At 64.2% G+C, this 115,343-nt stretch carries 86 protein-coding genes and 3 tRNA genes (2 of these 89 running past the window's edge); 50 read left to right on the forward strand and 39 right to left on the reverse strand.

Annotated elements, in window-relative coordinates; translation table 11 throughout:
- Nucleotides 1-133, reverse strand: partial view of an MFS transporter gene (locus K1X11_RS22830; protein WP_221030182.1) — the 5' portion only. 1,292 nt of this gene lie to the left of the window's left edge; only the first 133 of its 1,425 coding nucleotides appear in the window; the start codon lies at nucleotides 131-133; its stop codon lies beyond the left edge, outside the window.
- Nucleotides 134-335: 202 nt separating this feature from the next.
- Here K1X11_RS22830 and K1X11_RS22835 point away from each other — a divergent pair, with 202 nt between their 5' ends.
- Nucleotides 336-1,592 (forward strand): hypothetical protein, encoded by a 1,257-nt coding sequence (locus K1X11_RS22835; protein WP_221030181.1) that lies wholly within the window; start codon nucleotides 336-338, stop codon nucleotides 1,590-1,592.
- 79 nt (nucleotides 1,593-1,671) lie between these two features.
- On the opposite strand, the gene K1X11_RS22840 is transcribed toward K1X11_RS22835, so the two are convergent.
- The 11 genes from K1X11_RS22840 to K1X11_RS22890 all read right to left on the reverse strand — a co-directional run bounded on the left by K1X11_RS22840 (nucleotide 1,672) and on the right by K1X11_RS22890 (nucleotide 9,740).
- Nucleotides 1,672-3,972 (reverse strand): BNR-4 repeat-containing protein, encoded by a 2,301-nt coding sequence (locus K1X11_RS22840; RefSeq protein WP_221030180.1) that lies wholly within the window; start codon nucleotides 3,970-3,972, stop codon nucleotides 1,672-1,674.
- Between the two features lie 226 nt (nucleotides 3,973-4,198).
- Nucleotides 4,199-4,732, reverse strand: coding sequence for a hypothetical protein (locus tag K1X11_RS22845; RefSeq protein WP_221030179.1), 534 nt, complete (start codon nucleotides 4,730-4,732; stop codon nucleotides 4,199-4,201).
- A 29-nt stretch (nucleotides 4,733-4,761) separates the two neighbouring features.
- The gene (locus tag K1X11_RS22850; RefSeq protein WP_221030178.1) at nucleotides 4,762-5,298 is read right to left on the reverse strand and encodes a hypothetical protein; all 537 of its coding nucleotides are present in this window, start codon (nucleotides 5,296-5,298) and stop codon (nucleotides 4,762-4,764) included.
- A 21-nt stretch (nucleotides 5,299-5,319) separates the two neighbouring features.
- A complete protein-coding gene (locus K1X11_RS22855) occupies nucleotides 5,320-6,693 on the reverse strand; it encodes a tetratricopeptide repeat protein (RefSeq protein WP_221030177.1) in 1,374 nt (457 codons plus the stop codon).
- Between the two features lie 4 nt (nucleotides 6,694-6,697).
- A complete protein-coding gene (locus K1X11_RS22860; protein ID WP_221030176.1) occupies nucleotides 6,698-7,363 on the reverse strand; it encodes an energy transducer TonB in 666 nt (221 codons plus the stop codon).
- Nucleotides 7,364-7,384: 21 nt separating this feature from the next.
- Entirely contained in the window at nucleotides 7,385-7,843 is a 459-nt protein-coding gene (locus K1X11_RS22865; RefSeq protein ID WP_221030175.1) for an ExbD/TolR family protein, read from the reverse strand.
- A gap of 40 nt (nucleotides 7,844-7,883) precedes the next feature.
- Nucleotides 7,884-8,315: an ExbD/TolR family protein gene (locus K1X11_RS22870; protein WP_221030174.1), complete on the reverse strand. Its 432-nt coding sequence runs from the start codon at nucleotides 8,313-8,315 to the stop codon at nucleotides 7,884-7,886.
- A 43-nt stretch (nucleotides 8,316-8,358) separates the two neighbouring features.
- Complete coding sequence (locus K1X11_RS22875) at nucleotides 8,359-9,024, reverse strand: MotA/TolQ/ExbB proton channel family protein (RefSeq protein WP_221030173.1); 666 nt, start codon at nucleotides 9,022-9,024, stop codon at nucleotides 8,359-8,361.
- Between the two features lie 321 nt (nucleotides 9,025-9,345).
- Nucleotides 9,346-9,419: transfer RNA gene (locus K1X11_RS22880), tRNA-Gln, on the reverse strand.
- A gap of 33 nt (nucleotides 9,420-9,452) precedes the next feature.
- Nucleotides 9,453-9,528: transfer RNA gene (locus tag K1X11_RS22885), tRNA-Thr, on the reverse strand.
- A gap of 137 nt (nucleotides 9,529-9,665) precedes the next feature.
- Nucleotides 9,666-9,740, reverse strand: a tRNA-Lys gene (locus tag K1X11_RS22890).
- 154 nt (nucleotides 9,741-9,894) lie between these two features.
- Here K1X11_RS22890 and K1X11_RS22895 point away from each other — a divergent pair.
- Nucleotides 9,895-11,970: an ATP-binding protein gene (locus tag K1X11_RS22895; protein WP_221030172.1), complete on the forward strand. Its 2,076-nt coding sequence runs from the start codon at nucleotides 9,895-9,897 to the stop codon at nucleotides 11,968-11,970.
- Here K1X11_RS22895 and K1X11_RS22900 read toward each other — a convergent pair.
- Nucleotides 11,917-12,579 carry a response regulator transcription factor gene (locus K1X11_RS22900; protein ID WP_221030171.1) on the reverse strand — a complete coding sequence of 221 codons (663 nt, stop codon included), beginning with the start codon at nucleotides 12,577-12,579 and terminating at the stop codon, nucleotides 11,917-11,919. The two genes, K1X11_RS22895 and K1X11_RS22900, sit on opposite strands and share 54 nt — an antisense overlap.
- 164 nt (nucleotides 12,580-12,743) lie before the next feature.
- Here K1X11_RS22900 and K1X11_RS22905 point away from each other — a divergent pair, with 164 nt between their 5' ends.
- From K1X11_RS22905 to K1X11_RS22935, 7 genes are all read left to right on the forward strand, one after another.
- Nucleotides 12,744-15,551 (forward strand): TonB-dependent receptor domain-containing protein, encoded by a 2,808-nt coding sequence (locus tag K1X11_RS22905; protein ID WP_221030170.1) that lies wholly within the window; start codon nucleotides 12,744-12,746, stop codon nucleotides 15,549-15,551.
- A gap of 102 nt (nucleotides 15,552-15,653) precedes the next feature.
- Nucleotides 15,654-17,327 (forward strand): gamma-glutamyltransferase family protein, encoded by a 1,674-nt coding sequence (locus K1X11_RS22910; RefSeq protein WP_221030169.1) that lies wholly within the window; start codon nucleotides 15,654-15,656, stop codon nucleotides 17,325-17,327.
- 85 nt (nucleotides 17,328-17,412) lie between these two features.
- Entirely contained in the window at nucleotides 17,413-17,607 is a 195-nt protein-coding gene (gene rpmI, locus K1X11_RS22915; RefSeq protein WP_221030168.1) for a 50S ribosomal protein L35, read from the forward strand.
- A 90-nt stretch (nucleotides 17,608-17,697) separates the two neighbouring features.
- Nucleotides 17,698-18,078, forward strand: a complete 381-nt coding sequence (gene rplT / locus K1X11_RS22920) for a 50S ribosomal protein L20 (protein WP_221030167.1) — start codon at nucleotides 17,698-17,700, stop codon at nucleotides 18,076-18,078.
- Nucleotides 18,079-18,216: 138 nt separating this feature from the next.
- Nucleotides 18,217-19,260, forward strand: coding sequence for a phenylalanine--tRNA ligase subunit alpha (pheS, locus tag K1X11_RS22925; protein ID WP_221030166.1), 1,044 nt, complete (start codon nucleotides 18,217-18,219; stop codon nucleotides 19,258-19,260).
- Between the two features lie 155 nt (nucleotides 19,261-19,415).
- A complete protein-coding gene (pheT, locus tag K1X11_RS22930; protein WP_221030165.1) occupies nucleotides 19,416-21,872 on the forward strand; it encodes a phenylalanine--tRNA ligase subunit beta in 2,457 nt (818 codons plus the stop codon).
- Between the two features lie 236 nt (nucleotides 21,873-22,108).
- On the forward strand, nucleotides 22,109-23,608 hold the full coding sequence (locus tag K1X11_RS22935) for an L-fucose/L-arabinose isomerase family protein (RefSeq protein WP_221030164.1): 1,500 nt from the start codon (nucleotides 22,109-22,111) through the stop codon (nucleotides 23,606-23,608).
- 222 nt (nucleotides 23,609-23,830) lie between these two features.
- Here K1X11_RS22935 and K1X11_RS22940 read toward each other — a convergent pair whose 3' ends face one another.
- The 5 genes from K1X11_RS22940 to nagB all read right to left on the reverse strand — a co-directional run bounded on the left by K1X11_RS22940 (nucleotide 23,831) and on the right by nagB (nucleotide 31,779).
- A complete protein-coding gene (locus K1X11_RS22940; protein WP_221030163.1) occupies nucleotides 23,831-25,042 on the reverse strand; it encodes an acyltransferase family protein in 1,212 nt (403 codons plus the stop codon).
- A complete protein-coding gene (locus tag K1X11_RS22945) occupies nucleotides 25,039-26,820 on the reverse strand; it encodes a sodium:solute symporter family protein (protein WP_221030162.1) in 1,782 nt (593 codons plus the stop codon). The genes K1X11_RS22940 and K1X11_RS22945 overlap by 4 nt, the downstream gene beginning before the upstream one ends.
- A gap of 154 nt (nucleotides 26,821-26,974) precedes the next feature.
- The gene (locus K1X11_RS22950) at nucleotides 26,975-29,005 is read right to left on the reverse strand and encodes a beta-N-acetylhexosaminidase (protein ID WP_221030161.1); all 2,031 of its coding nucleotides are present in this window, start codon (nucleotides 29,003-29,005) and stop codon (nucleotides 26,975-26,977) included.
- Nucleotides 29,006-29,017: 12 nt separating this feature from the next.
- Nucleotides 29,018-29,863, reverse strand: coding sequence for a PIG-L deacetylase family protein (locus K1X11_RS22955; protein WP_221030160.1), 846 nt, complete (start codon nucleotides 29,861-29,863; stop codon nucleotides 29,018-29,020).
- On the reverse strand, nucleotides 29,860-31,779 hold the full coding sequence (gene nagB, locus K1X11_RS22960; protein ID WP_221030159.1) for a glucosamine-6-phosphate deaminase: 1,920 nt from the start codon (nucleotides 31,777-31,779) through the stop codon (nucleotides 29,860-29,862). The genes K1X11_RS22955 and nagB overlap by 4 nt, the downstream gene beginning before the upstream one ends.
- Nucleotides 31,780-31,859: 80 nt before the next feature.
- Between nagB and K1X11_RS22965 the strand changes: the two genes are divergently transcribed.
- A complete protein-coding gene (locus K1X11_RS22965) occupies nucleotides 31,860-32,741 on the forward strand; it encodes a helix-turn-helix transcriptional regulator (RefSeq protein WP_221030158.1) in 882 nt (293 codons plus the stop codon).
- A gap of 86 nt (nucleotides 32,742-32,827) precedes the next feature.
- On the opposite strand, the gene K1X11_RS22970 is transcribed toward K1X11_RS22965, so the two are convergent.
- The gene (locus tag K1X11_RS22970; RefSeq protein ID WP_221030157.1) at nucleotides 32,828-33,904 is read right to left on the reverse strand and encodes a hypothetical protein; all 1,077 of its coding nucleotides are present in this window, start codon (nucleotides 33,902-33,904) and stop codon (nucleotides 32,828-32,830) included.
- Between the two features lie 130 nt (nucleotides 33,905-34,034).
- Between K1X11_RS22970 and gatC the strand changes: the two genes are divergently transcribed.
- From gatC to K1X11_RS23005, 7 genes are all read left to right on the forward strand, one after another.
- The gene (gene gatC, locus K1X11_RS22975) at nucleotides 34,035-34,325 is read left to right on the forward strand and encodes an Asp-tRNA(Asn)/Glu-tRNA(Gln) amidotransferase subunit GatC (RefSeq protein WP_221030156.1); all 291 of its coding nucleotides are present in this window, start codon (nucleotides 34,035-34,037) and stop codon (nucleotides 34,323-34,325) included.
- Between the two features lie 5 nt (nucleotides 34,326-34,330).
- On the forward strand, nucleotides 34,331-35,797 hold the full coding sequence (gatA, locus tag K1X11_RS22980) for an Asp-tRNA(Asn)/Glu-tRNA(Gln) amidotransferase subunit GatA (protein ID WP_221030155.1): 1,467 nt from the start codon (nucleotides 34,331-34,333) through the stop codon (nucleotides 35,795-35,797).
- A 102-nt stretch (nucleotides 35,798-35,899) separates the two neighbouring features.
- Nucleotides 35,900-37,357, forward strand: a complete 1,458-nt coding sequence (gene gatB / locus K1X11_RS22985; protein WP_221030154.1) for an Asp-tRNA(Asn)/Glu-tRNA(Gln) amidotransferase subunit GatB — start codon at nucleotides 35,900-35,902, stop codon at nucleotides 37,355-37,357.
- Nucleotides 37,358-37,432: 75 nt separating this feature from the next.
- Nucleotides 37,433-39,619: an APC family permease gene (locus tag K1X11_RS22990; RefSeq protein ID WP_221030153.1), complete on the forward strand. Its 2,187-nt coding sequence runs from the start codon at nucleotides 37,433-37,435 to the stop codon at nucleotides 39,617-39,619.
- 46 nt (nucleotides 39,620-39,665) lie between these two features.
- Nucleotides 39,666-40,295 carry a phosphopantothenoylcysteine decarboxylase domain-containing protein gene (locus K1X11_RS22995; RefSeq protein WP_221030152.1) on the forward strand — a complete coding sequence of 210 codons (630 nt, stop codon included), beginning with the start codon at nucleotides 39,666-39,668 and terminating at the stop codon, nucleotides 40,293-40,295.
- Nucleotides 40,296-40,364: 69 nt separating this feature from the next.
- Complete coding sequence (locus K1X11_RS23000; protein ID WP_221030151.1) at nucleotides 40,365-42,611, forward strand: CHASE2 domain-containing protein; 2,247 nt, start codon at nucleotides 40,365-40,367, stop codon at nucleotides 42,609-42,611.
- 113 nt (nucleotides 42,612-42,724) lie between these two features.
- On the forward strand, nucleotides 42,725-43,876 hold the full coding sequence (locus K1X11_RS23005) for a FecR domain-containing protein (RefSeq protein WP_221030150.1): 1,152 nt from the start codon (nucleotides 42,725-42,727) through the stop codon (nucleotides 43,874-43,876).
- Between the two features lie 81 nt (nucleotides 43,877-43,957).
- On the opposite strand, the gene K1X11_RS23010 is transcribed toward K1X11_RS23005, so the two are convergent.
- Entirely contained in the window at nucleotides 43,958-45,022 is a 1,065-nt protein-coding gene (locus tag K1X11_RS23010; protein ID WP_221030149.1) for an HAD family hydrolase, read from the reverse strand.
- A gap of 153 nt (nucleotides 45,023-45,175) precedes the next feature.
- Between K1X11_RS23010 and prfA the strand changes: the two genes are divergently transcribed.
- Together prfA and prmC are read left to right on the forward strand one after the other, a co-directional pair.
- Complete coding sequence (prfA, locus tag K1X11_RS23015; protein WP_221030148.1) at nucleotides 45,176-46,285, forward strand: peptide chain release factor 1; 1,110 nt, start codon at nucleotides 45,176-45,178, stop codon at nucleotides 46,283-46,285.
- A gap of 22 nt (nucleotides 46,286-46,307) precedes the next feature.
- Nucleotides 46,308-47,162: a peptide chain release factor N(5)-glutamine methyltransferase gene (gene prmC, locus K1X11_RS23020; protein ID WP_221030147.1), complete on the forward strand. Its 855-nt coding sequence runs from the start codon at nucleotides 46,308-46,310 to the stop codon at nucleotides 47,160-47,162.
- A 109-nt stretch (nucleotides 47,163-47,271) separates the two neighbouring features.
- Here the strand turns inward: prmC and K1X11_RS23025 are convergent, their stop codons facing one another.
- Together K1X11_RS23025 and K1X11_RS23030 are read right to left on the reverse strand one after the other, a co-directional pair.
- The gene (locus tag K1X11_RS23025) at nucleotides 47,272-49,587 is read right to left on the reverse strand and encodes a carboxy terminal-processing peptidase (RefSeq protein WP_324726173.1); all 2,316 of its coding nucleotides are present in this window, start codon (nucleotides 49,585-49,587) and stop codon (nucleotides 47,272-47,274) included.
- A 116-nt stretch (nucleotides 49,588-49,703) separates the two neighbouring features.
- Nucleotides 49,704-50,645 carry a rhomboid family intramembrane serine protease gene (locus tag K1X11_RS23030; protein ID WP_221030145.1) on the reverse strand — a complete coding sequence of 314 codons (942 nt, stop codon included), beginning with the start codon at nucleotides 50,643-50,645 and terminating at the stop codon, nucleotides 49,704-49,706.
- A 196-nt stretch (nucleotides 50,646-50,841) separates the two neighbouring features.
- On the opposite strand from K1X11_RS23030, the gene K1X11_RS23035 reads away from it, so the two are divergent.
- From K1X11_RS23035 to K1X11_RS23095, 13 genes are all read left to right on the forward strand, one after another.
- A complete protein-coding gene (locus K1X11_RS23035; RefSeq protein WP_221030144.1) occupies nucleotides 50,842-51,078 on the forward strand; it encodes a ferredoxin in 237 nt (78 codons plus the stop codon).
- 189 nt (nucleotides 51,079-51,267) lie between these two features.
- The gene (locus K1X11_RS23040; RefSeq protein WP_221030143.1) at nucleotides 51,268-53,088 is read left to right on the forward strand and encodes a TonB-dependent receptor; all 1,821 of its coding nucleotides are present in this window, start codon (nucleotides 51,268-51,270) and stop codon (nucleotides 53,086-53,088) included.
- Between the two features lie 193 nt (nucleotides 53,089-53,281).
- Entirely contained in the window at nucleotides 53,282-55,378 is a 2,097-nt protein-coding gene (locus K1X11_RS23045) for a right-handed parallel beta-helix repeat-containing protein (RefSeq protein ID WP_221030142.1), read from the forward strand.
- Between the two features lie 76 nt (nucleotides 55,379-55,454).
- Nucleotides 55,455-57,530, forward strand: a complete 2,076-nt coding sequence (locus tag K1X11_RS23050; RefSeq protein ID WP_221030141.1) for a M3 family metallopeptidase — start codon at nucleotides 55,455-55,457, stop codon at nucleotides 57,528-57,530.
- Nucleotides 57,531-57,535: 5 nt separating this feature from the next.
- Nucleotides 57,536-61,210, forward strand: coding sequence for a translocation/assembly module TamB domain-containing protein (locus K1X11_RS23055; RefSeq protein WP_221030140.1), 3,675 nt, complete (start codon nucleotides 57,536-57,538; stop codon nucleotides 61,208-61,210).
- Nucleotides 61,207-63,303, forward strand: a complete 2,097-nt coding sequence (locus K1X11_RS23060) for a BamA/OMP85 family outer membrane protein (protein WP_221030139.1) — start codon at nucleotides 61,207-61,209, stop codon at nucleotides 63,301-63,303. The genes K1X11_RS23055 and K1X11_RS23060 overlap by 4 nt, the downstream gene beginning before the upstream one ends.
- A 214-nt stretch (nucleotides 63,304-63,517) precedes the next feature.
- On the forward strand, nucleotides 63,518-64,216 hold the full coding sequence (locus tag K1X11_RS23065; protein WP_221030138.1) for a zinc metallopeptidase: 699 nt from the start codon (nucleotides 63,518-63,520) through the stop codon (nucleotides 64,214-64,216).
- A gap of 108 nt (nucleotides 64,217-64,324) precedes the next feature.
- A complete protein-coding gene (locus K1X11_RS23070) occupies nucleotides 64,325-64,741 on the forward strand; it encodes a VOC family protein (RefSeq protein WP_221030137.1) in 417 nt (138 codons plus the stop codon).
- A 126-nt stretch (nucleotides 64,742-64,867) separates the two neighbouring features.
- On the forward strand, nucleotides 64,868-65,761 hold the full coding sequence (locus K1X11_RS23075) for an SPFH domain-containing protein (protein WP_221030136.1): 894 nt from the start codon (nucleotides 64,868-64,870) through the stop codon (nucleotides 65,759-65,761).
- A gap of 22 nt (nucleotides 65,762-65,783) precedes the next feature.
- Nucleotides 65,784-65,951, forward strand: coding sequence for a hypothetical protein (locus tag K1X11_RS23080; RefSeq protein WP_221030135.1), 168 nt, complete (start codon nucleotides 65,784-65,786; stop codon nucleotides 65,949-65,951).
- Between the two features lie 13 nt (nucleotides 65,952-65,964).
- The gene (locus tag K1X11_RS23085) at nucleotides 65,965-66,156 is read left to right on the forward strand and encodes a hypothetical protein (RefSeq protein ID WP_221030134.1); all 192 of its coding nucleotides are present in this window, start codon (nucleotides 65,965-65,967) and stop codon (nucleotides 66,154-66,156) included.
- A gap of 72 nt (nucleotides 66,157-66,228) precedes the next feature.
- Nucleotides 66,229-66,390: a type II toxin-antitoxin system antitoxin gene (locus K1X11_RS23090; protein ID WP_225919346.1), complete on the forward strand. Its 162-nt coding sequence runs from the start codon at nucleotides 66,229-66,231 to the stop codon at nucleotides 66,388-66,390.
- A complete protein-coding gene (locus K1X11_RS23095) occupies nucleotides 66,387-67,604 on the forward strand; it encodes a beta galactosidase jelly roll domain-containing protein (protein ID WP_221030132.1) in 1,218 nt (405 codons plus the stop codon). The genes K1X11_RS23090 and K1X11_RS23095 overlap by 4 nt, the downstream gene beginning before the upstream one ends.
- Before the next feature lie 111 nt (nucleotides 67,605-67,715).
- On the opposite strand, the gene K1X11_RS23100 is transcribed toward K1X11_RS23095, so the two are convergent.
- The 3 genes from K1X11_RS23100 to tyrS all read right to left on the reverse strand — a co-directional run bounded on the left by K1X11_RS23100 (nucleotide 67,716) and on the right by tyrS (nucleotide 73,054).
- On the reverse strand, nucleotides 67,716-69,827 hold the full coding sequence (locus tag K1X11_RS23100; RefSeq protein WP_221030131.1) for a cytochrome c peroxidase: 2,112 nt from the start codon (nucleotides 69,825-69,827) through the stop codon (nucleotides 67,716-67,718).
- Between the two features lie 131 nt (nucleotides 69,828-69,958).
- A complete protein-coding gene (locus K1X11_RS23105) occupies nucleotides 69,959-71,764 on the reverse strand; it encodes a M3 family oligoendopeptidase (protein ID WP_221030130.1) in 1,806 nt (601 codons plus the stop codon).
- A gap of 15 nt (nucleotides 71,765-71,779) precedes the next feature.
- Nucleotides 71,780-73,054, reverse strand: a complete 1,275-nt coding sequence (gene tyrS / locus K1X11_RS23110; protein ID WP_221030129.1) for a tyrosine--tRNA ligase — start codon at nucleotides 73,052-73,054, stop codon at nucleotides 71,780-71,782.
- A gap of 229 nt (nucleotides 73,055-73,283) precedes the next feature.
- Here tyrS and K1X11_RS23115 point away from each other — a divergent pair, with 229 nt between their 5' ends.
- The 3 genes from K1X11_RS23115 to K1X11_RS23125 all read left to right on the forward strand — a co-directional run bounded on the left by K1X11_RS23115 (nucleotide 73,284) and on the right by K1X11_RS23125 (nucleotide 77,243).
- Entirely contained in the window at nucleotides 73,284-73,757 is a 474-nt protein-coding gene (locus tag K1X11_RS23115; RefSeq protein WP_221030128.1) for a redoxin domain-containing protein, read from the forward strand.
- A gap of 115 nt (nucleotides 73,758-73,872) precedes the next feature.
- Nucleotides 73,873-76,680: an aconitate hydratase gene (locus K1X11_RS23120; protein ID WP_221030127.1), complete on the forward strand. Its 2,808-nt coding sequence runs from the start codon at nucleotides 73,873-73,875 to the stop codon at nucleotides 76,678-76,680.
- A gap of 50 nt (nucleotides 76,681-76,730) precedes the next feature.
- Complete coding sequence (locus tag K1X11_RS23125; protein ID WP_221030126.1) at nucleotides 76,731-77,243, forward strand: STAS domain-containing protein; 513 nt, start codon at nucleotides 76,731-76,733, stop codon at nucleotides 77,241-77,243.
- 31 nt (nucleotides 77,244-77,274) lie between these two features.
- Here K1X11_RS23125 and K1X11_RS23130 read toward each other — a convergent pair whose 3' ends face one another.
- The gene (locus K1X11_RS23130) at nucleotides 77,275-77,865 is read right to left on the reverse strand and encodes a hypothetical protein (RefSeq protein WP_221030125.1); all 591 of its coding nucleotides are present in this window, start codon (nucleotides 77,863-77,865) and stop codon (nucleotides 77,275-77,277) included.
- Between the two features lie 141 nt (nucleotides 77,866-78,006).
- On the opposite strand from K1X11_RS23130, the gene K1X11_RS23135 reads away from it, so the two are divergent.
- Nucleotides 78,007-79,089, forward strand: a complete 1,083-nt coding sequence (locus K1X11_RS23135) for a glycoside hydrolase family 5 protein (protein ID WP_221030124.1) — start codon at nucleotides 78,007-78,009, stop codon at nucleotides 79,087-79,089.
- Nucleotides 79,090-79,556: 467 nt separating this feature from the next.
- On the opposite strand, the gene K1X11_RS23140 is transcribed toward K1X11_RS23135, so the two are convergent.
- From K1X11_RS23140 to K1X11_RS23160, 5 genes are all read right to left on the reverse strand, one after another.
- A complete protein-coding gene (locus K1X11_RS23140; RefSeq protein ID WP_221030123.1) occupies nucleotides 79,557-80,840 on the reverse strand; it encodes a pyruvate dehydrogenase complex dihydrolipoamide acetyltransferase in 1,284 nt (427 codons plus the stop codon).
- Between the two features lie 47 nt (nucleotides 80,841-80,887).
- Nucleotides 80,888-81,871: an alpha-ketoacid dehydrogenase subunit beta gene (locus K1X11_RS23145; protein ID WP_221030122.1), complete on the reverse strand. Its 984-nt coding sequence runs from the start codon at nucleotides 81,869-81,871 to the stop codon at nucleotides 80,888-80,890.
- A gap of 20 nt (nucleotides 81,872-81,891) precedes the next feature.
- Nucleotides 81,892-82,968, reverse strand: coding sequence for a pyruvate dehydrogenase (acetyl-transferring) E1 component subunit alpha (gene pdhA, locus K1X11_RS23150; protein ID WP_425503840.1), 1,077 nt, complete (start codon nucleotides 82,966-82,968; stop codon nucleotides 81,892-81,894).
- Nucleotides 82,969-83,071: 103 nt separating this feature from the next.
- Entirely contained in the window at nucleotides 83,072-85,681 is a 2,610-nt protein-coding gene (locus K1X11_RS23155; protein ID WP_221030121.1) for an ATP-binding protein, read from the reverse strand.
- Between the two features lie 94 nt (nucleotides 85,682-85,775).
- A complete protein-coding gene (locus K1X11_RS23160) occupies nucleotides 85,776-86,303 on the reverse strand; it encodes an NUDIX hydrolase (protein ID WP_221030120.1) in 528 nt (175 codons plus the stop codon).
- Nucleotides 86,304-86,423: 120 nt separating this feature from the next.
- Here K1X11_RS23160 and K1X11_RS23165 point away from each other — a divergent pair, with 120 nt between their 5' ends.
- Genes K1X11_RS23165 through K1X11_RS23185 form a run of 5 tightly spaced genes read left to right on the forward strand, consistent with a single transcriptional unit; the run spans nucleotide 86,424 to nucleotide 93,227 of the window.
- Nucleotides 86,424-86,999, forward strand: coding sequence for a hypothetical protein (locus K1X11_RS23165; protein ID WP_221030119.1), 576 nt, complete (start codon nucleotides 86,424-86,426; stop codon nucleotides 86,997-86,999).
- 29 nt (nucleotides 87,000-87,028) lie between these two features.
- Nucleotides 87,029-88,660, forward strand: coding sequence for a pilus assembly protein PilM (pilM, locus tag K1X11_RS23170; protein ID WP_221030118.1), 1,632 nt, complete (start codon nucleotides 87,029-87,031; stop codon nucleotides 88,658-88,660).
- Entirely contained in the window at nucleotides 88,657-89,631 is a 975-nt protein-coding gene (locus K1X11_RS23175; protein ID WP_221030117.1) for an Amuc_1100 family pilus-like protein, read from the forward strand. Before pilM ends, K1X11_RS23175 begins: the two co-directional genes overlap by 4 nt.
- The gene (locus K1X11_RS23180; protein WP_221030116.1) at nucleotides 89,628-90,512 is read left to right on the forward strand and encodes a hypothetical protein; all 885 of its coding nucleotides are present in this window, start codon (nucleotides 89,628-89,630) and stop codon (nucleotides 90,510-90,512) included. Before K1X11_RS23175 ends, K1X11_RS23180 begins: the two co-directional genes overlap by 4 nt.
- 9 nt (nucleotides 90,513-90,521) lie before the next feature.
- Entirely contained in the window at nucleotides 90,522-93,227 is a 2,706-nt protein-coding gene (locus K1X11_RS23185) for a type II and III secretion system protein (protein WP_221030115.1), read from the forward strand.
- A gap of 12 nt (nucleotides 93,228-93,239) precedes the next feature.
- Here K1X11_RS23185 and K1X11_RS23190 read toward each other — a convergent pair whose 3' ends face one another.
- Nucleotides 93,240-94,025 (reverse strand): ElyC/SanA/YdcF family protein, encoded by a 786-nt coding sequence (locus K1X11_RS23190; RefSeq protein ID WP_221030114.1) that lies wholly within the window; start codon nucleotides 94,023-94,025, stop codon nucleotides 93,240-93,242.
- Nucleotides 94,026-94,122: 97 nt separating this feature from the next.
- On the opposite strand from K1X11_RS23190, the gene K1X11_RS23195 reads away from it, so the two are divergent.
- Nucleotides 94,123-95,016: a 5'-3' exonuclease gene (locus K1X11_RS23195; RefSeq protein WP_221030113.1), complete on the forward strand. Its 894-nt coding sequence runs from the start codon at nucleotides 94,123-94,125 to the stop codon at nucleotides 95,014-95,016.
- Between the two features lie 34 nt (nucleotides 95,017-95,050).
- On the opposite strand, the gene K1X11_RS23200 is transcribed toward K1X11_RS23195, so the two are convergent.
- Together K1X11_RS23200 and K1X11_RS23205 are read right to left on the reverse strand one after the other, a co-directional pair.
- Nucleotides 95,051-99,052: an ATP-binding protein gene (locus K1X11_RS23200; protein ID WP_221030112.1), complete on the reverse strand. Its 4,002-nt coding sequence runs from the start codon at nucleotides 99,050-99,052 to the stop codon at nucleotides 95,051-95,053.
- 96 nt (nucleotides 99,053-99,148) lie between these two features.
- Entirely contained in the window at nucleotides 99,149-99,892 is a 744-nt protein-coding gene (locus K1X11_RS23205; RefSeq protein ID WP_221030111.1) for a response regulator transcription factor, read from the reverse strand.
- Between the two features lie 189 nt (nucleotides 99,893-100,081).
- Between K1X11_RS23205 and hisG the strand changes: the two genes are divergently transcribed.
- The 5 genes from hisG (at nucleotide 100,082) to K1X11_RS23230 (ending at nucleotide 104,196) form a co-directional block, all read left to right on the forward strand.
- Entirely contained in the window at nucleotides 100,082-100,942 is an 861-nt protein-coding gene (hisG, locus tag K1X11_RS23210) for an ATP phosphoribosyltransferase (protein WP_221030110.1), read from the forward strand.
- A 102-nt stretch (nucleotides 100,943-101,044) separates the two neighbouring features.
- Nucleotides 101,045-101,929, forward strand: coding sequence for a carbon-nitrogen hydrolase (locus K1X11_RS23215; protein WP_221030109.1), 885 nt, complete (start codon nucleotides 101,045-101,047; stop codon nucleotides 101,927-101,929).
- Nucleotides 101,930-102,077: 148 nt separating this feature from the next.
- Nucleotides 102,078-102,530 (forward strand): IS200/IS605 family transposase, encoded by a 453-nt coding sequence (tnpA, locus tag K1X11_RS23220; protein ID WP_221030108.1) that lies wholly within the window; start codon nucleotides 102,078-102,080, stop codon nucleotides 102,528-102,530.
- Nucleotides 102,531-102,679: 149 nt separating this feature from the next.
- Nucleotides 102,680-103,684: an agmatine deiminase family protein gene (locus K1X11_RS23225; RefSeq protein WP_221030107.1), complete on the forward strand. Its 1,005-nt coding sequence runs from the start codon at nucleotides 102,680-102,682 to the stop codon at nucleotides 103,682-103,684.
- 17 nt (nucleotides 103,685-103,701) lie between these two features.
- The gene (locus K1X11_RS23230) at nucleotides 103,702-104,196 is read left to right on the forward strand and encodes a hypothetical protein (RefSeq protein ID WP_221030106.1); all 495 of its coding nucleotides are present in this window, start codon (nucleotides 103,702-103,704) and stop codon (nucleotides 104,194-104,196) included.
- On the opposite strand, the gene K1X11_RS23235 is transcribed toward K1X11_RS23230, so the two are convergent.
- Entirely contained in the window at nucleotides 104,160-104,870 is a 711-nt protein-coding gene (locus K1X11_RS23235) for a hypothetical protein (protein WP_221030105.1), read from the reverse strand. The two genes, K1X11_RS23230 and K1X11_RS23235, sit on opposite strands and share 37 nt — an antisense overlap.
- Nucleotides 104,871-105,197: 327 nt before the next feature.
- Between K1X11_RS23235 and rpsA the strand changes: the two genes are divergently transcribed.
- Complete coding sequence (gene rpsA / locus K1X11_RS23240; protein ID WP_225919342.1) at nucleotides 105,198-106,868, forward strand: 30S ribosomal protein S1; 1,671 nt, start codon at nucleotides 105,198-105,200, stop codon at nucleotides 106,866-106,868.
- Between the two features lie 471 nt (nucleotides 106,869-107,339).
- The gene (locus tag K1X11_RS23245; protein ID WP_225919341.1) at nucleotides 107,340-107,696 is read left to right on the forward strand and encodes a diacylglycerol kinase family protein; all 357 of its coding nucleotides are present in this window, start codon (nucleotides 107,340-107,342) and stop codon (nucleotides 107,694-107,696) included.
- Nucleotides 107,697-107,902: 206 nt separating this feature from the next.
- Here K1X11_RS23245 and K1X11_RS23250 read toward each other — a convergent pair whose 3' ends face one another.
- The 3 genes from K1X11_RS23250 to trpE form a co-directional block, all read right to left on the reverse strand.
- Entirely contained in the window at nucleotides 107,903-109,957 is a 2,055-nt protein-coding gene (locus K1X11_RS23250; protein WP_221030103.1) for a hypothetical protein, read from the reverse strand.
- A 124-nt stretch (nucleotides 109,958-110,081) separates the two neighbouring features.
- Complete coding sequence (locus K1X11_RS23255) at nucleotides 110,082-111,122, reverse strand: sigma-70 family RNA polymerase sigma factor (protein ID WP_221030102.1); 1,041 nt, start codon at nucleotides 111,120-111,122, stop codon at nucleotides 110,082-110,084.
- A 353-nt stretch (nucleotides 111,123-111,475) separates the two neighbouring features.
- Nucleotides 111,476-112,957: an anthranilate synthase component I gene (gene trpE / locus K1X11_RS23260; protein ID WP_221030101.1), complete on the reverse strand. Its 1,482-nt coding sequence runs from the start codon at nucleotides 112,955-112,957 to the stop codon at nucleotides 111,476-111,478.
- Nucleotides 112,958-113,096: 139 nt separating this feature from the next.
- On the opposite strand from trpE, the gene K1X11_RS23265 reads away from it, so the two are divergent.
- Nucleotides 113,097-115,220 carry an ATP-binding protein gene (locus K1X11_RS23265; protein ID WP_221030100.1) on the forward strand — a complete coding sequence of 708 codons (2,124 nt, stop codon included), beginning with the start codon at nucleotides 113,097-113,099 and terminating at the stop codon, nucleotides 115,218-115,220.
- Between the two features lies 1 nt (nucleotide 115,221).
- Here the strand turns inward: K1X11_RS23265 and K1X11_RS23270 are convergent, their stop codons facing one another.
- Nucleotides 115,222-115,343 carry the final stretch of a response regulator gene (locus tag K1X11_RS23270; RefSeq protein ID WP_221030099.1) on the reverse strand. It continues 559 nt past the right edge of the window, so only the last 122 of its 681 coding nucleotides appear in the window; its start codon lies beyond the right edge, outside the window; its stop codon occupies nucleotides 115,222-115,224.

Here is a 115,343-nt window from a genome sequence, read left to right on the forward strand (position 1 = left end):
AACCGAAGACGGTCCAGACCATGCCGACGTAGAGCCAGTTGCCCCACATATCGATCACTGCCCCCAAACCGTAGGCGACTTTTTCGGAAACAGGGACGCGCTTGTGGGCTGGGTCCAGGGGGGGAGGAATCAAGGGGTTTTCCATGGATGTAGCGTTAAATCAGTCGAATTGGAGGGTGGTGGTCAATGGGGGAAGCGTCGGGGCCAGAAAATGCATCGCATCCGCGATAAAGTGCGGAGGGCGGGAGAAATTTGTGACCACCTCGGGAAGGGGATCTTGCGGCTCAGGGGTTATCAGTGATGGTGTAGCGTTAAATCCTCTGCCCCCCGTTACCATGCCCCATACCCGACTTTCCCGCCTCTGGTGGATGCTTGTGAGCGCGCCGATGTTGTTCGGTGCCGAGCCCACCGCGACCAAGGTAATCGATTCGCGACCGGCGCCGGCGCCGCGTTCGCATGTGCTGTTTCTCGGCGCGGACCTGAAGGTAAAGGACGGCGAGACCTGGTATGACATCGATGGGGTGGAGAAGGGGTGGTTTGTCTCTGCGTCGACCGGCGAGCTGCCGGTGCGTATCCCGATGAACCGTCCGGGGTTTGAGTTCAGTTTCGATCGGAATCTGAAACTAACAGCGAAGCAGGTCTCGGTTTCGAACCTAAAGATGGAGCCGACTTTCACGCCGGCGCGCGACCCGTCGCGGCGTTGGTTGGAGAGTCAGAGTCTGGCGATCAGCAGCGCCGGCGATTTGGTCAACGCGGCCTCGCGAGAATTGCGGTCTACGATCGTGGCGGCCGAACAGCGGGAAGCCATGTTGAACAGCCCCAACACTCCGGCGGAGGTAAAGATGGCGATCCTGCAGCAACCCGCCCCGGATGTGGATGGCGCCATGGGGGACTTCCAAGACGCCAACTTCGGCTCGCAGAGCGAGCAGTATGACCCGGGATTCTACGCGCGGCGACAGAGTGAAGCGCGGAGCAAGCGCAAGGATAGTGACGGACACGATGCGCTGGAGTTGGAGGCCGAGGTCCGGGTGAACGTGCCGATGGAGCACCCTTACGCGGTCGTGTTTGTGGAGTTTTCCCTGCCGGACGACCTGATGCGCTATCGTCGCGTGTTTGCCGAGCCGTTGCCGCCGCTCAAACCGGGCAAAGCGACCAAGGTATCATGGGTGAAGGGCGGTTTCCCGGTCGGTTATGAGTTGGGGCCGGTGCAGCTGCATTTCTTTGATGGAGCCGAGGAGATCGCGACCGACGATGCGGAACGACGCACGCCCGTTACGGCGGAGGAAGGGTTTCAATTTGCGGTGCTGGACCACGTGTCGCGGGCGCGGGATGCCAAGGTGGATGAACCGGCGGCGTTGATCGAAGAGTTGGTCACGTCTGACCTGCGGTCGCAGTGGGCTTCGCAAGGCCGGGCGTGCGTGGTGCGCGTGGGCAGTGACGGGTTGCCGGAGGCGGCGTATGCGGCGGCCGACGTGACGACCGCGATCGACGACGTGGCCCTGCAGGCGCTGGTGGCGAACCTGCGTTTCCGCCCCGCGGTGGAGAACGGCGAGGCGATCGCAGGCCAAGTGAAGCTCGGCGAGCGGCTTTAGCGCCGCCCCACGTAGCTGCGCTTGAGCCGGAGGTGAAAGCGTGGCCGTCGGATGCGCGGCTACAAGGTGGTGGCGCCACTCAGAGCGCGAGGTCCAGAACGGCGAGGGGAGACGGCGCGGAGGCGATGGCGTGCTCGTCGTTGCCGTCGCGTTGATGGAGCGCTTGAGCGAGGATGGAGAGGGTGCCGTGTTGGGAGGCCGCGATCGCATCGGCGGTGGGTTCCCAGGCGCCCAGATCCTGAGTTGAGAGCAGGCTCGTCTGCCAGGCTGGCGGGGTAGCAGTGATATCGGTTGTGGCAATAACGATCGGTGCGCGGCCAAGGGCGTCGTGGCGAAAGGCGACGCTCACCCGCGAGGCGTCGGCCACCAGGGCGGCGCGGGAAAACAGCGGGCGTTTGGTTCCCTGTCCAGCAAGGGTAAAGGACTGAGTGTTTTGGGTGAGTTGATGCCGGGTCCATTGCCCCTGGGCGTGGCGCAGGAGGAAGTATTGTGGGGCGGAGTCGGGTAGGGGGCTCCAATAGTTGGCGACCAGCGGGTTGCCGGCGTCGTCGGCGGCAACGAGCGGCGGGTTCATGAGGTTGGAGCCGGGAGGGATGCGCTGGATGGTGGCTGGCGTGGCAACGTTGAAGGGAAGCGCGAGAGCGCGCCCGTCGGCATCCGTCCAGGTGAGTCCGCCGTCGACGGAGCGGGCGTAAGCGAGGTCGTGGTTGGTCGCGACGTCGGGAGTCTCACGCCACGTCCAAGCCAGGTGCAGCGCCCCATGGCGATCGGTGAAGAAACTGGGGTAGGCGCTGCGTTGGTTTTCGCCGTCGAGGAGGTTGTCGTGCAGGCGGGTCCATTCACCGGAGGCTGGGGACCAGCGGTTGAGCACAAATGAGCCGCGGCCGGAGCCGCCATCGCGGTGGGTGAAGAGGAGATCACCATTGGGCAGCGTGAGGAACTGGGGATAGGTGACGGACGCTTCATTTGCGCCAATCATGGATGCGGGCGCCGGGAAGGTGATGGCCGCGGTCAGGGCTCCGCCGGGAGCGGTGTGGCTGTATTGCAGCGGAATGTTGTGATGGCCCCACGCGAGGTGGAGCGCGCCCGCGCCGTCGAGCCCCAGCGCAATGGAGTTGTGGGCGTTGGCGACGGCGGCGTGAAAGGCGGTCGGGTGGAGCGTCCACTCGGTCGTGCCGAGGGCTCGGCGGGCGATCACGAGCTCACCGTCGGCCCGGTAGAAGCCGACAAACTGATGGGTGTCGTTGCTGACGAGGGACTGGTTGAAGCCCGGCGGCGTGTTGACACTGCTACCGGCGAAGGCGGCGGGACTTACCAGGGTGCGGTTGGGCGTGGTGGAGGCCAGCGGCTGGGGCGGAATCAGATCGATGAAGGTCGGCGCGTCGCGATCGCAGGTGAGCCAACCGTCGTCGGTGAGCTCGAGTTCGGTGACTTGGATGGAGCTGCGCCGGCGGTCGAGTTCGTTGCCATCGTCGGGCGTGATGGTGCCGGCGCGGCCGGGGTGAGTGAAGTAGAAGAGGTAGGCGCGATCGCCGCTCACCACGACACCCGGGTGGCCGCCGTTAACGCCGTCGTCGAGGCCCTTGCCGGGCACGTTGAGGAGGTTGCTGTCCTGCGCTTCCCAGTGGAGGAGATCGTCGGAGCGGTAGACGCCGAGGCCGCGCCAGAGGTCGACGAGCATCCACCAGCTGTCGCGCCAGCGGAAAATATAGGGCCCTTCGCCAGGACGCTCGCCGACGCCGGAGGCTTTGCCTTGATCGGTCCAGTGGTAGAGGTCGGGACTGTCGGCGTAGTAGATCGATTTGCCGTCGCGTTCGTTGTTATACCACATGCGCCAGGTGCCGTTGGGCAGGCGGGCAACGCCAGCGTCGATGACTCGGTCGGAGGTAAGTTCGAGGGCGGACTGATAGTCCCAATGCAACAGGTCGTCACTGGTGAGGTGGACGATGCGACGCGGGTGGCGCCAATCCTCAAAGACGCCCGGCACGACGGTGAGATACATGTGGTGCGTGCCGTCAGGGCCGGTGAGCACGTCCGGGGCCCAGTGGGTGGGCTCTTCGCCACCGATCTCGACGGGGAGATCGATCTGAGCGTCACCGACGCGCTGCCAGGTGATCCCGCGGTCGGCCGATTCGGCGATGCTCACGCGAGTGCCGTGCACCCAGGCGACGCCGGAGAGTTCGGGGACGTTGGCGCGACGGTTGGTGTAGAACATCCACCAGGTTTCGGTGCTGGGATTCCAAACGACAACCGGGTCGGCCGCGCCGTCGAATACGGGATCGCGATAGAGAGGCTGAGGGGCGGCGACCGGGGCGGCGGCGGGTAGGAGAGTCGGGAGGGTGAGCAGTGCCAGCAGGCAGGAGGTGAGGAGTAATCGCATGGATTGGGATGGGGATGAGTGGGGGCGACTGGGCTCCCGGACGGGGAACGAGAGGCCGCGAGGGGAGTCGCAGGGCGAGGAAGCAGGGAAACCGTGGCTGAAGCGGCCGCAACGATGAGCGATTCGTTCAGTTTGAAAGGTCGGGCGGCCGAAACCGGACAATAAAAAACCCGCGACCGAAGTCGCGGGTTTGAGAGGGGAGAACGTTTATGTGAAACGTTTGGCTTTAGCGGCTGGGCTGAGCAGCGAGTTCCGGCATCTCAGTGAGGGTGCTTTCCTCGGCACGCTTGGTGACCATGGCGGTCATGCGCTGGATCTCGAGCTCGGCATTGCGCTTGGCGATGCGGGCGAGCTCCACCTTCTTGGCGAGATCGAAGGCTTCACCGGCTTGAGCGTCGCGCTCGTTGCGGGTAGCGCGGAGCTTGAGTTCGAGTTCGGCAGCCTGCTCGGCGAGTTTGTCGGCTTCGGCATTGGCCTCGGCAGTGGCCTCGGCGATTTCAATACCACGAGCTTCCCAGTCGGCGCGCTTCTTGGCTTCCTTGGCGGCCTCGTCGGCTTCGCGCTCGGCGGTGCGGCGCTCGGCGTCTTCCTTGGCTTGGCGTTCGGCTTCGGCCTTGATGGCGGCTTCTTCGGCAGCCTTGGCGTCGAGTTCGGCCTGCTCCTGCTGCTCCACGAGTTCGATGTCGTGGGCGGCCTTCTTGTAGATGAAGCCGAATCCCACCATGAGGAGAATAGGAACGATGATGTAGGACTTATTCATTTTTCTAAGTTTCCTAGGGTGGTTGCGAGTTAGCGACGGGCGGCAGCGGCGGCAGCGGCAGCAGCAGCAGCTCGAGCGGTGTCGGCTTCGTTGATCTTGCGGATGACGTCTTGGAGGCTGGCCTTGTTTTTCTCAGCGGCAGCGACGTAGGTGCGAAGGTGGGCTTCCTCGGCGACGAGGGCTTCCTTTTCGGTTTTGATCTCTTCGATCTCGGCCTCAACCGCGGCGATGTCCTGCTCAAGAGTCTTCACTTGGGAGGAGAACTTGGAGCGGGCGCTTTGGGCGTCGTTGCGAGCTTCCTCGGCGGCGAGACGAGCTTCCTTTTTGGCGAGCTCTTCGGCTTCCTTGGCTTCGCGTTCGGCTTTGCGTTCGGCGTTGAGGGCGAGGGCGGCCTCGATCGCGGCTTTGCGATCTTCGGCTTCCTGTTTCATTTCATCGATGCGGGCTTGTTTGACGGCCGCTTCCTTGGCGGCTTCGGCCTCGTCGTAGGCGTTCTTAACGCCGACGTAGTAAAAGCTGAATCCGGCCAGCAGGAGTAGGGGGACGAAAATGTAGACTTTGTTCATGAAAGACTGGGTTGAAGAGGATTAGATCGTGGCTTCGAGAGCGGCCTGGCGCTCATCAATGGCATTTTGGATGGCCTCGTAGAGACGATCGGCATTCGTCGCACCCGCATCTTTGGCGGCTTTGGCGAAGGGCAGGGCCTCTTCGAGTTTCTTCAGCTCGTAACCCATGTAGGCGACGAACATCTGGGCGGACCCTTCGTTATCGAGTCCTCCCTTTTTGAGGGCAATCTTACCGGCTTCGTAAGCTTCCGGGAGCTTGTCCAAGCCGTAGTAGATGTTGGCGATCTTGAAATCGATACTGCCGTCTTCCGGGAACTGTTCGGTCGTCTGCTTGAGCACATCGATCGCTTTCAGCTCCTTGTTTACCTGCTGGTAGGAGGAGGCGAGGTATTCCCAGTTTTGCTTGGTGTTCTCGATGTTGCCGTCGGCAAGACCCTTTTCCAAAAGAACAATCGCTTGGTTGAAGCGGCGAATGTTCATGAGGATACCGACCATGTTGAAGTGGTCGCGGGGGGTATCGAGGATACCGAGTTCCTGAGCGCGCTCGATCGTGACGATCGTGCGAATATTATACTCGAGCGCCTCGTCGGAGTCGGCCGGGAAGGAATTGGCCAGGTTGAGGTAGGTGGCCTGCAACTGCTGCCAGAACTGTTTGCTGGTCGGATTGAGAGTGACCAGCAATTCGAGCAACTCGGCTGCCTCTGCGTTCTTACCTTCCTGCTGGAGGGCAGCGAGGATGAGCACGTAGAAGGTCTCGCGCGGTTTGATCGAAAGCAACAGGCCTTGCTGCGCCAATTCCTGAGCCTCGGCGAGAAGCTTCGGATTCGGGTTTTCGGCATCGATCGTAGCCTGGGTGTAGATCATAGTCGCCGCGTAGGAGACGGATTCCACCTTGGGCTTGGTCGCCTCGGCGAGGTAGACCTTGATGGTGTCGTAGGCCTTCTTGAAGTAATCGTCGCGCAGCTGGGTATCCTTGGTGGAGGTAGCCTCCTGGAAGTAGAGCTGCGAGAGGATCTGGGTGAACTCGAGATATTGGCGTTCCTCGATGAAGTTGTAGGCCTTACCGAGGCGCAAGGCGCGCTCGAGAGGCTCGATGGCTTCAGCGTATTTGCCTTGGGTGAGGAGCACTTGGACCTTGATCTGGCTTAGCAGGGTCAGGTCGTAGGACTCGGGCTTGGCGCCAGCGAGGAGCGAGTTAACTTGGGCCAACGCTTCGTCCCACTTCTTTTGATCGAAGAGTTCCTGCATCTTGGAGATGCCGGTGGAGACGCGTTCGGACAGTTCCTTGCGAGGAGCGTCCTGAGCCGTCACGACCACGGCCGGGACGGTGATGAAGAAGGCGACCAAGAGCCCGCCTAGGCGCAGCATACGGCGCGAAAAAGAGGGAGCAGACATGGTATTAGTCGGTGATGTTGAAGACGATGGGAACCTGCATGCGGGTATTCACCGCACGGCCACCCTTCTTGCCGGGGCGGAAACGCCACTTGGAAACGGCTTGAATGGCAGCTTGTTCGAATTCGCGATGGCTGGAGCGCACGGCGTAGGCCTCGCGAACGTTGCCCTTGGAATCGACAATGAAGCCGACGATGACTTGGCCGGTGATACCGGCACGGCGCATCTCGAAGGGATAGACAGGTTTGGACTGGAAGCGGGGCGTCGGCTGTTCGTCGAGATTCTTCAGGTCGAACAGGTCCTTCATGCCCTGACCGATAGCGCGGGAGGCGCTGGTCTTGGGAATGGAGATGATGCCGGTGGGACGCTCAAGTCCGGGAGGGGGAGGCGGTTGCAACTTCTGGACGAAGGCGGATTCCACGTTGACCGACGGAACGTCGGCCTGCATGGGAGGAGCAAATTCAATCTCCTCGACGGGTGCGTCGTCGGTGGCTTCCACGATTTCCTCGGGCTCGGGTTCGAGCGGAGGCATTTCCATGAGTTCGATGGTGAACTCCTCTTCCTGCACTTGCATGACAACCTCTTCCTGTTCCGGGAAGATCTTCTCGTAGAAGAAGAAGCCAGCGTGGAGGGAGACGGAAACGAATAGGCCAATAATCAGGTCTCGGGTCATATAGTCCGGTTTCTTTGAGGATTAGCGGCCGGTGGGGCGGTAGACGGTCTCGAAGGAGACCTGCACTTTTTGAGGATTCTCGGGATCCACTGAGCGCACGAGGTCGAGCACCGCGATGACGTCACCATATTTGGCGAGGTCGTCGGTGGTAAGAAGCACGCGGGGGTTGGGTTCCTCCGCGACGTAGTTACCGAGACGGTAGTCGATTTCGTCGAAGTTGATCAGCTCCTGATTCCAGTAGTAGTTACCGTTGTCGGAGACCTGCAGGGTGATCGGCTTATCCTCGTCGTCTTGAGGACGGGGATTTGGGATCGCCTGCGGGAGGTTGATCGGAATCGCCTGAATCCGATTTAGGGAGAGGGTGAAGAGGACGAAGGTGGCGAGGAGGAAGAAGATAACGTCAATGAGGGGAATGATCTCAATGCGTGCCTGCTTCGCGTGTTCCTCGGTCAGCTTCTGTGTTTTACTGCCACCGGCCATATGTGTGGAAACGGATGAAATTGCGGTTTATTAGACGAAATCACGCTTCGGGAGTGACCCGAGTCTCGATTTTCACCTGCGTAATGCCGGCCTTGCGCACTTCGTCGAAAACGTAGCGTGCTTGGCTGAAGAAGGCGCTTTGATCACCATTGATCAGGATCTTGGCGTCGCTGCCTTCCACTTGGTAGAGGGCATTGAGGCGGTCGATGAACTCATCGAGCGAGATCTGATCCTTGTTCCACGCGAGGGTGCCTTCTGCGGTCACCGAGATGGTGATAGCGCCGGCGGGGTCACGAGGAGTGCTGGTGGCGGTGTCCGGAAGTGAAACCGGCACGCCTTCTGATTTATTGAGGGAGAGTGTAAACAGCACGAAGGTGGCGAGCAGGAAGAAGATAACGTCAATGAGAGGAATGATCTCAATACGTGCCTTCTTCGTGCCGTCCGGGTTCGTGCCGCCGCCTGAGCTTGCCATGGTAGGAGCCTAGGGTTGTTTGCGTCGGAAGGGGGGGAGCCCCTTAGACAGCGCTTTCGCTCTTATCTTTGCTGAGGATCAGCTCGAGGGCGTTGGAGGCGTCAGAAACGTCGTGCTTCGCCTGGGCGATCTTGGCGTTCATGTAATTGAACGGGAACAGACCGAAGATGGCGATGGCGAGACCGCAGGCGGTAGCGATAAGGGCTTCACCCACACCACCGGTGATCTTACCGGCGTTGGCGGCAACGTCCGCACCTTCGCCGAGAGCGCCGAAGGTCGCCATCATGCCCGTCACGGTGCCGAGAAGGCCGACGTAAGGAGCGGCGGTAACGATGGTGTCGAGGGTGGGCATACCCTGATTGTAGCGCTGCATCTCCTGATTGGTGGCGCGGGCGAAGGCGTTGGCCATCGAGGTGTCGCGGTGGGTCAGGGAGTAGACGAGGATGCGGGCGATGAAGTCCTTGGACTTGCGGCCGACGGCGATGGCGCCTTCGAAGTCACCGGCCTCGACACGCTCGAGAACCTTCTCGACCGATTCGCGGTCGCGGGAGGCGGCTTCACGCACGGTGAAGATCACGCGTTCGATGACGACAGTGACGATCACAAACGAGAGGAGAATGATCGGCCACATGATCCAGCCACCGTGAATGAAGAACTCCATCGGGGAGAGGCCCATGAGGAAAGCGATCGGAAGGGAGAACGAGGTCATGTTATCTGATTAGTTATTAGTAGGAGAGGTGTTGTGTGGAGAAAAGCGGGTAGGGAGGTGCGTGTTACCGCACACCCGAGGGAGGGGCAAGAAATTGGATGGGCGCAGCATCTCCCGGGGAGATGGCGGGGCGGTCGCAACAATTTGTGGAGCGACAGGGGTGGGGGCGCGTCGTAATGCGGGCGCCGTCTTGGGCAGGTGGATTGTCGAATCTGCTTTGAGACACAGGAAAGGAAGGAGAGACGTTTTTCTCTCACCAAGCGCTGTCAACGACCATCGTCGGAAGTGAGGAGGGATCGTTAAATTATGATCAGTCTGGCGTGGCTGCCCGACTAGGATTCGAACCTAGACAGAACGAGTCAGAGTCGTTCGTGCTACCATTACACCATCGGGCAGTAAGTGTTTTACGCGAAAGGATTTACAGAAAATGGAGCCGGCGACGGGAATCGAACCTGCAACCGCCTGTTTACAAAACAGGTGCTCTGCCAATTGAGCTACGCCGGCAAAAGGCGAGCCTGAGGAACCCGATCGACGAGGCCAGTAGCCAGAAATGATCGTGAGGACAGTGTTTGGGAAAGAACTTCCTGCCTTCGGGAGGGTAACCGCGTTAAACGCGATCCTTGAGCAAGTAGGAGTGAAATTGGTGGCCCCCCAGGGACTCGAACCCTGAACCAATTGATTAAGAGTCAACTGCTCTACCATTGAGCTAGGGAGCCGTGCAATGGAGCGGTGAATTCCTCATCGGGAAGTCACCTTGTCAAACACCTTTTGTGAGTTTTGTCCCCTATGAGAAGGGGCCATTGTTTGGTGCAAAATGATGGCGCGGTAAACGCTTCCTCTTGGCCCCGGACTGAGGCAAATAACTGTCGAATGCCTGCGCCATTTGGCAATTTATGCGGACTCCCTTGGCGCCAGCGGCGGGTCTGGCTGCTGGTGGCGTTGGTCGTGGGGCTCACGGGCGGAAGCGGAGTCCGGCTTTCGGCACAGGACGCTTCCGCGCCGTCAACGTGGGCCGATCGCGTCGCTGCGGCGCGCCAAGGCGAGGCGCGTGATGCCAAACAGGCGCTGCAATGGGCCGAAGAGGCGGTCGCACTGGCGTCCTCTCGTGCGGAGCATTTGGAGGCTCAACTCGTCAAAGCGTCGATTCAGCGGCGCTTGGGCGATTACGATGAAGCCATGCTCGCGGCGCGCGCCGGCGTGCGGGAGGCCCACGCCTTGGGAAACCTGGCGATGGAGGCAGAGTTTCTTTATCTGGTGGGTCGACTCCAGTGGAGTCTGGCTGATTACCCGGGCTCGATTGAAACCCATTTGCGGCAATTGGAGGTCGCGGAAGCCAGCCGTGAGGTGCTCTTGGTTTCCAAGGCCCACACCGGGCTCGGCCTGACTTTGGAGAGTTTCGGCGATACGGCCCGCGCCGGTGAGCACCTGCTGGATGCCTTGCGCTTGGCCGAATTGGCTGAAGACACCCGGCAGCTGGCCATCGTGCACAACAGCTTGGGCAATCACTATCTCGGGGCGGGGCAGTTGGACCGGGCCACGTCACATCACGAGCAGGCCTTGGCGCTCCGCCGCCAACTGGGCAGCGTGCGCGGGATCGCCGATTCGCTCAACAACCTCGCGCTCATCGCGCACGCCCGGGGTGAATCGGAGCGCGCGTTGGCGCTGCTCGACGAATCCCGGGAGATTTACGAGCGCTTGGATCTGAAGCGCTACGTGGCCAATGTGCACCGTCGGATCGGCGGTATTTTGCGCGAGGTGGGCCGCTACGATTTGGCCAAAACCCACCTTACGGAGGGACTCGCCGCCGGCTCCAACCTCGGCAGTTCCGAGGTGCTCGCACGCATTTATGAGGAATTGGCGCTCACCCACGAGGCGCTGGGGGAGTGGGCGGACGCCCTGCGCTATGAACGGCTGCGCGCCGAGGCGACTGAAGCGGCCCACTCGGTCGAGGCTCGCCAACGGGTGGCCGAGCTGAGCGCCCGCTACGAAGCGGAGCGGCGCGAGCATGAAATCGATCTGTTGCGCCGCGATCAGGCCCTCCAGGCCGCCGAACTCCGCCGCCGTCGTTTGGTCACCGGATTTGTCGTTACGGCCCTGGGCGGACTCGCGCTCGGGTTGGTTGGAGCCGTGTGGTTTCAACGCGTGCGTCTGCGGCAGGAGCGACGGGTGCGCGCGGCCACCGAAGACGCCCGGGATCGGGCAGAGGAGGCCGAGGGGCTCAAATCCCGCCTGCTACGCTTGGCGTCCCACGACTTGAAAGCGCCGTTGGCCACCCTGCGGGCGACGGCCCACCGGATCGAACACGACTCGCCCGAAGGATCGCTGGCTCATCGCCTTGCCGCCAGTATGCGCATCGACGCCACCCGCATGGACCTGCTGGTGCACGACTTACTCGATGCGGCGGCGATCGAAGATCAGGTGTTTACCCTCAATCCGACCTGCTTTGATCTGGGGCAACTGTGCCGCGAATCGATCGACTCGTTGCAATCGGTCGCACTCGAGAAATCTCAGCCGCTTCAGCTGAAAGTGGCGAAGGATCTGCCGCCCATCCTCGCCGACCGGGAGCGCATCTGGCAGATCCTGAGCAACCTTCTGAGTAACGCCCTCAAATTCACCCCGCCGGAAGGGCAGGTGGAGTTGCGCGTCGAATCGAGTCCCGGGTGGTTCACGCTCGAGGTCGAGGATGATGGTCCCGGGCTAACGCCGCAGGACATGGCGCGAGTGTTTGGTCCTTACGCTCGACTTTCGGCGCAACCCACGGGCGGAGAGCACTCTTCGGGCCTCGGGTTGAGCATCACCCGCCAGCTGGTTTCGCTGCACCGTGGACGCCTGGAGGTGGAGTCTCAGCCGGGCAGCGGGGCGATCTTCCGCGTGCTTTTGCCGGCCAAAGTCTCAACCGAGCCCGCGGTGCAGACACCAGCGCACGAGCGTGGCGATGTCGTGTAGGCCGAGGCGCGCCAGGATGCGGGCGCGGTGTTTTTCGACCGTGCGCGTGCTGAGGCCGAGGCGACTGCCAATTTCCTTGGACGCTAAACCGCGGGCGACGAGGCGCACGACTTCCTGCTCGCGTTCGCTCAGGACATCAGCCGGGGCGGCCGGGATGGCTGGCTCGTCCCCCAAATGCGGTTCGGGCGGGCGAATCGAGGCGGAGAAAAACATGCCTCCTTCCAACAGGCGCTGCACGGCGCGCTCCAGCTGCTCGATCGGGGAGTGCTTGTCGACGAAACCTGCCACGCCGAGTTGCACGAGATCGGCCGGCAGGCCGGCATCAGGGTGGGCAGTGACAGCGAGCACCCGTGTATCCACCTCATGACGACGGAGTTCGCGCACGATATCGCGTCCGTCCATGTCGTGGAGATAGAGGTCGACTATCAGCAGATCCGGGGAGGATTTGAGGCAGGCTTTGATGCCCTCGCGTCCCATGGCGTAGCCATCGAAGTGCAGCGGATCGAAGCGTCGCGCCAGCGTGTCTCGAACCAACTCGCGAAAGGTGGCCGAGTCATCCACCATGACAAAGCGCGGCGAGGCGGACGGGCGCTGGGTGGTCGAACTCATGGGGGGAACGGAGTGGGGCGGGGCGGCCCACGAGGCAAGCTCACTTCCGGCCTTGAGATTACGTAGCTCCACGCCATGGCCTCGGCGGAAGAATTGCTCTAACATCGGTTCACCCCTGGCCTGACCGCCTGATGGTGACGCCAAACTTAGCACCTGAACTAGTAATGAATTCCCTCCTAAAACTGCAGCACGTCCGCTTAGCCGTGCTGAGCGGGCTTCTTGCCCCGTTGGGCTTTGCCCAGACCACCGCGTCCGAGGACGTCGTGAAACTTGATGCCTTCACCGTGACCGGTTCCAACCTGTCGCGTGCCTTGGAAGAAGCGAGTGTGCCGGTGAGCACCTTTGCTCCGGTCGACATCGACGCCATCGGCGCGTCGACCATCGGCGATGTGATCTCCGCGCTGCCGTTTTCGCAAAATGTCGGCTTCAACGATACTGCCACCGGGCCCAATGACGCCCGCGGTGACGTTGCGACCATCAACCTGCGCAATCTTGGCACCGGCCGCACGCTCGTCCTGCTCAACGGTCGCCGCATGTCGGCCCACGGCGTCACGCCGGGCACGCCGCCGATCCAATTTGTCAATCTCAACTCCATTCCCGTCGCGGCGGTCGCCTCCATCGATATCCTGCGTGACGGCGCTTCCGCCATCTATGGTTCCGACGCGATCGGTGGTGTCATGAACACCCGCCTGCGTCGCGACTTCGAGGGCATTGAGCTCAAGGTGCGTGGCGAATGGGGCGACCCGGCGCCGAACACTTACAGCGTCGACCTCTCCGGCGGTTTCGCCTCCGAAGACGGTCGCACGCATCTCGGCGTGTTCCTTTCCTACTACGAGCGTGAGCACCTCGACTCCGCCGATCGCGAGTATTCAGCGCACGCCGACAAGCGTCCGCTGGTCGACGAGCCTTTCGCGTCCAACAGTCGTTTTAATCGTGGGTCCTCCTCGGGTCCACACGGGCGCTTCACGGCTCAGGACGACAATGGCAACCCGGTGGGCGTTCCCGGCTTCACGCCGACTTCCGGCTCCACCCGCGGTCGTTTCCATGTCGATCCTGACACCGGTGAACTTACGCGAAGCACTGGCCCGAGCGCGTTTTACGACTTCCAGGAGGATGACTGGCTTCTGCCCGACACCGAGCGTGTGTCCCTCTTCACCACCATCGATCACGAGATCAGCGAGGTCATGAGTCTCTTTGCGGAGTTGTCATACTACACCGCGGACTCCAACGGTCTCACCGCGACGACCCCGATCTCCTCGGGCACCGACGGTGTGGTCATCCCGAAGACCAACTACTACAATCCGGTCGGCACCCGGTTCTACGGTCCCGGCACCGCCAATCCCACTGGCACCCCGCGTGATGTGCTCATCCGCAACTACCGCCCGGTCGACATCGGCCCGCGTTCCTATCTCACCGAGCTCGAAAGCTATCGTGGGGTGATCGGTCTGCGCGGCCGCATCGCCAGCGGCTGGGATTGGGAAACCGCCGTCCTGCACATGAAGGGCAAGACCTACCAGGAGAACCACAACTACATGTCGCAGAGCCTGCTCGAAGCCCAGCTCGCGCTCGATACGCCCAACGCCTTCAATCCCTTCGGTGGCCCCTACGTCAACTCCCCGGAGCAATACGAAAACTTCGTGATCGATATCTGGGACCGCGGCACTGGCACCATCACCGGTTGGGACGGCAAAATCTCCGGCGACATGGTTGAGCTGCCCGCCGGCCCGATGGCCACCGTCATGGGCGTCGAAGTGCGCGAAGAGAGCATGAAGCAGCGCAACGACCCCTACGGTCTCGCCGATGATGTCATCGCCCAGTCCGAGCAGATCGACATCGATGCCAGCCGCCGCATGTTCGGTTTCTACAGCGAGGCCCTCCTCCCGATCGTGGGTGAGTCCAATCGCGTCACCGGTATCCACAGCATGGATCTCCGTCTCGCCGCCCGCTACGAAGACTACGAAGACTTCGACGCCCTCAAGCCCGCCGCCGCGCTCTCCTGGCGTGTCGCCGAAGGCCTGATGATCCGCGCCTCCTACAACGAGGGCTTCCGCGCTCCCGGCGTGTCCGAACTCTTCCAGCCGCAGCGCGCCCGCCGCAACAACGGCCTCATCGATGATGCCCGCACCGGCGAAGAAGATGCCGAAGGCACCGTCAGCAAGCGCGTCGTGACCGGCGGTAACCCGGACCTCGAGGCCGAGGAGTCCCAATCCTACAACATCGGCTTCGTGCTCGATATCCCGAAAGTCGAAGGACTCTCCCTCTCCATGGACTTCTTCCAGATTGATTCCACCGACCGTATCGACAATCCGGATGCGCAGGACGAGCTCGATCTCGATGCCGAACTCTGGGCTGCCAGCGGTGGCAGCAACCCGCGCGTCATTCGTGAAGCGCAGACCGCCTCCGACGTCGCCGCCGGCATCCCCGGCCGCCTGATCGAAATCCAAGGCACCTACTACAACCTCGATTCCCGCAAGATCAAGGGGGTCGACGCCGCGTTGATCTGGTTGATGCCCGAGACGTCGATCGGTCGCTTCACCCTCAAGGCCGAAGGCACCTACACCTCCGAGCTCGAGGACATCGACCGTGACGGCAACGTTTCCAACCCGATCCGTCAGGGCGGCAACCCGCGCACCAAGGGCCTCATCTCCCTGTCGTGGCGCAAGGATGCCTGGTCGGCGTATCTGAGCGGCCAATACGTGAGCGATTACGAGAACAGCTCCTCCTACGACACCACCGACGCCAACGGCGACGTGCAGAAGCTGCTCGTCGACGCGCAGTGGATCGCCAACGCCTCCATGGGCTACCGCTTCAGCGCGGACTCCGCGCTCGCCGGCACCTCGGTGCGCGTCGGCGTGAACAACCTCTTCGACGAAGACCCGCCTCTCTACATGGGCTCGTCCGACGGTTTCGATTCCAGCTACCACAGCGCCAAGGGTCGCACGATCTTTGTGCAGCTCTCGCACAAGTTCTGAGCCGACGCCGGTTCTAAGCCTCTGAGTCACACACTGACTTGAACCTGATGTCGGGTCCCGGGGAACGGGGCCCGACATCCTCCCCTCGCTTTGCCTGTCACCATGAAGTCGTTCCTGCGTAGCGTTCTGCTCGGCGCCTCCTTTTTCAGCTCGCTCCGGGCTTCCGACGTCGTGGTTCCGATCGAGCCCGTCACCGGCGAACACGGCATGGTGGTGGCGGGGCACCCCGAAGCGGCCGCCATCGGCCGCGATGTGCTGCAGTCCGGCGGCAACGCCGTCGATGCCGCGATTGCCGTATCGCTCTCGCTGGGCGTCGCCGAGCCCTACGGCTCCGGTTTGGGCGGCAAACTCATGTTTCTCTACCACGACGCTGCGACCGGTCAGTCCTTCGTGATCGACGCGATGGATGCGGCGCCGATCGACCTCGATGAAACCGCGGCACGCGAGTGGCCCTACGCCGAGCGCGTGCGGGGTTACACCTCCGTGGCGATGCCGGGCCTCCCGGCGGGTTTGGCTATCGCGCACCAACGCTGGGCCTCGCGCCCGTGGGCAGAGTTGGTGGAGCCGGCCCGTGAGCTGGCCGTGCGTGGCTTCCGCATCGAACCCAAAACCCACACCCTCTTTGAAGAGCGACTCGATCGTCTGCAGGGCGACGAGGCGCTCGCCGCCTTGTTTCTCCCGGACGGCGAACTGCCCGAAATCGGCAGCCTCCTGCCCAATCCCGATCTCGCGCTCAGCTTGCAATGGCTGGCGGAGGACGGTCCCGAATCGTTCTACCACGGTCGCCTCGGCGCCAAGATCGCCGCCGGTGTGAGCGCGCAAGGCGGGTTCTCCGCCGCTGCCCTCGCCGCCTACGAAGCGAGGGTCGTCGAACCCGTTGCGATCGAACTCGCCGGCCACACCGTGCTGAGCAGTCCGCCGCCCTCCACGGGCTCGGCCATGTATTTCCCGGTGCTCAAGGTGCTCGAGCCGCTGCTCGATACCGCGGAGCCACTCCGCTCCGCCGCCAACCTCGACCTGATCGGCCGCGCGTGGGGGAGGGTGCAGCCGCGCATTTACGCCGAGATCGCCGATCGTCCGGAAGCACGGGAGCGTTTCGCCAGCCTGCTCGACGAGGCCTACATCGCGGAGCAGCAGGACTGGTTGCGCTCCGAACCGGCCCACGTGCCGGCTCCTGCGCTGGAGGACAGCAATGCCTCGACCACGCATTTTGTCGTCGTGGATGGCGCCGGCAACATCGTCACCGCCACCCAATCGCTCAGCCTGCACTTCGGCGCCGGTGTCTTGGCCCCCGGCACGGGCATCGTGCTCAACAACAGCATGAGCAACTTTGCCTACCGCGACGCCGACAGCCCCAACATGGTCACCGCGGGGCAGCGCCCACGCAGCACGATTTGCCCGACGCTTATCTTTGCGCCCGACGGCACGACCATCGCCATCGGCCTGCCGGGCGGTTCCCGCATTCCTACCGCCATGCTGCAGGTCGTGCTCGACCGCGTGCTCTGGCAGCGCCCGCTGACCGACGCCATCGGCGACGTGCGCGTTCACATCAACCCGGCTTGGCGCAACAACGAGGTCGACGAAATCGCGGTCGAAACCGGGCTGCCGGCCACAGTCCGCGAGACCCTCGTGGACGCCGGCTGGAAGCTCGACGAACACGAGCCCGCGGGCACCGGCCTCTATTTTGGCGGAATCAACGCCATCGAAATCGCGCCCGACGGCACCCTGACCGGTATCGCCGATCCGCGCCGAACCAACGCTGCGGCAGGCTTTTAGGGCAGGGGAGGGACCTGCCGCGCAGGTTGTCCAAAATTCACCTTGCCAAGGGCCATCGCACGCTCTGTGTTCGACAACTCTTCCCATGCAAAAGACGAAGAAATCCATCGCCAAGCGCTTCAAGCTGTCCGCCAAGGGCAAGCTCATGCGCCGCACGCCCGGCTTCCGTCACTTGATGGCCACCAAGAGCTCGAAGCAAAAGCGCCGAGCCTCCCAGGACAAACAAGTCGACGCCGGCCGCGCTGCCAACCTCAAGCGGGGTCTCCCGCACGGTCTCTAACCCGAGGAAACGCAGCTACCAACCGCAACTTGTCAGGCGGGTAATACCCAACGAGACGACCCGCCGACACTTAAAGACGAAAGATAAAACATGCCTCGTGTCACTAACGCCCCCGCCGCCAACAAGCGCCGCAAGAAGATCCTGAAGCACGCCAAGGGTTACTTCGCGCGCAAGTCGAAGCTCTATCGCTACGCGAAAGACGCCGTCGATCACGCTTGGCAATACGCCTACCGCGACCGCAAGAAGAAGAAGAGCACCGCCCGCCAGCTCTGGATCGTCCGCCTCTCCGCGGCCGTCCGCGCTCAGGGTATGAGCTACTCCCGCTTCATCGAGGGTCTCAAGGCCGCCAATGTCGACATGGACCGCAAGGTTCTCGCCGATCTCGCGGTTCGCGACGAAGTGGCTTTCAACGCTGTGGTCAAACAAGCCCAAGACGCGTTGAAGACCAAGGCCGCCTCCGCGCAGGCCTAAGCCCCCCCCCACCAACGCGAGCCCGACCGGCTCGCCTCCATTATTCTCCCGGAGGACGGGTCCCATCTCGGGGCACCGTCCTCTTTTCTTTTCCGCCTCCCGCACCGTCCGTCCGCATCGCCCGATTCTTCTCCTCGCATGCAAGATCAACTCTCCGCACTCGTCGCCAAAGCGCAGGCCGAGCTCCCGACGCTCGCCTCCCGCCCCGATTTTGAGGCCGCCAAGGCCCGCTACGTCGGCCCCAAGGGTGAGCTCACCAGCCTCATGAAACAGATGGGCAGCGTGCCCAAGGAAGAGCGCCCGGCCATGGGCAAGCTCATCAACGAGACCAAGACCGCCCTCCAGTCGCTGCTCGACGCCGCCCTGCACTCCATCGAAGCCGCCGAACTCGCCGCCCAACTCGGCCCGGCCATCGATCCGACCCTGCCGTCACCCGATCCGCTGCCCGGCACGCGCCACCCGCTGACCCTCGTGCGCGAGGAGATCTGCGGCATCCTCAAGAAGGTGGGTTTCACCGTCGTCGAGGGCCCCGAGGTCGAGACCGAATATTACTGCTTCGACGCGCTCAACACGCCTGCCGATCACCCGGCCCGCGACGCGCAGGACACCTTCTATTTCCCGGACGACGCGGTCTTCACCAACGTCCCCAAGAAGATCGACGGCGAAAAATACCTGCTGCGCACGCACACGTCCTCGGTGCAGATCCGCACCATGCTAAAGGGCCAACCGCCCATCCGCATCGTGTCGCCCGGCCGCGTGTATCGCCGCGATACCGTCGACGCCACCCACTCGGCCAACTTCCACCAACTCGAGGGGCTTTACGTCGACAAGAACGTGACCGTCGCCGACCTCAAGGCGCTGCTCGACTACGTGCTCAAGTCGCTCCTCGGCTCCGACACCAAGGTCCGTTTCCGCCCGCATTACTTCGGCTACACCGAGCCCAGCTTCGAGGTCGACCTCTCCGCCAAACACCTGCCCAAGGTGAACAAGGAGTGGGTCGAGATCATGGGCTGCGGCATGGTCGATCCGCAGGTCTTTGATGATGTCGGCTACGATTCGTCCGTGTGGACTGGATACGCCTTCGGCATGGGGATCGAGCGCATCGCCATGATGATGTATGGCATCGATGACATCCGTTACTTCTACCAAAACGACCTCCGCTTCCTCCGCCAATTCGCGTAAGTCACCGCAATCTTTTCAACCACGGATGAACACGGATGGGCTCCACAACCGTTTGCCAAAACCAGCCGCGATTGAAGCGACCTTCTGCTTCAATGCGTAGCCGTTAGGCGAAGCCATCCGTGTCCATCCGTGGTTAAACCCTCTTCTTTTTACCTGTGAAACTTTCCAAATCCTGGCTCCAAGACTACGTCGATCTCGCGGACCTTTCCGACGACCAGATTGCCGAGGCGATCACTCAGCTCGGCTTCGAGGTCGAGGGCATCGAACACACCGGCGCTCCCCAGTTGGAGAACGTGGTCGTCGGCGAAATCCTTTCCCGCGACGCGCACCCGAATTCCGACCACCTCGGCATCTGCCAAGTGGCGGTGGGCGACGCCAATGGCGGCACCAAGCGCATCGTGTGCGGCGCGCAGAACTACAAGGTCGGCGACCGCGTGCCGGTTGCGCTCATCGGCGCCGTGCTCCCCGGCGACTTCAAGATCAAGCCGGCCAAGATCCGCGGTGAGGCCTCCGAGGGCATGATGTGCTCCGGCAAGGAACTCTCCATCGGCGACGATCACTCCGGTCTGCTCATCCTCACCAGCCGCCCCGAGATCGGCCTGCCGATCAACGACGCGCTGCCGGAAGGCGACGTGGTCTTCGATATCGAGATCACGCCCAACCGCCCGGACTGCCAGAGCCACCTCGGCGTCGCCCGCGAGCTCGCCGCCTGGTTCCGCCGCGAGCTGCGTTACCCCGACACCACCGTGCCGGCCGCCGCGCCCGCCCGGCCCGATTTGCTCAAGCACGTGCAGGTCGACGACCAGGAAGGCTGCCCCGTTTACACCGGCACCGTTGTCGCCGGCGTGAAGGTCGGCCCGTCGCCCGACTGGATGCAGCAGCGCCTCACCGCCGTCGGCCTGCGTCCGATCAACAACCTCGTCGATATCGGCAACTACGTGATGCTCGAATACGGCCAGCCGATGCACGCCTTCGACGCGTCGAAACTCGGCGGCCAGTCCATCATCGTGCGCCGTGCCCGCGAGGGAGAGTCCCTCGTCACCCTCGACGAAAAAGACCGTAAGCTTTCTCCGGATACGTTGCTCATCGCCGACGCCGAGAAGCCCGTCGTCATCGCCGGCATCATGGGCGGCGAAAACTCCGGCGTGAGCGACGACACCACCGACCTCGTGCTCGAAGTCGCCGCGTTCCGCCGTCAGCTCATCCGCGCCACCTCGCGCCGCCTTCAACTCAGCTCCGATTCCTCCTACCGCTACGAGCGCGGCATCGATGTGCACATGATCCCCGAGGTCATCCGTCGCGCCGTGCACCTCGTGACCACCCTCGCCGGTGGTCAGCTCTGCGGCGAAACCCTGCGTGTCGGCAACGACCTGCCGTGGGAGCGCGAAGTCACCCTGTCGCCGGCCTGGGTGCGGGCGCGCCTCGGCTTTGAAGTCAGCGACGCCGACCAGCGCGCCGCGCTCGAAGCGCTCGATCTGCTCATCGTCCGCGAGAGCGAGGACGATGCCGGCAACGCCGCCTGGACCGTGCGCATTCCCAGCTGGCGCAAGGACCTCGATCGCCCGATCGATTTGGTCGAAGAAATCCTGCGCGTGCACGGCACCGCCAAGATTCCCGAGCGCACCGTTACCGGTCCGGGCTTGTTGGTCGAAGACGATCCGGTGGCCGAATTTAACCGCGCGGTGCGCAGCATCCTCGTCGGCCAGAATTTTAACGAGTGCGTCACCTACACGCTCCGCGCCAAGGCCGACGTCGCTCGTTGGGGTGGGGAGTCGCAGGTCGATCCGCTCGGTCTCGCCAACCCGTTTGTGGAAGACCAATCGCACCTGCGTCCGTCGCTGGTGGGTGGTCTGCTCGACTCGCTCAAGCTCAACCAAGCCCGCGGCAACGCGGTGAGTCGTCTCTTCGAAACCGGCCGCGTCTTTCTGCCGCACAAGAACGGCGGATTGCAGGAATGCGCCGCCGTCGGCTTCGTGATCGCCGAGAGCACCGACGCCGCGTGGCTCAAGCGCGAACCGGCCGACTTCTACACGGTGAAGCGCCTCATCGAGTCGATTTCCGAACTCACCACCGCCGGGCTCGCCCGTCAGCCGCACCTCGCGACCGACGACGAAGCCAGCGCCGGTTGGCAGGACGGTCACGCGACCTTGCAGGGTAACATGGCTTACGGATTCACCGCGCGCTACGGCTTGCTCGATCTCGCGCAGCTCAAGGCGCTCGACATCGAGGGCAAGGTTTACGCCGGCGTCTTCGCCATCCTGCCGGAGCGTCTCGGTCAGGGCGGCAAGCGCAGCCGTTACCAACCCTTCAGCCTGCAGCCGGCCGCACTGCGTGACGTCGCCCTCGTCGTCGACGAAAGCGAGCAGGCGGGCGACGTGTTGAAGGAGCTCACCAAACACGCCCGCAAGGCCGCCCAAGGGTTCGACCTCGAAGACGTGTCGCTCTTCGACGTTTACCAGGGCAAGGGCCTGCCGGAAGGGAAGAAGAGCCTCGCGTTCTCGCTCACCTTCCGCGCCGCCGATCGCACGCTCAAGGACGAGGAGGTCAACCAGGCCTTCACCAAGGTCCTCGAGCAGATCGCGTCCAAGACCAGCTACACGGTGCGCCAGTAAGCGGAGTTGCGCTGCGCCGCGGCAGGATGCCGCGGCCACGACTGGACCCGTGGCCGAGGCTTCCAGCCTCGGTTTGTCGTTGTCCCCGATGCCACGCCTAACGGTGAGGTGATCGGGGCAATTGTTTTTATGGCGCGGGGCGTGACGGGTTTGCAGGATCGGTGCACCACGAAGGATGGCCTGTTCGCGGGCCGTTCCAGCCCTTCCTCCATTGGACCTTAAACCCTGACCAAACCATGTATTTGCCCCTCGGCACCTATTCGCCCGACATCAAGCTCGGCCTCGTCTCCGCCTCGCGCAACTGCTTCCCGCGCGCCCTCTCCGAGGAGCGCACCCAGCGTTTGCTCACGGCCGCCTCCGCCGCCGATCTCACGATCACCACGCCGGAAGGTGAGTGCGCCATCATCGAAACCAAGGACCACGCCCTCGATGCCGCCAAGCAGCTCAAGGCCGCCGGTTGTGACGCCGCCGTGCTCTTCCTCGGCAACTTTTCGCCCGAGATCGAAGACGCCTGGTTCATCAAAAACTTTGACGGCCCGGTCATGATCATCGCCGCCGCCGAAGAGTCCGGTGGTTCGCTCCTGCAGAAGCGCGGTGACGCGCTCTGCGGTCTGCTCTCCGCCATGCTCGGCGTGAGCAAGCGCGGACTCGCCGATCGCGTTCACCTCCCGGAAGCCCCGGTGGTCAGCGCCGAAGAGGGCGTCGCCGAGATCAAACACTTCCTCACCGTCACCAAGGTGGTGAAGGGCATGCGTAACGCCACCATCGGCCTCTTCGGCCCGCGTCCGCGCGACTTCGAGACCTGCAACTACAACCTCGCTTCGGTCAACTCGATCGGCGTCGAGGTGGAGGAGCTCGGCCTCTTCGATCTCCAGAACGAGATCGCTCAGGTCAAGGAAGCCGAAGCCGCCAAAAAGATCGCCGCCGAGATGAAGGCCGAGACGCCGAGCATTCCGTCGGGCGATGAGTTTGTCGGCCGTCTCTCGGCTTACGAGCAGGCCATGCGCAACTTCCGCGAGCGCCTCAAGCTCTCCGGCGCCGCCTCGCAGTGCTGGAGCGAGCAGGAGTTCAGCCTCAAGCACGTGCCGTGTTACATCAACGGCCGCATGGCGCAGTCGGGCTTCCCGATCGCCTGCGAAAACGACGCCTACTCGCTCATCGCCGAGCTCATGGCGCAGTATGCCTCCGACAACGCCGTGGCGGTGCTCGACATCAATCACAGCATTCCGAAGGACCTGCACGACAGCCTGAAGGAATACCCGATCAAGGACATGGTGGGCATGTTCCACTGCGGCAACGCGGCGCCCAAGCTGCTCAAAAATCCGGAGATGAAGTATCAGGTCATCATGAAGCGTCTCATGGAACCGGATACGGAAGCCGACATCACCCGCGGCACGCTGGAAGGCCAGTTCATCGGTTCGCCGATCACGGTCGTGCAGGTGCACGGCGTGGGCGACAAGATGCGCGCCTACCTCATCGAAGGCCACTTCCTCGATCTCGATCCGCGCACTTTCGGCGCCACCGGCACGGCTTACCTGCCGGGCTTCAATCGCTTCTACCGTCACGTGTTGCTCGGCCGCTTCCACCATCACGCGGCGGTGGCCTTCTCGCACTGCGGTGCGGAACTCTACGACGCGCTCAAGCTGCTCGGGGTCGAAGAGATCTTCACGCCCAACCCGGACTGCGTGCCGTATCCCGGCGAGAACGTCTTCCGCGGCCTGATGAAGGCCCGCTGAGTGTAAGCGGAGCCTGATTAGTCCAAGTTTCCCCGCCGGGCCGGAGCCGATGCTCCGCCCGGCTTTTTTGTGGGCGGCTGAGGGGCAGGGCGGAGCGGCCGAGACGGCCGCTGCTACACTCGGACGGGGATGTAGCCGCGGGCGTGTCGCCCGCGCTTGGTTGGGGCCACGGATTGCCGGTGCGCGGGGATTGTGGGCGCGGCATCTTGCCTCGGCACTGCCTCACAGCCGAATAAAGATGCGCTTCCGGTGGAGCACCCACACCGGCAGGAAAACCACCGCAGCGTAGAGCAACGCGCAGATGAGCGAGGCAAGTTTGGCCGGTGCTCCGGCGCTTTGCGCGGCGGTCATGGTGAGGCCTTGTAGGGACTCGCCGCCGAACCAGGGGCTCCAAATGACTACGCCCAACATGCCGGCCAGCGTGTAGGCGGTGATGGCGTTGGCGCCAAAAACCAATCCCGGCCACGCCCAACGTTTCCAACCGAGTCCGTCGATGAGCGCAGTGGCGAGAGCGAGTCCGAGCATGGCCCAACCGGCGTTCACCAAGACGAAAGAACTCGTCCACAGGTTCTTGTTGAGCGGGAACCAATGACCCCAGCCGTAGCCCAGCACGAGCGCGACGACACCGCCGACACCGAGCACGGTGAGGCGGTCTCCTAAATTGGTGAAACGAACCAACGCCATACCCGTGAGCACGCCGAGCAGCGCGGTGGCGAGCGAGGGCACGGTGCTGAGTAGACCTTCCGGATCCCAGGTCTGCTCGTAGAACGCTCCCGGCAGCGCGTGACGATCGACCCACGCGGCAAGGTTGGTGGCGGGCTCAAGGTTCGGCGCGATGGCGTTGGCGCCGATGGCGGTGATGTCGACGTCTTCGATCGTGCCGTGCGCACGTTCGATCTGACCGGTAGCCAGCGCGTTTTCGATCACCGCATCGCGAGGCACGGGCACGTAAGCGAGCAGGGCCCAATAGCCGATCAACACGCCGGCGGTCAGCAGGGCGAGCGTGCGGCGGCGCGGGAGGCTCAGGAAGAGCAGCGCGACGACCACAAACACGACCGCGATGCGCTGCAGCACCCCGGCGACTCGAATGTCACCAAATGCGAAATCCGGCCATAGGTTGAGGAAGAGACCGACCGCAAAAATCTTCGCGCCGCGCACGAGGATCTTGCGGCTCAGCGCGGTGCGGTCGGCGCCGGCCGCCAGGCGTTTGGAGTAGGCGAGGGCGATGGAAACGCCGACGATGAAGAGGAAGAACGGGAAGATCGCATCGGTCGGCGTAAAGCCATGCCACGACGCGTGCAGCAGCGGACCATACACGGCGCCCCAATCGCCGGGCGTGTTCACCACGATCATCGCGGCGATGGTGAATCCGCGCAGGGCGTCGAGGGCGAGCAGCCGGTCGGGCTTGGGCGCGGCGGAGGGAACGTCACTCATGACGAGCGGGCGGGCAGGTTGCGCAGGATCAGCACCGCACCGACGATCGCGCCGGCCACGAGGGCTAGTCCGCTGCCAGTGCGACCGTAGAGCAGCGAACCAAAACCGAAGAGCGCGAAGTAGACCGCGAAGGTGCCGATGACAAAGTTCAGCAGGCTGCGCGGCAGCGCGCCGTCGGAGGTCGGCAGCGCGGATCCGGCGTCGGTGAGTTGTTGACGCACCCGCGTCCAGCCCGGACCCGACGGGTGGATGAGCTGGTAGAAGCGCTGCAAGGTGGCGTCGTCGGTCGGCTTGGTCACGAAGGTGACCAGCAACCACAACACGGTGGTTACGCCCACGCTGGTGACGAGTTGCACCGGGCCGGAGAGCGGCGTGAAGCCGAAGTAGTCGTAACCAAACTCAAAGAAGACCGCGACGAGGAAGGAGACGATCATGCCAGCGATCTCGGTGGCGGCGTTGATGCGCCACCAGAACCAGCGCAGGATGAAGATCAGGCCGGTGCCCGCACCGATGGAGAGCAGGATGTTGAAGGCCTGCAGGGCGTTTTCGAGGGCGAGGGCCACGAGGGCGGCGAGCACCATGAGCGCCAGGGTGGTGAGGCGGCCGGCGCGCACGAGTTCGGCCTCGATGGCATCGGGTTTCCAGAAGCGTTGATAGACATCGTTGACCACGTAGGACGCGCCCCAGTTGAGGTGGGTGGAGATGGTCGACATGAAGGCGGCGATGAGCGACGCGATGACCAGACCGATCACGCCGGCGGGCAGGAAAGCCAGCATGGCCGGGTAAGCGAGGTCGTCGCGCACGAGGTTGGCCGGCAGGTGCGGGAAGGCCGCCTGCAGCGTATCCAGATTTGGATACATGACGAGCGAAGCGAGCGCGACGAGGATCCAGGGCCAGGGGCGCAGGGCGTAGTGAGCGAGGTTGAAGAAGAGAGTCGCGCCGACGGCATGGCGTTCGTCCTTGGCCGAGAGCATACGCTGGGCAACGTAGCCGCCGCCGCCGGGTTCGGCGCCGGGATACCACACGCTCCACCATTGCACCGCGAGCGGCACGATGAAGACGCCGACCAACATGGCGGGGTCGTTGAAGTCGGGCAGCAGGTCGAGCTTGTCGCTCACGTTGGGGTGGGAAAGCAGGGCGGTGAGGCCGCCGACATCGGGATGATTGACGAGCAAACTCGCGGCCCAGACTGAACCGATCATGGCGAGGATGAACTGCACGAAGTCAGTGATGATCACGCCGCGCAGTCCGCCGAGGGAGCTGTAAACGACGGTGATGACGGAAGCGATGATCAGGGTCTCGGCGGGCGAGAGGCCGAGTACCACGCCGCCGAGCTTGATGGCGGCGAGGCAGACGTTGGCCATGATCATGACGTTAAAAAATACGCCGAGGTAGATCGCCCGGAATCCGCGTAGAAACGCGGCGGGTTTGCCGCTGTAGCGCAGTTCGTAGAACTCGAGATCGGTGGTCACCCCGGAGCGGCGCCAGAGCCGGGCGTAAACAAAGGTCGTGAGCATGCCGGTGAGCAGGAAGGCCCACCACACCCAGTTGCCGGCGATACCGTTTTGGCGCACGATGTCGGTGACGAGATTGGGCGTATCGATTGCAAAGGTGGTCGCGACCATCGACACGCCGAGCAGCCACCACGGCATGGAGCGGCCGGAAAGGAAATATTCGGCAGCCGAGGAACCGGCGCGTTTGGAAACAGCGAGGCCGATGGCGAGGGAACCGATGAAAAAGGCGGCAATGATGGCCCAGTCGAGCGGGGTGAGGGTCATGCGGGGGAACGAGGGTTTTACAGGAGGAAACGGAGGCGAACGGAGCCGTCAGCCGAGGGGTGTTATAGAAGGAAAGAAAGGGAACGAAGGCAGGTGGCGACGAGCGTGAGCGAGTGGTGGGTTGGTCGACTTAGCCACTCGGCCACGCTCGTAGCTACTGGCGAGGGAGAAGGGATTCGACGGCGTCGACGACTTGCAGCTCGACTTTGGCGACAGGTTCGCGGGCGAGGGCGAGGACTTTGTCTTGCGGCAACGGAGATGGTTCGTGGTTCAGTGCGGCGAGTCCCAGAATGGCCAGATCCTTCAACGCATAGGAAAGACCATACGCCTCCATCAGTGCCGGGGCTTCGAAAGCGAGTGCACCGAATTTTGCGTGATTGTCCCGCCATTGTGTAAGGACGTCGATCAGTGCCTTCTGCAGCGAATCGTTGGCGGGGTTATTGTGGTAGAGTTGAACCAGTCGTTTGAAGGCCCGGGCGCCGGGGGCGTCGGCGATGGCGAGGTCGGGGAGCAGGGTGTAGGGCGAGAATTGGGTGTAGGAGTCGTCGGCGTTGCGTTGGTAGATTTTGAGCGGCTCGACGAGGTCGGCCAGGAGCATGAGCGGTTCAGGATCGAGGCCCCGGGTGAGGCGGCGAGCGAGCATGCGCCGGTTCTTGATGTGGGTGAGACCGTGCTCTTCGAGTTGGACGGCGATGGTGTCGAGGCGCTCATACATGGACTCCACATCGCGCACATCGACCGGTGACCACAGGCGTTCGGCGATGGCGGCGAGGCGGGGCCAGATGCGGGAGTCGACAGTCTCAGGCGTGACGTGTTCGCTCCACATGGTGGCTTCGCCACCGAGCACGCGGGCGGCTTCTTCGGCGGTGAGCGTGGTGTCAGCCGGGAGCGGATCGTTGAGGTAGTGGAAGGATGCCGGCTGCATCAGGTCGATGTAGTAGCCGTTGGACAGGATGCTTTGGTAGCCTTGGCGGGCGGCGTCCTCCATCGCTTCACGGCCGCGCCAGGAATGGATGACGATGTTGGTGGGCATGCCGGGCTGGAAGGTCTCGTCCCAGCCGATCATGCGTTTGTTGAGTTTGGCGAAGATGGGCAGGAGGCGCTGGTTAAAGCGGGTCTGCAGCGCGTGCAGATCGGTGATGCCGTTTTCCTCCATGTAGGCTTTGATGTGCGGCGCGGCGTTCCAGTCCTTGCCGTTCACTTCGTCGCCGCCGATATGCAGGTAGGGATCGGGGAACAGGCCCGCCATCTCGGTGAGAAACTTCTCCAGAAATTCGTAGGTCGTTTCCTTGGTCGGATCCATCGCCGGATCGAAGATGCCCCACTTGCGTTCGATTGCGTAGTCGCGCGGCACGCTGGCGAGTTCGGGGTGGCCGACGAGCCAGGCGGTGGCGTGGCCGGGAATGTCGAATTCCGGATAAACGCGAATGCCGCGGGCATCGGCGTAGGCGATGATGTCGCGGATCTGTTCCTGCGTGTAGAAATCGCCGTCGGACCCCATCTCGTGCAGTCGCGGGAAGACTTTGCTTTCGACGCGGAAACCCTGGTCCTCGGTGAGGTGCCAGTGCAGCACGTTGAGCTTCACCGCGGCCATGCCATCGAGGTTTCGTTTGATGACTTCGATTGGTAGGAAGTGACGGGCGGAATCGATCATGAGACCGCGCCAGGGGAAGCGCGGCGCATCGTTGATGGTGGCGGCGCGAATGGCAAAAGCGAGGACCTCGGGATTCCAGTGCGAGGCGGGCTTGAGGAGCTGAAGCAGAGTTTCGAGACCGTGCAGTGCGCCGAGGTCGGTCGGGGCGCTCAGCGTGATGCCGGTCGGGGTGACAGTGAGGGCATAACTTTCGTCGACCCCGACGGTTAGGGCGGAGGTCTGTTCCACCTGAATCTGTAGGCCCGGTGCTGTGAGCGTATCGGTAGAGGCGACGCGACCTTGCGGCAAAAACAAGCCGGTGCGATTGCGTAGGCGTTGCAGAAAGCGATTGGTGCCGGCCCAGATACGGCTGTCGGACGGCGCTTGCACCGCGACGCGGAAACCGGCGTCGATCAGGAATTCGCCGTCCTGGGTGACCGTCGTGCGTGGCAGCGGGATGGGTGTGGGTTCGGGGCGGAGGATCCGAGGCGTGGCGAAAAGGGTGGAGGCACTCAGGAGGAGCAGGGGAAGGGCAACAAGAACGCGGGGCATACGGGCGGGGGGTTAGAAAGCGGCGAGTTTGCGGAGCACGTCGGCGCGGAAGGCGTCGAGGTGGGGGGTGACGAGGTCGGTGAGGGTGAGGCTGTCGTCGGTCGCGAGGGCCGACAGGTCCATGGCGAAGGTCACTGCGGCGGCGGCGTCGATGGCGTGCGAATTGAAATAGGTGGCGTTGGCGCGGCGGCGGCCGAGGGTGGCGGCGACGTAGTCTTTGCCGCCCGCGACCTGCGAGCGGAAGACGGCGATGAGGTCGCGTTCGAGCTCGGGTAGGCGGCCGACCGGCAACGGAATTTTTGCTCCGTCGGGCAACCAATCGAGATCGCGCCAGACTTCACAGCCCACGATGGTGCGAGGACGATCGTCGGGCGCCAGCTCACGCAGCGCGCTCACGCAGGCCAGCAGCACGCCGATGTGGGTGGCGTGTTTGTCGGCCGGGTTGTGCAAGTAGAGGGCGTCCGGCCGGGTGGCGCGGAGCAGCTCGGTGAGTTGGGCGACGACGGGGCCGTGGGCGGCAGGGTCTTTGATGACGCGGCTGGGCACGCCGAGTTGGGCTTGGAAGGCGTAGCGGCCTAGGCGGGCGGCTTCGTTTTGCTCCTCGACTCGCACCGCCTTCATTTGCTCGTCACTATAATCTGAATACTCGCCGGTGCGGGCGCTGCCGCCACCATCGGTTACGGTCACGCCGCCGAACCACATGTCGGCGCGGTCGTAGCATGTTTCGATGCCGTGGTAGGCAAAGATCTCGAGGTCGTCCTGATGGGCGCCGATGGCGAGGTGGGTGGTGCGGGCGAGGGCGTCGGCGGGCGACGTGTTGTCGGGCACGTAGAGGTGGTCGAGCAGGGCTGGGCTCATGAGGAGGTGGACGTTGAGGTGTCGGCGGTCGGCTGCCAACGCACGAAGCACTCGATGGCTTCATATTCGGCGAGACCGAGGCGGTCGTAGAGTTGGGCGGTGGCGCGATTGCGGTCGACGGCCTGTTCCCACGGCTCGGCGCTGTCGCTGTCGGTCACCGGCGTCTGGTGACGTTGGGAGCGGTGCTGGTAGATGGCCTGGGCTTTGCGATCGAGTTCGTCGGGCGAGCAGGGCACGGCCATTTCGATTTCGTCGATCGGCCACTCGCGTCCGTCGCTGCGGAAGAGCCAGACCCAGCAGTCCTTCGTCCAAGCGTGATCGGCGGCGGCACCCAACGCGGTGGTGAACGCGGCGAAGCTCTTGGCCGGGACGGAACTGGGATCGGCGGCGGCGCCGGTGGTGAAGATCTGGTGCGGTTGGATCTCGTGGAGCAAACGGCCGACGGCGGTGGCGTCGGCGTCGCCGAGTTGAAAGCGGCGGTAGGTGCCGGACTCGTAGAAGGGCAGATCGAGGAAACGCACGTTGGGCGCGGGGACGCCGCAGAGTTCGAGGGCGGCGCGGGCTTCGCTGCGGCGCAGGAAACCTTTGAAGCGGCGCAGGTCGGCCGAGTCCTGATCAAAGGCGGCTTTGCGAGCGAGTTCGTCGAGCACGCGGCGAGCGAGGGAATCGGGCGCGGCGGCGTTGGCTTCAAGCATGAGTTGGGCGGCCCAGCGGGCTTCGGCGTCGGGCACGCCGAGGTTGCCGGAGGTGAGGTAGGCGACGGTGACTTCGTGGCCGTGCTGCACGAGGCGGTGGAGCGTGCCCGCCATGGCGAGGATGTCGTCGGCCGGTTCCGGACTGAGCACGAGCACGCGTTTGCGGGCGGGTTCGGCGCGCTCGGGGCGGTGGGTGTCGTCGACGTGCGGTTTGCCGCCGGGCCAACCGGTGATGGTGTGCTGCACCTCGTTGAAGAGGCGGATGTTGAGATCGTAGGCCGGGCCGTGGCTCGTCACGAGGTCGGCGAGGCCGTTTTCCTGGTAGTCTTTGTCGACGAGCTTCAGCAGCGGTTTGCTGAGTTTGAGGGAGAGATCGGTGACGGCGCGGCGGGTGAGTGGGGTGGTCCACTCCGGGAATCCGACCCACCACGGCGAGCGGAGGCGGGTGAGTTCGGAGGCAGCGGGGGCATCGAGGAAAACCTCGGTGGCGTCGTGCTGCTGGAGGTAGCTGGCTGGCACGGTGTCGCGGGGAGGCTCCTCGATGGCTTGGCGCAGGACGTCGGCTTTGGCGCGGCCCCAGGCGAGCATGAAGATGCGGCGGGCGCGCAGGATGGTGCCGACGCCCATGGTGATGGCGTAGCGGGGCACGTTGGCCTCACCGCGGAAGTCGCGGGCGGCGTCGGCGCGGGTGAGGCGATCGAGGGTGACGAGGCGGGTGACGGAGGCCGGGCCGGAACCGGGTTCGTTAAAACCGATGTGGCCGGTGCGGCCGATGCCGAGGATCTGGATGTCGACCCCGCCGGCGTCGCGGATGGCCTGTTCATAGGCGGTGCAGGCGGCGTGGATCTCGTCGCGGGGCAGGTCACCGGGCGGGACGTGGATCTGGGCGGCGGGGATGTCGAGGTGGTCGAACAACTGCTCCCGCATGAAGCGGTGGTAGCTCTCGGGGTGCTGGGGCTCGAGCGGGTAATACTCGTCGAGGTTGAAGGTGATGACGTGGGCGAAACTCAGGCCCTCCTCGCGGTGGCGGCGGATCAACTCGCGGTAGAGCGGGACCGGCGTCGAACCCGTGGCGAGACCGAGCACGGCCGGTTGGCCGGCGGCGGCGCGCTCCCGGACGAGGGTCTCGATGGCGTCGGCAACGTGGCGGACGGCGGCCTGATTGTCCGGAAAGACGGCCGTGGGGATACGTTCGTGGGTCTCGGCAGCGGCAGAAGTCATGGGTAAGTGAGACCATGCTACGGCATTCGATTGAGCCAAAGATTGCCAAAAATGATCCAGAATTTGATAAATCCGATCAGATGTCCGCTCCGATTCAGGAAAATCCCGCCCTGTCGCCCCTCGTGGGAGTGGCCCCGCGGGACTATTTCCACGGGGTGCGGGCGCCGGATATTTGTCGGGCGGACAATGTGCTGGCGTTCCTGCGCACGGAGCGAGCGGTGTTACACGAGAGTGGGTTCACGACGCGGCCGCATCATCGCTACGTTCTGATCGTGAACTACGAGACGGAGGGGTCGCTGAACATCGACGGCGTCATGTTTCGGCTGCACCCCGGGGAGGCGTTTCTGATCACGCCCTACCAATTGCACTTCTATCTGGACGTCGCGTCGCCCCGGATCCGGTGGCTGTTTTTCACCTTCGAAGCGGAGCCGGCGGAGGCGTTTGCGCCGATCCGCAATGTGCCGCTGCGGCTGGGCGAGGCGGAGCTGGCCGAGGCAGCGCGGTTGGGGCGGCTGTATCTGGGCGTCGAGACGGCGGGGGGCGGTCAACGCGCGGCCCTTTTGCTGGGGCTATCGCTGTTGCTCAATCGTCTCAAGCATCTAGGCGCGCGCCGGGCGCCCAGTCTGCCGGCTTCGGGCCCGGACGACGGCTTGCTGGTGCGCGTGAATCGGCTGCTCGCCTGGCACCTGAAGGAACGCCTAGGCATCGGCGATCTGGCGGGGCGGCTCTCGATGTCGGAGAGTCATCTACGGCGGCGGTTCCGGCAGCTCACGGGCATGAGTCTGGGCGGCTTCCTGCTGCAGTATCGGCTGAACCGGGCGATCAAGTTGCTGGTGCACTCGGAGCTCTCTCTCACCCAGATCGCGTTCGAGTGCGGCTACGAGTCGCTGGCGGCGTTCAGTCGGAGTTTTCGGGCCAAGGTTGGCAAAACGCCCTCCGCCTTCCGCAAAGCCGGGCGCTAGGAGGGCAATGTTCGTAATACGAACATTCAGCCGGGGGCGCTCGGCCAAGTGAGAGAGGGCGCGGACCGGGCGCTGCGGGGCTCACTTCACAGCAACGGATCGCCTTCGATGATGAAGTAGAAGTCGCGGTAGGTATCGACGTCGGGGTAGCCGAGGGTGCCGGGCGGGATGGCGAGGCGGGCGGCCACATCGGCCGGGAAACTGGCAGCGTCGCGGGAGGCGGCGACGTCGGTCGGGTCATTGAGATCGCGGATGAAGACGTCTTCGCGCCGGGTCGAGGCGCCGTCGCGGCGGATGGCGTGGCCGTCGGGGTAGGGATCGGTGAGTGCGCCACCGGGGACGACGTTGCGGTTGGAGAGCGGGATGTTGCGGTTGACGCCGGGCGGGGCAGGTTCGTCGAAGAGGAAGAGGATGGCGTAGCGGGTGTGCGGTTCGAGCACCGGGCGGGCCTCGGGGGCGATTTCCCAGCGAAGGTAGTCGTTGGTGGTCAGATCGGCGGGCACGACACCGCCGGAAAAGAGGGCTAAGTGTTCATAGTGCTCCCCCTCGATGAAGTCGTCGCTGTAGTGCATGATGGGCCAGCGTTTCGGCGTATTTTCGTCGCCCGGGTCATGCGGCCAATCGGTGGCGTAGGTCGACCACTGGGCGTTGGAGTAGGGCGTAAATTCGTCGGCAAACTGCGGAAAGTCGGCGGCGTGGTCGGCGTAGGACGAGGTGCCGTTGGGCGCGAGCGTGGCGGTGGTGCCGTTCGCGTTGAAGCGCGGCGTGCCGGTCACGCGCATGAGTTGCAGCGAAACCTTAGCGCCGGTAGGGTCGGCTTTCTTCACGTCCACCGGCTGGAGTCGCACGGTGATGGCGCTCAGAGCGAACCCCTCGTCGCCGACCAGAAAGGTCTGTCCCAGGTCGCGGTCGCGAAAATAGTAGTGAGCTTCGGTGCCGTTGGCTTCGCCCTCGTGTTGGCGATAGACCCAGTCATCGGTCTTGGTGGGCGGACCTTGGCGGGAGGCGTAAAACCGAAAACTGGTGGGGCCGAACTCGTCGCGCTCGAGTTGTTGGATCCGCACGTTGGGGCCGGTGGGCGGACCTTCCACTTCGGTGACGGTGAGCGTGGCGGAGAGGCTGGCGGCGGCCAGGGGCAGGAGCAGGAGACGGGGGAGAAACATGGGGTGGGGTGAGGGGAGGGCTAACGTGGGCTCGGGTCCGGCGGCAAGGGAGACCGGTTGCGAGAGGCCTTTTTGCCGGTTGCCATCGCGGGGGCGGACTCCTTTATCGGGCGGCACCTATCGACTGATCATGGCAGACTCCCCGGACCTCGACATTGATCGCGTGGCACAGCTCGCCCGCATCGCCCTCACCCCCGAAGAAAAGACCGCCTACGCCGCCCAGCTCGGCGAGGTGCTCAAACATGTGGAGCAGCTCAAGCAGGTGGACGTGTCCAACGTCGAACCGACCGCCCACGCCTTCGCGGTGGAAAACGTCTGGGCCGATGACGTGGCCGAGCCCGGCCTGCCAGTCGAGGAGGCGCTGCGCAACGCCCCCGCCCAGCGCCAGAACATGATCGTGGTCCCCAAAGTGGTGGAGTGAGCCCTATGTCGACCGACCTCGCTTTTTCCTCGCTCGCCCAACTCTCGGCCCAACTCGCGGCCGGCGAAGTGAGCTCCGTGCAACTGACCCAAGCCGTCATCGACCAGACGACGGCGGTCGAGGCGCGCGTGCAGGCCTTCAATTCGATCAATCCCGAGGATGCGCTGGCGCAGGCCAAAGCCTCCGACGCGCGCCGCGCCGCCGGCGAGACGCTCGGGCCGCTCGACGGTATTCCGGTCGCGCTCAAGGACGTGATCGCAGTGAAGGACCAGCCGCTCACGGCCAGCAGCAAGATGCTGGAAAACTTCGTGTCGCCCTACGACGCGACGGTGACCGAAAAACTCAAAGCGGCCGGCGCCGTGCTCTGGGGCCGCGCCAACCTCGACGAGTTCGCCATGGGTTCGTCGACGGAGAACTCCGCCTTCAAGGCGACCCGCAACCCTTACAACCTGGAGTGCGTGCCGGGCGGCAGTTCGGGCGGCAGTGCGGCGGCGCTCGCGGCCGGTGAAGCGATTGCCACGCTCGGCTCCGACACCGGTGGATCGATCCGCCAGCCGGCGGCGTTGTGCAACGTGGTGGGACTCAAGCCGACCTACGGTCTCATTTCGCGCTACGGTTTGGCGGCCTTTGCGTCGTCGCTCGATCAGATCGGCCCGTTCACGCGCACGGTCGAAGACGCCGCGATGATGTTGCAGGTCCTGGCCGGCCACGACCGCCGCGATTCGACCTCGTTCAAGACCGACATCCCCAACTATCGCGCGGCGCTCACGGAAAAGCAGGGCCCGTGGAAACTCGGCATCCCCAAGGAATATTTTGGCGAAGGCCTCGACCCGGAGGTGGGCGCGGCCATCGAGAAGGCGATCGCGTTCTACCGCGAGCGCGGCTGCGAGATCACCGAGGTGTCGCTGCCGCACACCGAGTATTGCTTGAGCGTGTATTACATCATCGCGACGGCCGAAGCGTCGTCGAACTTGGCGCGTTATGATGGCATCCGCTACACGCACCGCAGCGCCGAGGCGAAGGACGTCGTTGATCTGTATTACAAGTCGCGCGCCGAAGGCTTCGGCCCCGAGGTGAAGCGTCGCATCATCCTCGGCACCTACGTGCTTTCGAGTGGTTACTACGACGCCTACTACCTGCGTGCGCAGAAGGTGCGCACGCTCATTCGCCAGGACTTCCTGAAGGCCTACGAAAGCGTCGACGCCATCCTCACGCCGACCTCGCCGACGCCGGCTTTCAAGGCGGGCGAGAAAGCGGCCAACCCGCTGGCGATGTATTTGTCCGACATCTACACAATCGGCGTGAACCTCGCGGGGCTGCCCGGCATCTCGATCCCGGCGGGCTTCAGCTCGGCCGGACTGCCGATTGGCCTGCAACTCATCGGCCAACCCTACCGCGAAGCCGACCTGCTCGCCGTCGCCCACGCCTACGACTCAGCCCACGATTGGAACGCTCAAAGGCCGAACCTTTGAGCGCAGTAGTGAGTAGCGGGAAGCGAGTAGCGAGCATCCACTCCCACGCGCGCCTCCCGGTCTACTCACTCCTCGCTACCCGCTACTCACTACTTTGGAAAAATGAATTACGAAGCTGTTATCGGACTTGAGGTCCATGTGCAGGTTAAGACTGCGTCGAAGATTTTTACCCGCGTTGGGCAGGGTTACGGGCATCCCGAAAACTCGCTGACCGATCCCGTGGTGCTCGCGTTGCCGGGCACGCTGCCGGTGATGAACAAGGCGGCGCTCGACGCCATCATCAAGGCCGGGCTCATGCTGCATTGCGACATCGCCGAGGTCTGCAAATGGGACCGCAAAAACTACTTCTACCCGGACTCCCCGAAGAACTACCAGATCTCCCAATACGACCAGCCGATCTGCATCGGCGGTGAGGTGGAGATCGAGCTTCCGGGCGCTTCGCGCAACGTCATGGGTGAGCACAAGCAGATTCCGCTGACCCGCATCCATCTCGAGGAGGACGTCGGTAAACTCAGCCACTTCGCTAACGATTCCCTGGTCGACTACAACCGCGCCGGCACGCCGCTCATGGAGATCGTTTCCGAGCCCGCCATCGCCTCCGCCGAGGAAGCTTACGCCTACCTCACCGCGCTGCGCACCATGATGGTTTACGCGGGCATTTCCGACTGCGACATGGAGAAGGGGCAGATGCGTTGCGACGCCAACATCTCCATCCGTCCGGTCGGCCAGACCGAACTCGGCGTGAAGGTGGAGCTGAAGAATCTCAACTCCATCTCCTATGTGCGCGACGGCATCGCCCACGAAATCAAACGCCAGATGGCTGTGCTCAAAGCCGGCGGTGTGATCGTGCAGGAGACGCGCGACTACGATGGCGTGGCCGGCACCTCCCAATCGTTGCGCACAAAGGAAGACGCGCACGACTACCGCTATTTCCCCGATCCCGACCTCATGCCGGTGCGCGTCGACGACGCGTGGAAACAACGCCTCGCGGCGGAGTGTCCGGAGCGTCCCTTCGACAAACAGCGCCGCTTCATGACCGACTACGATGTGCCTTACACCATCACCTCGGTGCTGGTGCCGGATCGCGCGCTGAGTGATTTCTTCGAGGCGGGCGTGGCGGTCGCCGGCAAGGACAAGGCCAAGCAAGTCGCCAACTGGATCATCAATGACCTGTTGCGCGAACTCAGCGCGGCCGGGCAGACGCTCGCCGACACCAAAGTCACGCCGGCGCACCTGGCCGACATCGTGAAGCTCGTCGATGCCGGCACGATCAACAGCAACATTGCCCGCGAAGTGTTTGCGGAAACCTTTACGACCGGCGACGCGCCGAGCGCGGTGGTGGAGCGCAAGGGACTGAAGGCCGAAACCAATACCGACGAACTCGAGCAATGGTGCCGCGATGCGATCGCGGGCAACGAAAAGGCCCGCACCGACTTCCTCGGCGGCAAGGAGAGCGCGATCAACGGCTTCAAGGGCCCGGTCATGAAAGCCTCCCGCGGCAAGGCCAACCCGAAACTCGTCGACGAGACGTTGCGCCGCCTGCTGGCGGAAATGCAGTAAGATCCGGCGGTCATTGCGCCGAAAATTTCGCTTCTGACCGGACCGGCGCGTGCTAACGTGCCGGTCCAACTTTTTATGGAAAACGCGACGAGCAAGCCGGCCGGTCCGGTTAAGTTTGGCACCTTTGGCGGGGTGTTTGTGCCCAATGTGCTGACGATTCTGGGCGTCATCATGTTCCTGCGCACCGGCTGGGTGGTGGGCCAGGCGGGTCTGAAGGATGCACTCATCATCCTGGTGATCGCCAACGCCATCACCTTGCTCACCAGCCTGTCGCTGTCGTCGATCTCGACCAACATCCGGGTGAAGGGCGGCGGGGCGTATTACCTGATCTCGCGTAACCTCGGCTTGGAGATCGGCGGCTCGGTGGGACTGCCGCTCTTTCTCGCGCAGGCGGTTTCGGTGGCGTTCTACATCATCGGTTTTGCGGAGTCGCTGGAGTTCCTCTTCCCGGGATTGCCGACGCGCATCGTGACCATCGTGACGCTGGCGGTGATCTTCATCGTGGCGTGGGTGGGCGCCGACATCGCGGTGAAGGCGCAGTATTTCATTCTCGGCGCGCTGGGACTCTCGCTGGTGTCGTTTTTCATCGGCTGGTCGCCGGTGCCGGAGTGGTCGGCCAACCTCGCGCCTGCCTACACCGAAGGCGCGAGTTTTTGGTTGGTGTTTGCCATCTTCTTCCCGGCGGTGACCGGCATCATGTCGGGCGTATCGATGTCGGGCGACCTGAAGGATCCGTCGAAGAGTGTGCCCAAGGGCACGATCCTCGCGGTGGTGGTGACCTTTGTCATCTACGCGATTCAGATGATCTGGCTCTCCTGGCACGCGGGCCGGGATGAGTTGTTGACCAACAACCTGGTGATGGAGCGCATCGCGCGGGTGGGACCGCTCATCTTTGTGGGCCTGTGGGCGGCGACTTTGTCGTCGGCCTTGGCGAGTCTGTTGGCAGCACCGCGCACCCTGCAGGCACTGGCGCAGGACCACGTGGTGCCGCTCGCGTTGGGCAAGGGGCACGGTCCGGCCAACGAACCGCGGCTGGCCTTGTTGGCGACCACGGCGCTGGCGGCGGTGTGTTTGCTGGCGGGCAAACTCGATGTGATTGCGCCGGTCATCTCGATGTTCTTCCTCACCACCTACGGCACGGTGAATCTGGTGGCGGGCCTGAGCGCGCTGGCGGCCAATCCCAGTTATCGGCCGACCTTCAAGGTGCATTGGCTGCCGTGCCTGATCGGCGCGGCGGGCTGTTTGTTCGCGATGTTCCTGCTCAACGCCTTGGCGACGGTTGTCGCGGTGGCTTGTATCATTGGTCTCTACACCTTGCTCAAGAGTCGGCGCTACCAGACCGCGTGGGGCGATGAACGCAGCGGCATCTGGTTCGCGCTGGCGCGATTTGGCCTGCTGCAACTCGCGGCGTCGCGGCAGCACGTGCGCAACTGGCGACCAGTCATTCTGGTGCTGGTGGGCAATCCCACCAACCGGCTCGCGTTGGTGGAGTTGGCCAATCGCCTAGAGGCCCGACGCGGACTGCTCTTCCTCTCGCAGGTGATCACCGGTGACTGGTCGGCGATGGTGAAGCGGCAGGCGAAACTGCAGCGGCAGTTGCAGGATTTCATTCGCGAAAGCCGTCTGTCGGCGGTCGGCAAAACCGTCATGGCGGAGAGTTTTGAGCAGGGCGTCTCGACGCTGCTGCAGGTCGCGGGCGTGGGCGCGCTGGAGCCCAACACCGTGCTGATGGGCTGGAGCGAAGATGCGCTGCGTGAGAAGGATTTTGTGGGCTCGATCCGCCGCATTTTGGAGCTCGAGCGCAACCTGTTGATTTTTGCCGAGGCTGAGTTGCCGACCTACAAACTGGAGCCGGTGATCGACGTGTGGTGGCGTGCCCGCGCCAACGGCAGCTTCATGCTCACCATGGCGCACCTGTGGCAACACGAGGCGGCGGGTAAACCCTTCCGACTGCGCGTGCGCCGCATCGTCGAAACCGAGGCCGGCCGCGCCGAGATCGAGGCTGCGATGAAGGAGTTGGTCAAAGCCACGCGCTTCGAAGCCGAGATTGATATCGTGGTTTCGAACGAGCCGCCGCTTGAGGTCATCGCTCGTGAGTCTGAGCGCTCCGCACTGGTGTTTGTGGGCGTCGCGGTGGAAGCGCCGCAGGATGGCGTGAACCCGCTCTCGCCGCTCAAGCCGATGGTCAACGCGCTCAAAGGCGAAGTCATTTTGGCGAAGAGCTGGGAAGACCTGCACGCTCACGAGACGGCGGAGGATTGAGGAACCCTTGCGGAAGAAACCTGCTGTCTGCTGACTCTCAGATCCCATGCGATTTCTCATCACGGCTGGTCCGACCCGCGAGCACATCGATCCCGTGCGCTACCTGAGCAACGGCTCCAGCGGCAAGATGGGGTATGCGCTGGCGGAGGCGGCGCGGGCGAGGGGGGGCGAGGTGACCTTGGTGAGTGGTCCGGTGGCGCTGGCGGCCCCGGCGGGCGTCTCACTGCAGAAGGTGGTATCGGCGGCCGACATGCACGCGGCGTGTCTCGAACATTTTGATACGTGCGACGTGTTCATCGCGGTGGCGGCGGTGGCCGACTACCGGCCGAAGCTTCGCAGCACCGAGAAGTCGGCCAAGGTGAAGGGACCGCACAGCCTCGAACTGGAGCCCACGGTCGACATCCTCAAGGACCTCGGCACGCGTCGCCGCGACGGCCAGTGCCTCATCGGTTTTGCGGCCGAGACCAGTGAATTGGACACGAAGGCACCGGCGAAGCTGGCGGCGAAAGGCTGCGATTGGATCGTGGCCAACGACGTGAGCGCACCGGGCATCGGCATGGACGCCAACGATAATGCGGTGTCCTTGTGGAACCGATCCGGGCTCGTCACTCGCCTCGGCCCGGCGCCCAAGGCCGACATCGCCCGGCTGATTCTCGAGCAGGTATTCCCGGTCTGATCGACGGGCGCCCGGCGCGATTTTCGACCTTGGAGAAAGGGCAGGGGAGGCTCAGGTTGAGCGCACCCCATGACCCGCCGCACCACCAAGGCCGACCTCGGATTGCTCGTGGCCCCGCTGCTTTGTTTCGGCTTTGCCTGGCTACTGTCGCAGCTGGAATTCATGCAGCGCTTTGAGTGGCGGTCCTTGGATTGGCGCACGCAGGTGCGGGCGCAGTGGGGGCAACCGGCGCCTGACGATCGCCTGTTGGTGCTGGGCATTGGTGAACACACCACGCTCAACATCGAGCCTTGGCCGTTTGGTCGGGCCTACCACGGTCAGCTGCAATACCTGGCCCGGCATGATCCGCCGCGGGTCTGGGCGTGGGATATCATCTTTGCCGATCGCCGGCGCCGTGACGGCACGGCGGTGGACGCGGCGGGGGATCTGACCTTCTCGGTCGCGACCGAAGCGCTGGCCGAGCTCGACGTGCCGGTGGTGTTTGCGGCGGTGGCGAGCGAGCTGGATCAGGCGGAGGCGTTGGCGAGTCCCGGGCTGACGGCACCGATTCCCCACGTGGTGGGCGACATCAGTCAGCTGGAGGGGGACATCTCCGCGACGCTGCCATTCCCGGATCTGCGCGCGCACGGGTATTTTGGTTTTGCGGATGCGCCGCGCGGGGCGGGCGGCATCGTGCGGCACATGCCCCTGCTGGTGCGGATCGGCGAGGCGGTGTATCCCTCGTTGGCGTTGCAGACGGTGATGCAGTATTGGCGCGTGCCGGCCGACGAGGTGCGCGTCGTATTGGGTGAATCGATACGTTTGGGCCGCGAGGCGGAGGGGCGCGAGATTCCCATCGATGCGGCGGGGCGGCTGTTGGTGAATTACCGTTACGAGAAGGTGGAGCCGGGCGAGACGACGGGGCGGGATTTTCCGGTGGTGGAATACTTCAACCAGCTGATCGCCCTGGATCAGTATTATGAGCAAGGCGCGACCGACGCGCGACCGCCGGTGCCGATGCGCGATCGCATCGTGATGGTGGGCGAGTTTTCGACCGATACGGGAGCGACGCCGTTTGCAGATCAGAGCCCGCTCGTGCTGCTGCAGGCCAATGTGCTCAACAGCATCCTCACGGGTGACTTTGTGCGGCGCGTGCCGGCGGCGTGGATTTGGTGGGGCGCGTTGCTGATGGGGTATGCAGGGATCGGGTTGATGCGACGTCGGTCGGTCTGGTGGTTGAGTCTGTTTACACTGCTGACGGCGGGCGGTTTTGCTGCCAGTGCCTTTGCGCTGTGGAGGGCGCAAAGCGTCTGGGTGCCGTTGGTCGGGCCGCTGGTGGGTTTTGGGCTGCTGCAGTTTGGTTTCTTCGTTTACCGGGTGTGGGTGGAGCAGGCGGCCAAGCAACAGATTCGCAGCATGTTTGGCTCCTACCTGTCGCCGGTGGTGATCAACCAAATGGTGGCTTCGGGGGAGCAGCCCGTGCTGGGCGGCAGTGCGGTGGAATTGACGGCCTATTTTTCGGACATCCAGAGTTTCTCCGCGTTCTCGGAGGTGCTGGAACCGCCGCGGTTGGTGTCATTGCTGAATGAATACCTCACGGCCTGCACCGACATCATTCAGGAGCAGGGCGGCACGCTGGATAAATACATCGGTGACGCGGTGGTCGCGATGTTTGGCGCGCCGGTGCCGTTGCCGGATCATGCGTATCGGGCGTGTCTCACCAGTTTGCTGGTGCAGCGTAAACAGGCGGAGTTGCGGGCTGCGTGGCAGGCGCAAGGCGAGACCTGGCCGCCGCTGGTGCATCGGATGCGCACCCGCATCGGCCTCAACACCGGCCGGTGTATGGTCGGCAACATGGGCAGTCGGACGCGCTTCGACTACACCATGATGGGGGACAACGTGAACCTGGCCGCACGGATGGAAAGCGGGGCCAAGTTCTGGGGCGTGTATAACATGGTGACCGAAGAGACGCGGCGAGCGTGTGAGGCGCACGCCGAAGGGCGGATCGTGTTTCGAGCGCTGGGGCGGATCCGCGTCAAAGGTCGGCAGGCTCCGGTCGCGGTGCACGAAGTGATGGGACTGCAGGAGGATCACGATGCGGAGGGGGAAGGACTGCGCGCGGCGTTTGAGCAGGCGCTGCATTGGTTCTATGCCGGTGATTTGGAGGCAGCGGCGCAGGGGTTCCGGATATGCGTGCCGCGGGAGCGCCTGCAGCCGGAACGCGATGAAGGCATTCTGACCAATCCCTCGCTGACCTATCTGAAGGTCGTTGAGGAGCTGCAGCGTCGCCCTCTGCCGGCCGACTGGGATGGCGTTTACGAGATGCTGAGCAAGTAGCGGAAGATGGGGGAGGCGTAGCCGAGGCTATAAGCACGCTTGATTAAGCATACGGTTTGCAGTTATGTCGGGGCGTTCCTGCACCCATTCACCCTTTGCCCCCCGCTGGTGTTATGAAACTTCGAGCCCTTACCCTCCTCCTCGCGGCCGTCGTCGTGGCGACCTCGCTGTCCGCCCAAACCGCCAAAATCATCCGGATGACCGGCGAGCAGGCGGCGCAGGTCACCAAAGCCGATGGCACCACGGTGCCGCTGACGCTCAATCAGGAGTTGGCGGAGAACGATCTGATCGAAGTGATGGCGGGCACGCGGGTCTTTATGCGGACCTTTGCCGGCACGATTACCGTGATTGAAGAAAACTCCATTCTCTTGATCGAAGAGGTGCGGCAGGTCGGGGAGCGGGAGCGCACACTGCTTGACCTGAAGCAAGGCAACGTCGTGGCGAATCTGGACCCAGATAAACGGTCGACCAACGATTACGGGGTGAAAACGCCTCGCGGTGTCGCGGCCGCTCGCGGCACCAACTACACCGTTACCGTCGACGGAATGGACGTGTTGGTGACGGTCACCAATGGCACGGTGGAACTGAGTTTCCCGGAGTTGCCCACGCCGATCATGATCGAGCCGGGTAACGTAAGCACCGGCACCGCGGCCCAATCCCTTTCCAGCGCGATGTCCGATCCTGCTACGGCCGCGAAAGCGGCGGTGGCTATGCGGGCCGCGGCGACGGCGGTGGCCTCGCTCATCAACGAGCCCAATAGCGGCGTGACCAGCGCGACGCTGAATCAGTTGATCACCGTTGCCGCCACCGCGAGCAACGAGACGGGGGACAACGGTTCGCTCGTCGCGGGCGTAGCGGCTGCGGCCACGGCGGCGAATCCGAGTGTGGCCGAGGAGGTGGTGCAGAGCGCGGTGAGTGCGGTGGCCAACTCCGGCAATGCTTCGGCCGTCGCCACCAATGTGGTGGCTTCGGTCACGCGGGCGGCGACGCGCGCCACGCCGGGTAGTTCGGTCGCGGATACCGCGGCAAGCTTGAGTGCGGCCGCGAACAATGCCTCCGGCGGCACAGTCACAGTCGATTCCGATACGGTCACCGACGCGGTGAATGAGAGCGTCGATGCTCCGGAGGTTCCTGATGACGATGCCGGCTCCACGCCCACGGCCGATGAAGGCAACGAAGGCGCCGACGATGGTCCGGAGATCGATGAGACCGAGGTCGAGATCGAGGTGCCCAACGACAACGTGATCGTCAGCCCCAGCACCTGATCAGGCACGGGTCGGCTCCGATGAGTCGCTGCGCTTGAGCCGGAGGAGAAAGCGTGGCCGCGAACGACCCGCGACGGCGGCTCAGACGACAGGCGGTTTGCCGTCTTCGTCGGCCGCGGGCTCGCTGAGGAAATCGGTCTGCTGCAGGGTGGGGCCGCCCTTGGTTTTGCGGCGGTCGTCGTCGTCACCGGAGAGGTGGCGCGGCGGGCGCGAGACGCGTTGGGCGACCGCGGCTTCGCGGTCGGCGACGATGCGGTCGCACATGCCGTGGATCTGCAAGCGCAGCCATTTCGAGGTGGCGCTCTTGGCGCGATAGTCGGCCTCGCCGTAGTGGTCGATGCGGCCGACCTGGCGCAGGCGATCGTTTTGCTCAAACTCGAGCGTCGAGTCGGGATTGTAGACCGCGTAGGCCTTGCCGCCACCACGCTTGACGACCGAGAAGCTAGGAATGTCGCTGGGGCCGTCGGCGATGTAGATCATGTTCTGCAACGGGATGCGACGGTCCTCCGGCTTGATGTTGGAGTTCACATCAATGGCGGCGTTTTTGTTGGTGCCTTTGTTGATCTCGAAGATCGCCTTGGTCTTGGTCGTGTTGTCGATGACCATGCCGATCTGCGCGATCTCAGCCTCGGCGGAAATGGACAACTCGTCCTGCTTAAGGAAGCCGGGTTGAAGCGGGTTCTCGACAAACTCGCAGGCCCACACGCCGTCGACTTTGTCGGCGGCGGCGCTGCCGCGCACCATCTCGGCGAGGCCCGTGCTCACGACGTAGTGTTCGAGGGCGATGTCGTGTTTGCGGTATTCCGGCTTTTCCGTGACCCACTTGCGGCTGAGGTCGAAGAAGTCGGGCATGCCCGGGTAGAAGGCGATGTCGCGGCCACACTCGCGCAGGATGCGGTTGTTGAGGCCGGCCATCTCACCGGATAGCACGTAGGTGAGCAGGTGGTTGAGGTAGGCGATCTCGCTGGAGATGTGGTAACCGCGCTGTTTGTAGTGCGCGCCCAGCGCGTTGGTCTCGGTCCAGAAGTTGGCTTCGTCGACACCGAAGCGCTTGAACAGCGGTTTCTGCATGTAGTCCGGGATGAGCGTCTTGTCGAAGTCCCAGATGCAAGCGATGATGTTTTGCGTAAACAGAGTGGTGGCCATGGCGGATTGGCGAGGTGAGTCCACCCACTCCGGGCGGACCGTCTTTGGCTAGCGACGATGGATGGCGCGACTGGCATCGCAATGCGCAAAATCCCGCGGGTTCGTTCTTCCTTTTACGACGGGAATCGGCCTTATGGACGTTTCGACTGATTCATGCCCGACCTGCCCGACATCACACCGTTTCGCCGCCGCCTCGACGAATTGGACGCCCAAATGGCGGACCCCAATCTGTTCACCGATCCGCGCCGAGCGGCGACGGTTTCGCGGGATCAGCAACGGATGGCGCGGCTGGTGGGGAACTACGATCAGGTGCTGCGCCTGCGTGAACAAATCGCTGAAGCGCGGGCTTTGTTGCGCGATCCGCAGTCCGATCCGGACCTGCGCGAACTCGCCGAAATGGAACTGCCGGAGAACGAGGAAAAAGTGGCCGAACTCGAGCGCGAGGTGCTCATCGGCATGATCCCGCCGGAGCCGACCGACTCGCGCAACACGTTGCTCGAAATCCGCGCGGGCGCGGGCGGCGACGAGGCGGCCTTGTTTGCGGGCGAACTGTTCCGCGCGTATTCACGTTTTGCGGACACGCAGGGTTGGAACGTGCAGCCGATGTCCTCCAGCGACGCCGAACGTGGCGGCATGAAGGAAGTGATCGCGTTGATCACCGGCGATGAAGTTTACCGTCAGCTGAAGTTCGAGAGTGGCGTGCATCGCGTGCAGCGCGTGCCGGTGACCGAAGCCAATGGTCGCATCCACACCTCGACCGTGACGGTGGCGGTGATGCCGGAGGCGGAGGAGGTCGACGTGCACATCGATCCGCAGGAATTGGAGATCAGCGTAAGTCGCGCCAGTGGTCCGGGCGGGCAGGGCGTCAACACGACCGACTCAGCGGTGCAGATTCTGCACAAGCCCACCGGCATGATCGTGCAGTGCGCCGACGAACGTTCGCAGATCAAAAACAAGGCGCGGGCCATGACGGTGCTGCGGGCCCGGTTGCTGAAATTGAAGGAGGAGGAGGAGCGGGCGAAATACGCCGCGCAGCGTCGCGGCCAGATCGGCACGGGCGATCGCAGTGAGCGCATTCGCACCTACAATTTCCCGCAGAGCCGAGTGACGGATCACCGCATCGGTCTCACGTTGCACAGCCTGCCGCAGGTCATGGAAGGCGAGTTTGAGCCGCTGGTGAACGCGTTGTTGCAGGAAGACATGGCGCTGAAGCTAGCGGCGCTGAGTGATGCCGGACCGACGCCGGCGTGGAAAACCTCCTGACCCTGCTGCCGCCGCCATACCGATGATCAGTTTATTGGAAGTGCTGCAGAAGAGCGCCGCGTTTTTGGAAAGCAAAGGCGTGGAGCACGGGCGCCTGAATGCGGAGTTGCTGGTGGGCCACGCCCTGGGCCTGCAGCGGATGCAGCTTTACCTGCAGTTTGAACGGCTGCTACCGGAGAAGGAGCTGGAGCTTATTCGGCCGCTGGTGAAGCGCCGTTCACAGCGGGAGCCACTGCAGCACATTATTGGCTCGGTGGAGTTTGCCGGTGTCGAATTGAAGGTCGATCGACGGGCGCTGATTCCGCGGCCGGAGACGGAGTATCTGGTGGAACTGGTGACGGCGGCCTGTGGCGAGACTCCGCCGCAGCGATTCGCCGATCTGGGCACCGGCAGTGGGGCGCTGGCTTGCGCGCTGGCGACTGCGTGGCCGGCGGCGCAGGGCGTGGCGGTGGATATTTCCAGCGAGGCCCTGGCTTTGGCGGGCGAGAATGTGACGAGCCTGGGTTTGGCTGAGCGCGTGCGACTGGTGGAGTCCGATTGGTTCAATGCGATCGACCCATCGGAACGCTTTGGCGTGATTGTGGCGAATCCGCCGTATCTCACGGCCGACGAAGTCGCCGAGACGACGCCGGAAGTGAAGGATCACGAACCGGCGGTGGCGCTCTCGACCGCGCCGGATGGTTTGGATGGCCTTCGGGCGATCATCGAGCGCGCGCAGGACTTTCTGGAGCCGGGTGGATTGTTGGCGATGGAGACCGGCATCGCACAACACGAGACTCTTAAGCAGTGGCTGTTGGAGGCGGGTTACGTAGAGGTCGCTTCGCGGCAGGACCTGACCGAGCGGGATCGGTTTGTGTTTGGGCGCAAGGCGCGCTGAGGGCGTGATGTCGGGCATAAAGCCCGACCCACAGCAAAGCTCTGAAATCAATGGTGGGTCGGGCTTTATGCCCGACAACCGTGAGGCAGAGTAGCGAACGCGGCTCGCCTCAGCCGCCGCTGGATTCGCGGGCGGTGAGGGGGGCGCGGCCGGCGTAGTGCGGTTCGCGGCCGATTTCGACGGCGTCGAGGAGCACCCGCAGGGCTTCGCGCAGATGAATATCGAGGCGGGCGTAACCTTCCGGCTCCGGCGCTTCCTCTTCTTCCACCTCGTCGGTGCTCAATGTGTCGCTCTCGTCCATGCCATCGTCGACGGCCTGCGCAGTGGCGACGGTGGCTTCGGCGGGCGTGGAGGAAACGATGGGCATCGCGCCGGAATCGTCGACCACGGTGACGGTGGGCTTCGGGGCCTGCACGGCGGTGACTTCCTCGGTCTCCTCTTCCGGCGGGGTGAGTAGGAATTCGGTGTAGTTGTAGTTGCCGTCGCGCAGGGCGGCGCGGCGCTCATCCATGGCCTCGGTGAAAGCCTTGTCGGAGTCCCGTCGAGCGAGGCGCTCGTCGAGGTTGAGTGAGACGGCCTTCTGCTCCTGACGGTCTTTGAACCAATCGATGTTTTCGCGCAGGTATTGGAATTCGGGCAGGGTTTCCTGGCGGGCGAGGCTGGCTTCGCGCAGCGGGGCGAGGATGTGAGAATCGAGCGGGCTGCCGTTAAAGTCGGTGGTATCGATCTCGTCCCAGAGCAACGCGTGCGGGAGGAAGCGTTCACCGGACTCGATGGCATCTTCCATGGAAGGCAGGATGATATCGGGCACCACGCCGTTGAGCTGGGTGGAGGAGCCGCTGGGGAGATAGAATTTTTGGATGGTGAACTTAGCGGCACCGCTCTTGGCGCCACTGAGGCGCAGGCGCGGGTCGAGGTTGCTCATCGGGTAAACCGTTTGCACGGTGCCCTTGCCGTGGGTGGAGCTGTCGCCGAGGACGACGGCGCGACCGTAGTTCTGCAGGGCGCCGGCGACGATTTCGGAGGCGGAGGCGCTGAACTTGGAAACGAGCACAGCGAGCGGACCGGCGTAGCGCACAGTGCTGTCTTCGTCTTCGTCGACGGTGACGTCACCATAGTGGGTGCGGACCTGCACGACCGGACCCTTTTCGATGAAGAGGCCGGTGAGGTCGATGGCCTCGCTGAGCAGGCCGCCGCCGTTGTCGCGGAGGTCGAGCACGAGACCGTCGATGCCCTGTTCCTGGAGTTGAGAAATGAGTTCGGCGACGTCGCCGCTGGCGCTGTGTTGTTCGCCCTCGGCGGAGGCATCCGGACCGTAGAAGGCGGGCAGGGAAATGACGCCGAGGGAGGTGACGTTGCCGTCGTTGTCGGGCACCTCGAAGATGGCGCCGCGAGCGCGGGCGGAGTCGAGGTTCACCACGTCGCGGGTGATGATGATCTCCTTGCGCACCGAGGGATCGGGGGCATCGGCCGGTTGGATGGTTAGCTCCACTTCGGTGCCGCGTTCGCCGCGGATGAGGTCGACGATGCGACGCAGCTTCATGCCGTAGAGTTCGACCGGTTCTTCACCGGGGACGGCGACGGCGATAATCTTGTCGTTGGGCTTGAGACGCTTGTCGAGGTCGGCCGGGCCGCCGGCGATGACTTCGCGGATCACACATTCGTCTTCTTCCATGCCGAGGAGGGCACCGATGCCGACGAGTTGGAGGCGCATCTGGATGGAGAAGTCCTCGTAGGTGTCGGCGGAGAAGTAGGTGGAGTGCGGGTCGTAGAGATGGGCGATATCGCTGAGGAACAGCTCGGTGATCTCGTGGGTCTCGATATCGGCGAGGTTCTTGAGGCGGCGCTCGTAGCGCTTGCGAACGCGCTCCTTGGCCTCGTCCATGTCGTGATCGTTAAGGAGTTCGTGGACGATCTCGAAGAGGATGCGTTTCTCCCAGAGGGCATCGGCAGCGGTCTGATCGGCGGGCCACGGCTCGTCTTCGCGGTCGGTCACGTAGGACTGGTGGGAGGCGGTGTCGAATTCGCCTTCAAGGCGTTCGAAGACCCAGGCGGTGCGGTCGTGGACGCGTTCTTCGTAGCGCTTAAAAATTTCGAAGGCAGGTTCAACTCCGCCGAGACTGCGCACGTTCCAGAAAAGACCGTCGGCGTATTGGTCGTAGAAGGTCTGGTAGTCGCTCTGGAGGAAGAAGAGGTGCTGGCCGTCCCAGTCTTTCATGAAGGTCTCGATGACGGACGGGAAATCCTCGCGGGTGACGTTCTCGCGAGCGTAGTGCGCCTGCTCGAGGAGGCGCAGGAAATTCATCACCTCACGTTTTTCGCTGGGGGAGACAGTGAACGTGCGGTCGGGTCGGGCCCAAGTGGGGAGGGCGGGGGTGAGCGCGAGGAGGAGGGCAAAAAGGCAGACGGTGGTTCGGCGGAGCATCACGTTCATCGCAGGTTAAGAAAGGGGCTGGGCAAAAATGTTTCGGGTCGATGGAAGAACCGCCGGGAAGATGGGGTTCGCGGCGGGCGGAGGGGGGAAGAGGAAAGGCCGGGCGGCTAGCGCCGGTTAAGCAGGTCTTTTGCCTGATCCAAAATTCGTTTTTCCTCTGCGGACAAGGCGCCGAAGCCCTTGCTGTTGATCTTGTCGAGAATGCGGTCCACCTCGGCGCTCAGCTCGCTCTTGCTGCGAGGCGCGGTGGCGGTGGCGGTCGCGCTGCCGGTGGAGTCGGACAGGTTGACCTTGTAGGCACCGGTGGTGGTCGGCGCCTTCTTGTTGCGGCGCATCCAAGCGGGGAGCTCGATGGACGGGGCGGCGCGGTCCGGCGTGCGCCATTCGCGCAGGTGGACAAGGCGGAAGAAGAGCCAGCCGGCGGCAAGACCACCGAGGTGAGCGGAGTGGGCGACCGAACCCATGCCGGGTTCGCCGAGGATCTCAAAGAAGACCCAGCTGAAGAGAGAGTAACCGCCGATCGCGAGGATGAGCCATTTGGGCTTCACGGTGACGGGAATAACAAAAAAGAGCAGGAAGGTGATGGGGCGATTGGGATTCATCGCCGCAAACATCATAAACAGCGCGTAGACACCGGCCGAGGCACCGACCACGCGGCCGCCGTGTGTCCAGTTGGTGGCCAGCCAGAGCACGCCGCCGAGCACCACGCCGCCGCCGTAGAGCCAGAGGAAACGTTTGTTGCCGAGTTGGGGCAGCAGTTCCCGGCTGAGGAAGAACAGCATCACCATGTTGATGATGATGTGCAGCAGGTTATCGCGAGAGTGCAGCAGGCAGTAGCTGAGCAGGGTCCAAATCTTGCCGCTGAGAATGCCGTCCACCGACAGCTCCAGCAGTCCTTCGTAAGCCCGGTTGGTGCCGAATCCCGGGAAGAATTTGAGCGTTACATGCTGCAGGATGAAACCGGCAATCGTCGCACAAATAATCCACGTGGTGATGGAGGTTGTCGGCCGCGCATAGTCATCGCGCATGTAGGACCGGTCTGAAAGCATCGGGAGAAATTAGGAAGGCGAGTCGGCGCTGACAAGTTCCCTCCCGCGAATAATGCTGGGTAAAAACACGGAGCTGACAGCGATCAGTGCGACGAGCGGTGACCGGCGAGACGGATCAACGTTCCCGCATGGGCGGGAAAACGACCGAGAGCCCTTCTTGACAGCGCGGAGTGATTCGGTTTCACCCGAGTAACCTATGGCAGACAAAGACGATAAGTGGGACGAAAACACAGCCGGTAAGTTCTATGTCGATCAGCAATGCATCGACTGCGATCTGTGCCGCGAAACCGCCCCGGATTTCTTCACCCGCAACGACGACGGAGGTTACTCTTTCGTGCACAAGCAACCCTCCACGGAAGAGGAGATTGCTCTTTGCCAAGAGGCGCTGGAAGGTTGCCCGGTCGAAGCGATCGGCGACGACGGCGACGAATAAACCGCTTTCAGGTTACTCCTCGCATCTTTTCAACCCCGGCCACGGCTGGGGTTTCTTTTTGCCCAAATTAGCTTTGTTAAGTTTATGGCTGGGGTGACTAACAAGGGCTTGCTTCCGGGTTGGTTACCCCCGTAGGGCAGAGGGGTGAAAACTTTCCGGCATGTTCTCCCGGCCTCTTTGGCGCTCGGAATGACCGGGCTCAGCGCTCCGCTGAGTCTGGTGGCGCAATCTGCGGTGACGGAGGAGGCGTCGCTGCTCGATGCGGTGACGGTGCTTTCGCCGCGGGTGGCGAATCAGGAGCCGGTGGCCACGGTGGCGATGCCGGTCTCCACGCTCCGCTATGAGCCGGGGGTGGACCTGCAGGCGCGCAATTTTGCCGAAGGGCAGGCCGACATTGCGATTCGCGGCGGCACCTTTGCCAACAGCGGTTGGGTGTTGGCGGGCGTGCCGCTCTACGATCCGCAGACGGGTCACTACTACGCCGAGATTCCGTTGGCCCCGGCGATGTTGGGCGCGCAGCAACTCGCGACCGGTCCGGACCTCGCGGCCGGGGGCGCTTGGAACGCCACGGCGGGTGGCGTGGTGCAGGGCTGGCGTCCAGTGAGGGTGGGGGGAGAGCTGGCGGTCAGCGCGGGTGATTGGTCGAGCTACCGGGCCGACTTCATCACGGGCGTCGATCTGGGCGGCGGCTGGGCGGCGGATGTCGCGGCGGCTTACTCGGAGTCGGATGGTCCCTTTGCCAATGCCGACCATCAGCTCGCGCGTTACAGCGGACGGCTTCAGCACCGGGGTGAGCGTTCCGCGAGCGATCTGGCCGTGGGGTATCAGGACAAGTTCTTCGGCTGGCCGAACCTTTACACCCCCTTCAATTCGCCGGAGACGGAGGACATCCAGACCTTGCTGGTGATTGGCACGCATCAGCAGCAGATCGGCGAGCTCGGCAGCTTCGTCGAAGTGGGCGGGGCATATCGCCGCAACGACGACAACTACGCCTACAATCGCTACGCGCCCGTCGGGCCGGTGCCGCCCTACAAGCACACCACGCGGGTCACCACCGCGGGTGGACGGGCGCACCTCGTTTTGAGCGATCGCAGCGCGATCGACGCGCGCTTGTGGGTGCTGGCGGATGAACTAGAGTCGACCTCGTTACTTTACGGTCGGTTCTATAGCCGCACGCATTTTACGACGGGCGCGACTTACAGTCACACGGCGCCGTTGGCCGATGGGCGCGAGTTGGAACTGCGCGCCGGGCTCGGTTACGACACGAGCAACCGCGGCGCCGATGCGGTCACGCCCGTGCTCGAAGTGGCCCTCGCCCAACCCGACGCAGTGTGGCAGCGCTGGGTGCTCGGCTATAGCACCGCCTCGCAGGCCCCGAGTTACACCGCGGTCGCCGGCAACCCGAACGGCGGTCTGTTCCGCGGCAACCGCAGTCTCGACCGGGCCGAAAGCCGCACCCTCGAAGCGCGCGGTGAGTTTGCGGTGGGGGAGTGGACGGGGTCCGTCGGCGCGTTCTATCGCTGGGATGAAGACCTGATCGACTGGACCTTCCGCAACGGCGTCTTCGGGCGCAACGCGGCCGCCGTCGATCTGGAGGTGGCCGGCGTCGAAGCCTACGCCATGCGCAGCGGCGAGCGGCTCGACCTGGTGCTCGGTTACGCCTGGCTACACAAGGACGCCGACTACGGCAGCGCGACGATCGACGGGAGTTTTTATGCACTCAATTTTCCCAACCATCGGGTGACGGCCGCGCTGATCTGGCGGGCGACCGACGACCTCACGCTGCGCCTCGATAACGAGCTGCGTTGGCAGGAGCCGAATCCGCTGCGCCTGAACGGCAAGGACGAGGCCTTGCTGAGTTCGGTGGGACTGTATTGGCGCACGCCGTGGGACCGTCGGCTGCAGCTTTCGGTGCAGGTGGACAACCTCTGGGATTCGACCTTTGAGGAGATTCCGGCGGTGCCGGCGGCGCCCCGTTTGTGGGCGGTCGGAGCACGTTGGCGGTGGTGAAATTTCACCCCGGCGTCGGCTCGCGCGCCGGGCGGAAATTTTCATTATTTCATCGGTTGCCATCAGCCGTTTCAGCGTCGGTGCTCAGGGGATGAAACCCCTGCAGCGGCTGGTAGTTAGCCTGGCCGTCGTGTGTTCTTTGCCCGCGGCGCCTGTGGTAATCGAAGTCGGTCCTCAACATGAGGTTGAGACCTTGGAAGCGGCCCGCGATCGTATCCGGGAACTGCGCCAAACGGAAGTGCTGCCGGAAGGGGTGATCGTGAGAGTGGAGCCCGGCGTCATCGAACGCAGCGAGTCGTTTGTGCTGACCGCGGAAGACTCCGGTCACGTGAACGCGCCGATCGTATGGACGGCGGCGGAGCCAGGCCGCACGACGCTGGCGGGCGGGACGGCGGTGCACGACTTTGCGCCGGTGCAAGCCGTGGCGCCGGACATTGCCGCGCGTTTGCCGGCGGCGGTGCGTGACCAGGTGCTGGTGATCGATTTGGCGAAAGCCGGGGTGAGCGATCCAGGTGAAATTGAACAACGGGGGAGCCCGGGGTTGGAGCTGTTTTTTGATGACCAACGCATGCCGTTGGCGCGTTACCCCAACGAGGGCTGGCTGCTCATCGCCGATGTCCCGCAAACCGGCCCAACCCGCTTCCGTGAAGGTTTGGAGCGGGAGAAACGCTATCACGGCGTGCCGGCCGGCCGGCACTACGGCCGCATCACTTACGACGGAGACCGCCCCTCGCGCTGGTCGACCGAGAATGACATTGTGATGCACGGTTACTGGACGTGGGACTGGTCGGATTCCTACCAAAAAGTGCAATCCATCGATACGGCGGCGCATGAGATCACGTTTGCCGAACCGCATCATAATTATGGATACACGACCAACCAGCGCTACCGGGTGCTCAACGTGATTGAGGAGCTGGACCAACCCGGAGAGTGGTGCATCGACCGGGAGGCCGGCCTGGTTTATTTCCTACCGCCGTCCCCGGTCGAATCCGGCACGGTCTACGTTTCGGTGGTAGAAACGCCGTTGGTGCAGATGGACTACGTCTCCTATGTGGAGTTCAGCGGTTTCGAGCTCACCGCCAGTCGCGGCATGGGCATTCAAATCAACGGCGGCGAGGCAGTCACGGTGGCGGGATGCTCCCTGACCAATCTGGGCGGCACCGCGGTCGAGATAAACGGAGGTTGGCGCCATACCGTGCAGAGTTGCGATATGAGTGAGTTGGCCCGTGGCGGCATCTGGGTCGATGGCGGCGATCGTGCCACCCTGACGCCGAGCGCTCACCGTATCGTGAACAATCACATCCATGATTTTAGTCTGTGGGTGCGCACCAATCTCAACGGCATCACGGTCCGGGGCGTGGGCCAGTATGTAGCCCACAACCTCCTCCATGATGGGCCCCATACCGCCCTTTACTTCCGCGGTAACGATCACCTCATCGAGCTTAACGAACTCCACGACGTGTGTCAGGAAACCGGTGACGCCGGCGCCATCTACACCGGCCGCGATTACACCTGGCAGGGCAATGTCGTGCGGCACAATTATCTGCATGATCTCAAAGGACCTGGCCAACACGGTGTGACGGCGGTGTATCTCGACGACTTTTCCAGCGGCTACACGGTCACGGGCAATGTCTTCTATCGCGCCGGCAAAGGCGTGCAGGTCGGCGGCGGCCACGACAACACGGTCACCGACAATATCTTCGTCGATTGCGAGCCAGCCATCCACCTCGACGCCCGTGGGCTCGGCTGGGCGAGCTATTACCACAACGGCACCAACACTTGGCTCTGGGATCGCATGGCCGACCTCAATGCAGAGCAACCGCCCTACAGCGAGCGTTACCCGCATCTGCGCACGATTCTGCAGGAGGAGACGGGCAAACCCACTGGCAACGTGATCGACCGCAACCTCGTCATGGGCGAAACTTGGCTCGTGCTCTTCGATTATTGGGCCTTCGACTTCCATGGCTTGGTGGAGGTCGAGGACAACTGGGTCTCGGCCGAGGGCATCGTGCGCCGTCTCACCGAAGACAACGGCGGCTGGGATCCGTATTACCTCAACAGCACGACGGACGAAGGCTACAGCGTGCTCACCCGCGACGAGGTGAAAGCGCTGGGCGAATTCACCGGCAACCGCCTCGACGCCACTCCGGCCGGCACCTTCGATCCGGTGACGCGAACCTTCACGCCGACCGATCCGGCGGCGCTGCGGGCGATGGGCTTCGAGCTGCCGCCGATTGCCGAGATGGGGCTGCAACGCGACGCCTGGCGCACCCGTCTGCCGGCCCGTTGAGGGCGACCCGCCTCTCCGTCCCAAGCGCATCGGCTGGCTTGCGCTGGGGCGGCGGGAGGCTTGGTTGGTGGCTTACATGGCAGAAAATCCCTTCCTCTCCACCGACTTTGACATCCGCTGGTCCGCTCACACCCCGGACCTCATCGAGCCCGCCATCCAGCAGGCCCTGACCGACGCGCAGGCCACCATCGACGGCATCGCCGCGCTGCCGCTGGAGGAGGTCAACTACGCCAATACCTTTCTCGCCCTCGAGGAATCGACCGAGATCCTGAACCTCGCCTGGGGCAAGGTCTCCCACCTGCAATCGGTCGCCGACGAACCGGCGCTGCGCGAGGCGCAGAACAAGATGTTGCCGGAGGTCTCGACCTTCTTCGCCCGCATCCCCCTCAACCCGGCGCTCTGGGAGCGTCTCCGCGCCTACGCCGAGAGCGACGCGGGCCAGGCCCACACCGGGATCCACCGCCGCTTCATCGACGAGACCGTGGCCGACTTTCGTCAGGCCGGTGCCGACCTGCCGGATGCGCAGCGTCAGCGTCTCGAGGAGATCCAGAGCGAACTCGCGCAGCTCACCCAGAAGTATTCCGAAAACGTGCTCGATGCCACCAACGCGTGGCAGCTGCTGGTCGACGACGTCTCGCGCCTCGCCGGTATTCCGCAACACGCTCGCGACACCGCGCGTCGTTCGGCCGAGAGCAAGGGCCTCGGCTCGCCGGAAAAACCCGTGTGGCGTTTCACCCTGCATCATCCCTCGCTCGAGCCGGTGATGGTCTACGCCGAGGACGCCGAACTGCGCCGCCAGATGTGGGAGGGTTCCGTCGCCGTGGGCAGTGCGGAGCCGCACGATAACCGTCCGCTCGTGCCCAAGATTCTCGCCTTGCGCCACGAGGAAGCGCAGCTGCTCGGTCAGCCGCATTTCGCCGATCACGTGTTGGCGCGCCGCATGGCCGGCAACGGTCGCCAGGCGCTCGATTTCATCGTCGATTTGCAGACCAAGGCCGCCGACGCCTTTGCCCAGGAGAACGCCGAACTCGAAGCGTTCAAAGCCGCCCAGACCGGCGAGCCACAGGGCCGGCTCAAGGCCTGGGAAGTCAGCTACTGGGCCGAAAAACTGCGCCGCGAACGCTACGCTTTCGACGACGAATCGCTGCGTCCCTACTTTCCGATGAACCGCGTGATCGACGGGCTCTTCGAGCTGTCCTCGCGCATCTTTGGTCTCGTCATCAAAGCGCGTCCCGCGGGCGAGGTGGAGGTCTGGCACGACGAGGTGAAAGCCTACACGATTCACGATCGCGACGGTCGCCACCTCGGCTCGTTCTACGCCGACTGGCATCCGCGCGAATCGAAGCGCGGCGGCGCCTGGATGGGTTACCTCATCACCGGCGGACCGCAGCCCGACGGCAGTCGCAAGCCGCACCTCGGTTACATCCTCGGCAACATGACCCCGCCAGCCGACGGCAAACCCGCGCTGCTCACGCACCGCGAAGTGGAGACGGTGTTTCACGAGTTTGGCCACCTGCTGCATCACCTGCTGGGCGAAGTGGAGATCAAATCGCTCAACGGTGTGAACGTGGCCTGGGACTTCGTGGAGCTGCCTTCGCAGATCATGGAGAACTGGTGCTGGGAGCGCGAAAGCCTCGATCTTTTCGCCCGCCATCATGAAACCGGGGAACCGATCCCGGAGGACATGTTTCAGAAGATGGTAGCGGCGCGCAATTTTCGCTCCGCGTGCGCGACGACGCGCCAAGTGCAATTCGCCAAGATGGACCTTCTCCTTCACACCAACACCGAGGCCTACCTCGCCGACGCCGCTACGCTCGAGCAGCGTATCACCGCCGACGTGGCCGACACGATGGTGCCGACCGAGCCTGCCGGGCGTCCGATCCTCTACCGCTTTGGTCACCTGTTCAGCGACCCCACGGGTTACGCGGCCGGTTATTATTCCTACAAGTGGGCCGAGGTGCTCGATGCCGATGCCTTCGGGCGGTTTAAGGAGGAGGGTATCTTCAATCCGGATACCGGTGCAGACTTCGTGCGCCACATCCTGAGCAAGGGCAACTCGGAGGATCCGGCTGCGCTGTTCCGCGCGTTCCGCGGACGCGACCCGGATGTAAATGCCCTGCTCGAGCGCTGCGGGCTGCGGGCTTCGGCCTGACCTTTGTGATCAAACGCCTGCTCATCCTTCTGGCGATCGTGCTGCTGCTCTGCGGGGCAGCAGCGCTGACGTTGCCGTGGTGGCAGGGCGCCGCGCTGCGCCAGCTCGGCGAATCGCGCGGGCTGACCTTTGCCGACTACGAACGACTGGACGGCGGACGCTGGGCGTTGACGCAGGTGGTCTACGCGCAGTCGCCGGTGCGCGTGGAAGCCGAGCGGGTGGAACTGCCGGCTCTGTGGGAATGGTGGCGCCAACGCAGTGCGGCCGGTCCGGTGGTCGGCGCGGGACTGCGCGTGACCGTGACGCCGACGCCGACGACCGACGCGACGGATGAGGCAGCCCCCTCGCCGTGGAGTGAATCGTCGCAACCGCTGTTCGAGCTGGTGGATCAACTGCAAGCCGCGCTCCCGCCGATCACGGTGGATGGCGTCGAGGTCGCGTGGGGCGACGGCGAGGACGCGGAGACGCTTCAGGCAACGAAGGTGGAGGTGAAGCTCGGCGAACGCCTGCAGATCGACCAACTCGCGTGGCGCGACTTCGTTGGTGACGTCGAGCTCGATACCTTTGCTTTTGATGCGCCCACGAGCAGCACCGCCGAACGACGGGTGGATTTTAAAGGCAAGGTGCTCGATCAACCCGTGGCGATGCAGGTGGCGGTCGGTCCGGACTGGAGCTGGCGACCGCAGTCGTTGCACTTCGACGCGCAACTGGAATCTCTGCCCATGGCGCTGATCGGTTTGGCGGACTACGGTAAAGCGTTGGGCGGGGAGATCGACCTGAGCTTTGTGGAGCGCGAGGGGGCGGCGATTTCAATTTCGTTGCAAAGTGAGGTGGTTGAGGACGCCGAAATACCGGCGGTCGCGATCGCGTTGCAGGCGCAGGGTGGCGTCGACGAATTGGAAATTCAGACGGGGCGGGTCAACCTGCCGGGATTGAGCCTGACCTTGGCGGAACCCTTGCTGATCTCACGCGAGCGCTGGCGGGAGGTGCAGCCGTCGCGGTTGGAGCTGACGGCGCAGTTGGAAGAACTGCCTTGGTTGCAGGAGGCGCGGGGTATGGTGCAGGGACACATCGACGTCGCACCGCGCGGAGACGATTGGCCGGAGGTGAGCGGCGAACTTTCCACAACGGGCGTGGTGCTGCGCGGTCAGGAGGTGCCGGCGGCGGAGGTCAGCGGACGTCTGACGTGGCCGCAGTGGGAAATCGAGCAGCTGCGCATCGAAGACGGGAAGGGCGGCGACGTGCGGATCGCGGGGCGTGGTGACGTGTCCACGGCGGAGTTGGAGGACGTGCAGTTCTCTGGCGATGTGAGTGTGGCTTCGGTGGAGGCATGGCTGCCGGAGGGGCTGCAGGTGGAGCGTATTCAATTTTCTGGCACGGCCGACGGGTCCTGGCGTCAGCCGGCGCTGCAGGCGGAAGCGGAAGTCACCGGTTTGCAATGGGGCGGACTGCGTCCGCTGCAGCTGACCGCACACGCCGAGGGCGGTTTGGAGCGCACGGCCTGGACGTTGGCGGTAGAGCCGACGGATACCGCGGCTCGGTTGGTGGCGGCTGGTGAATGGGAGGACCGCGAGGTGACGATCAATCAGCTGGAAGTGAGCAGTGCCGAAACGACGGTGCTGGCGTTGGAACAACCGACTGCGCTGACGTGGTCGGATGCCCTGCAGGTGAACGCGCTGGCTTTGGTCGGCACGGTGGGACGGCTCGAGCTGGGTGAGGTTTCCATGGACCGCGGCCATCTCGGCTACACGGCGAAGCGACCGGCGTTGGCCTGGACGCAGGAATGGTTGGTCGCGCCACCGCAGTTTTTGCCCGACTTGGCGACGGCGCAGTTGGCCGTCGATTGGACCGACACGGCACTGATGTTTTCATCGAAGGTGCGCGGGGAAGTGGAGTGGCCGAATCTCGGTCGGGTGCGTTTCGCCTGGGAGTTGGACGGCGGCGAAAAGGCGACGCGCATCGAACGTCTGGTGGTCGGGCAGGGCGAACGACCGTTTGCGGAAATCAGCGGTTCGCTGCCGATATCGTGGGAGCGTGGGGGTGAGCGTTTGGTGGTTATTGATGAGAGCGGACCGATCGAGCTGGCGGCGAAGCTGCTACCCAATCGCGAGTTTTGGCAGTCCCTCGGCAAAGCCAGCGGCGTCACGATCGCGCAGCCCGACGTGCAGCTGAATTTTGGCGGATCGTGGAACGACCTTGAGGGCGAAGGCCGCATCGCGCTCAGCCGGTTGCAGATTGATCAACGTTGGGGCGACGTGGAGTGGCCGGAACTGCGCGACATCCAAGCGCGCTTGACCGGCGGTCGGGAAGGTTTGCGCGTCGAGTCGCTCACGGCGCAGATCGATGGCCACGGCGTGAATGCGTCGGGTTATCTTCCGCTCGCGCCGGAAGATTGGCAGAGCTTGCAGAAGGATCCGCTCGGTTATCTGCGCGAGCGGGGTGAAGCCAGTCTGAGCGTGCCGCAGGCGGACCTCGCATCGGTGGCGCGCTTCGTGCCGGACTACCTCGTGCCGACGGGTTCATTGGCTCTGCAACTGAGTTTTGGTGGCGGCAGCGAGATCGACGGATCACTCAAACTGCGTGGCGCGGTGACGCGGCCGATCGGTCCGTTGGGCGTGTTGCAGGGCGTGAATGCGGACCTGAGTTTTTCCGGGCGCAGCATTCAGTTTGAATCGGTCGAGGCGACAATGGGGGGGCAGCCGCTGGCGCTCGACGGCGCGGTGGAATGGCCGGCCGGAAAGGCGCCGCAACTCGATCTGCATTTGCAGGGCAGCAATGTGCCCTTGGTGCGCAGCACAGGGGTGTTGTTGCGCGGCGATCTGGACCTGGGTCTGCGCACGGCGGGTGACGGCACCACCACCGTGGCCGGTGAGGTGGGATTGCGGGACGGTCTGATGCTGGCGGATGTGCGTTCGCTGGTGCCCAGTGGCGGCGGATCGCGGCAATCGGGGCGGCCGCCCTATTTTTCGGTGGAGGTGGCTCCGTTCCGCGACTGGCGGCTTGATGTGAGTGTGCAGGGCGAACGGTTCATGCGCATGCGCACGCCGATCATGAACGGCGTGGCCTCGATCGACGCGCATCTGGAAGGCACGCTGCTGAACCCGCGCGCGATCGGTGATGTCACGATCGACGAGGGCACGGTCAAACTGCCCTTCGCCAATTTTAACGTCGAAGAGGGGTATGCCCGTCTCACCGCGAACTCGCCCTACGAGCCCGAAATTTTCCTGCGCGGCGAAGGCCGCCGACTGGGTTACGATCTGAGCCTGGAGTTGAGCGGCACGGCCAGTGAACCGCGGCTGGAAATGTCGTCGGATCCGGCGTTGCCAGCGGCCGATGTGTTGTTGTTTGTCATGGCCGGCGTGCCGCCTGACGACGATACCGCGGGGTCGCTGGGCGGGAGTCAGCGCGGGCTGCAGTTGGGCATGTATTTGGGTCGTGAACTCGTGAGCGATTTGTTGGGCCTAGAGCCGGGAGATCGACTCACCGTCACTACCGGTGAGCAGCTTTCCCGACGCGGGCGGGAGACCTATCGCTTCGACTATCAGATGAATGACCGCTGGACGCTCAGCGGCGAATACGACGAGTTTGACTACTACAACGCGGGGGTGCGCTGGCGCTGGTATCCATGGAAGGATGACGACGCAGACGATGCTGCCGACGAAGAGGAGGGGCAGCCATGAGCGCCTGGTGGCGCAGAGGTTTGGGCGCGCTGATCGCGCTCGGAGCGTTGGGCGTCGGCCGTGTGGTGGCCGAGCCCGAACTCAACGTGAGCGGCGCGGGTTGGCTGGAGAGCAATAAGATCGAGCGGTCCGTGCGCAGCCTGAGTCAGGTCGAGACGCGCTCCACGCTCGATGCCAACGCGATCGAGGACGCGGTGTTTTTCACGCTCTCGGCCGTGGCGGCCAACGGCTATCTGCGGGCCGAGGTGGACGCGACGATCGAGCGACCGTCGGGGGAGGTGCTGAAGCATCATTTTGATTATCGTTTTGCCGAACTGCTCCCGCGGCCATTGGAGGCGGTGCGCCTGGATTTGGAGGTGATCCAAGGGGTGCGTTACCACTTCGGTGAGGTGACGACCGAGGGCGGGGAAGCGGTGCTGTCGTCGGAGCGAGCACATGAGCTTTTGGTGCCTAGCGGAGGCCTGCTCAATTTGCGCAGCGATCGTATGTTTACGCCGGCGCGTCTGCGGCAAGGGCTTGATCAAATCGAAGTGTGGCTGGCGGCGCGGGGTTATGCCGATGCGCGGGCGCGGGCCGTGAGCGAGGAGCGCAATCACGAAACCGGCGAAGTCACCGTGCGCGTGGAGATTGCCCCCGGGCGGCAATGGTATGTGACGTCGGTCGATACGGATGCCGCGCCGGCGGGCGTCGATGTTCCGGACCTACCGGTAGCGGCGGACCAGATCTGGACCAGCGGCTGGCAGCAGGACGAGGTCGAGAAGGTGCGGCAGGCGTATTTCGAAGCTGGATACGTGGATGTGCGCTTGCGGGCGGAGCGCGAAGGAGAGGTCGCCGACGACGGCACGATGGGTGCCGCGGTGCACATCGGCGTGGAGCCGGGCACGCAGGTGATCGCGGCGCCGGTGCAGTTTGCCGGTGACGTGGTGGTGGCCGACAGCGTGTTGCGTCGGCGCGTCGAGGTGACGGCCGGCGAGCCGCTCAACCCGAGCGATGTGGAAGCGACCCGGCGACGGTTGGGACGGTTGCGCGCCCTGGCCGGGGTGGATGTGCGCTACGAGTCGGCGGCAGACGGGCAACGCAGCCCGGTGTTTGTGTTGGAGGAGCGGGAGCCGTGGGAGTCGAGTTTGTTGCTCGGCTACGGCAGCTACGAGCAGGTGCGTGGTGGTGTGGAGTTGCGTGGGTTTAACTTGCTGCGCCGGTCGCATCAGCTGCGCTTGGAAGCGGTGGGATCGCTGAAGAGTTTGCGCGGCGATATGGTTTACACGGTGCCGGATTTGTTTGGAGAGACGGTCGACGCCAAGTTGCGTCTCTTCGGCTTGGACCGGGAGGAGCTGTCCTTTCAGCGCCAGGAATACGGCGCGGTGGCCAGCGTGACGCGGCGCGATTTGGCGTGGATCAAAGCCGACTTCACGGCGGCTTACACCTATCAGGATTTGCGCAGTCGGGAGAGTGAGTTGGGCACCCGGGCGATGGACGTGGTCGACACCACAAGCGCGAGTTTGACGCTCGGCCTGAGTCACGACGGGCGGGACAATCCGCTCGTGCCGCACGAGGGGCTGAGGTGGTTCGCGCAGATCGAAGCGGCCGATCCGGTGCTGGGTGGTGAATCGGGTTTTCAGCGGCTGGAGGCCGGGCTGTCGTGGCACCGTCCGCTGGGCGATACGAACTGGCTGCACGTCGGGCTGACGCATGGCACCGTGCTCACGCTCGGGCAGGATTCCGATCGCTGGCTGCCGGCGAACAAACGCTTTTTTCCGGGCGGTGAAAACAGCCTGCGCGGCATGACCACGGGCGAAGCTTCGCCGCGCAACGGGGCCGGGGAGTTTGTGGGCGCGAAGAGTTTTACGCTGCTGAACGTGGAGTTTGAGCAGGCGCTCACACGGCGGATCAGCGCGGTGTTGTTCTACGATGCGTTGGGCGAGACGGCGCGAATCCAGGACGGCCTGTGGGACGTGCAACTGCACTCGGTCGGCCTAGGGCTGCGTTACCAGACGCTCATCGGACCAGTGCGCTTGGAGTATGGGCACAACCTGACTCCGCGGCCGCTCGACCCCGATGGCACGCTGCATTTCTCCATCGGCTTCCCGTTCTGATCCGTGTGACGAGACGGGGTGCGGTCGGGTCGCGGTGTCCCGGTGGTTGGGTCACGATGTCCGGTTATAAAACGGTGGCCGAATTCCACTCCCGGCCGGATCTACTTGCAAAGCCGGGCGGGTGAATAAGTTGCTCTGTCTCGCACCGTGTGCCGGGGGAACCTTTCTGGCTGGCGCACAATCTGCGGAAGGCGACCCAACCCTTTAAACCACTATGCTCATCTGGATTATCCTCATCATCGGGCCGATGCTTTTCGGCTTCTACGCGCAGTCGAAGATTCGCAACGCTTACAACAAAAACGTGCAAATCCCGTCGCGTGGTCGGATCACCGGTTATGAAGCGGCGCAGGCCGTGATGAATTCGGCGGGTATTCACGACGTCGAAATCGTGCAAGTGCCCGGGGAACTCACCGACCATTACGATCCCATCAAGAAGCGCCTGGCGCTCTCGCAGCACAACTACCGCGGCACAAGTCTGGCGGCGTTGGGCGTCGCGGCGCACGAAGCCGGTCACGCCATCCAGCACAAGGTGGGTTACTCCATGATGACGATTCGTCAGACCATGGCTCCCGCCACGCAGATCGCAGCCGGCGTGTCCAACTACGTCATCACCGGCGGCATCCTGTTGATGGTTTTTGGTGCAAAGGCCTTTGGATACGACCTGCTTATGTGGGGCGCGGTCGCCCTGGCGGTGATCTGTTTGTTCCAGCTGGTGACCCTGCCGGTTGAGTTCGACGCCACGCGTCGAGCCAAGCAGCAGCTCGTCTCGCTCGGCATCGTCGACCAGGACGAAATGCGTGGGGTGAATGAAACGCTCGATGCGGCGGCGCTCACCTACATCGCGGCCTTTGCGGCCTCGCTGGGTTCGCTCCTGCACATCCTCATGATTCTGCAGGGACGAAGCGACGACTGACCGCTCCGATCGGACCCATTTCTTTTGTCGAACCGACGTCTGGCTCCGTGCCGACGTCGGTTTTTTGTGGATTGGCGTCGGGGTGCCGGGCGGTTTGTGTCCCGGCCCATGGCTGATGCAAAACCGACCTCTCCGCGTGTCACCGGTCTCGGTGGCATTTTTTTCAAAGCGCAGGATCAAGCGACACTCAGTGCGTGGTATCGGGATCGGCTCGGCCTGCCGGTCGAAGATTGGGGCGGGTGTTCCTTCAAGTGGCGGGAGGATCAGGATCCCTCGCGCAAGGGCACGACGGCGTGGAGCGCGTTTCCGGCCGACACGACTTACTTCGAGCCGAGCAAGCAGCCCTTCATGATGAACTTTCGGGTCGCCAATCTCGATCAGTTGCTGAGCGACCTGGCCGCCGAGGGCGTGCAGGTTTTGCCGAATCGCGAGGAGTCGGAGTTCGGCAAGTTCGGTTGGGTGATCGATCCGGAAGGCAACAAGGTGGAGCTCTGGGAGCCGCCGGTTTCGGAGCAGGCTGACTGAAACGTAACGCGCGGGCCGGGCGGGGGACCGTCGGGCTACAGCGGTTCGGCGCATTTGTAACGCGGTGTTTTAATCTGGTTATCCGATTTCAAAGTGATATCACTTTGAAATCGTAACAGATTTACCATGAATACGAACACCCCATCCTCCACCGCCAACCACGAGCAGCGCATTTCATCCGCCAGTGGTTGGGCGTTTCTCGCCCTCAATCTATTTTCCTACTTGGCGGTGGTGGCGCTCATCATCGGTGCCGCGGTCGCCAAGGTGCCGCTGCTCGCCATCCTCGGCGTGTTGCTGCTGTTGACCGCGATCCTGATGAGCTGCGGCTTTTTCACGCTGCAGCCAAACGAAGCAGCGGTGTTGATCCTCTTCGGCACCTACAAAGGCACCGTGCGCACCAGCGGCTTCTATTGGGTGAACCCGTTCATGAAGCGCCAGAAGGTGTCGCTGCGCTCCCGCAACCTCAACGGCGACAAGCTCAAGGTGAACGACAAGAACGGCAACCCGATCGAAATCGCAGCCGTCGTCGTGTGGCGGGTGCGCGATACCGCGCAGGCCGTTTTTGATGTCGATCAATACGAGCACTACGTTGCGGTGCAGAGTGAATCGGCCGTGCGTCATCTCGCCAGTGGTTATGCCTACGATGGCGAAGACGAGGACATGACGCTGCGCTCTTCCACCGATGCGGTCTCTGACGCGCTCGCGGTGGAGTTGCAGAAGCGCTTGGAAAAGGCAGGCGTGGAGGTCGAGGAAGCGCGGCTGACGCACCTCGCTTACGCACCCGAAATCGCCCAGGCCATGCTGCGTCGTCAGCAGGCCGAAGCCGTCATCGCCGCGCGCACCAAGATCGTGCAGGGCGCGGTCGACATGGTCGAGATGGCCCTCGACGAACTCGAGAAGAAGGGCGTCGTCGACCTCGATACCGAGCGCAAGGCCTCGATGATCAGCAACCTGCTGGTAGTCCTGTGCGGCGAAAACGAAGTCACTCCGGTGGTGAACACCGGCACGCTTTATTCCTGATCACCCTCGGCTTATTCAGAAAATGGATACCTACACCGTGATCGCCGTCACCATGGGCCTATCGTTTAAGAAGGCCGTGGACGAACTGAACGCGCAGGTGAACCAAGCCATCACGCGCGGGTGGCGTCCGGCCGGCGGCGTGGCCGTCGCCGGCACGCGCCTGATGCAGGCCATGACGAAGGAACGCTGATCGTGAGCGGATTGTGGCACAGAACCTGGGCGTGTTTGATGCCCGCCTGCTGGAGCACCGCTGGGTGTGCGTGGCGGGCGCTGGTCGTGCTGCTGGTCGCGTGCTGGCTGGTGGCCGGCGCGAGTGGGGCGAGGCCCACGGTTGGATTGTTGACCACGCCGATGTGGGCTGGTCCGAGTTGCGCCTATCCGTCGGCGTGGGTTGAGACGGGCGACGAGCTGCCTAGCTCTGTGGGGCAACGTTAGTCATGGCGAGTCCCGGCAAAAAATCCTTCCTCATGCGCATCGACCCCAAGCTGTGGGCCGAGATCGAAGCGTGGGCGCATCAGGAGATGCGCAGTGTAAACGGACAGGTGGAATACCTTCTGCGCGACGCGGTGCGGCGGCGCAAAGGCGGCAGCAGTGGAAGCAAGACAGACAAAGGAGAGACAGAGTCATGATGATCCCCGCGAAACGATTGGCGCAAAAGAAAGACCCCCTGAGCAAAGAAGAAGCCCAGGCCCATCCGGCGAAAGCCATGGCGGTGTTTTTGTCGTCGGTGATCGCCGCGCTGGCGGGCACGGGAGGCGTGTTGGTTTCCGCGTTCAACGATGATGACGACGATGGCGACCGTTCCCGTGGCAGTGCGGTCTCGGCCTGGCGGGCGACGGACGAGACTTTTTATGTGCCGTCCGCGGCGCAGCGGGTGCTTTCGCTCGACGACGGTTGGCGCTTCCACACCGGTGACGACACGCGTTGGTCGGCGGCGGCGTGGGACGACAGCAGCTGGTCGGAGATCGCGGTGGACTCGCGGTGGGAGTCGGAGGGTTACGCGGACTACGATGGTTTCGCATGGTATCGGGGCCACTTCACCGCACCGGCGACGTTGCCCGAAGGGAGTTTTTACCTGCGGCTCGGCCGCATCGATGACGCCGATGAAGTGTGGTTGAATGGTGAATACCTCGGCCGTCACGGGGAGCTGAAGGCGGGTGGTCAGTCGGCTTACGATGTGCATCGGCGCTACGCGGTGCCGCGGCAGCTGGTGCGGGCGGGCGCGAAGAACTTGATCGCGGTGCGGGTGTGGGATGAACGGCTCGGTGGCGGCATGATGGCCGGGGATCCGGCGCTGATGGTGCAGGCATTGCCGGCGCCGTTGGTGGATTTGACGGGAGAGTGGCAGCTCAGCGTGGATGACCAGCCGGACTACTGTAGGGTTGAGGTGGATACAGCGGAATTTTCGCCGGTGGTCGTGCCAGGCAACTGGGACTTGCAGGGCAAGGAAGGGTTTGACGGCCACCTCTGGTATCGCGTGGCGTTTACGGCCCCGGAGGGATTGGCGGCCGACGACTCACTCGTGCTGGTGTTGGGGGCAGTGGACGACGAAGACGAGACCTACCTGAACGGGGAATTGATCGGCGAAACCCATGCGACCTCGGCGGAGGATCGCGTTTGGGAACGCCCGCGGGTGTATACGTTTCCGGCCGGGAGTCTGCGCGCCGGCGAGAAGGCGAATGTGGTCGCGGTGCGCGTGTATGATGAACGCTCTTGGGGCGGGATTCGGCACGGCCCGGTGGGCATCATGACGGCGAGCGATTGGGAGACGTTTCAAGCCGGGCGCGAGGTCGCGTCGCATTCGTGGTTGCGGGTCTGGAATTGGTTGCTGGGGCGGTCGTAGCCGAGAGGCAACGCAGCGCGAGCAAGCTCGCAGCCTACAGCGTGTGATCGAACCCGAAATGTAGGCTGCGAGCTTGCTCGCGCTGCGGGTAGTCGGCGATCCCTGCTTCAATCAGAGCGTCACCGGGTAGAGTTCGATGAGGACGGTGCCGGTGGAACCGGTGGGAGAATCGACGCGCACGGTGTAGGCGCCGGGCGGGAGGGCGACAACGGTGGCGGCGTCGCGACTGTTGGCGGGCAGGGCAAACGCGCCGACGGCTTGGGTGGCGTCTTCGATCTGAGTCGCGTTGCCGGCGCGGTCCCAGTCGTCGTTGGTGACGACGGTGGCACCGTTGGCATTCAGCACAGTGAGGCGGGGATTGTCGGCTGCGGTGGTGAGGCCAAAGTCGGCGAGAGCCGGTCCCACGGCGCGGAGCAGAAAGGTGCGGGGCGTGTCGCCGGGCACCACAAAACCGGGCAAGAGCACTTCTCCCGGGCGCGTGAGGTCGGCGCGCACGGATAGATTGGCCATCTCACTCTCGGCGATCGCGTCGGCGTCGTAGACTTCGATGAGTCCATTGCCCGACAACCCGTCGCGGTCGCGCAGGTGCACCGTGTAGATGCCGGGATCGAGCGTCACAAGCAGGGCGCTGTCGGCGGCGTCGGTGGATAGCGTGAAGGCACCGAGCTGCGCGGTGATGGCGGCGAGGTCGGTCGCATCAGGCTGTTCGTGCCAGGCGCCGGCGGTGGCCAGCGGGGTATCGTTGCCGAGGGCGAAAAGACTGAGCTGGGGACGGGGCAAGGCGTCGTTGAGACCGAAGGTGGCGAGGGAGGGTCCGATGCCGCGAATGAGAAGGGTTTTGGGCGCGTCGCCGGAGACCACGAAACCCGAAACCATCGCGCCGCTGGTGGTCGACAGGTAGGCGCGGCTGGAGAGGTTGGAGAGGGCGGGCGGGGGCGTGACGACGACGGGATCGGGTTCGGGCTGGGGATCGGGTTCCGGGTCCGGCTCGGGTTCCGGGGTCGGGGTGGTGGGCGTTTCGTCGTCTGGCACGGTCACCTCGACGAAGGGGTCGCTGAACTTGGCATCGGTGAGCAGGGTTTCGTCGGTGAGGGTGCGGAGGAAGGCGACGAGGGCGTTGCGGTCGTTGTTGTTGAGGCCGATGCGGGGCTGTTGTCCGGGGGGCGGCTGCAGGATCTCGGCGAGTTGGGCGTGGGGCTGGATGTCGCGGGCGTAGAAATCCATCACCTCGCGCAGGGTGTTGAAGCGGCCGTCGTGCATGAAGGGAGCGGTGACCGCGACATTGCGCAGCGACGGCACGCGGAAGCGGCCGGTGTCGTTGACGTTGCCGGTGGATTCGGCGATGCCGAGGTCGTTGGTTGAGACGCGGTCGAGGCCGTTGTTGGTCGCGCCGGTGGTGGTGCTGGCGTGCGGGGTGAAGAGGCCGGGACTGATGAAGGCTTCGGTGGTGTGGCAGTCGATGCAGGACGGACCGTTGCGGCCGACGCCGTAGAAGATGGCTTTGCCCTGATTCTCCTGCGCCGTGAAGTTGGGGAAGGGATCGGTGGGGCTGTTGACGCTGGAGCGTCCCTGATCGTAGCGGCTGTTGGTGCTCACCATACTGCGCACAAACTGGGCGAGAGCGCGGGCGATGCGATCGGCGTCGATGGTGTCATCGCCGAAGGCGTGGGTGAAGAGGGTCGGATAATAATCCTGTGCTGAAACAATGGATACGAGCTGTTCGAGGGTGAGGCCCATCTCGACCTCGTCCTGGAAGGGCATGAGCACCTGAGCTTCGAGGGAGTCGGCGCGTTCGTCCCAGAAGTATTTACCCGAGTCGTTGAAGCGCGCGTTGGTGAGGCTCATGGAGTGACGGCGCGTTTCGCCGCCGGCGAAGCCGAGGCTGAGTTGGCGCGAGTCGCTGAAGCCGGCGGATTGATCGTGGCAGGACGCGCAGGAGACGGTGCCGTTGGCGCTCAGGTTGATGTCGTAGAACAACACCCGGCCGAGCGTGGCACCGTCGTCGGTGGTCGGATTGTCGGCGGGCGTCGAATCATTGTCGGCGGCGGCATTCTGGAAGGGCGAGTTGCCCGGAATCTGGTTTTCGAGCAGGTAGGCCGGCAGCGCGATGTCGGCGTAGTTGGCCGGGTCATCGGGCAGGACGGGCACACGTTCGGCGCGGATCACGCCGACCGCGGCGACGGTGAACAAGGGCAGAGCAAGGTAGGCAGCACGAGGGGACATGCCGCGAGAGACGCACGCTAAGTCGCGAACGTTCCGGCTTTTACCCGGGCTTAACCAAAGGCCGGGCCGGCTTTACAAAGGCTTAATAAAAGCGGGGCGGCCTCACACCAGGTGAGGCCCTACACTTCGAGCTAGGAGAGGGCGTCGACGGCGGCGGCGTAGGCGTCGACCTGCGGGTTGATCGCGTTGATGGCCTCGGCCCAGAAGGCGGGATCGGTGAGGTCGCGGCCGAGGGACTGGCGCACGACCTCCTCGCAGGTGGCGCGACCGGTGAGGCTGAGAAACTTTTCATAGCGCGGCAGGAAGGCCGCGCCCTCGTGCTTAAATTCCTGATACAGCGCCGAGCTGAGGAGGAAGCCGAAGGTGTAGGGGAAATTGTAGAACGAGAGGTCGGTGATGTAGAAATGCAGCTTCGACGCCCAGAACCACGGGTCTTCGCCGCCGACTTCCAGGACGTCGCCGAACATTTCGCGCTGGGCTTCGACCATGAGTTCCTTGATGCGACTCACCGGGACCAGACCGGACTGACGTTCGGCGTAGAAGGCCGACTCAAATTTGAAGCGCACCGGAATATCGAGCAGGTAGGACGGCGCGTGCGAAACGACCTGAGCGGTGAGGAACGCGCGCTGGGCGGCATCCAGATTTGGATCGGCGAGCAGACCGTCGAAAAGCAGCTTCTCCGCGAACGTGGACGCGGTTTCGGCGAGCGTCATCGGGTAGTCCTGCGCGCAGGGGCGCAGGGAATTGAGCAGATGCGAATGCCACGTGTGACCCGTTTCGTGGGCGAGGGTGGTGACGTCTTCCATCGTGCCACCGTAGGTCATGTAAATGCGCTCCTCGCGGGTGAGGGCGGAACCGGTGGCGAAGGCGCCGGCGCGTTTGTTGGGGCGTTTCTCCGACTCGATCCAGCGGTGTTCGAGCATGTGGCGGAAGTAGGCCTGCAGGTCCGGGTAGGCGGCGCCGAAGGCGGACTCAACCAGCGCGGTGGCGCGCGGCCAGTCGAGGGCGGGCAAGGTGTCCTTCAACTGCGGGGCGGAGAGGTCATACCAAGCGAGGGTCGGCGTGCCTTGGAGGCGGGCGTTGAGGCGCAGGATGCGGCGGCCGACCTCGGTTTGGTTTTGAATGGCCTCCATCATCGCCTCGAGGCTGGCGCGCGAGAGCGCGGCGTCGTGCAGGGGCGCGTCGAGGAAATGCGGCTGACCGCGGCGGGCATAGAGGGTGTGGCGCGTGCCGGCGATGGCGTTAAGGGCGGCGCCGAGCGTGTCCTCGTTGGCTTCCCAGACGCGGTTGCTGGAAGTGAAGGCGGCGGCGCGCACGCGGCGGTCGGGGTGATTAAGCAACGAGCGGCGCTGCGACATGGGCACGGTTTCGGTGCGACCATCGGGCCACGTGAGGGGGAAGCTCATCTTGCCGGTGAGGGTGCCGTAGAGGCGGCCCCAGGCGCTGATGCCGTCGACGCCGAGATCGGCCGCGAGGGCCTCGGACTCGGTGCTCATGCGCTGTTGGGCGGAGGCGCGCAGACGGCCGGCGGTGTGGGCGGCATCGGTCAGACGTTCGTCGGCGATGAAGGCGTCCCAAACCTCGGCGCTCGCGTCGCGCAGGCCGCACTCCAAGGCGGTGGTGAGTTTGCTCAAGCCGGCCTGGAGTTGGGCGAGGGCGGCTTCGGCGCTTTGGTAGGCCTCATTGGCGGCGTCGGCCGAGCCGAGGCAGTCGAGGTAGGAGCTGAGGTGATGCAGGCGCGCGGTCACGTCCTCCCAGGCGAGGAACCGTTGCACCCAAGTGTCGGCGTTGGTCGCGTCGAGGGGCGCGGTGGCGGCGGTCGTCTGCAGGCCGCTGGCGAGATCGGCTGCGAGGGTTTGGAGGAAGGCACGATGTTCCGGCCCGTCGAAAGTGGGGAAGTAGCTTTCGAGGGTCCAGGTGGTGGCGGGAGCGGCCATGGGAAGTGGGTGGGTTTAGCTTACGCGCAGGACGGCGTAGTTGCGCTTACCCTTGCGGAGCAGGAGATACTTGCCGAAGAGCAGGTCGCTCGTCGTGAGCTGGCGGGCGATGTCGGCGCAACGTTCGTTGTTCACGTAGATGCCGCCGGCGGTGATGTCTTTGCGGGCCTGACCCTTGGACGGGCAGAGCTTCGCGGCGACGACGATGTCGATGACGTTGGTGCCTTCACCGGCGAAGGCGTCGGCGGCGATGTCGGTGGTGGGCACTTCGCCGACGACGTCCTCAAACACGGATTCGCTGATGCCATCGAGGCCACCGCCGAACATGATGGTGGAGGCGCGCATGGCGTCGGCGCAGACGTCCTCGCCATGGACGAGGGTGGTGACGGCTTGGGCGAGTGCTTTCTGCGAGGCGCGGGCGCCGGGGTTGGCGGCGAGTTCGGTTTCGAGGGCGTCGATCTCCTCCTTGGGCAGGAAGGTGAGGACCTTGAGCAGTTTGATCACGTCGGCGTCCTCGGCCTGCATGAAGAACTGGTAGAAGCGGTAGGGGGTGGTGCGCTTCGGATCGAGCCACACGGCGCCGCTGGCGCTCTTGCCGTATTTGGTGCCGTCGGACTTGGTGAGCAGCGGGAAGGTGAGGCCCCAAGCGGTGGCGCCGGACTTGCGGCGGATGAGTTCGGTGCCGGCGGTGATGTTGCCCCATTGGTCGGTCGCGCCGACCTGCAGTTCGCATTGGGTGTCGGTGCGCAGGTGGTAGAAGTCGTGGGCCTGGAGCAGCATGTAGCTGAACTCGGTGTAGCTGATGCCGCCTTCCTCGAGGCGGGTGCGCACACTGTCTTTGGCCAGCATGAGATTCACCGGGAAGTGTTTGCCGACATCGCGCAGGAAATCGAGGAAGCTGAAGGGCGCGGTCCAGGAGGCGTTGTCGACGAGACGGGCGGGGTTGGTGCTGTTCTCGAAATCGAGGAACCTGGCGAGCTGGCCTTTGATGGCGGCGATGTTGGCGCTGACCTGTTCGGGCGTCTGCAGGTTGCGCTCGGAGGACTTGCCGGACGGGTCGCCGATCATGCCGGTGGCGCCGCCGGCGAGGGCGATGGGATGGTGGCCGTAATCCTGGAAGCGGCGCAGGGCGAGCAGCGGCACGAGGTTGCCCACGTGAAGGCTGTCGGCGGTGGGATCGAAGCCGGCGTAAAGGGTGGTGGGACCCTGGGCCAGGCGCTCGGTGAGCGCATCCAGATCGGTGCAGTCGGCGTAGAGGCCGCGCCATTGAAGCTCTTCGAGGATAGTCATCGGGAAAACGTTCAAAAAAGCGGGCGGGCGCAGGGTGGGGCAAGGGCAATAACGTGAAGGCCGCGGCGGCGGGGTCAGGCCTGCTAATGAAAACGCAAAGTCGGAAAATAGAGGGGCTTCTATTCGTAAAAACGGATTGCGACGCCCTCCGGCTGCTACGTAAGTTCAGGGTCCTTTTCGCCTCCTTGGTGGGGCGGAATCCAATTCGAACCACGAACTTTAAGATACCATGCCCATCGCAGTAGGATCCACCGCCCCCGATTTCACGCTCAAGAGCAAGACCGCCGAAGGTCTGGTCGATGTGAAGCTGAGCGACAACTTTGGCGAGAAGGCCACGGTGTTGCTCTTCTTCCCCCTCGCGTTCACCGGCGTGTGCACCCAAGAATTCTGCGACGTGACCGCGGGTCTCGCCCAATACGCCGACCTCGGCGCCAGCGTCATCGGCATCAGCGTCGACAGCCCGTTCGCGCAGGAAGCCTGGGCCAAGGCCAACAAGATCGACATCACCCTGGTCTCCGACCTGAACAAGGACGTCACCAAGGCCTACGACGTCGTGTTTCCGGGGCTCGCCGGCATCGGTGACACCTCCGCCCGCGCCGCCTTCGTGATCGGCAAGGACGGCGTGGTGAAATACGCCGAGCAGACCCCGGCCCCGACCGAGCTGCCGGACTTCGAGGCCGTCAAGGCCGCCTTGGCCAGCTAAGCCACCGTCGCGGTCCGATTGGCGACCGCGTGTTTTCTTCCGCTCGTCGGGGCTGTCCCGACCGTGGGCCACGGCGAGCGTCTCCCCGATTTAAGCATAAAGTAACAGACCCAACATGAGCCTCCCGAACCCGTTCAATACGCGGAGCACCTTCGAAGCAAATGGTGCCTCCCATGCCTTCTACTCGCTGCCTGCCCTCAAGGACGCCGGTTATGCGATCGACCGCCTGCCGGTCTCGATCCGAATCGTGCTCGAGTCGCTGTTGCGTAATTGTGATGGCAAGCGGGTGACGGAAGACGCCGTGGCCGCGCTCGCCGGCTGGGAGGCCAAGGCAGCCCGCACCGCCGAGGTGCCGTTTGTGGTGGCTCGCATCGTGTTGCAGGACTTCACCGGGGTGCCGCTCCTCGTCGACCTCGCCGCCATGCGTTCGGCCGTCGATAAGGTGGGCAAGGATTCCAAGATCATCGAGCCGCTCGTGCCGGTGGATCTGGTGGTCGACCACTCCGTGCAGGTGGACTTCGCCGGTTCGGCCGAAGCACTCGCGCAGAACCTCGAACTCGAGTTCAAGCGCAACCGCGAACGCTATCAGTTCGTGAAGTGGGGTATGCAGGCTTTTGATACGTTCAAGGTCGTGCCTCCCGGCATCGGCATCGTGCACCAGGTCAACCTCGAGTATCTCGCCAAGGGCGTGCTCAAGGATGCCAACAACACCTACTATCCCGACACCCTCGTCGGCACCGACTCCCACACCACCATGATCAACGGCCTCGGCGTCGTCGGTTGGGGCGTGGGTGGCATCGAGGCCGAGGCCGGCATGCTCGGCCAGCCGGTCTATTTCCTCACCCCGGACGTCGTGGGTGTGCACCTCACCGGTGCGCTGCAGGAAGGCGTCACCGCCACCGACCTCGCGCTCACCATCACGGAGCTGCTGCGCAAGCACAAGGTGGTCGGCAAGTTCGTCGAGTTCTACGGCCCGGGCGCGAAGGCTCTCCCGCTCGTCGACCGCGCGACCATCGCCAACATGGCCCCGGAATACGGCGCGACCATGGGCTTCTTCCCGATCGACGAAGAGACCTCCCTTTATCTGCGCGGCACCGGCCGCTCCGAGGAACACGTTTCCCTCTACGAAGCCTACTACAAGGCCCAGGGCCTGTGGGGCATCCCCGAAAAGGGCGCGGTCGATTACTCGGTCGACGTCGAACTCGACCTGTCCTCCGTCGTGCCGTCCGTCGCCGGTCCGAAACGTCCGCAGGACCGCATCGTGCTGCCGGAGCTGGGCGATCGCTTCAACTCGCTCCTGACCTCCCCGGTCGCCGACGGTGGCTTCGGTCGCGGTGAGGCCGACCTGACCAAGAAGGTCGCGCTCGCCCCGCACGTGGGCGGCGGCAAGCAGGAAACCGTTTCCGAAGAAGAGGCCGCCAAGGCCGACATCAGTGCCGCCAGCATCAACGAGATGGCCGCCAACCGTCCGACTCCCGACTGCGTGGAGACGCCGGAGCTGGCCAACGGCAGCGTGCTCATCGCCGCCATCACGTCCTGCACCAACACCTCCAACCCGAGCGTCATGCTCGCGGCCGGCCTGCTCGCCAAGAAGGCGGTCGAGCGCGGTCTCTCGGTCAACCCGTTGGTGAAGTCCTCCCTCGCTCCCGGTTCCCGCGTGGTCACCGATTACCTCGCCAAGACCGGCCTGCAACCCTACCTCGACCAGCTCGGTTTCCAGACCGTTGGTTACGGCTGCACCACCTGCATCGGCAACTCCGGTCCGCTCGATCCCGAGATCGAAAAGGCCGTCGTCGACAACGATCTCGTAGCCGCCTCCGTGCTCTCCGGCAACCGCAACTTCGAGGCCCGCGTCCACCAGAACATCAAGTCCAACTTCCTCATGTCGCCGCCGCTGGTGGTGGCCTTTGCGCTCGCCGGCCGCGTTGACCTCAACATGTCGACCGACCCGATCGCGCAGGACAAGGACGGCAACGATGTTTACCTGAAGGACCTCTGGCCGACCCTCACTGAGATCCGCGACCAGATGGCCGCCGCGCTCAAGCCCGAGGTCTTCAAGTCCCTCTACAGCGACTTCACCTCGCAAAACCCGAAGTGGAACGAGATCCCGTCCTCCGTGGGCAACGTCTACGAGTGGGACCGCGAGTCCACCTACATCCAGGAGCCCCCGTTCTTCACCGACTTCTCCCTCGAGCCCGGCACCATCGCCGAGATCAAGGGCGCCCGCCCGATGGGCATCTTCGGCGACTCGGTCACCACCGACCACATCTCGCCGGCCGGTGCCATCAAGAAGGACTCCCCGGCGGGTCGTTTCCTCACCGAGAACGGCGTCGATTTTGTCGACTTCAACTCCTACGGATCCCGCCGCGGCAACGACCGCATCATGACCCGCGGCACCTTTGCCAACGTGCGCATCAAGAACCTCATGGTCGCGCCGAAGGAGGGTGGTTACACCGTGCTCCAGCCGGAAGGCACCGAGATGTCGATCTACGACGCCGCGATGGCCTACAAGGAACGCGGCACCCCGTTGATCGTGATCGCTGGTCAGGAATACGGCACCGGCTCCTCCCGTGACTGGGCCGCCAAGGGAACCAACCTCCTCGGCGTGAAGGCCGTGGTGGCGGAGTCCTTCGAACGCATTCACCGCTCCAACCTCGTGGGCATGGGCGTGCTGCCGCTGCAGTTCAAAGACGGCACCGGCGCGAAGTCCCTCGGCCTCGACGGCACGGAGGTCTTCGACGTCCTCGGTCTCTCCACCGACGTGAAGCCGCAGCAGGACCTCACCCTGCGCATCACCCGCAAGGATGGCAGCACCGAAGACGTCACCGTCACCTGCCGTATCGATACGCCGATCGAGGTCGATTATTACCAACACGGCGGCATCCTGCCTTACGTGTTGCGTCAAATCATCGCCCGCAACTAAACCCTTCCAATGCCGGAGAGCGCTTGCCGCTCTCCGGCTTTTTTCTCGCCGTGTCCTCTTCCTCCGAAACCCGTTTCCTCGTCGATCCCGATTCTGATCCGGTCGCTATCCGGATTGAGGGCAAGGCATCGTTCCAAAATTGCTCCTGTGTGAAGGAGTTTGTCGAAGGCGCGATCGCCGAGGGGAAGCGGCGCTTCGTGATGGATTTTGAGGGCTGCTCCGGCATGGACAGCACCTTCCTCGGCCTGCTGGCCGGCACCTCGCTGCAACTGCGCAAGACCGAGCCGCGCGGCTCGCTGGTCGTCTGCAATCTCAACGAGCGCAACGCTGAGCTCGTGCGCAACCTCGGCCTCACCCGTCTGCTCACCGTCGACGACGGAGCGAGTGCGGCGACGTCCGGTGCGGCGTCGGGTCCGCTCGAGTGCAAGCCCGTCTCCGACGAAGTCGCGGCGGCCCGGCTGGTGCTCGACATGCACACCAATCTGGTGGAAGCCGATGAGTCCAACGCCGCGAAATTTCGCGACGTGATGGACATCCTCAAAAAGCAGCTCGGCGAAGACTGAGCGGGACGGTCGGGGCGGTGGCCGTCGGATCCTAGTCGTCGCGGCGGGCGACCTTGATGCCTTTGTCGCGGCAGTAGGCTTCCCAGCCGAAGTCGATCAACGCCACCTGCATGAGGCCCTCGGCGATCAGGTAGTGATCGCGAAACTCCCAGCGGTCGCCGACGGCTTCGTAGACGTAAGCGTGTTCGGAGACCTCGTAGCGGTTGCCCACCCGGATCGAGGCGTAGGCGAAGTTACCCTGCGGCAAATCAGCTTCGTCGATGGAGAGGGTGAAGAGGTGGGGATCCTCGGCGCTGAGGTCTTTGGGCAACGGTCGACAGATCTCGCTCAGGGCGGTGCGCAGGGAGCGGGTGATGCGACGATCGTAGGGATCGAGTTGATACAGGTGCGATTCGTTGCCGTAGGCTTTGTGCCAGGCGCGGGCGGCTTCGAGAATAACGGCCTGTTCGGTGACGGAAAAGGGGCGGGCGGAGGCCGGGGTGCTGTCGCGCTGGGCGACGAGATTGCCGCGGGACCGGATGCCGGAGTTTTGACAGCCGGTCAGGAGGAGACCGAGGCCGGCGATGCTCAGCGTGAGCCAGATAACACGCTGCGCGGGACGTGGGGTGAGTCGATCGAGCATGGGAATGGGGTGGTTCCGGCCGCAGTTTTTGTGCCTAACGATGGCGGAAGTCGACCCCCGGAGCCGGAAATGTGCAATTGAACCGGTTTTGGAAAAGAGCGCCAAAAGTGCGCAGGGAAGGGGGTTGCCCGGGTGGCAAAAATGGCTGATTTCCTAGGGGTGTCCTCGCTAAAAACCCTTTCCGTTCGTGCAATCGCCGCGTCGCTTTTGGTGACGTGGGCGGGAATTGGCAGCACCGCTGTCGCTGAGCAGACCTTCAGCGACCGCCCTGAAGCGATGGAGGCGACGGCGCAGCAGTCGTTCATCGGTGTCGATGGCAATCGTTTCGTGAATGAGGCGGGCGAGACGGTGATCTTTCGTGGACTCGCCTTCTCCGATCCGGCCTCATTGCTGGAGCGCGGCGTCTGGGGCCGCGGGTATTTTGAAGCGGCCAAGAGCTGGAACGCCAACCTGGTGCGCATCCCGATTCACCCGGGTCACTGGAAGGCGCTGGGCGAGAAACAATACCTCTCGATGCTGGACGACGCGGTGCGCTGGGCGGGCGAGTTGGACATGTATGTGATCATCGACTGGCACACCATCGGCAACCCGCTCACGGGTGTGTTTCACGGTCCCAACTACATCACCTCGCGCGATGAGACCTTCCGTTTCTGGCACACCATTGCGAACCGCTACCGCAACAATCCGACGGTGGCGTTTTACGAACTCTGGAACGAGGCCACCAACTACAACGGCCAGTTCGGTCGCATGCCGTGGGGCGACTACAAAGCCTTCCTCGAGGACCTGATTTGGATGATCCAGAAGATCGACCCCAAGGTGGTGCCGCTCGTCTGCGGCTTCAACTGGGGCTACGACCTGCGCAACATCCAGCGTGAGCCGATCGAAGCCAAGGGCATTGGCTACGTGGTGCATCCCTATCCGCAGAAGTCGAAGAACTGGGACTACGATTGGGAGCAGATCTGGGGTTTTGCCGCGCAGAACTATCCGGTCATTGCGACCGAGTTTGGTTTCATGAGAGAGGACGAGCCGGGGTCACACAATCCGGTGATCGGCGACGAAGTTTACGGTGAGGCCATCATCAAATTCTTCGAAGAGCGTGGCATCTCCTGGACACCGTGGGTGTTTGATCCGCTCTGGACGCCGAACCTCATTCTCGACTGGGACTACACGCCGAGCACGCACGGCGCGTTCTTCCGCCAGAAGATGATGGAACTGAACAAGTAGGTTCCAAGAAGCCGGCGGGAGGGGGCGAGAGGGATGACCGAGAAGCAACAGGGAGCGGCCGAGACGGCCGCTGCTACATCAGGACGGGGATGTAGCCGCGGGCGTGTCGCCCGCGTTTGCGGTGGTCGGGGCGAGGGGACGGCCGAGAGGCAACAGGGAGCGGCCGAGACGGCCGCTGCTACATCAGGACGGGGATGTAGCCGCGGGCGTGTCGCCCGCGTTTGCGGTGGTCGGGCCGAGGGGATGACCGAGAGGCAATAGGGAGCGGCCGAGACGGCCGCTGCTACACTAGGCCGGGGATGTAGCCACGGGCGTGTCGCCCGCGTTTGCCGTGATGGGGCCGAGGGGCAATGGCGGCTTGCCGCAAGCGGCAGCCCTACAAGAGGCAGCGGGGAATCGTTGCCCAAAAAAGGCGTGCCGCGGAGCGGCACGCCTGAAAGGAGATGAACGGTGTATCCGTTACGCGATTACACCAGCAGGAGGGCCGGGTTCTCGAGCAGCGACTTGAGCGCGCCGAGGAACTCGGCTCCGACCGCTCCGTCGACCACGCGGTGATCGCAGGAGAGGGTGAGGTTCATGCGCTGGCCGATCACGATCTGCCCGTTGACGACCACCGGCTTTTCGACCGTGGTGCCGACCGCGAGGATGGCGGCGTTGGGCGGGTTGATGATGGCCTTGAAGGTGTTGATACCCATCATGCCGAGGTTGCTGACGCAGAAGGTGCCGCCGGTGAATTGTTTCGGCTGCAGCTTCTTGGTCTTGGCCGCCTTGGCGAGGGAGCGCACCTCGGTGCTGATGTCGAAGACCGACTTCTCATGGGCGTCGAACACGACCGGGGTGATGAGACCCTCGGGCATGGCGACGGCGAAGGAGACGTGGGCGCGGCTGTGATGACGCACCTGCTTGCCTTCCCAGGAGCAGTTGACCGTGGGGACCTTGCGCAGGGCTTCGGCGCTGGCCTTGAGGATGAGGTCGTTGACGGAGAGCTTCACGCCGTCTTCCGACAAACCGCTGTTGAGCTGGGAGCGCAGGGCGAGCAGCGGGGCGGCGTCGACCTCGATATCGAGGTAGAAGTGCGGGATCTGGGTCTTGGATTCCACCAGACGACGGGCGATGGTGCCGCGCATGTTGGTGACCGGGGTAAGCTTCTCTTCCTGGATCGGACCCTTGGAGCGGTAAGCGCCACCGGGGCCGCCGTTCTTCTCGGCTTCGAGGATATCCGCGCGGCGGATACGGCCACCGGTGCCGGTGCCCTTCACGCGGGAGAGGTCGATGCCCTTCTCGGCCGCGAGCTTGCGGGCGAGGGGAGAGATGCGAAGGCGCTGGCCACCCACGGACGGGGCGGCGGAGGAGCCGCTGCTGCCGCTGGAGGTTTCGGGTTCCGGCGTTGGCTCCGGGGCGGGCGCTTCGTCGGAAGACTCTTCGGCGGAATCGTCGTCGGACTTTTCCTCCGAGGCGTCGTCTTCCTTGGCCGCGGGCTTTTCCTTTTTGGCCGGGGCCTCGACGGTTTCGCCTTCGGCGCCGACGGCGCAGAGCGGTTCACCGATCTCCACCTGCGCGCCATCGGGCGCGAAGATCTTGAGCAGGGTGCCGTCGAAGAAGCACTCCAACTCCATGGTGGCTTTGTCGGTCTCGACCTCGGCGAGCATGTCGCCGGTGGCCACCTTGTCGCCCTCCTTCTTCAACCATTTGACCAGCGTGCCCACCGTCATGGTGTCGCTGAGTTTCGGCATTTCGATGATGTCTGCCATTTTCCGAATTATGTTCTGTGACGTGTCTGGTTGGGAGTGGGCCGGGCTCAGGACTTAACGGCCTGGAGGGCGGCGGTGTAAACGCGGTCGACGTTGGGCAGCTGCTCGACCTCGACGGGCGGGGAGTAGATGGCCGGGGCGTCGATGGTGGTGACGCGGATGATGGGCGCGTCGAGTTGGTCGAAGGCCTCTTCCTGGATCATGAAGCCGAGCTGGGTGCCGACGGAGGCGAAGGGCTTTTGCTCTTCGACGATGAGCACGCGGTGGGTCTTGGCGACCGACTTGAGCACGGTGTCGATGTCGAGCGGACGAATGGAGCGCAGGTCGACGACCTCGACGTTGATCTTCTCTTCCTTGGCCAGCTTTTCGGCGGCTTCGAGGGAGTGCAGCACGGAGCGGCCGTAGGTGACGATGGTGAGGTCGGTGCCTTCACGCTTCACGTCGGCCACGCCGAGCGGGATGAGCAGGTCTTTGTCTTCGGAGACTTCGCCCTTCAAGCCGTAGAGCATGGTGTTCTCGAGGAAGAAGACCGGGTCGTTGTCGCGGATGGCGCTCTTGAGCAGGCCCTTGGCGTCGGCCGGGGTGGCGGGCACGACGACCTTCACGCCCGGGTGATTGGCGAGCACGTTCTCCGGGGTGTGGGAGTGGGTGGCGCCCACGTTGGTGCCACCGTTGGCGGGGCCGCGGATAACGATCGGGCAGTTGATGAGACCACCGGACATGTAACGCACGTTGGCGGCGTTGTTGAGGATCTGGTCGAAGGCGACGGAGTAGAAGGACCAGAACATCAGCTCCATGACGGGGCGGATGCCGAGCATCGAGGCGCCGATGCCGGTGCCGATGAAACCGGCTTCGGTGATCGGAGTGTCGACGATGCGTTTGGGTCCAAACTTCTCGAGGAGGCCTTCGGAGACCTTGTAGGCGCCGTTGAACTGGGCGACTTCCTCACCCATGAGCACGACGTTTTCGTCGCGTTCGAGTTCTTCGGCCAGAGCGTGGCGAACGGCTTCGCGGTAAGTGATTTCAGGCATGATGGTGCGCGAAAAGAGGTTTAGCTGAAGAACAGGCGACCCTTGGAGGTGCGTTGCTCGGGATGGTCGGTTTCCCAGTAGACGTCACGCTGGATGTCGGCCGGAGTCGGGAAGGGGCTTTCCTCGGCGAAGGTGGCGGCTTTTTCGGCCTCTTCGCGGGCTGCGGTGTCGATCTCCTTGATGAGGTCCTCGTTGAGCACGCCTTCGTCGGAGAGCTCGCGTTGGAAGACGGCGATGGGGTCCTTGTTCTTGCGATATTCGTCGATCTCGTCGCGGGTGCGGTAGGTCTTGTCGGGGTCGGCGACGGAGTGACCGCGATAGCGGTAGGTGTCGATTTCGACGACGGAGGGCTTGGATTCGTTGCGAGCGAGCTCGAGGCAATCGTTCAAGCAGGCGCGCACTTCATACACGTCGTGACCGAGGCACTTGGCCCAGTGGATGCCGTAACCGGCGGCGCGTTCTGCGAGGCCCGGACCGGCGGAAGAGCGGATCTGGGAGGTGCCCATCGAATAACGGTTGTTCTCGATGACAAAAACGCAGGGGAGGTCCCACAGGCCGGCGAGGTTCATGGCCTCGTGCACGGCACCTTGGTTGACGGCGCCGTCACCCATGAAGGCCATGGCGGAGCCCTTCTTGCCCTGGTATTTCACCCCGTAGGCGAGGCCGGTGCCGAGCGGGATCTGGCCGCCGACGATGCCGTGGCCGCCCCAGTAGTTCTTGTCGGGGGCGAAATAGTGCATCGAGCCGCCCTTGCCCTTGGAGCAGCCGGTGACCTTGCCGTAGAGTTCGGCCATGAGCGGGCCGGTCTCCATGCCGACGGCGATGGCGTGGCCGTGGTCGCGGTAGGCGGTGATGACGTGGTCATGCTCGCCCATGAGGGAGCAGGCGCCGACCGCCACGGCTTCTTGGCCGATGTAGAGGTGCAGGAAGCCGCCGATCTTTTTGGATTGGTAGGCTCGCAGGCTGCGTTCCTCGAAACGGCGAATGCGCACCATCTTGCGATAGAGCTCGATTTTTTCGTCGGCCGAGAGCTGCGCATTGATGGCAGCCTTGGCGGCGTCGGTGATCGTAGTGGTAGGTGTTTCTTTGCTCACAATTGCGGGTGAGTTGGATGATGAACGGGCGAGTCTTCGGTGGCCCCCAAGTGAGGCAAGTGAATTGTCCGAGGGGGGAGGGAGGTGTGGTGCGAGTGAGGTGAACTCACGATTGGCTGGAGAAGCCAAACCGGTCACGAATGGCCAGTAATGTTTGCGTAAATGCCGACAGGTCCAGCGGCTTGGTCAGATATTCGTCCATTCCGGCGTCCAAACAGCGTTTGCGTTCATCCTGGCCGGCGTTGGCGGTAAGGGCGATGATGGGCACATGACGACCGGGCGGGCCGGCTTTTTCGGCGGCGCGGATGCGTTGGGTGGTCTCGATGCCGTCGAGTTCGGGCATCTTCAGGTCCATCAACACGAGGTCGAAGCCTTCCTCCTCCAGCTTTTCGAGCGCAAGCAGGCCGTTGAAGGCGAAGTGTGGGTGGTGACCAAGTTTCTGTAGCAGCATCTCGGCGAGCCGGCGATTCAGGCGATCGTCTTCGACCACCAGAATGCGCAGGCCGCGTGGGGGAGCCTGTTCGACGGCGCTGCCGTCTGCCGACGAACCCGCGGGAGCGGCAGCGGAGGTGGCGCGAAAGCTGGCCGAGAACGCCGACCCCGTGCCGGGCAGGCTGGAGACGGTGATGGTGCCGCCCATAAGCTCACAGAGGCGGCGGGAGAGGGCGAGGCCGAGGCCGGTGCCGCCGAAGCGGCGCGAGATGGTGGCATCGGCCTGGGCAAAAGGATGGAAGAGCCGACTGATGTGGCGTGGATCGATGCCGATGCCGGTGTCGAGCACCTCGAGGCGCAGCAGCCAACTTTGACCGGCAGCGCGGCGGGGACCGGAGGTGAGCGGTTTGCCGCTGACGCGGACCTCGACGCTGCCGTGCACCGTGAATTTGACCGCGTTGGAGACGAGGTTGGAAATCACCTGACGCAGGCGCGTGCGGTCGAGTTCCAAGTAACTGGGCAGGTCGGGGTCGACGCTGGAGCGGAGGCGCAACTGCTTGGTCGTGGCCGCTTCCTCGAAGAGTTGCACGCTCTCGCGCACGAGCGGCTCGAGGGCGGTGACCTGCGGATCCAACGCGATGACACCGGCTTCGATGCGGGAGAGGTCGAGCAGGTCGTTGACGAGTTCGAGCAGGAGTCCGCCGCTGGAAGAGATGGCCTGGACGCACTCGGCTTGCTTGGGGCTGAGCTCGGTGCCTTCGAGCACGCGGGTGAATCCCAGCATCGCGTGCATGGGCGTGCGAATCTCGTGACTGATATTAGCGAGAAACGCGTCCTTGGCCTGAGTGCGGGCGTTGGCTTGGTCGCGGGCGGCGGTGAGGGCGAGCACGCGGGAGCGCTCCTGATCGATGTCGCCCACGGTGCCGACGAGGCGGACCGGGCGGTTGCGGGCATCGCGTTGCAGGACACGGCCGCGGGTCTGGAACCATTTCCATTCGCCGGTGCGCAGGCGCATGCGGGCATCCACGCAGAAAACGTCGGAACGGTTGCGCAGGATGTCGCGCAGAATCTCGCGGGCGTGCGGACGGTCCTCCGGGTGGAGGTGACGCCAGACCCGCGGCCAATGCAGGCGGCCGGGGCGCACGATGTGCCGCAGCTGTTTGCGCAACTCCTGGTTCATGGCGGGGTGCACCGTGCCGTTCTCCCAGCGATACACGCCGACCGAGCCGAGGTCGGTGGCGAGGCGGTAACTCTCCTCGCTGGCGCGCAGGTCCTGGGTGCGATCGGCCACGATCTGCTCCAGCTCGTTTTGCTGGCGGCGCAAGCGACGCAGGGTCAGGCCGGCGAAGTGCGCCGGCACGCCGAGGCAGAGTGCGGCTGCGGCCATTTCCACCAGGTTGGTGAGGGGAGTCTGTTGCGGGGAGGCAAACATGCCTTCGCCGAAGGACGTCTCCAGCAAACCGTAGAGGATGAAGACAAAGAGACCCAGGCCGAGACCGCGAACACCGCAGATCACGCTCGCGGCGAGTGCGTAAGGGATGGCGAGGTAGAGTCCGACCAGCGACAGGTGGAAACCCAGGATCGCGATCGCCAGCGCGAGGCCGAGGTTGGCGAGATTGGTGGACCAACGGAGGCTGAGCGGGGCGGGTGGCAGTGGCTCCCAACGGCCTAGAGCGATCGGTGCCACGAGGAAAACGCCCAGCGAGGAGGAGAACGTGATGCTGGAGATCCGTTGCACCACATCAACCAAGGTCGCTCCCGGGAGGTGGCCGGTGCTCACGATCACCGTCGGAATCACCCACGCCGTGAGCAGCGACGGCAGGAAAGCTACGCCGAAGACGAAACGCAGAAAATCAAACGGCTCCTCAAACGGTTCCTGTTTGACCCAGCGATTCCAAATCCACGCGCCCAGTGCGGGGCCGGCGGTATTGGCGGCGGCCATGATAAGACTCAGCGGCCGCCAGCCGAGGAAGTCGTAGTTGTTGGCGAGCGCGATCACCGCCCAGTGCGCGAGGAAGAGCGTCGGCACGCCGCCCAGACCGATCCGACCGCGGAGGGCAACCACCGCGATACCGGCCGGCAGCCAGACCACGGTGACGTTGGTGGGCGGCAGCGAAATGAGCCGCATGGCAATGAAGGCCGAGGCAATAACCCCGGCAAACAGCAGCAGATGCAGCCCGACGCCTACGGCCACGTTGCGCCAATTCGGCGGCGGCAGGCCGTTCCGAGCGGGCGACTGAGTTGTGGTCTGGGACGTTGGTTCGGCAAAAACAGCGCCGGGCATAGGAGGGCCCGACCGTGGGAGCGCGAACCGGCGCTGTCCATCACCGCTTGCGCCCCGCGACAAAACTCCGCCGGATTTTGGGACCAGCGGCGGGTTACGCGCCGGACAACGTCTGCTCGATCGTGATGTGCAGGTCGTGTCCCGGATCGCAGTCGGCGCGCATGGCGACGAAGCCGCTGTGGTGCTGATCAAAAATCGGCCACAGGGCGGTGCGATCGGTATCGGGCAGGGGCAGCTCATCGATGGCGGTGCGACTGAAGAAACCAAAATGTCCCTCGTCCATGGCGGGTGGCAGCGCGGCGATGGGGCGGCGGCAGTGGAAGAGGAACAGCAGCCAGTGGGATTGGCCCTCATAGGCTTTTTCGGCGATCATGCCGAACAGGTGCAGGTCGCTCACCGCGATCACGTGGTCGGTTTCCTCCCGGGTCTCGCGCACGGCACATTCGAAGGGCGATTCGCCGATCGCCGTTTCCAACTTGCCGCCGATGGGCGTCCACCGCCCGAGGTTGGGCGACTTGGCGCGATGGAGGAGCAATTGCTCCCCGGCCTCGTTTTCGATGAAGACCAACACGGCGATTTTGTAGCCGAGGGGAGTGGCGGGAGCGGAAGCGGAGGCAGTCATTCGTAAAACGCTGGTGTCAGACCGGTTTTGAACGTGACGCCCGTCGGAGCCTCCTCAATGACTTTTTGCCCAACGATGACAAACGGGCGTGCTCTTCCCTACCTACTGTTTTTTGGCCTCTTGTCGGCCGCGAGTGGGGCCCTGCGAGCCGCCGAGGTCGAGGTGGCGCAGGTGCGTTTTGCCGAACAACGGGACGCGGCGGGACAGGTCTGGTGGGGCGCGGCAGTGGACCTCGAAGTGGACGCCACCGGGGGCGGGGCGGCCGGACGATTTACGGGAGAAGTCGCCGTGGAGCTGCAGTGGGGCGTCGAGCGGGCGGAGGCACCAAATGGCGTGGCCCTCTACCGGGCGCGGTCGCGCACCGCGGCGCTGGAGGAGGGACGGGCACGTTTCCGGTTTTATCTACCGCCGACACTCGTGCGGCGCGATCAGGTCGAACGGGCACCGCGGTTTTGGGCGGTGCAGGTGACGGTGGAGGGCGAAGTGCTGGCGGATTCGCGCCGCTCAGTCGGCGAGGGGATCAGTAGTCCGGAGGCCCTGGCTAATTTTCGCCGCGGGGTCGCTCAACAGGCGGAGGCGAACGACGGTGTGTTGTTGCCGTGGTATCTCACCCCGTTCTTGAGCGAGGGGCGCGGGGAGGTCGTAACGCCGGTGCCGATGCGATCTGAAAACATTGCGCCGCTGGCGGCTCCGTAGGCGCGTTCTTTGCTCTGGCCCACCGCTCCATGACGCTTCGACTTCGATCCTCCTCTGCGCGACCCCTGCGGGTCATCGAGGTGGGCGTGGCGCATCTGGCCGCGGGCGAAGTGACGACGGGGGCGGGAGGTGGGCTCAGCGTGCGGCGCAGTTTTGAGCGCACTTGGACGGCGGCGGAGGGCGAACCGGGGCCGGAACTCGACGAGGCGCTGAGCGCATTGAGGGAACATTGGGGGCGCGGCGGGCCGATGCAGGTGGTGATCCCGCCGCATCTGGTGTTGACCAAGGTCCTGCAGGTGCCGGCGACGGCGACTGCGCAGCGCGACCGTATCATCGCCTTTGAGGCGCGGCAGGCGATTCCGTTTCCGTTGGAGGACGTGGTGTGGGATTACACGCTGCTGGCCGACACGGGGGAGCAGTTGGAGGTGCTGTTGGCGGCGGCCAAATTGGATGCCTTGGAGGCGCTGCTGCGACGGGTGGTGGCGGCGGGTTGGGAGCCGGAAACGGTGATCCCGGCCAGTGTGGCGCTGGCCCTGGGTTGGCGCGCGGCCCCGTCGGCGACCGAACCGGCGCTCGTGCTGGGCGTGGGGGCGCGCTCGACGCAACTTTTACTCGTCAGTGGAGCAGACGTGCACCTGCGCACCTTGGCCTGGGGCGGCAATCAAGTGAGCCGCCTCATCGCCGAATCCCTCGGGCAATCGGCTGCGGAGGCGGAGCGGCTCAAGCTGCAGCTCTGGGGCGGGGTGGTCGAGTTGCCGGAAGCGTCGCCGGCGGCGCAGGCCGTGGCGGGGGCGCTGCGGCAATTTGGTCAGCGTTTGGGCGGCGAGGTGCGCCGGTCGCTGCTCGTGCAGCAGCGCCGCGGGAGCGCGGCCGAGGCGCCGCAACGGGTATGGCTCACCGGCGCCGCCTCGCAGGCACCGGGTTGGGCGACGAGTTTGGGCGAAACCCTGGCCCTGCCAGTGGCACCGTGGACGGCGGGCGAAGCCGGCGAAGACCTGGCGACACGCGCCGAGTGGTGGGGGGCGGTGCGGCTCCTGGCAGGCGCAGGTGCGGAGGCGGGCAGCGGCATAAACCTTCTACCGCCGGCGATGGCGGCGACGCGACGAGCGAAGCGGCGGCAGCCCCGTTGGTGGGCGGCGGCGGCCTTACTGGTGCTCGCGGTCGCGTTGCCGGGTCTGCATTACCACCGACTGGCCTCGGCGCGCACCGCGGCGGCGGCGGACTTGCGCCAGCGCCTCACGCCGCATCAAGTGTGGCAGACGCAGATTCAGGACGACGTGGTCGCGGTGGAGCGTCTGGAGCAGCAGGTCGCGGGGATGCAGCACCTGCTCGATGCGCAGGGCGCGTGGACGACGTTTTTGGCCGATCTGGAAACGCGGGTGGCGACACTCGACGACGCGTGGGTGGAGCGCCTGCAGCGCTTGCCGACGGACGCGCCGGATGCGCCGGAGCGGCTGCGCCTCACCGGGCGCTTGCTCGACCGGGAGAACCCGTTGTCACGAGTGAGTCCGAAGACCTACGAACGTGCGACCCATTTGCTGCAGACGCTGGTCGAGTCGCCGGCGGTGCAGGCGGTCGAAGGAGAACGTTTTGAGGCGTCGGATCCCGGCATCCTGCGCTTTGATTTCACCTTGGTCCTCAACCCGGGAGTCGGCTTGTGAGCGCAGCGTCGGGTAAGCTTTCGACCGAGCAACGCGGCCTGATTTTGGGCACGGTGGTGCTGGTCGCGCTGGCGGCGTGGTGGTCGTGGAGCGCGCAGGGGCGGGCGGAGGCGGCGCAGCGCCGGCTGCGTTCGGTCGAGCGTTCGTGGCAGGTGTTGAGCCTGAGCGAACCCTTGCCGACGACCGAGGTCGCGGCGGATTGGGCGGCGCGGCGCGAGGCCTTGCAGGAAGCGATGGCCGATGGGCGCAAACGATTGGGCGGCAAGGGCGACGATCCCTTGGACGTGCCGGTTGGGCTGCAGCGGGCGGAGGCGTTTTTCACTCTGGCGCAGTTTGCCCAAGCGCAACGGGAACAGGCGGCGGCGGCCGGGGTGGTGGTGCCGGAAGGGTATGCGCTCGGCTTTTCGGCTTACGCCAACAGTGGTCCGCAGGACGCCGACCTGCCGATCGTGTTGCGCCAATACCGGCTGGTGGAAGCGCTACTCGGCACGGTGTGGTCCAGTGGCGCGCGGGAGCTGACGCGCGTGCAGCGGGAAGTGCCGGCCCGCAAACGCGAAGACGCGGCCAACGATCGTGGCGTGCGCGGCGAAGGCCGCGCGGAGGATTATCTGGAGTGGCCGGCGGCGCAGAGTCTGGCGCGCGACGGCCTGTGGCAGACGCTGGCGGTGCGGGTGGGTTTTGTCGGCACGACCGAAACCCTGCGGCAGGTGCTCGACGCGGTGCAGGCGCTGCCCCTGCCGTTGGTGGTGCGGGCGGTGGAGGTGGAACCGCTGGGCGAAGACGGCACGGCTCGAGGCGGCGTGCGTTCGCTGGCCGACCTGTTCCGCAACGAAGAAGGCGCGGCCGACGCCGGTGCCGAAGCCACCGGCCGGGTGGCCATCATTCGCGCGACGGAGGCGGAGTTTTTGATCACCGTCGAGTATATCGAGTTTGTGGATACGGCGACCGCCGGGGAGGGCGACGCGGCATGAAGTCGGCGCGGAAACTCTCGGGCGATGCGATCGCGCTGGCGGTGGCGGCGCTGCTGGTGGTGATCGCGTTGGCGACCGTGCTGTGGGGCGAGCGCGCCGTGGCGCAGGTGCGACGGGGACCGGCGGCGCTGGCGGGTGGGGCCGGTCCGGTCGAGGGCACGCGGGTGACCTTGCCGGAAGGGGCGGACGTGGTCTGGAGTCGGCCGCGCCACGACGCCGGCTGGGGCTTCGAACTGTTCACGCCACCGGTGGTATTTTACGACCGCGCAACCGGACGCTTCACGGTGAGTCCGGCGGAGAATGAACCGGCGAAGGCGCTGGACGCGGCGGAGCGGGCCTTCGGTCTCCAACTGGTGGATACAACGCGACTGCCGTATCGGCTGCAGCTGGTGGGTTATGCGGGCGAAGCCGGCAACTACTTCGGCATTTTCCAAAACGAAGAGACCGGCGACGGCATCGTGGCGCAGCCGGGACGACGGTTTGAAGACCTGGGGCTGGAGCTGCGACAACTCGATGTGCGCCGGGAGGATACGATCGTGCCGGAGAGCATGCCGTTGCGCGAGATCGTGGCGGTGGCCGAGGTCTGGGACGAGACGGCCGGGCGGTTGGTGCGGTTGTCGTCGGCGGGGTGGCAATGGGCGGATGCGCCGGTGGCCGACGTGCGCATCGCGGCGACGGGCGAAGTGCGGCAGGTGCGCGCGGGTGATCGCATCGAAACGGCAGATGCGCGGTATGAGATCCGGTCGGTGGCGGCGGAACCGGCCAGTGTGATCGTGGGCAAACAACACGATGACGGCACCCGGGAGGAAATGACTTTATGGCCGGATGTTTCGGTCACCACTGACTCACCGCCCCCGCCCGATCCCTTCGCCTTTCCCTAGATTTTTTCGATGAAACGACTTTTCCAGCGAACCCTTCCGCCTGTCTGGCGCCCGTGTGTGGCGGCCTTCACCGTCCTGTTGTTGGGTGCGATGTGGCTGGCCCCGCTGCCGGTGGCCGCGCAGAGCCGCACCGAAACCAAGATCCGGTTGATGGCGGACGCGTTGCGAGCGCGCGATGATGGCGATTTGGAAGCGGCCGAGCGCAACCTGTTGCAGTTGGTCGAGCTGGCCCCCAACGACCCCGCGGTGACGCGCATGCTGGCGGCGGTGCAGGCCGACTTGGAAGCGGAGCGGGCACGGCTGCGGACGGCGGGCAACGACACCAGCGGTGAGGTCGAATATTCGGCACCGGAACCTCAATCGTCGAACGCCGGGCAACTCCTGGCCGAGGCGCGGGAGCGCGAAGCGGCGATGGCGGCGGAGATCGCAGCCCTCGCGGCGGCGGAGGAGCAGCGGCAGCGCGAGTTGTTGGATGCGGCGCGCAGCCAGTTGCAGGACGCGCGACGGCTGGCGCGCGAAGGGCGCTTTGAAGCGGCGTTGGCGACGCTGGATACGGCGGTGCGTTCGCTGCCGGAGAATCCGCTCACGGTGCCGGTGATGCGTGAGTTGGAGGAGGAGCATGCGATGATTGCCGAGCAACAAGCCGAAGCCCTGGTCGCGGCGCGGGCGCGGGAACGGGCGCGAAGTGCATCGGTCGTGACGACCTCGGCCCCGCAGGTTTCGGTGCAGACGGTGGAGGACCCCAGGCCGATGGTGATGAGCAGCTGGGAGATCGCGCGGGAGCGTTATGCGGCCGGTGATTTTGATACGGCGGAACTGGAGTTGAAGGCGCTGTTGGAACGTGAACCCGATCACCGTGGGGCGCGGCGGCTACTGGCGCGGATCGGCGAGGAGCGGGTCGAAGCGGCAGCGGCGCTGCGCAGCCAAACCCGACAGTCGTTGATGGAAGAAGTGGGTCTGTCGTGGCAGCGCCCGATGGTGGCGTCCGAGCCGAGTGCGGGGCGCGATGACGATGGCGACGGGGAGAGTCCGCTGGTGCGCAAGCTGAGCGACATCCGCATCCCCAGTGTGAGTTTTAACTCGGTCGAACTGCAACGCGTGGTGAGCACGCTGAGCGACCTCTCGCGGGAGTTCGACGGTGGCGATGGCGGGCGGGGCGTGAACATTTTGGTGATCGATCCGCAGAACCGCCGGCCGCCGGTGAGCCTCACCTTGCGCGACCTATCGCTGAAGCGGGTGTTGGACTTCATCACCGACTCGATCGGCTACCAATATGAAGTGCAGGCCGATGCGGTGGTGGTGCGACCGGGGGGCGAAACATCAACGCTCGACACGGAGTTTTTCCCCATCACGCGTTCGACCGTGATCCGCATGACCGGCATCGGCGGCGGTTTGGCGTCGGGTGGTGCGCCGGTGGTGGATGATCCGTTTTCGCCCGCTCCGGCGGCGGCGGTGAGTGCGCCGGGAGGCGGCGGTGAGGCGGTCGCGCTGCGCCAGTTTCTGCAGCAGGCCGGCGTCGACTTTGAGGGCATTGCAGGGGCGAGTCTCGCCTATGATGGCTCGGCCATGATCGTGACGCAGACCAGCCGCAACGTGGAGCGCATCCGCAACATCCTCAACCGCTACAACGACGTGCGCCAGGTGGAGATCGAGGCGAAGTTCATGGAAGTGCAGGAAGGCGCGCTGGAAGAGCTCGGTATCCAGTGGGGTGTTACACACGGCGTGCGGGGCGATCCACGTTACCTGGCGACGGGCGGCACGCAGAATCGCACGCTCAACGATACGTTCACCAACACGGTGGCGGGCACCGTGGGCAACGTCTTCCGGCCGGCCCGGGCGGAGCTGCGCGACGTGGATGGTGTGGTGACCCAGGAGGCGACCGATGAACTGAACCTACCGATCATCAACAACCCGGCCTCGCTGCCGCGGGCGCTGGACCTCGGTGCGGATGCCGGACCGATCGCCGATATTCAGGGTCTGGTGGGCGAGTTCGATGTGAACGCGGTGATCAGGGCGCTGTCGCGCACGGCGGGCTCGGATTTGTTGAGCGCGCCCAAGGTGACCGTGCTGTCGGGTAATCCGGCGACGATCACGGTCGCGCAGGAGCTGCGTTATCCGACGAGTTACGGTGAAGTGCGCAGTGAAGTGGGCTCGTCGAGCCGCGACAGTTCGTCAGCCGGTGTGACGATCACGGCCGGCACGCCGCGGGATTTTGAAACCCGCAAAGTGGGCGTCGAGCTTCGGGTGACACCGACGGTGGAAGAGGACGACTATTCGATCAGTCTTGATCTGAATCCGAAGGTCACGGAGTTCGAAGGCTTCGTGGAATACGGCGGTCAGAGCGTCGCGATTTCCAACGACACGACGGTCACCGTGCCCTCGGGTTTTTATCAGCCAATCTTCTCGACCCGCGAGGTGTCGACCAAGGTGACGCTCTGGGATGGCGCGACGCTGGTGATGGGCGGACTCACGCGCGAGGAAGTGAAGACGGTGCAGGACAAGGTGCCGTTTCTCGGCGACATCCCGGGACTCGGGCGCCTGTTCCGCTCAGAAGGTGAGACGACCCAAAAGCGTAACCTGTTGATCTTCGTGACGGCGAACTTGGTGAGCCCCGGAGGTTCGCCGAAGAAGCAGGAACTGCGCGGCGTGGCCCCGAGTTCGGCGTTTCAGAACGAGACCGTGGTGACTCCCCAAGGGCCGGCGCGGCGCCAGTAGCCGTCGGCGCGCTTAGCGTTGGCCGCGGAGGGCGGTCCAGGCCAGGCCGAGGTATTCGCGGGAGGCGAGGGTGTTGCGCTGCAGGCCCCAGACGCTGAAGGTGAACCAGGCGCTGAGGCGGTGTTGCTGGGGCTCAGCCACGAAGTCGGCCGGAGCCGGGGTGGCGTTTAATCCCGCGGCGTGGGCGAGGCCGAGGGCGCGCGGCATGTGCCAGGCCGAGGTCACCAACAGGACGGGGGCATCGCCGATGATGGCTTGAGCGGCGTGGACTTCGTCGTGGGTGTCGTGGACTTCGGCGAGTTCGGTGATGCGAGCCGGATCGATGCCGAGTGAGATGGCGGCGCGGGCGAGCACGTGGGCGTGACTTTCGTGGCCGTGGGTCGGCACCGGGCCGCAGGTGAGCAGCTGCGTGTTCGGCAGCAGGCGAGCGAGGCGCACGCCTTCGACGAGGCGGCCGAGACTCGCGTTGGCCAACCGGTTGGTGGGGGCCATGGCATCGGTGTCGAAGTGACCGCCGCCGAGAATGAGGATGTAGCGGGCGTCCGGGGCGGGGGCGGGCAGGGCTTGGGTGAGGCCGTCGGGGAGCGGGGCGTGGCGGGACTCGAGGCTTTGCAGGGTGCGGTCCGCGATGCCTTCGTTGCAGGCGAGGAGCAGCAGGAGGAGGCCGGTGATCGAGGTGGCGGCGGCGGCGCGTTTGCGTTGGCGGGACCACAGGGAGAGCGCGACGAGTTGCAGCAGGAATACGAGCGACAAGGGCATGAGCAGGGTGCCCGCGAGACGTTTGAGCAGAAGCAGCACAAAGGGACGCTGAGTGGGCGGGCAGCGGAGGTGAAGGCAGAAGCGGCGGGGAGGTTTTGGTTTGTGCTGGGGAGGGGCGCGGGGCTGACTCCGAGCCATGTCCACCTGGTTGCTCGTTGATGGTTTTAATCTCGCTTACCGTTGCTTCTTCGCGATCCCGGAGCTGACCCGTTCCGATGGGTTTCCGACGAATGCGCTGCACGGTTGGGTGAAGACCATTTGGAAACTCGAGGATCAGGAAGAGCCCGAGGGCGTGTTGGTGTTTTTCGACCTCGGCGGCGCGCAGGATCGGCTCGCGTTGCTGCCGGATTACAAGGCGCAGCGGGAGGAGATGCCGGAGGCGTTGAGTAAACAGATCCCGGTGATCAAGGAGCTGACGCGGTTGATGGGGCTGGGTGGCATCGAGATCGAAGGCGTCGAGAGCGACGACTTGTTGGCGGCGCAGGCGGTGGCTTTGGCGAAGGCTGGGCACACGGTGAAGATCGTGAGTTCGGACAAGGATTTTGCGCAGGTGGTGGATGAGTCCATCTCGATGATGTTGCCGCCTTCGCCGGCGAATCCGCGCGGCGGTTGGCGCAACATGGGCCCGGCGGAGGTGGAAGCAAAGTTTGGCGTGGTGCCGGCGAAGATCGCGGACTTCTTGGCGCTGGTGGGCGACTCGGTGGACAACATTCCGGGCGTGGCTGGCGTGGGACCGAAGACGGCGGCGAAGTGGCTCAACGCGCACGGCGATCTGGAGGGGGTGATCGCGGCGGCGGGGGCCGGCACCTTGAAGCCGGATCGGTTTTGCGACGTGGTGGCGGCTGATGCCGAGCGGCTGCGCATCAACCTGAAGCTCACGACGCTCAATCTCGATTTGCCGGTGCAACCGGCGGTGCGGCCGGCGACGGATGGGCCGACACTAGTGAAGCGTTTGGCCGAGCTCGAAATGAAGGGCGCAACGGCCGAAGCGGAGAAGCGTTACGGCGCGGCGCAGGGCGAGTTGTTCTGAGGCGGCGGCGTCGTGCGGGCTCTGGCTGCCGGAGTCAGACGGGCGGGGTGCTGTCGCCGCGCAGGGCGCGGCCGAGCAGGCGGGCGAGTTCTTCGCCGGAGAAGGGTTTACCGAGCACGTAGGTGTTGCTGAGCGTGTGCAGCTTCTCGAGGGCGTTTTCGCGGCCGTAGCCGGTGATGACGATGGCGGGAATGGTGCTACCGCGTTCGCGGAGGCGTTGCACGAGATCGGCCCCGGTGAGGTGGGGCATGGTGAGGTCGGTGACGAGAGCAGCGTAGCGGTCGGGGGCCTCGTCGTAGGCCTTGAGCGCCGCCCGCGGGTCCTCATGCACTTGGGGGGCGTAGCCGAACTGGGTCAGGCGCGTGGCGACGAATTGCACGACGCTCTCTTCGTCGTCGACGACCAGCACCTCGCGGGAGTGACCTTCGGCGATTGACTCGGCGGGAGCGCGTTGAGTTTTCACCGAGGACGCGTTGGTGATGGGGAAATACAGTTCGAAGGTGGTGCCGACTCCCGGGGTGCTGCGCACGCGATGCGTGCCGTGGTGACTGGCGAGGATGCCTTGGACAGTGGAGAGGCCGAGACCGGTGCCTTTGCCTTGATCCTTGGTGGTGAAGAAGGGATCGAAAATGCGTTCGAGAGTGGCGGCATCCATGCCGGCGCCGTCGTCGGCGACGATAAGCACCATGTAGCGACCCGGGCGGAGTTCGGGGACTTCAACGCTGAGTTCGTCGTCGATATCGATGGGCTTGAGCTCAACCGAAATGTGGCCGGATTTGCCGTCGATGGCGTGGGCGGCGTTGGTGCAGAGGTTAAGCACGATCTGGTGAATCTGGGTGGCATCGGCGAGCACCACGCCAGGGGACAGGGACTGAGCGATTTGAATGAACGACGGCGTGCTGGCCCGCACGAGTTTAAGGGCCTCGGAGACCGGTGCGACCAGATCGGTGGGCACGAGTTTGGAGTCGGCTTTGCGGGAGAAGGTGAGGATTTGGGAAACGAGGTCGCGGGCACGCAGGCCGGACTTGCGGATGTCGCGCAGGTCGGCGGCCAGAGGGGAATCTTCGGGGAGGTCGAGAAGGGCGATCTCACAGTTGCCGAGGATGCCGGTGAGGATGTTGTTGAAGTCGTGGGCGATGCCGCCGGCGAGGGTGCCGATCGATTCCAGTTTGCGCGCTTGGAAGAGTTGGTCTTCGAGACGGCGGTGGCGCTCCTGTTCGACCAGCCAGGCGGTGATGTCCTCCTCCAGAATGAGGTGGAAGCGCACCTTGTCCTCGGCGGTGCGGATGGGGCTGATGGAGGAACGCACGTGGACGAGGCGACCGTCGGCGTGGCGGTTGGTGAGTTCGCCGGTCCAGGTGCGGCCCTCGGCGAGGCAGGCTTCGATCTCGGCGGAGACGGTGTCGTCGTCCTCATCGAAGGGTTGGCGCAGGCTGGAGGCGAGGCGGCCGAGCAGGTCGATTTCGCGCAGGCCGGAGAGTTCGCAAGCGCGTGGATTGACGAAGAGGATGGTGCCATCGACCTGGGTGATGAGCACGCTGACCGGGCTCTGGTTGATGGCTTGGGAGAGGATGCGGATTTCTTCGACCTGTTCTTCGAGTTGCTCGTTGCTCTCCTTCAGCTCCGCGGTGCGTTGTTTGACGAGGCGCTCGAGGCGCTGGTTTTCGCGACGTTCCAGCAGGGTGGAGGACCAGACGGCCAGGCTGATGAGGGCGAGGGCGGCGATGCCGTAACTGAGGTAGGCGAGGTTGCTGCGATACCACGGGGGCAGGATGCGAAAATCGAGGGAGTCGGCGGCGGAGATCTCGTCGCCGCGGCGGGCGCGAACTTCGAAGTGATAGGAGCCCTCGCCGAGACGGTTGAAGGTGGCCGAGCCGCCCGGGCCGAAGGCACTCCATTCATCCTGGGTGGAGAGACGGGCTTCAAAGGTGGCGGGCGGGGTCAGGCGGGTGTCGGGGTAAGCGAAGTGGATGGTGAGCGAGTTCTCCGCGTAGGGCAGAGAGCCGAGGGTGTCGGCGGGGTTGTAGAGTTCGAGATCGGAGTTGGGCAGGATCACTCGGGTGATCAGCGCGCTGCGGTCCGACGGAGACGGTGGGGTGAGCTGGGGATCAAAACGGAGGAACTGGATGCCGCTGTGAATCCACATCACGCCGTCGGATTCGGGGGTGAGGTAGTAAGGGCGCAGACCGTCGGGAAGGTCGACCGGGACTTCGGTCCACGGGTCGGTCGTCGTGTTGAAAACATGGATACGCTCGTCGCCGGCGACCCACAGACGACCGAGGGCGTCGCGCACGGGGCGACCGACCACGTAGCGCATGCCGCTGAGCTGTCGGCGGTGTTCCTCGGCCGGCACGAGCAGCTGGCGCACCTCGTCGTAGCGGTAGAGGCGGTCGCTGATGTTAAACGCCACACGGTCGTCGATCAGGTAGGCTTGGGCCCACGCGTCGGGGACCCCTTGTTCGGCGCCGAGCCTTTGCAGATTGAGCTGACCGTCGGGCAAGGCCTCGAGGCGACCCAGTTGACCAGCACCGAGTTCCAGCCAGGCAACGCCGTCGGCGTCGACTAGCGAGTCGAACGAGCTGAGGAAATCGGGCACGGCCTGTCGTTCAAAGGTGTAGGAGCCGTCGGCCATGCGGCGGATCCAACCGATTTCGCGGTCGGCAGTGTAGAGCCAGCGACCGTTGCGCGATGGCCCGTTGACGATGCGGAAATTGATGATGGAGGCTTCGACGAGTTGCCAGGTGCCCTCGCGGAGGGCGTAGATCCCGTTGTCGGTGCCGATCACCACCTCGCCGGTGATGGTCGTGAGGGAAAAACTGAAGCCGAGTTCGGCGGCGGTTTCGGTAAAACCGCGCAGACGATTTTCAGGGGAATAGTCTCCGCGCAGGACTTTGCCGTCGGCCAGCAGCCAGAGCTTGTGATCGAGGCGATGGAGGGAGATCGAGGTCGCTCCGGCGGGCAGCAGCGACTCGAAGCTGGTGTAGCTCGATGGCAGGGTGACCTGGGCGATGCCTTGGGAAAGCAGGGCCCAAAAGGTGCCGGATGGGGTGGGCACGATATGGCGAATGCGGGCGATGCGAGGGTCGCGGGATCGATCAAAGACGCCGCGCACGCGGCCGTTGCGGTCGAAGTGCACGAGACCGAAACCGTCCAGCGCGGCGACGTAGTGCCCGCCAGGCAGGGCGTGCAGATCCACCACGCGGGAGCGCCCGCCCAGGAGGCTGTGCTCGACGAAGGGGGTGAGGGATTCACCGTCGTAGAGGAACATCCCCTTGGCGTAGGTGCCGACGAGGAGTTTGTCGTCGAAGGGGGCGGTGCAGGTGATGGCGTCGTCGGGCGTGATTTGGGAACGGCCGTCGACGTTGGTCACGGTCCCATCGTTCTCGATGCGGTAGAGGTGACCGACGACACGATCGCTCACGTAATAGTGCCCGTCGTAGGCGAAGATGGCTTCGATGGTGCTGGCCCGGGCAACCACTGCGGCGGCGGTGCCGGGGTTCCAGCGGATCACGTAGCCGCTTTCGCTGTGCCAGAACCAAGTTCCGTCGACATCCACGCAGCGGCGGGGCACGGGAATGCGGTTGGGCAAACCCGTGGGCCAGGCGGCCTGTTGTTGCAGGGACCAGCGGCCATCGGGGAGGAAGACCACTTCACCGAAGCCGCCCTCCATGCCGGCGTAGATCCGTCCGTCGCTTGCGACCATTACTCCGGCTAGCGGGGAGAGGCCCTTGTCCTGTTCGGAGCGACTAAATACTTCCCACCGTGCTCCGTCGCCGAGCGCGATCTGACTGGGGGTCACGATGAGGAGCCGACCATCGGGCATTTGATGCAGGTCGGACGGCAACTCCCGTAAACCGAGGGCTTCCCGGCCCAACACGGTGAAGGGAGGGACGCCGGTCTCGAGAAAACCGGCGGGAGCGGCCGGGATGGCTTGGGTCTGTGCCCGGATTGGTTGGACCAATATCCCCGCCAGGAGGAAGACGGCGAGCAAGGCAACGGCCGAGCCGCGCCGGGCAATGGGGGGGGAGGTAGTCACGCAAGGAAAGCGTTAACAAATACGGGTGAGGGAGGACGCAGGGGCAGGGGCGAGGGTGAAACCGGAATCGGAAGGTCTGAGACCTGAGCGGGGACCTCAGCCCGCATCCGCTGCGCCGGAGGGGTCAAATATGTAGCCGACGCCGTGCACGGTGCGGAAGGCGTCCAAGGAGCTGCCGTTACGTTTGAACAGGTCACGCACCTTCACGATGTATTGATCGAGCGAGCGGCTCTTTACGTCGGCGTGGATGCCCCAGACGGAGTGGATGAGCGCCTTGCGGGTGATCACAATGCCCTCGTGCTCATGGAGGTAGGCGAGGATGCCCAGCTCTTTGCGGCCGATTTTTTCCACGCGGTCGGCAAAGTGGATTTCCAAGCGTCCCGGGTGGACCTGCCCGCCGCAAATCTCGAACGGCTCGTCGCTCACCCGGGCGTTTTTGGTGACCTTCAGATCGTCCCGGGCTTCGGATCGGCGCAACACGGCGCGAATGCGGGCGACGAGTTCGGCGTAACCGAAGGGTTTGGTGATGTAGTCGTCGCCGCCGAGCTCGAGTCCTTTCACCTTGTTGGTCTCGAGGGAGTTGCCGGTGAGGAAAATGGTGGGGATGGTGATGTCCTCGCGCCGCAGCTCTTCGAGCAGGGCAAAACCGGACTGATCCGGCAGGTTGATATCGAGGAGCATCAGGTTCGCGAAATTGCGTTTGAGGAAACGCGTCGCGTGCGCGGCCCGGCCGCAGATTTGGGCCTGCATGCCCGCTTCCTCCAAGTGGACGGAGATGAGCTTGGCCAGTTCCTCTTCGTCTTCGACGACGAGGATGAGCGGCTTGGGTTCGGAGCGCATAGGTGAGGGTGGTGCGGTAAGTTGCGCGAGGCAGTTGTAAAAAGCGAATTTTTTACAAGTGCAGGGGGTGCAGCCTGTCAAAGCAAAGCTGGTGCACCAAGACGGGGTAACTGTAGCGCAAAATTGGGCTTGAAGGTGGGGTGGGGGGAGTCTGCTTTTCCCGGCGTGTCCGCATCCACCCCTCTGCTAATGCTCGGACTGCCGAAGGGCAGCCTCGAGGAGTCGACCAAAGCCCTCTTCGCCAAGGCCGGCTGGAAGATTAAGACGAGTTCCCGCTCGTATCGCCCGTCCATCGACGATCCGGAGCTCGACGGCCGTTTTGTGCGCGCTCAGGAGGTGAGCCGTTACGTGGAGTCTGGTTTCTTCGACTGCGGTCTCACCGGTTGGGATTGGGTGCGGGAAAACGAGAGCGACGTGGTGGAGGTCTGCGACCTGATCTACAGCCGCGCTTCGACCCTCAAGTCCCGCTGGGTGCTCTGCGTGCCGGAGGACTCTCCGGTGCAAAAGGCCGAGGACCTCGCCGGCAAGCGGGTCGCCACCGAGCTCATGGGCACGGTGCAGCGTTACTTCGCCGAAAAGGGTGTGGACGCCAAGGTCGAGTTCTCCTGGGGCGCGACCGAGGTGAAGGTGCCTGATCTGGTCGACGCCATCGTCGACATCACCGAGACCGGCTCCTCCCTGCGCGCCAACAAGCTGCGCATCGTCGACACCCTGCTCGAAACCAACACCAAGCTCATCGCCAACAAGGCCAGCTGGGCCAACCCCGAGAAACGCAAGAAGATCGAGACGATCGCCATGCTGCTCCAAGGCGCGCTTGAGGCGGAGAGCAAGGTGGGTCTCAAAATGAATCTCCCCGAGGCCTCGCTCGACGCGGTCGTCAAGGAGCTCCCCGCGCTGCGCAACCCGACCATCTCGCAGCTCAATGCCGCGGGCTGGGTCGCGCTCGAAACCGTCATCGACGAAAAGGTGGCTCGCCAAATCATCCCGCAACTCAAGGCGCTCGGCGCCGAGGGAATCGTCGAGTATCCGCTCAACAAAGTGGTCTATTGATTTTCGATTTCGCGCTTCTCGGTTTTCGATTTGCTACAGTCGTTGATCGAGAAGGCCGGGTAGGCCGCCGCTGAATCGAAAGTCCCACATCCCAAATCCGATATGAAGACCGTCACCCTCGGCCTGTTGCAGCACGCCTGCACCGGCGATCCCAAAGCCAACCTCAAGAAAACCCTCTCGTTGGCCGAGAAAGCCGCGAAGCAGGGCGCGAAGATCATCTGCACGCAGGAGCTCTTCCGCTCGCAATATTTCTGCCAGAGCGAGGACCACGAGAACTTCCTCCTCGCCGAGTCGATTCCCGGTCCGAGCACCAAGGCCTTCCAGAAGATCGCCAAGAAGCACGGTGTGGTGATCGTCGCGTCGCTCTTCGAAAAGCGCGCCTCCGGGCTCTACCACAACACCGCGGTGATCATCGACGCCGACGGTTCGTTGCTGGGCATCTACCGTAAGATGCACATTCCGGATGATCCGCTCTTCTACGAGAAGTTCTACTTCACGCCGGGCGACACGGGCTTCCGGGCCTGGGACACCAAATACGGCCGCATCGGCGTGCTCGTGTGCTGGGACCAATGGTATCCGGAAGGTGCCCGCCTCACGGCGCTGCAGGGCGCCGAGATCCTATTCTACCCGACGGCGATCGGCTGGCATCCGTCTGAGAAGGCGGAGTATGGCGAGAACCAGCACGGCGCCTGGGAAACGATCCAGCGCAGTCATGCGGTGGCCAACGGCTGCTACGTGGCGGCGGTCAATCGCATCGGTCTTGAGACGCCGATCGGCGGTGATGGCATCGAGTTCTGGGGCCAGAGTTTTGTGGCCGGCACCAGCGGCCAGATCCTGCAGAAGGCCTCGGTCGACAAGGAAGAGATCCTGCTCGTTCCGATCGAGTTGGGTAAAGTCGACGTCACCCGGACGCATTGGCCGTTCCTGCGCGACCGTCGCATCGACGCCTACGGCGACCTGACGAAGCGTTACATCGACAACACCTGAGGGGCAGGATGAATCGGTTTCGGTTCATCCCGTCGGCCTCCGCCCAAGCCGCGTCAGCGGCGAATGCTCGTAGCCGGGCGATTCATCGCCGGGTAGTTGGACACCTCGAAGCATCGTCGCGTCGCGACGACTGAGCGCAGTTCGCCCTATGGCCAATACCTACACCTCGCTCCAGTATCACGTGGTGTTCAGCACCAAAAAACGGGAGCCCTGGTTGGTTGAATCAGTGTGTGAACGGCTTTGGCCCTACTTGGGAGGCATCGCCCGGGAAAACGGGATGAAGGCGCTGGAGATTGGCGGGGTCGCAGACCACATCCACCTCCTCCTGGTGCTTCCGCCGAGCCTTGCTCTGTCCAAGGCGCTTCAGCTGCTCAAAGGAGCTTCGTCCCGTTGGATCCACGATAACTTTCCCGCGTTGAGTCACTTTGGCTGGCAGGACGGATATGGCGCATTCACGGTGAGCGAATCTCAGATCCCGGTCGTTCGAGAGTATATCCGCAATCAACCTGAACATCATCGTGTCACGACCTTTGCCGAGGAATACCAAACCTTCATGGAGCGACATGGCATCGAGTTTGATGAGCGTTATTTACTGGGATGAATTCAGGCGTCGCGCCGCGACGCACCAGTCCACCGGAGAATCCAGTTCCCGGGCGCTAAACCGCCCGGCTAGTTTCGAATGCCGCTAGCGCGGCCTAAAGTATGAAGGCATCAACCAACAAAGATACCCCCGCGGCCCTTGGCTTCCGTATGCCTGCGGAGTGGGAACCGCAGGAAGCGGTGTGGCTGTCGTGGCCCCACAAGAAGGCCTCCTGGCCGGGTCTGTGGCGCAACATCCCCAAACACTACGCGGCCTACGTCGCGGCGATCAGCCGCTTCGAGAAGGTGCGCATCAATCTCGCCGCGCCGCTGCAGGAGAAAGCCAAGGCGCTCTGCGTGAAGGCCGATGCGGTGATGTCGCGAGTCGAATTCTACGACCACCCGACCAACGACGCGTGGTGTCGCGATCATGGCCCGATCTTCGTGAAGCACCGCGAGACCGGTGAAGTCGCGTTGACCGATTGGATGCACAATGCCTGGGGCGGCAAATACCCGCCCTACGACTTGGACAATGAGATCCCGCCGTCGATCGCCCGCGCGCTGAAGCTGCGTCGCTTCGAGAAGTCGATGGTGATGGAAGGCGGCTCCATCGACGTGAACGGCAAGGGGCTCTTGCTCACGAGTGAGCAGTGCCTGCTGCACCCGAATCGTAACCCGACGATGACGAAGGCTGAGATCGAGCGCGCCCTGAAGGACATGCTCGGCGTGCGCCGCATCCTCTGGCTGGGCGAGGGCATCGTGGGCGACGATACCGACGGGCATATCGACGACATCACGCGCTTCTTCCGCGCCGATGGCCTCATCACCTGCGTTGAAAAAAACAAGCGCGACCCCAATCACAAGTTGCTCGCGGCCAATCTCGAACGCATGCGCGACTTCCGCACGATGCAGGGCAAGCCGATCGACATCGTCGAGCTGCCCATGCCACGCCCGGTGTTGATCAAGGGCGAACGCGTGCCGGCCAGTTACGCCAATTTCCTCATCATCAACGACGCCGTGTTGGTGCCGACCTTCCGGCAAAAGCGTCGCGACGCCGAAGCCTGCGCGATCATCGCCTCATGCTTCCCCGGCCGCGAAGTGGTGCCGGTCGATTGCGCCGAGATCATCTGGGGCTTGGGCACTTTGCATTGTCTTTCGCAACAACAGCCGGCCTGAGTGGTCGGACTTCTGCCATGACCCATCGCCCCGTTTTTGTCCTCGTCGCCGCGCTCCTGCTCGGCGGCTGCGCCACCATTGAGGAAAAGGCCGCCTCGCTGCAGCTGCCCGCCGTGCAGTCGCAGTCCAATTTCTACGCTCGGACGAAGCCGGTCGTGTTTGAGGCGCTCGTCGATGTGCTGGAAACGATGGGCTACACCATCTCGCGCGCCCAGCCCGCCCAAGGTGTGATCGAGGCTTACAGCCACCTACTGGAAGGCGATGATCCCGGCTCCTCGCGGCAGTTCTTTATCTCGGCCCGTCTCCAGGAAGTCGGCGAAACCGAGAGCAGCGTGGAGCTCAAGGTGCGGGAAGCCTTCGAGGGCAACTTCAAGGCGGGCGCGACTCGTGAGTCGCACGCGCAACACGGCCGCTACGACAGCATCTTCGAGGCCTTGGAAGCGAAGTTGGGCGAAGGCAGCTGGTTGCCGCCGAGTCAACCGTCCCCCGGCTCAGTCGGGGCAGGACGCTGAGGTTCGGTCGCGGACGTGGGTTGCTGACGTCGTCGTCGCCACGCGAGGTAGCCAAAGCAGCCGACCCCGAGCGCCAGAGAGTAGTGCGCCGGTTCGGGCACGGCCGACAACGGCGCGGTCTGCGACAGGTAACCCGAAGTGAGGCTGCGTTCAAAATGGACGTAACCCGAGTAGCCGATATTCCAGAAGCTGAACGGCAGACTGGCCGTTTCGTAGCTGCCCTGCAGCACGCCGTCGGTGATGGCTGCAGCGATGACGAGGGGGGCATCCAGCATGGATGCCTCCAGTTGCAGATTGAAGTAGTTCGCGGTGGAACCCAGCTGCAGCAGCGTCCCGGATTGGAAGTCGATGTTGGCTTCGGTATGCAGACTGAGATACGGTTCGTTGGGCTCAAAATCGTAGTAGTAAGGTGCGGTCACCGATTCCACGCCTGGCCACACGACATCCACCGGATCGGGAGGATTGGTCGGCTCCCAAAAATAGAGCTCCATGTCGTCGACCTGTTCGAGATCGAGATCGAAGTCGATGAAGCCGGTCACCGCCGCCCCATCGTCAAAGGCCATATCGTGAACATGGTAGCGCACGATCTGGGCGGATGCGGTCAGCACGGCGGTGGCGAGGCCGAGGAGCAGCAGGAGACCGCGCAGTGGACGCGGGGGCAGGGCGAAGGTCATGCCGGCCAGTTTAGCAAGCGAACGTTCGTCGCCGCCTCACCCGTGCGGGTGATCTGCCCTCACTCCGAGGCGGTAGGGCGGGGGCGGCGCGGACCGGCAGCCGGGTGGTGCAGCCGCCTGCAGGAGCGTGATTTACCGCTTGCGCTGGGGCGAAAAATTTGGCGATTCTGACCGTTCGCGACTGTTCCTTTGATCGATCGGTGTCCTGTCGCGGTGCTCCCACCGGTCGTTTTTTTGTCAGTGTAAACCATCAACCCACGCTCCGTTTCGACGGGGCACCCGGGCGACCGAGACCGTGGAGCAAGTCGAGGAAGTTCGTTACATACAATGAGTTCCATCATGGAAGAACTCCTCGCGGAGTCGAATTTCAGCCTCAATACCGAGGGTTCGATCGTCGAGGGTATCATCACCGAAATCCGCCAGAACGAGGTCATCGTTGATATCGGCGGCAAGTCCGAGGGCGTCATCCCGGCGCACGAGTTCATCGACCTCGGCGACCTTCAGGTCGGCTCCCCGATCGAAGTGCTGGTTGAAAAAGTCGAGGACAAGGAGGGCAACCCGATCGTCTCCTACGACAAGGCCCAGCAGAAGAAGAACTGGGAGAACATCCTCACCAAGTTCCCCGAGGGCACCGTGGCTTCCGGCCGCGTCCGCTCCAAGGTCAAGGGCGGCCTGATCGTTTCGATCGGCGTCGACGCCTTCCTGCCGGCTTCGCACATCGACGTGCAGCCGCCGAAGAATTTGGACCAATACGTGGGCCAGACCTACGATTTCAAGGTCCTCAAGATCAACCTCGAGCGGAAGAACATCGTGCTCTCCCGCCGCGAGCTCATCGAAGAGCAGCGCGCCAACAAGCGCCGCGAGCTCCTCGAGTCGATCGAGCCGGGTCAGGTCCGCAAGGGCGTGGTCAAGAACATCACCGACTTCGGTGCGTTCATCGACCTCGACGGCATGGACGGCCTGCTGCACATCACCGACATGAGCTGGGGCCGCATCTCTCACCCGAGCGAAATGCTCCGTCAGGGTGAGGAGATCGAGGTCATGATCATCGAGGTCAACCGTGAGAAGGAGCGTGTCTCCCTCGGCCTCAAGCAGACCACCAACAACCCCTGGGACGAGATCGACAAGAAGTTCCCGGTCGGCTCCAAGATCCACGGCAAGGTCGTCAACCTCGTTCCTTACGGCGCGTTCATCGAGATCGAGCCGGGCGTCGAGGGTCTCGTGCACATCACCGAGATGTCCTGGACCAAGCGTATCTCCAAGCCGTCCGAGCTCCTCAAGGTCGGTCAGGAACTCGAAGCCGTTGTTCTGGGCATCCAGAAGGACGAGCAGAAGATCTCCCTGGGCCTCCGTCAGCTCGAGCCGAACCCGTGGGATATGGTCCGCCACAACTACCCGGTGGGCGCCCGCGTCCACGGCAAGGTGCGCAACATGACCACCTACGGCGCCTTCATCGAACTCGAGGAAGGTATCGACGGTATGGTGCACGTCTCCGACATGTCCTGGACCCGCAAGGTCAACCACCCGTCCGAAGTCCTCAAGAAGGGCGACGAAGTGGACGCCATCGTCCTCGACGTCGACGCTCAGTCGCAGCGCATCAGCCTCGGCATGAAGCAGCTCGCCGACGATCCGTGGTCCGATATCGACAGCCACTTCAAGATCGGCGACGTCGTCAACGGCACCGTCACCAAGCTGACCTCCTTCGGCGCGTTCATCGAGCTCAAGGATGGCATCGACGGTCTCGTGCACATCTCGCAGATCAGCGAGGAGCGCGTCGAGAAGGTGAAGGACGTGCTCAAGGCCGGCGACGAAGTCACCGCCCGCGTCATCAAGATCGACCGCGACGAGCGTCGTCTCGGCCTCTCGATCAAGGCGGCCAACTACTCGGAGGACGAACTCGCCGCCGAGACCGCCAGCTTCGAGGCGCTCAACCGCGACAGCAGCGGCGACATGATGAACCTCGGCGACATCCTCGACGACGCGGTCGGCAAGGAATAAGCCCGGTCTTCATCGGTCGTATCCGAAAACCAATCACACGAAACGCCCCGCCTCGCGCGGGGCGTTTTTTTGTGGGTGGGTGGTGCGGTGCGGGAGGATCGGGGCGGGAGGGAGGATTTACAGAAGGGAACGAAGGGAAGGACGGAAGCGGAGGGGCAGGGGAACCCGGCAAACTGACCGAGAGGCAGGTGCGTTTTAACGCAAAGACGGCAAAGGACGCAAAGGTCGCAAAGCAGGGAGAGGTGGACGCGGACCTCCGGGCCGCGTTGTTTCACGTGCCTCTCGGTGTAGGCCGCGAGCTCGCTCGCGCTAGGCCGGGGGCGGGGTTTTAATCACCGCGAAGATTCGCTAAGCCCAGCGGCAACGGATCATCCGTGTTGATCTTTCGCCACGGAGCCAGAGACCCCGTAGGCTTGCAGCGGTTTGGGGCTTTGACTCCGGGCACTCTTATGCCGATAGGTGGCCGTCAGAATGAAAGCGCGAGTTGAAGCCTTTAGGCACGCATTTCGGGGAGCTCGCGTGCTCGTCACGACCCAGCCCCATGCGAAGTTTCACGCGGTTGCCAGCCTCGTGGTCGTCCTTGCCGGATTCTGGTGTAAACTCACGACACTGGAGTGGGCGCTGATTGTTTGCTCGATTTCCATCGTCTGGCTTTCCGAGGCGATGAATACCGCCCTCGAATTCCTGGCTGATGAAGTGAGCTTGGAATGGCGCGAGCGCATCAAGCACGCGAAGGATGTCGCCGCATTTTCGGTGCTGGCCGCTGCCATCGGGGCGGCGACCATCGGTGTGCTCGTTTTCACTCCCTACGTTTTCGGCCGTTCATGAAGAAACAGGACGTTCCGTCGGCGGAGCCAGAGAACAACGCTGTCCCTTGCAAGTTTGGGTTTATAATCGAATCAGAAGAGTGGTTCGAGGCGCTGAAGCTTGCGTTCGAGCGGGGCGTGAATGCAAAGCGATGAGTGCCCCGCAGCGAAGAACAGCGTTGTGGACGTTGGGCTTTGTGAGCGCAGGTTGAGGTGTCCGGCAAACCGTTAGCGCACGGCGCGGAGGTGGCCGATGAGGGGCCAGTCCCAGTTGGTGAGGCCGCTGGGGCCGGGGCCGGCTTCGAGGATGAGGCGGCGATTGGTGCCGGAGGGGAGGGGGAGTTCGCGATCCATAAATCCGCGCACGGAGGGATCGTCCCGCGGGTTAAAAAACTCTTCGCTGCCGCCGAGTTCGTTGCCGGCGGCGTCTTGGATCGTCCAACGCAGGGTGTAGCCGTCGGATTGGCCGCCGTTGTTCCAGGAGCCAATGCGCGCGCCGGTGCGGTAGCGCAGGGCGGTGACGTCATTCGGCAGGCGGAAAGTAACCTCGGCGCGCGGCGTGAATTGGTAGAATACCGTCTCTTCGAATTCGAAGCGTTCGGGGGGCACGGTCAGGTCCCAGGCGACGGGCTGCAGGTCGAAGGCTTCCAGGCGCTGCAGTGGGCGTTCGGCGTAGAACGTGTAGCCGGTGGCGGCGATGTCTGGATCGGCTAAGGTGCTGACGATGGAGACGGTGCCGGGGTCGATGCCTTGGTCGCGCAGGAGCGCGCGGGCGGCGTGATCGTATTGGTTCCAGATGAAGAACTGGTGGGTGGCTGGGGCGCCGCCGGAGTAACCATTCAGGGTGACACGATGGAGCGATAGGGCAGCGGCCCACGCGTCGAGGTTTTGCACGGCCATGTCCTGGTTGGTGAAGCCGGGAGCCCAGGCGAGCACCGGGCGGTCGCCGGCCTGCTGCCACGCGCGGACGATGGCATGACGGCGGGCTTGAGCGTCGGCCACGCTGTAGTGCGGTTGTTGCACGGCGGTGGTTTCCACCAAGAGGGCGGCGAGGAGGAGCAGCGGCACGAGCCGACGGCGTTTTTCCCACCACGACCACAGGAGCAGTCCGCTGGCGCAGAAAAACAGGGCGTGCACCAACGCCGAGATTCGACCGGCGGCGCGGAAGGCGCGCAGGGGCTCGATCCAGTCGCCGAGCAGGAGCCACAGGGAGAGCTCGCCGGGCCAGGTGACGAAGAAGAGGACCGTGACGAACCCGGTGGCGGCAAGCACGGCGGCGAGGCGTTGAGGGCCGCTGGCGTTGCGGCGCAGCCCGAAGGCGAGGGCGAGCAGGGCGCCGAGCCACGGGAGGAGTCCACCGAGGAGTTGGTGTTCGCCGTTGGTGATTTCGCCGCCGAACCAGCCGGTTGAATAAAGCCAGTGGCCGGGGGGGACGGAAAACCACGATGCCCACGTGGGCGCGAGGTCGACCAACTCGTGCATTGGGCGACCCACCCCGCTCTGCACGGCCTGCGAATAAACCCATACGTTCACACCACCCGCGAGCAGGCCGGCTCCGGCGAGCATGAGGTGGCCGAAGTAGGCGGGGCGCGGGAGGGACGCATTGCTGGCGGTCGGTAGCTGCAGACCGCTCACGCGGGCAGTGAGAAGTGCCAACGCCGTCACGAAGCCGGCGAAGAACGCGAGGTAGGGCGTGGCGGCGAATTGCCAGGCGAAGCCGCCGGCGACGGCGAGCAGTCGCCACGGGGCGCGCTCACGGAGATAGAGCACGAGGTGGCCGGCGGCCCAGAGCGCGGGGAAGAGGGGCAGGAGTTGGGGGTGGGTGCCGGTGAGCCAGACTTGGTTGAGGCCGGCGAAGGCGCCCACGGCGATGGGCGGCGCCCAGCGCGCATCGAGGCCGAGCGTGCGGAGGAGTCGCACGGCGAGCAGCACGTTGAGCAGGGCGCAGACAATATACCAGGCCTGCATGGCGCGCTCGGGGCCGAGTCCGAGCAGGCGGGCGCTGGTGTAGAAGGGTTGGGTGCCGAGGTGGGTGTCGCTCCAGCCGAGGGTGTGGGTCGTCGGGTAAAACTGTCCGGGGCTCAGCCAGTCGTAATGGCCGCGCCAGGATTGGTAACCGTGTTCCAGGATGAGGGCGTTGAAGCGGCCGTCGCCGAGGCCGGCGGGGAGGTCGGCGAAACCGCTGGTCCAGATGGCTTGGGTCACGTGGACCGTGCCGAGCAGCAGCCAGAGGATCAGCCAGATCGTGGCAGAGGGGAGGCGGCGGCGGGACGGAGGCGGCATGGACGGAAGCGGAGGCGAACAGCGAGTGAGCAGCGAAGCCGGGGGGCGCGGCAACCACCAACAAAAAACGGCCGGATCGCACGAGGCGACCCGGCCGGGACAGACGTCTACAATGAAAGGTGTCTTAGTTGGCGCGCGCTTCGATGAACTCGCGGATGACCTCTTCGCGGGCCACGCGGCGGTTCTCGATCTCGATCTCCTCGCGGGTGCGCTGGGCGTTGTGGGAAGCCATGGCCTTGCGCATCTTGGAGAGGGCGATGTTCTGCAGCTGGCGGATACGCTCGCGGGTCACGTTGAACTTCTGGCCGACTTCCTCGAGGGTGAGCTCGTCGTAGCCATCGAGACCGAAGCGGTAGCGCAGGATCTCGGCTTCGCGGGGATCGAGCTGGTCGATCATGTGGTGGAGGTCGCTCTTCTCGGAGTGCTCTTTGAGATTCTCGAGCGGGTCGGGCGTGCTCTCGTCACCGACGATTTCGCCGAAGGTGGTGGAGTCGCCGTCTTCGCCGACCGGGGCGTCGAGGGAGGCCGGACGGACGCTGACGCTCTTGAGGTGGGCGACTTTGTTGGTCGGGATCTGGAGCTCGATCGCGATCTCTTCGTCGGTCGGCTCGCGGCCGAGTTCCTCGGTGAGGGCGAGGGCGGTGCGACGCATCTTGGCGATCTTGTCGACCAAGTGGACCGGGAGGCGGATGGTCTTGGACTGGTTGGCGAGAGCGCGCTTGATCGACTGCTTGATCCACCAGGCGGCGTAGGTGGAGAGCTTACCGCCCTTGGACGGGTCGAAACGCTCGACGGCCTTCACGAGGCCGATGTTGCCCTCGGAAATGAGGTCGAGGAGCGGGAGGCCGAAGTCCTTGTAGTCCATCGCGATTTTTACGACGAGACGGAGGTTGGCCGAGATCATGTGATCGCGAGCGGCTTTGTCGCCTTTGCGGATGCGGTTGGCGAGTTCGACCTCCTGCTTGGGCGTGAGGAGGGCGGTTTTGCCGATTTCCTGCAGATAGAGCTGCAGGTGGCTGCGGTCGGACGGGGTCGGCTTTTCGGCGGGAGCAGGCTCGGGGCGCTCGAGGAAAGAGGGCGGCGTATTTGCGTTTACTACCGGGGCTGCTTCGATGGAGGACAGGGAGGCGCGATCGGTGCGAGCGTGAGTGATGGTAGAGGCCATAATAAGTGGTTCGGAGGTTCCGCAGTGAGAGCGAAGGAACAGCTGGTTTATTCCGGTGTTCGAGAGCTCCGACTGCTGTGATCTCGTTTGGTTCCGCGATTACTAGCCAAGTAGTCAACTATCCGCAAGTCGTGCCGCTGAAATCCGCCGATATAAGCCAGTGGCATAAGGGTTTAGCTCGCGTTGAAGTTCGCTAATGAGCCGGTTTGGGTGACCCCTAAATGGGTCAAACCGGTGCTTCCAAACGGGGCAATCGGGCACCGGTTGGGCGGGGCATGGAGAGGGCGGCACGGCGGCCTGACGCCACCGCTAAATCGGCCGTTTTTGCATCCGGCGCGAGTCGCCGGTGCGGTTTAAAGCTTCTCCGCGAGGCGGACGGCTTTGAAGAGGGCGGAGGCCTTGTTGATGGTCTCGAAAAACTCCGATTCGGGCACGCTGTCGGCGACGACGCCGGCGCCGGCCTGGATGTGAATCTGCCCGTCCTTGATGAGGGAGGTGCGCAGCATGATGCAGGAGTCGAGATTGCCGTCGTAGCCGAAGTAACCGAGGGCGCCGGCGTAGAAGCCACGTTGCACGGGTTCCTTGTCGGCGATGATCTGCATGGCGCGGATCTTGGGGGCACCGGAGACGGTGCCGGCGGGGAAGGTGGCGCGCATGAGGTCGTAGGCGGACTTGTCGGGCGCGATGTGGCCCTCCACCTGCGAAACGATGTGCATGACGTGGGAGTAGCGCTCGATGACCATCATCTCCGGCACGTGCACGCTGCCGTAGGAGCAGACACGGCCGATGTCGTTGCGGGCGAGGTCCACCAACATGAGGTGCTCGGCGCGTTCCTTCTCGTCGGCCAGCAAGTCCTTCTCGAGGGCGACGTCCTCTTCGTCGGTGGCGCCACGTTTGCGGGTGCCGGCGATGGGCCGAATCTCGACGCGGTCGCCGGTGAGACGCACGTGCACCTCGGGCGACGCGCCGACTATGGCGTAGTCGACCGTATCGAGGATGAACATGTAGGGCGACGGATTGACCGTGCGGAGGGCGCGGTAGAGATCGAGCGGGCTGCGTTGGAAAGGCTGGGAGAAGCGTTGGGACGGCACCACTTGGATGATGTCGCCGGAGCGGATGAACTCCTTGCACTCGTCGACGACGGCTTCGAAGCGCTCCTGGGTGAAGTTGCCGGCGGGAACACCGACCTGATCGATGCGGCTGAGCGAAGCCGGGGCGATGGGGGTGGGGGCGGCGAGCAGGGCGGCGAGTTCGTTGAGCTCGGCGACGGCCTGATCGTAGGCGGCGTCGGGATCGTCGCCGATGTGGGCGTTGACGCAGAGACGCAGGGTTTGTTTGGCGCGGTCGAAGATGGCGGTGGAGTCGACCAGCATGAAGTAGATGAGCGGCAGCTTGTGCTCATCGACCGGGGCGGCGGGCACGGTCGGTTCGATGCGGGTGATGTATTCGTAGCCCACGAACCCCACGGCACCGCCGGTGAAGCGGGGTAGGTCGGGCGAGGACACCGGCGTGACGCCAGCCATTTCCTGCTCAATGAGGGTGAGCGGGTCGGCCGGGGTGGCGATGGTTTCGCTGGAACCGTCGGCGTGGCGGATCGAGGTGGTCTCCGGGCCGCAGGCAAAAATCTTGCGGGGACGGATGCCGATGAAGCTGTAGCGCGAAAGGTGTTCGCCGCCTTCGACGGATTCGAGGAGGAAGGAGGGGCCGGCCTGCTTGAGCTTCGCGTAGGCGGAGACGGGGGTCTCGAGGTCGGCCATCAGGTCCGCATACACCGGGACGAGGTTTCCCTGCTGGGAGCGTTGAGCAAAGGTTTCGCGGGAAGGTAGGATGTGCATGGGAGCGAAGGCGGGCGGAGCGAAGGGTTATTGGGTCCGGCAGGAAGGCCGGGGCGCAACCCGAAATTGACGGCGGCGGGTCGTTGCCAAGTTGGAGCGGAGGCGCTGAGTTGCGGGCCGGATGAGAAGTCGGTTCACAATGACTGTGATGGCTTGGGGCCTGATGTGGGCGGGCGGAGTGGTCGGCGGTTGGGCGCAGGAGGCGGAAGCGGAGGCGCGGCGATGGCTGGAGGCGTTGCGGGACGGAGAAGCCACGGTGGAGCGCGCGCAGATCGTGCGGGAGGCGGAGGCGTGGCGGGAGCGGTTGGCGGAGACTGGCGTGGAGGGCAAGTTGCGGGGCAATTTGGCGGTGGAGTTGAGTTGGGAATATCGGGTGCAGTCCGAATACGCGTTGGCCGAGGCGCGGGCGCGGGAGGCGGCGGCGTTGGGTGAACGGTTGGAGGAACCGCGTCTGCAAGCCGACGGGCTGAACGCGCTCGGCGGGGTGTTTTGGCGGCGCGGGGATTTGGCGACGGTGTGGGAACACTGGCTGCAGGCGATGCGACTGCGCGAGGCGGCGGGGGATCAGGCCGGGGTGGCGGCGTCGTTGTCGAATCTCGGCATCCTGCTCGACTCCGAGGGCGATTTTGCGGGGGCGCTGGAGTATTATCAGCGGGCGTTGGAGATCGATCGGGCGATCGGGAGTGCGCCGCTGGAAGTGGCGTCGACGCTTAACAACATCGGGGCGGTGCACGAACAGATGAACCGCGAGGAGGCGGCGCTGAGTTATCACCGCGAGGCGCTGGCGCTGCGGGAGACGACGGGCGATGTGCGGGAGATCGCGATCAGCTACAACAACGTCGGCGCGTCGCTGGTGGATTTGGGGCGGCTCGATGAAGGGCGGGAGGCTTTGCAACGTTCGCTGGAGATGCGGCGGGCGATCGGGGACCGGCCGGGCGAAGCGTCGACGCTCGGTGAACTGGGCAAGCTGGAGCGACTGGCGGGCAATCTGGACTTGGCGGAGCTGCACGCGGCGGCCGGTCTGGCGATTTACGTGGAGATCGCGGAGCCGTGGGGCGAAGCCGATGTGGCCAATCAACTCGGCGAGATCGCGCTGGCGGCGGGGGAGCCGGAGCTGGCGCTGGAGTATTTTGAGCGGGCGCGGGAGCGAGCGGAGCAGGTGGGCGGGCCGCTGCTGTTGGCGGAGCAATGGGACGGCCGGGCGCGGGCGTTGGAGGCGATGGGGCGCTGGGAAGACGCCTTGGCGGCGCTGCGCGAGCATGCGGCCTTGCGCGAGCAAATCGTGGGTGATGCGTCGCGGCGTCGGGTGGAGTTGTTGGAGATCCGTCATGACACCCAGCAACGCGAACTGGAGGTGACGCGGCTTCGCACGGCCAATGAGCGGGCGGCGCAGGAGCTGGCGCAGGCGCGGTTTGAGCGGCAGGCGATGGTGGTGGGCGCGACTGGGTTGGTGGTGTTTGTGATGGGGTTGGGCTGGGCGTGGCGGCGACAGCGGCAGGCGACGCGGGAAGCGAGGGAGGCGCACGCGCGCCTGCGGGCGCTGGGAGAGCAGAAGGATCAGTTTTTACGGATCGTGGCGCACGACCTGCGCGGTCCGTTGGGCAATGTGCGATGGATGGCCGGATTGTTGCGCGAGGACGCCACTGAGATCCCGGAGGCGCGGCGGCTGTCGACCATGATCGATGAGGTGGCGGGGAGGCTGGTGGCGACGACAGATCGGCTCTTGGATCTCGACCGCATTGAGAGCGGAGCGGTGCAACCCGAGTGGCAGGACGTGGCGCCTGGCGAGGTGGCTCGGAAGGTCGTGGCGCAATACGCGGCGGCGGCGCGCGGCAAAGACCTCCAGCTGGAGGTGGTCGGCGACGAGAGTTCGCTCAGCGAGGTGGTGCGGAGCGACGCACGGCTCACGGAGCAGGTCTTGGACAACCTGGTGTCCAATGCGGTGAAGTTTACCCCGGTCGGGGGGCGCATCGAGGTGCGTGGTTGCGGCACGGATACGGCGGTCATGGTGGATGTCATCGACAGCGGGCCAGGGATTCCGCCGGAGGCGCGGGAGCGGTTGTTCGCGCGCTTCGCGCAGGTGGGCAACAAGCCGACGGCGGGCGAGGGCAGCCACGGTTTGGGTTTGGCGATCGCGCACGGTTTGGCGGCGGCGATGGGCGCGGAGCTGCGATATGAGACCTCGACGCATCCGCTGGGCGGCGCGTGGTTCAGCGTGCGGTTTCCGCAGCGGGCGGCTGCGGCGCCGGGCGAGGCGAGCTGACTCAGACGCTCACCAAACCGTGGCGCACGGCGAAGTGGGTGAGCGACACGACGTCGTGCAGATCGAGTTTTTGCAGGACGTTTTTACGGTGCGTTTTGACCGTGTTTTCTGAAATGCCGAGGC

Source organism: Actomonas aquatica (genome assembly GCF_019679435.2).
Lineage (GTDB): Bacteria > Verrucomicrobiota > Verrucomicrobiia > Opitutales > Opitutaceae > Actomonas > Actomonas aquatica.

Coding starts and splice junctions, on each gene's coding strand:
- K1X11_RS22835 (WP_221030181.1), top strand. CDS start 336: ATGCCCCATACCCGACTTTCCCGCCTCTGGTGGATGCTTGTGAGCGCG.
- K1X11_RS22840 (WP_221030180.1), bottom strand. CDS start 3,972: ATGCGATTACTCCTCACCTCCTGCCTGCTGGCACTGCTCACCCTCCCG.
- K1X11_RS22845 (WP_221030179.1), bottom strand. CDS start 4,732: ATGAATAAGTCCTACATCATCGTTCCTATTCTCCTCATGGTGGGATTC.
- K1X11_RS22850 (WP_221030178.1), bottom strand. CDS start 5,298: ATGAACAAAGTCTACATTTTCGTCCCCCTACTCCTGCTGGCCGGATTC.
- K1X11_RS22855 (WP_221030177.1), bottom strand. CDS start 6,693: ATGTCTGCTCCCTCTTTTTCGCGCCGTATGCTGCGCCTAGGCGGGCTC.
- K1X11_RS22860 (WP_221030176.1), bottom strand. CDS start 7,363: ATGACCCGAGACCTGATTATTGGCCTATTCGTTTCCGTCTCCCTCCAC.
- K1X11_RS22865 (WP_221030175.1), bottom strand. CDS start 7,843: ATGGCCGGTGGCAGTAAAACACAGAAGCTGACCGAGGAACACGCGAAG.
- K1X11_RS22870 (WP_221030174.1), bottom strand. CDS start 8,315: ATGGCAAGCTCAGGCGGCGGCACGAACCCGGACGGCACGAAGAAGGCA.
- K1X11_RS22875 (WP_221030173.1), bottom strand. CDS start 9,024: ATGACCTCGTTCTCCCTTCCGATCGCTTTCCTCATGGGCCTCTCCCCG.
- K1X11_RS22895 (WP_221030172.1), top strand. CDS start 9,895: ATGCCTGCGCCATTTGGCAATTTATGCGGACTCCCTTGGCGCCAGCGG.
- K1X11_RS22900 (WP_221030171.1), bottom strand. CDS start 12,579: ATGAGTTCGACCACCCAGCGCCCGTCCGCCTCGCCGCGCTTTGTCATG.
- K1X11_RS22905 (WP_221030170.1), top strand. CDS start 12,744: ATGAATTCCCTCCTAAAACTGCAGCACGTCCGCTTAGCCGTGCTGAGC.
- K1X11_RS22910 (WP_221030169.1), top strand. CDS start 15,654: ATGAAGTCGTTCCTGCGTAGCGTTCTGCTCGGCGCCTCCTTTTTCAGC.
- rpmI (WP_221030168.1), top strand. CDS start 17,413: ATGCAAAAGACGAAGAAATCCATCGCCAAGCGCTTCAAGCTGTCCGCC.
- rplT (WP_221030167.1), top strand. CDS start 17,698: ATGCCTCGTGTCACTAACGCCCCCGCCGCCAACAAGCGCCGCAAGAAG.
- pheS (WP_221030166.1), top strand. CDS start 18,217: ATGCAAGATCAACTCTCCGCACTCGTCGCCAAAGCGCAGGCCGAGCTC.
- K1X11_RS22935 (WP_221030164.1), top strand. CDS start 22,109: ATGTATTTGCCCCTCGGCACCTATTCGCCCGACATCAAGCTCGGCCTC.
- K1X11_RS22940 (WP_221030163.1), bottom strand. CDS start 25,042: ATGAGTGACGTTCCCTCCGCCGCGCCCAAGCCCGACCGGCTGCTCGCC.
- K1X11_RS22945 (WP_221030162.1), bottom strand. CDS start 26,820: ATGACCCTCACCCCGCTCGACTGGGCCATCATTGCCGCCTTTTTCATC.
- K1X11_RS22950 (WP_221030161.1), bottom strand. CDS start 29,005: ATGCCCCGCGTTCTTGTTGCCCTTCCCCTGCTCCTCCTGAGTGCCTCC.
- K1X11_RS22955 (WP_221030160.1), bottom strand. CDS start 29,863: ATGAGCCCAGCCCTGCTCGACCACCTCTACGTGCCCGACAACACGTCG.
- nagB (WP_221030159.1), bottom strand. CDS start 31,779: ATGACTTCTGCCGCTGCCGAGACCCACGAACGTATCCCCACGGCCGTC.
- K1X11_RS22965 (WP_221030158.1), top strand. CDS start 31,860: ATGTCCGCTCCGATTCAGGAAAATCCCGCCCTGTCGCCCCTCGTGGGA.
- K1X11_RS22970 (WP_221030157.1), bottom strand. CDS start 33,904: ATGTTTCTCCCCCGTCTCCTGCTCCTGCCCCTGGCCGCCGCCAGCCTC.
- gatC (WP_221030156.1), top strand. CDS start 34,035: ATGGCAGACTCCCCGGACCTCGACATTGATCGCGTGGCACAGCTCGCC.
- gatA (WP_221030155.1), top strand. CDS start 34,331: ATGTCGACCGACCTCGCTTTTTCCTCGCTCGCCCAACTCTCGGCCCAA.
- gatB (WP_221030154.1), top strand. CDS start 35,900: ATGAATTACGAAGCTGTTATCGGACTTGAGGTCCATGTGCAGGTTAAG.
- K1X11_RS22990 (WP_221030153.1), top strand. CDS start 37,433: ATGGAAAACGCGACGAGCAAGCCGGCCGGTCCGGTTAAGTTTGGCACC.
- K1X11_RS22995 (WP_221030152.1), top strand. CDS start 39,666: ATGCGATTTCTCATCACGGCTGGTCCGACCCGCGAGCACATCGATCCC.
- K1X11_RS23000 (WP_221030151.1), top strand. CDS start 40,365: ATGACCCGCCGCACCACCAAGGCCGACCTCGGATTGCTCGTGGCCCCG.
- K1X11_RS23005 (WP_221030150.1), top strand. CDS start 42,725: ATGAAACTTCGAGCCCTTACCCTCCTCCTCGCGGCCGTCGTCGTGGCG.
- K1X11_RS23010 (WP_221030149.1), bottom strand. CDS start 45,022: ATGGCCACCACTCTGTTTACGCAAAACATCATCGCTTGCATCTGGGAC.
- prfA (WP_221030148.1), top strand. CDS start 45,176: ATGCCCGACCTGCCCGACATCACACCGTTTCGCCGCCGCCTCGACGAA.
- prmC (WP_221030147.1), top strand. CDS start 46,308: ATGATCAGTTTATTGGAAGTGCTGCAGAAGAGCGCCGCGTTTTTGGAA.
- K1X11_RS23025 (WP_324726173.1), bottom strand. CDS start 49,587: ATGCTCCGCCGAACCACCGTCTGCCTTTTTGCCCTCCTCCTCGCGCTC.
- K1X11_RS23030 (WP_221030145.1), bottom strand. CDS start 50,645: ATGCTTTCAGACCGGTCCTACATGCGCGATGACTATGCGCGGCCGACA.
- K1X11_RS23035 (WP_221030144.1), top strand. CDS start 50,842: ATGGCAGACAAAGACGATAAGTGGGACGAAAACACAGCCGGTAAGTTC.
- K1X11_RS23040 (WP_221030143.1), top strand. CDS start 51,268: ATGACCGGGCTCAGCGCTCCGCTGAGTCTGGTGGCGCAATCTGCGGTG.
- K1X11_RS23050 (WP_221030141.1), top strand. CDS start 55,455: ATGGCAGAAAATCCCTTCCTCTCCACCGACTTTGACATCCGCTGGTCC.
- K1X11_RS23060 (WP_221030139.1), top strand. CDS start 61,207: ATGAGCGCCTGGTGGCGCAGAGGTTTGGGCGCGCTGATCGCGCTCGGA.
- K1X11_RS23065 (WP_221030138.1), top strand. CDS start 63,518: ATGCTCATCTGGATTATCCTCATCATCGGGCCGATGCTTTTCGGCTTC.
- K1X11_RS23070 (WP_221030137.1), top strand. CDS start 64,325: ATGGCTGATGCAAAACCGACCTCTCCGCGTGTCACCGGTCTCGGTGGC.
- K1X11_RS23075 (WP_221030136.1), top strand. CDS start 64,868: ATGAATACGAACACCCCATCCTCCACCGCCAACCACGAGCAGCGCATT.
- K1X11_RS23080 (WP_221030135.1), top strand. CDS start 65,784: ATGGATACCTACACCGTGATCGCCGTCACCATGGGCCTATCGTTTAAG.
- K1X11_RS23090 (WP_225919346.1), top strand. CDS start 66,229: ATGCGCATCGACCCCAAGCTGTGGGCCGAGATCGAAGCGTGGGCGCAT.
- K1X11_RS23095 (WP_221030132.1), top strand. CDS start 66,387: ATGATGATCCCCGCGAAACGATTGGCGCAAAAGAAAGACCCCCTGAGC.
- K1X11_RS23100 (WP_221030131.1), bottom strand. CDS start 69,827: ATGTCCCCTCGTGCTGCCTACCTTGCTCTGCCCTTGTTCACCGTCGCC.
- K1X11_RS23105 (WP_221030130.1), bottom strand. CDS start 71,764: ATGGCCGCTCCCGCCACCACCTGGACCCTCGAAAGCTACTTCCCCACT.
- tyrS (WP_221030129.1), bottom strand. CDS start 73,054: ATGACTATCCTCGAAGAGCTTCAATGGCGCGGCCTCTACGCCGACTGC.
- K1X11_RS23115 (WP_221030128.1), top strand. CDS start 73,284: ATGCCCATCGCAGTAGGATCCACCGCCCCCGATTTCACGCTCAAGAGC.
- K1X11_RS23120 (WP_221030127.1), top strand. CDS start 73,873: ATGAGCCTCCCGAACCCGTTCAATACGCGGAGCACCTTCGAAGCAAAT.
- K1X11_RS23130 (WP_221030125.1), bottom strand. CDS start 77,865: ATGCTCGATCGACTCACCCCACGTCCCGCGCAGCGTGTTATCTGGCTC.
- K1X11_RS23135 (WP_221030124.1), top strand. CDS start 78,007: ATGGCTGATTTCCTAGGGGTGTCCTCGCTAAAAACCCTTTCCGTTCGT.
- K1X11_RS23140 (WP_221030123.1), bottom strand. CDS start 80,840: ATGGCAGACATCATCGAAATGCCGAAACTCAGCGACACCATGACGGTG.
- K1X11_RS23145 (WP_221030122.1), bottom strand. CDS start 81,871: ATGCCTGAAATCACTTACCGCGAAGCCGTTCGCCACGCTCTGGCCGAA.
- K1X11_RS23155 (WP_221030121.1), bottom strand. CDS start 85,681: ATGCCCGGCGCTGTTTTTGCCGAACCAACGTCCCAGACCACAACTCAG.
- K1X11_RS23160 (WP_221030120.1), bottom strand. CDS start 86,303: ATGACTGCCTCCGCTTCCGCTCCCGCCACTCCCCTCGGCTACAAAATC.
- pilM (WP_221030118.1), top strand. CDS start 87,029: ATGACGCTTCGACTTCGATCCTCCTCTGCGCGACCCCTGCGGGTCATC.
- K1X11_RS23180 (WP_221030116.1), top strand. CDS start 89,628: ATGAAGTCGGCGCGGAAACTCTCGGGCGATGCGATCGCGCTGGCGGTG.
- K1X11_RS23185 (WP_221030115.1), top strand. CDS start 90,522: ATGAAACGACTTTTCCAGCGAACCCTTCCGCCTGTCTGGCGCCCGTGT.
- K1X11_RS23195 (WP_221030113.1), top strand. CDS start 94,123: ATGTCCACCTGGTTGCTCGTTGATGGTTTTAATCTCGCTTACCGTTGC.
- K1X11_RS23205 (WP_221030111.1), bottom strand. CDS start 99,892: ATGCGCTCCGAACCCAAGCCGCTCATCCTCGTCGTCGAAGACGAAGAG.
- hisG (WP_221030110.1), top strand. CDS start 100,082: ATGCTCGGACTGCCGAAGGGCAGCCTCGAGGAGTCGACCAAAGCCCTC.
- K1X11_RS23215 (WP_221030109.1), top strand. CDS start 101,045: ATGAAGACCGTCACCCTCGGCCTGTTGCAGCACGCCTGCACCGGCGAT.
- tnpA (WP_221030108.1), top strand. CDS start 102,078: ATGGCCAATACCTACACCTCGCTCCAGTATCACGTGGTGTTCAGCACC.
- K1X11_RS23225 (WP_221030107.1), top strand. CDS start 102,680: ATGCCTGCGGAGTGGGAACCGCAGGAAGCGGTGTGGCTGTCGTGGCCC.
- K1X11_RS23230 (WP_221030106.1), top strand. CDS start 103,702: ATGACCCATCGCCCCGTTTTTGTCCTCGTCGCCGCGCTCCTGCTCGGC.
- K1X11_RS23235 (WP_221030105.1), bottom strand. CDS start 104,870: ATGACCTTCGCCCTGCCCCCGCGTCCACTGCGCGGTCTCCTGCTGCTC.
- rpsA (WP_225919342.1), top strand. CDS start 105,198: ATGAGTTCCATCATGGAAGAACTCCTCGCGGAGTCGAATTTCAGCCTC.
- K1X11_RS23245 (WP_225919341.1), top strand. CDS start 107,340: ATGAAAGCGCGAGTTGAAGCCTTTAGGCACGCATTTCGGGGAGCTCGC.
- K1X11_RS23250 (WP_221030103.1), bottom strand. CDS start 109,957: ATGCCGCCTCCGTCCCGCCGCCGCCTCCCCTCTGCCACGATCTGGCTG.
- K1X11_RS23255 (WP_221030102.1), bottom strand. CDS start 111,122: ATGGCCTCTACCATCACTCACGCTCGCACCGATCGCGCCTCCCTGTCC.
- trpE (WP_221030101.1), bottom strand. CDS start 112,957: ATGCACATCCTACCTTCCCGCGAAACCTTTGCTCAACGCTCCCAGCAG.
- K1X11_RS23265 (WP_221030100.1), top strand. CDS start 113,097: ATGACTGTGATGGCTTGGGGCCTGATGTGGGCGGGCGGAGTGGTCGGC.